Consider the following 91,238-nt stretch of genomic DNA (forward strand, 5'->3'; position numbering starts at 1 on the left):
TAAATTCTATCATTGGATTTGTAAAATTAAATTCCATATAAATTGATTTAGGGATGGAATTTAGTTTTTCAATTTACTAACATTTATCTAGGGTTAGATTTTTTGTTAAAAAAGTGGAGTCTGCTTTTTTTCTATGATATAATTTTTTAAAGGAGAAAAGACTATGCACAAAGATCCATTTTATAAAAGTTTAGGATATGCTATATCTGGTATTATTCAATGTATTCAAAAAGAAAGAAATATTAAAATACATTTAGTATTTATGTTTTTGGTTATTATATGTGGTTTCCTTTTTCAATTATCTATTACAGAATGGCTGGTTTGTATTTTGTTGTTTGGACTCGTTATTTCTTTAGAGCTAGTCAATACTGCTATTGAAGCGGTTGTCGATTTATGTACGCAAGAATATCATCCTCTTGCTAAAATAGCAAAGGATACTGCAGCAGGTGCTGTTTTAATAAGTGCAATTGCTTCAGTTGTTATAGGGCTTATTATTTTTGTCCCTAAGATTTTGAGTTTAGTAAGCTTATAGGCTTACTTTTTTTGATGAAATGAATAATGCTAATTATGTATCACTGAATATGAATAAAATAATAAAATGTTTGTTTATAAAAAACAGTATAATATTATTCATAAAATTTTTGTTTTTTTCATTATATTTTCACATTGCTTTTGTAATATTGAATGTAAATAAGGAGGAAAAAGATGAAGGAGAAAACAAAAGGTATAATATTATCGGTAGTCGTTATAATCTCTCTTATCACAATATTCATTCATCAGCCTATAGAAATTAAAAGAGATATATTTAATAATACAAGGCATAAAAATGACGAGATTCAATTGATTATGAATGAAGCTGTTGATTTTATAAGTCAAGACGGGATTACAGTGACTCGAGTTCATTATGATGGTAAAGAAAGTCAAGAGACGGAAAATAGACTTATTAATGATTATGGATATCAGGACGCTATAGTTGTTTATCTAGAATTCCATACAGGATTCTTTAACATACCATCTAGATTTATAGGAAACTATCATGCATCCGGATATCAATATGTTTGTATTAAAAATAATAAAGGCATATGGGAATTACATAGCGTTGGTTATGGATAATAACATTATTATTTTTAAAGGTGAATCATTGCAGTGATTCACCTTTGATTCTATATTGATCAATTAAGAAAAGGTATAGACAAATAAAAAAGACATAAAGAATTTCTAGGATTCCACTTACATGACCACTGACTATAAATAAAATAATCAGCACTTGTAAACCACAATGAAAAATCCAGTGAGTTTGAATGTAAATGGATGGATATTGAATAGAAAGATAATGTGTATAGATTTGTAATATCACAATAAAAAATAGTGATGAAATCATCGAAGCATAGACATGGAGTTGTGATAGCCATGATTGATCATTTGAATACGGACATATGGCACCAATACACATTATGAAAGTTGTAAAAACAATAAGATAGGGAATATATTTTGGATAATAATTTAAATATTGAAAATGATGATAAGTCTGATATGCAAAATAAAATGCACAGACAATTGTATAAACAACAACGAGAAGATGATATTCTGGTAATGTAGACACGCCTGTAATATTCTCATACATCACATCTTTACGTGTAGCAATAAATAATGTTGAAAGAAAGATTAAAATATAAGACATATAGACACCTCTTTAAAATTATATACTTTTTTAAAAAAATAAAAAGGAAAATTCTAAACATAGAAAAGAATAAAGATACATGAAAAGATCATATTGATTCTATTTTACCGCACTTGCATCAATTTATTCATATTTTATTGATGGGAAAATGTCACCAATTGGAAAATAATTCATATTTTAAAATGAGGTGACTAGGAATGCTGATTTTTGTTAATCATGATGATTTACGTGGACAGGAAGTCATGGAAGAATTGATGAAAAATGGATATTATGTAACTGATGAATGGAAAGATTTGCGTTATTGTCAAATGATTTATTTGGGTTTAAAAGGAATTGATCGAAAAAATCGACTTTTATTACATCGTGATACAATTATTGTTGATGAAAAAACATGGAAACAGCTGCATCCACAGACAATAATCATAACAATGATTCATAATGATTATCTAGATACATTATCTAAACAATATGGTTTTCAATATTATGCTTTTTTAGATGAGGAAGATTTTGTTGATAAAAATAGTGTTTTGACGGCTGAAGGTGTCATTTCCTATTTGATTTCACATCGTCGTTTTCCTATATATCACAGTCAAATTCATGTGCTGGGGTATGGGCATTGTGGGCAGGTCATTGTTCGTGATTTCATAGCTTTACAAGCCTATGTTCATGTAGGAATAAGAAATCGTCAGCTTTTTGAAGACATTGAAAAAACAGGAGCTAAACCGTATCATTTGGATCATATGGATTTAAGTGATTGTGATGTTTTGATTAATACAATTCCATCGCAGGTAGTGACATCATCTAAGCTTGATCAGGCTCCAACATCTATGATGATTCTTGACATTGCTTCCTATCCATATGGTGTAGATCATCACTATGCATTATCAAAAGGTTTCAATAGTATTATCTTGCCATCTATTCCTAGTAAATATGCATATGGGTATGCTGGTAGGATGATGACAGATTTTATGAAGGAGAAGATGAAAAATGTATAAAATTGGTTTTGCTGTAACAGGTTCATTTTGTAGTATGAATGATATGCTGGAAGTTTTAAAACAAGTTTGTCAACATTATGATGTAGAAGTTTTTATAACGCCACATGTGCATCAACTGGATACTCGTTTTTATACACATGAAGAGCTAGAAGAAAAGATTAAAGAAATCACTCATAAAGATATTCATACAACGATTCAAGAGGCTGAAGTCTATGGACCAAAACCACAATTGAATGCTGTACTTGTCTATCCTTGTGATGCTACGACTTTAAATAAAATAGATTTAGGTATTAATGATAATTGTGTAACAATGTTGGTTAAATCATGTTTACGTAATCAAATTCCAATTGTATTAGGGGTTTATTCAAATGATATTCTATCTAACAGTGGTGTTCATCTTTTTTCACTTTTTAATAAGAAAAATTTTTATTTTGTTCCTATGTTTCAAGACGATTATCAAAGAAAGCCACAAAGCATGATTGCGGCTAAAGATAAAGTATTAGATACATTACATTTCGCATTGAAACATCAGCAAAATCAACCTTTTTTATTAGGGTATAGGAAGATTTAAATGAAAGAAATCTTTACAGCTTTAATAACACCATTCAATCAAGATCAGTCTATTGATTATCCAGGATTATTTCGTTTGTTAGATAAATTGATACATGAAGGTAACAAATCTTTTGTTTTGTGTGGGACAACAGGTGAAACATCTACACTAAAGCTTGAAGAAAGGAGAGTATTAGTAGAAAGAATATTAGATAAATATCCACATATTCGTGTTATTATAGGAATCTGTTCAAATTGTACAGCCGAAGTTATTAGACATATTCAAATGTATAAAGATAATCAGGCTATATATGCTTTTTTAGTTATCGTTCCCTATTATATAAAACCGAATCAGGAAGGAATTTATAGGCACTTTGATATGATTGGAGCTTCAACAGATAAGAAAATAATGATTTATAATATTCCAAGTCGTTGTGGAGTTGGTATTACGCCTTCCACTGTCATTCGATTAGCAACAAAGCATCAAAATATTATTGGAATGAAACAATGTGGACCATTAGATGACATCAAAATAATAAAAAAAGCATTACCGCATTTTAAAGTTTATTTAGGTGATGATCATCTTTTATTAGAAGGTTTACAATATCATATTGATGGTCTTATTTCAGTGGCAAGTCATATTGATTACCCGTTAATTGAAAGAATTATGCAAAAAAGAAAACAATATGATGATGCACATTTGAAGATTTTAAGCCAATTTCTTTTCAAAGAACCAAATCCCGCTCCAGTAAAGTATATTTTAAGTGAAATGGGTTATATTCAAAATATATTAAGAAGTCCTTTGACAAGTATTACACCACAATTGCAACAAGAGTTAGAGTCGCTTATAGAAAATTATCAGAAAAAATAATTTGAAGCCATGAATATAATATGATATGATATTCATACTTTTGAAAACATCTATACACAAAGAGAAAACAAATGTATAATGATATTAAAGAGTAATCATGAAAAGAAAGGGTGAAAAAATGAAAAATGATGTCATAAAGTTTATACCTATGGGTGGACAAGCTGAAATGGGTAAAAGTATGTATTGTTTTGAAATTAATGATAAAATTTTTATAATAGATTCAGGATTTCGATTCCCTGATTCAGATAAACTAGGTGTTGATATCATCATTCCTAGTTTTACATATTTAGAAGAAAGAGCTGATCAGGTTGCGGCAATTATCATAACACATGGTCATGATGACGCTATGGCAGCACTGCCTTATTTACTTCAAAGCATTCATGCTCCTGTTTATGCACCACAATTAACAGCACTTTTAATCAAACAAATGATAGAACGTTTTCAACGTCATAATCATGTAAAAATTGATTTGGATTTACATGCTGTTCATCGCAATGCTTCTATTGATATCGAAGGTGTTCCTGTTGAATTTTTCCCAGTGACACATTCTATTCCTGGAAGTGTTGGAGTAGCACTTTGGACAAGTTATGGTTATCTTGTTTATAGTGGTGAATTTATTATTGATTTTGGTGCTCCAAAGGAATTTCAATGTGATATTCAAAAAATGATGGAAATTGGTAAGAAAGGTGTTTTGGCATTATTAGTTGAATCGTCAGGTGCTAAACACGATGGATATACTTCTCCAAATCATAAACTGACAAATAAGATTGATCATATATTTGAAGATAGCTATGAAAGAATCATTATTTCTAGTTATGCGCAAAATGTCTTTAGAACTCAGGAAATTATTGAACTTACAAAAAAATACAAACGTCAAATCGTTTTTTATGGACGTGATAAATATGATAATACAAATAGTTTATTGAGAATTGCCCAAAGATCTAAAAAGCCTGTTTTAAATGTACCTGATTCATTATTAGGTGATAAAGAAAAAATTGGTCAGCCACAATATGACAGTAACTATGTTATCTTGTTAAGTGGTAGTCCACGTCGTATCTATCATGATATTTGTGATATTATTGATGGTGGAGATGACTTATTGAAATTAAGAAAAGGTGATACATTTATTGTTGCTTCACCCGTCTTGCCAGGTACTGAAAAGATTGCTAATAAAGCACATAATGGATTATATAAAACAGATGCACATGTTCATCTGTTAAAAAATAAAGATTTATTTTCTATGCATGCATCAAAAGAAGATCTTAAAGTTATTATTCAAATATTTAAACCAAAATACTATATTCCAATGAAAGGTGAATATCAGCATTTTATCTTTAATCAACAAATTGCCAAAGATATGGGAATCCCTGATAAGCATATCATTATTATGGATAATGGGGAACGTGTAACATTTGAAAAGGGAGAATTATTACAAAGTCGTGATGTGTATGAGATTGATGATGTCATGATTGATGGTATCGGTATTGGTGATGTTGGTGAAAAGGTCATTGATGATCGTATTCAATTAGCAAATGATGGAGTGGTCATTGTTGGACTAACAATATCACGAGAAACAAAAGAAATTGTTGCTCAAACGGATTGTCAAAGTCGAGGATTTGTTTATTTAAAAGATTCTGAATATGTTATTAAGCATGTTATTGAAATTTGTGAAAAAGTTGTTGGTCAGTTAAAAGATAATCCTGATATGGAAATTGCTGAAATAAGAAGTATGATGAAAGAACAGTCAATGAAATATATTATAAAGGAAACTGGCAAGAAACCTGTTTTTATTGGTGTTGTTGTCGAGATATAGGCAAGAGAAATCTTGCTTTTTCTTTTCATTAATGTGAGATTTTGCTATAATGGAAAAATGAAAGAAGGTGAGCATAATGGCGAAAACAAAGCGTTCAAAAAAATCTAAGAATCAGATTTTGGAAGAAAAGTTACGTTTGAGAATTATTATTTTATTTGTGATCTTTGCTATTATTGTATCAGCTTTACGATTGGGATTTATTGGACAGGGAATTCATAATTGTGTTGCTTTTTTAACCGGAAATTTATACGGTGTTGTTTATTTAGCACTTCTTGTCGTCTGTATATATATATTATGTAAGGCTCAAATTCCACGTTTGAATGGACCAGAAGCAATTGGTATTTATGCGATTTTTATCAGTATGTTGACTATTGCTTCTATTCCTAGTCAGCCACAGGCAAGTGGAATGGGGGTTATTTCTACATATCTTCAGAGTCAACAGATGAATAAAGGTGGATTTATTGGCATTTGTTTATATGGTGTTTTTAGTTCGCTGTTTGAAAGTTTAGGTGCATTGATTTTATCAATTATTATTTTGATTATTGGTTTGGCGTTGATTTTTAGTAAACTTTATTTTCAACATCAAAAAACAAAGAAGAAAAAACCAAAAGTATCTAAACAAGAAGAAACACCAGTACAAACAATTGTTTTAAAAAAGAAATCTCATTTCTTTGATTTCTTGTCAAAAGATAAAGAAATTCCTCTTTTTCCTGATTCTGCTTTTGATGATGTTGAAGAAAAGATTGATCCAGAAATGACAAGTGCTTTTGAATTTGATCAAGATAATATGAAATTGGATATTAAAGAAAAAAAACCTTTAAAAATCAAAGAAGAAAAGGATAGTCCTCAAGAATCTTACATAGAGCCACCTAAGAAAACAGATTTATCACACTATCAGTTACCGCCACTATCATTGTTGTCAACAAGATCAACGCATAATGTTTCTAAAGAAAAGAGTGCAGCAAACAAGAATGCTGCAAGATTAACCAATGTTCTTAAACAATTTGGGGTCAATGCAACAATAGAAAATGCTTTTATAGGACCGACAATTACAAAGTATGAATTGAAATTGGAAATTGGTACACGTGTTAATAAAATCTTACAGTTACAGGATGATATCAAGCTTGCATTAGCAACGGCAGATATTAGAATTGAAGCTCCTATACCAGGGAAACCTTATGTTGGAATTGAAGTTCCTAATCAAAGCGCAGCAATGGTTGGTTTTAAAGATGTTTTAAAAAGTTTATTATCAAATTCAAAATATCAGCATAATCCACTTGTTGTAGCATTAGGAAAAGATGTGTCTGGGAAACCTGTTTTTGCACAATTGGATAAAATGCCTCATTTATTAATTGCAGGGGCAACAGGTTCAGGGAAATCTGTTTGTGTCAATACAATTATTTCATCTATTTTGATGCGAGCTAAACCAGATGAGGTGAAATTGATTTTAGTCGATCCTAAAAAAGTTGAATTATCTATTTATAATGGAATTCCTCATTTGTTGGCACCTGTTGTTACTGATCCTAAAAAAGCAGCTGCAGTTTTACGAGAAGTCGTTGCTGAAATGGAAAGACGTTATGATTTGTTTGCAAGTGTAAATGCAAGAAATATCCAAGGATATAATGAATTTGCGAAAACATATAATGAAGATCATACTGATGAACCAAAAGAAATTTTACCTTATCATGTTATTATCTTAGATGAAGTTGCTGATTTAATGATGGTTGCCAGTAAAGATGTTGAAGATTGTATTATGCGTATATCACAAATGGCTAGAGCAGCTGGTATTCATTTGATAGTTGCGACTCAAAGACCTTCTACAGATATTATTACAGGTGTCATTAAGGCCAATATACCATCACGTATAGCTTTTGCAGTGTCATCAAGCATTGATTCACGTACAATTTTGGATACATCTGGAGCAGAAAAACTATTAGGAAAAGGGGATATGCTTTTTTCACCAATGGGATCATCTTCGCCAATGCGTGTTCAAGGATGTTTTGTAAGTGATGAAGAAGTGTCAGCCATTGTTCATTATGTCTCTTCTCAACAAGAAGCGGTTTATGAAGACAAATATGTCAATGTCAAGTCTATTTCCTCAACACAGGGAAGTGATGACTTTGATGAAGAAGACGAAGAATACGAAAAATGTAGAGAATTTGTTATTCAGGCTCAAAAGGCCAGTACATCTTTATTACAACGTAAATTTAGAATAGGTTATAATAAAGCAGCTCGTATTATTGACCGTTTGGAAGAAGAAGGGGTTATTGGACCACAGCTTGGTAGTAAACCTCGTGAAGTTTATATTCGACAATATCATGAAGAAGATTTATAAAAAACATTGAATATATCAATAAAAATAAAATATTCTAAAAAAGGGAGAATGACGAATATAAAGATATTTGTCGTTTTCTCTTTTTATTTTGTGAAAATAATGTTAAAATATGGTTAGAATGTTAAAGGAGGAAAACAAGATATGAAAAAAATGTTTGCGTCTTTATTGGCATTATCTATGGTGTTAGTAGGATGTGGTGGTGATGGAGGTGATTCTGCATCTAGTTCAAAGCCTGAAATTGTTATGTTAACTGACAAAGGTACTATTGATGATAAGTCATTCAACCAAGGTACATATGAAGGTGTTAAAGCATATGCAGACAAAAATGGAATTGAATGTACATACATCAAACCTGTTGATGCAACAACAGATGAATACAACAATTCTATTGATCAGGCTGTAAAATCAGGAGCAAAAGTTGTTGTGTGTCCTGGATATTTATTTGAAGAATCAATCTATATCAAACAAACTGAATACCCTGATGTTAAATTTATTTTAATTGATGGAAACCCACATGATGCAAGTTATGAAGACTATAAAACTGAAAAGAACACAATCGGTATTACTTTCCAAGAAGAACAAGCTGGTTATTTAGCTGGATATGCTGCTGTTAAAGATGGTAATACAAGCTTAGGATTCATGGGTGGACAAGCAGTACCTGCTGTTATGAACTTTGGATATGGTTATGTTCAAGGTGCTAATGATGCTGCTAAAGAATTAGGTATTACAGTCAAAATGAAATATCATTATACAGGTGGATTTAGTGCAACTCCTGAAATTCAAACAAAAGCTTCTTCATGGTATAAAGATGGAGTCACTATTGTGTTTGGATGTGGTGGTTCTGTAGGAAACTCTGTTATGGCTGCTGCTGAAGCAAGTAATCCTGTAGGAAAAGTTATTGGTGTTGACGTTGATCAATCTTCTGAATCTGATACAGTTGTCACTTCTGCATATAAAAAATTAGGTGATGCTGTTCAAAAAGCGCTTGAATCTATTTATAGTGGAGATTTCGATAAAACTGATGATACAAATATCCAATTTAGAGGTGGACAAAATATTGTTTTAGGTGCTAAAGATGGAGATGTTGGTTTACCATTAGAAACTTCTAAATTTGAAAAATTTACTGAAGCTGATTATAATGCAATTTATGATAAAATTGTTGATGGTTCTGTAACAATTAAAAATAACAAAGATGCTGAATCTCCAAAAGATTTAAATTGTTCAAATGTAGAATTAACAATAGAAAATTAATTGAAATGGTTAAGGCTTGAAATTCATAATTTTCAAGCCTTATTTTGTTAAATGAATTTTATTGTTGTGATTTTCTTGAAAATTAAGTTATAATAAATAATGAAGATAAATTAAAAAAGGAGGAAGAAAATGGAAAACGTTATCGAGATGCGACATATTACGAAAGTTTTTCCGGGAATCATTGCAAACGATGACGTGACTATTGAATTAAGAAAAGGTGAGATTCATGCACTGCTGGGGGAAAATGGTGCAGGAAAATCAACTTTGATGAGTGTCTTGTTTGGGCTATATCAACCTGAAAAGGGAGAGATTTTAAAGAATGGTCATGTTGTTCAAATTAATAATCCTAATGATGCAAACAGCTTGGGAATTGGAATGGTTCACCAACATTTTAAATTAGTTCATAATTTTACTGTTTTAGAGAATATCGTTTTAGGTGCCGAAGATACAAAACATGGTTTCCTTTATATGAAAAATGCTCGAAAAAAAGTAGAAGAAATTTCTCAACGTTATAATTTAAAAGTTGATTGTGATGCCTTGATTAGTGATATTACTGTGGGAATGCAACAACGTGTTGAAATTATTAAGATGTTATATCGTGATAATGAGGTTTTGATTTTTGATGAACCAACCGCTGTTTTAACACCACAAGAAATTGAAGAACTTATGCAAATCATGAGAGATTTAGCAAAAGAAGGTAAATCTATCTTATTCATTACACATAAGTTAAATGAAATTAAAGAAGTGGCAGATCGTTGTACTGTACTTAGAAAAGGTAAATATATTGGAACAATTGATGTTGCCGCAACAACTAAAGAAGAAATGTCTGAAATGATGGTTGGTCGAAAAATCAATTTAACAACTGAAAAAACTGAGTCACATCCAACAGATGATATTTTGGTTGTAAAAAATCTTTCAGTAGGTAAAAAAGGACATAAAAATCCTGTAAATAATGTTAGCTTTTCTGTAAGAAAAGGAGAGATTGTTTGTATCGCAGGTATAGACGGTAACGGTCAAACAGAACTTGTACAAGCTATTACAGGATTGATGCCTGTTTTAGATGGGACAATATCGTTAAATGGAAAAGATATTACACACGCTTCCATACGTCAAAGAAATGTGAGTGGTATTTCACATATCCCTGAAGATCGTCATAAACATGGACTTGTTTTGGATTATCCACTTTCTTATAATTTGGTTTTACAAAGATATTTTGAACCTCAATTTTCACAGCATGGCTTTTTGAAATTTGAAGAAATTGAAAAATATTCTGAAAAATTGATTGAGCAATACGATATAAGAAGTGGTCAAGGTTCAAAAACAATTGCTAGAAGCATGTCTGGTGGTAATCAGCAAAAAGCAATTATTGCTAGAGAAATTGATAAAGATCCTGATTGTTTAATTGCTGTACAACCAACAAGAGGATTGGATGTAGGAGCTATTGAATATATTCATAAACAAATCATTCGTGAAAGAGATGAAGGAAAAGCTGTTTTATTGATTTCTTTAGAGCTTGATGAAGTTATGAATTTGTCTGATAGAATTTTAGTTATCTATGAAGGTGAAATTGTTGGGGAACTTAATCCTAAAGAAATCACTGTACAAGAATTAGGACTTTATATGGCAGGAAGTAAGAGAGGTGATACAAATGAAAAAGCTGTTTAAATCTGAAGCATCACTTAATTTTGCATCTTCTGTCACTGCGATTATTGCGGGGTTAATTATAGGATTAATTGTTATTATTATTGCGAATCCATCAAACGCATTGAATGGGTTTTTAACTCTCATTCAAGGTGGCTTTAGTAATGGAACAAGAGGAATTGGACAAGTTTTGAATAATGCAACGCCTATTATTTTAACTGGTTTATCAGTGGGATTTGCTTTTAAAACAGGACTTTTTAACATTGGAACTCCTGGACAGTTTGTTGTTGGGGCATTTGTAGCTATTTATATTGGTGTCGAATGGACTTTTCTTCCTGGTGCTATTCACTGGCTGATTGCTATTCTTTTTGCAGCATTAGCTGGAGCGTTATGGGGATGTGTTCCAGGAATTATGAAAGCCTATTTAAATGTTAATGAAGTTATTGCTTCAATTATTATGAATTATATTGGAATGTATACAGTTAATTATATCGTTCCATTAACAGTATTTAATATTAATAAAAATGAAACATTACCAGTAGCCTCAAGTGCTGTTATTCCACAATTTGGAATTGAACATCTTATTCCAAATGTGAATGGAGGTATTGTTATTGCGATTATTCTCGTTGTTGTTATTCATATCATTCTCAACAAATCTGTACTTGGTTATGAATTAAAGGCTTGTGGTTTTAATCGTGATGCGAGTAAGTATGCTGGTATTAATGCTAAACAAAAAATTGTTTGCTCTATGATGATCGCAGGAGCATTAGCTGGTATTGGTGGTGCTTTGGTTTATTTAGGTGGAACTGGAAAATGTTTGGCAGTTGTAGATACTTTAGCACCTGAAGGATTTAATGGTATAGCTGTTGCTTTATTAGGTCTTTCTAGTCCTTTTGGTATTTTAGCAGCTGGATTATTTATTGCTCATTTAACAATTGGTGGTTCATTAATGCAAATTTATGGATTTATTCCACAAATTGTTGATATTATTATAGCAATTATTATTTATTTCTCAGCATTTGCACTTATGGTTAAGGGTATTATAGCAAATGGTTTCCATTTTAAGAAGAAACCTAAAGTAAAGGAGGGACAATAATATGAGTGATATTTTATTCTTATTTCAACAGACAATGTTCTTCTTTATTCCACTTTTAATTGTTGCATTGGGTGGTTTATTCTCTGAACGTAGTGGTATTATTAATATTGCGTTAGAGGGTATGATGATTATTGGAGCATTTGCAGGAATCTTTTTCATTCACTTTTTTCAAGAGGCAATGGATCCACAAATTTGTTTGTTGATTGCTTTACTTATTGCTGGTTTATCTGGAACATTATTTGCTTTATTCCATGCAATTGCCTCTATTAATATGAAAGCCGATCAAACAATTAGTGGTACTGCATTGAATATGTTTGCACCTGCATTTTGTATATTTGTTGCTAGATTAGTTCAACAAACACAACAGGTTGAATTTTCTAATACATTTAGAATTACAAAAGTTCCAGTTCTTGGAGATATTCCATTTATTGGAGAGTTCCTTTTCCAAAATACATATATTACAAACTTTTTAGGAATTCTTATTTTGATTTTGTCATGGCTGATTTTATATAAAACACGTTTTGGACTTAGATTACGTTCTTGTGGTGAATTGCCACAAGCAGCTGACAGTGCTGGTATTAATGTTTATAAAATTCGTTATGCTGGAACGCTTATTTCAGGATTCTTAGCTGGTATTGGAGGATTAATATTTATTGTTCCTACAAGTACAAACTTTAATGCAGACGTTGCTGGTTATGGGTTCTTAGCATTAGCTGTATTGATTTTTGGACAATGGAAACCTTGGCATATTGCTGGAGCAGCTTTCTTCTTTGGATTTATGAAAACTATTGCTTCTGCCGGTTTACCATTCCTAGCTTCGTTAGCTATTCCAAATTACTTTTATAAAATCACACCATATGTGGCAACACTTATTGTATTAGCTTTTACATCTAAAAATTCTGCTGCACCACGTGCGGAAGGAGAACCGTTTGATAAAGGTAAACGTTAAGATCAAGAGAATCTCTTGGTCTTTTTTATTTTAATTTGTTGAAAATTGAGTATAATATATGTGTATACGAATTGGAGGTTATTTATGGAAAACGTCTATCAAATGTCGGGATATACTTTACATCTTATTCCAACTCAAAAATTTAAAACAATGACAATTTCATTAAGATTACAAAGTCCGTTATTGAAAGAAACAACAACAATGAGAACATTATTAACATTTGTCATGATGGCAGCAACACAAGATTATCCATCTACTAAATCTTTGGCGCGTTATCTGGATGAAAACTATGGAGCAAGCTTGTCTACACATATTACAACAAAAGGAAAGTCACACGTTATCAATGTGACAACGAGCTTTGTGAATGATGCTTATTTGCCTACCAAAGAAAACTTATTAGAAAAGCAATTACAATTATTAAGTGATTTATTTTATCGTCCATTGATAGTTGACAATGGTTTTGATGAAACAATCGTGCAACTCAAAAAGAAAGAATTAAAAGAAAAACTACAAGCTAATAAAGATGATAAGTTTTCATATTCTTTAGATAAATTGTTTGAATATATGGGTAGAGATCAAGTGTTGGGTATTCCAAGTACTGGTTATGAAAATGAAATTCAAAAGATTACACCTCAACAGCTTTATCAGTATATGAAAAAATGTATTGTTGAAGATGAAAAACATATTTATGTTGTTGGTGATATTCCAGAAAATATTGTAGATATTTTTCAACGTCTTTTGCAATTTCCAGAACAATACTATGATTATCCTTCAGCATATATTTTTCAAAGTCCTCGTCATGAACTTTTAGAAGTCATTGAAAAACAGGATATTACGCAATCTAAGTTGAATTTAGGATACCAGATTCAATGTGATTTTACATCGCCACAGCATTATGCATTTACTGTTTTTAATGCCATATTTGGTGGATTTTCACAATCGCGTTTATTTCAGGTTGTAAGAGAGAAACATAGTTTATGTTATTATATTTCTTCTAGTTATGATGCTTTTAATGGCATGATGATTGTCAATGCTGGAATTGAACAGAAAGATTATCAAAAGACTCTTGATTTGATTCATCAACAGCTTAGTGATTTACAGAATGGAAATGTTCGTGAAGAAGAAATGAAAATCGCGAAAATGATGCTTACAAATGCTTTAAAAAAGACAAATGATGAAGCAAGTAGTATGATTGCCTTGGCTTATAACCGTGACATCACTCATGTTCGTGAAACGAGTGAAGAATATATTGAAAAATTAATGAATGTAACTTTAGAAGAAATTGTTGACGTTGCTAAAAAAGTAAAACTGGATACAATTTACTTCCTTACAGGAAAGGAGTTCCATGAAAATAATTAAAGATCCAACATTAAAGGAAACGTTATATTATGAAGAAATGAAAAATGGATTAAAAGTTTATCTTTTACCTAAAGTTGGTTTTTCCAAAACATATGGTCTATTTTCTACACGTTTTGGTTCTATAGATACGACTTTTGTTCCTCTACATGAATCTGAAATGATAAAAGTTCCTGATGGAATTGCTCATTTCTTAGAACATAAAATGTTTGAAATGGAAAATGGTGATGCAAGTGATGCCTTTGCAAGATTAGGTGCGAATACAAATGCTTTTACTTCTTCTTCAAGAACTGCATATTTATTTAGTACAACAAGTCATGAAAAAGAATGTATTGAGTTATTACTTGATTTTGTACAAGATATTTATTTAACAGATGAAAATGTTGAAAAAGAAAAAGGAATCATCAATCAGGAAATCAGAATGTATGATGATGATCCAGACTGGCGATGCTATTTTGGAAGTATTCAAAACTTATATCAGCATCATCCTGTGAAAATTGATATTGCAGGAACTGTTGAAACAGTTGCTTCTATTGATAAAGATACATTAGAAAAATGTTATCATACTTTCTATCATCCTAGTAACATGATGCTATTTGTGGTAGGAAATATTGATCCTCAACAAACTATGCAACTTATTAGAGGAAACCAGGAAAATAAGCATTTTGAAAAAGAAAATCCTATTCAAAGAGAAGTTGTTAATGAACCATTAGAGGTAGCTCAAAATGATGCAATTTTATATATGGATGTAACTATGCCTAAAATTATTGTATCATTAAAAATAAATGATATTTTACAATCCCCACAAGAACGTTTAAAAAGAGAATTAGGTATGAACTTATTATTAGATATTTTCTTTGCAAAGAGTTCTTCATTATATGAGAAGTGGCTAACAGATGAGTTGATTAATGATAGTTTTAGTGCTCAATTTACACAAGAAAGAGATTATTGTTTCTTACAAATAGGAGGAGATACTCTATATCCTGATAAATTGAAAAACAAGATTTATGATTTTGTTAGACATATTCATGATTATTCCATTTCTAAGGATGATTTTGAACGTCTAAAGAAAAAAACAATGGGGATTTTGATATCTGTTTTCAATAGTCCTGAAGCTATTGCAAATATGTTTAGTCGATATTATTTTGAAGGTGTTATGATTTTTGAATTAATAGATTGTTTAAATGGTTTAACATTAGATGATTTAAATCAATTAAAAGATTTATTTGATATACAATATATCAGTTCATTTACTGTTCTACCGCAAAATCAATCACAAAAATAAAGACATTTTATAGAATGAAAGATTTCACTATTTACACAATTTATTTTTATGTTATAATGTGAGTGACCTAAGAGATATATGTATTTCCTACACGATAGATAAGGGAATCTGACTGTTGTCTGATGGTGTTGAAAACCTATCTTGAATAGGGATCCTAAAATTGGACACAAGATACCCACCTGCATATACCAGGGATTAATCTAAAAAACTCTTAGGTTTTTCTTTTTGAGGAGGAAAAACATGGAGAAAATAAGTGATGAGATGATTAATGAGATTAATGCTCTTGCAAGAAAAAGTAAAACTGAAGGTTTAAATGAGGAAGAAAAGAAAAGACAACAGGAATTACGTAAAGAATATCTTCGTTTATTTCGTAAAGGGTTTAAACAACAGCTTCAGCATGTCAAAGTTGTCGATCCTAAAGGGAATGATATAACACCTTCTAAACGAAAAAACTAAGGAAATCTTAGATTATGTCAAATCTTGTTTGATATTCATGTGTTTTTGTGTATAATGTTAGTGTGTTAGAAGGAGGAATAATGAGATAATGAATCAATCTGAACTATCAATTGCAACGATTAGATCACTTGGGATAGATATGATTAATAAAGCCAACTCAGGACATCCTGGAATGGTATTAGGATCTGCTCCAGCTTTATATTCCTTATTTACAAAAGAGTATAAAGTTTTTCCAGCACATTCTCAGTGGATTAATCGTGATCGTTTTGTTTTAGCAAGTGGACATGCGTCTTCACTGTTATATAGCCTATTACATTTATCTGGTTTCCAAGTTTCAATGGATGATTTGAAACAATTCAGACAATGGGGAAGCTGCACACCAGGACATCCTGAAGTAGAACTGACAGATGGTGTTGATGCTTCTAGTGGACCTTTAGGTCAAGGTATCCCAATGGCTGTTGGAATGGCTATGGCTGAAGCTTTTTTAGCAACAAGATACAATAAAAAAGATTATCCAGTGATTGACCACTATACATATGTATTATGTGGTGATGGAGATATGCAAGAAGGTGTCACTTATGAGGCTTCATCATTGGCTGGGCATCTTTCATTAGGAAAGCTTATCGTGCTTTATGATGCGAATAATGTGACTCTTGACGGTCCTTTAAATTATTCATTCAGTGAAGATGTAAAGAAACGTTATGAGTCTATGAATTGGCAAGTCATTTGTGTTCAAGATGGGAATGATTATGAATCTATTGCAAAAGCCATTAAAAAAGCTAAAAAAGAAGTTTATAAACCGACTTTGATTATCGTGAATACTATTATTGGATTTGGTTCTCGAAATCAGGGAACAAGTAAAGTTCATGGTGCTCCTCTTGGAGAAGAAGATGGACAATATGCAAAAAGACAATATGGATTTGAATATGATAATTTCTTTGTTCCTGAAGAAGTTTATGATGATTTTAAGAAAAATGTATTTAATCGTGGTAAACGTGCTTATAATAAATGGAACAAAATGATGGATACATATAAAACAGAATATCCTGATTTATACCAGGAATTATTTCAAAATATAAATGATGAATATTCTTTTGATGAAACTGCTTTTATAGAAGAATATCAAGATGATATAAGTGAAGCAACACGTGTAACAAGTGAAAAATTAATCAATGCTATTGCAGCACAAAACCCAACATTCCTATCAGGAACTGCAGATTTAGCATCTTCTACAAAAACAATTATCAAAAATGCAGAACGTTTTAGTTGTGAGAATTATGGAGGACGTAATTTATTCTTTGGAATCCGTGAATTTGCAATGGTTGCAATAATGAATGGGATGACTTTACACAAAGGTATCAAGGTTGCTGCTGGTGGATTTATGGTGTTTAGTGATTATTTCAAAGCTGCATTAAGAATGGCATGCTTAATGAAATTACCTATTATTTTACCACTATCACATGATTCAATTGCTGTAGGGGAAGATGGTCCAACACATCAACCAGTTGAACAATTGGCAATGTTACGTTCGATGCCAAATATTCAAGTGATAAGAGCAGCTGATGCTTATGAAATGTGTGGTGCTTGGAAAAAAGCGGTTGAAACAAATGATTGTCCAACTGCGCTTATCTTAACAAGACAAAATGTAACAAATTTCACTCATGCAACTTATGAAGATGTTTGTCATGGGGCATATGTTGTTTCTCAAGAAAAAGACAATTTAGATGGTATTATCATTGCAACTGGTAGCGAAGTAGAATTAGCTATGCAGGCACAAAAGGCGTTATTAGAACAAGGAAAAGATGTTCGAGTTGTATCAATGCCTTCAATGGAATTATTTGATCAGCAGGATGATTTATATAAAGAAAAGGTTTTACCAAAACATATCAGAAAACGTCTTGCTGTTGAAATGGCTTGTGATTTTGGTTGGCATAAATATGTAGGATTAGACGGAAAAGTTATTTCTGTTAATCAATTTGGCGCAAGTGCTCCAGCCAATATCGTTATCCAAAAATATGGTTTTACTGTTGAAAACATTGTTGAAACATACTTATCACTTTAAGAACCTGTAATAGGTTCTTTTTTTGACATATTTTTTATTGGTAAAGGATTATAATAAACATGGTGATGAATATGAAATATAAAATTGTCTGCGTTAAGGAACGTTTTGTGGAATTTGTAAATATGTATCCTGATTTTTTGAAACAAGTTTATCAGGAACAAGATAATATGTATAAGACTAAACAGATAGAATTGATTTTTTCTAATATGGTTAACGAAAAAGAAAAACTTTTACATAAAATTCAATCACGTGAACATTATTCCTATTATCATGGAATTCATCAGCTTTTTAATCCTATAACTCAAGAAAAGATGACAATTATCATGAATGAATATGATTTACAAATAGAAGAAGAGGGTAGCAATCATCATATATATGATATGATATCGTCTTTTTCTAAAAATTTTTATATGATTACGAAATAATTTTGCAAAAAGCATAGGACTATGTTATAATAATTTGGTAATTGAATGGAGGATTGAAAAATGTTATATGGAATTTTAGGACTTTTAATAGGTCTTGTTATAGGATTCTTTGCTGCTCGTTATTTCTTCAAAAGAAATTTAAAGAAGAATCCACCAATTAATGAAAAAATGATTCGTGCTATGTTTATGGAAATGGGACGTAAACCTAATGAAACACAAATCAAACGAATTATGAAAAGCATTAATGATCAATATAAATAAGGGATATCCCTTATTTTTTCGTATATGAAGATATATATAACACGTCATTCTAAAACTCTTTGGAATGAACAAAAAAGGTTGCAGGGACGTTTAGATTCCCCATTGACTCAAGAAGGTATTGACAATGCTCTTGCCTTAAAAAAATATCTCACAGATAATGCTTTGCAATTTGATTGTGTTTACTCTAGTCCCATACCACGTGCCTATCAGACAGCTTGTTTATTATTTGGTCAAGAAAAAGTAATAACTGATGATCGTTTGATGGAAATGAATTTTGGAGTTTTTGAAGGACAAAAAATTGCTGATTTATTAAAAAATCAGCACGAATTATATCACCAGTTATGGAATCAACCAGAGTTGTTTGAGAGAATTCCACAAGGTGAAAGTTATGATGAAGTCATGACAAGAGTCAAAAGCTTTTTGAATGATTTAAAACAAATGGACTCAGATAGTCAAATCTTTATTGTTACTCATGGAATGTGTTTTGTGATTTTTATGGCTGTTATTTTACAATTAGACAAAAAAGATTTCGTAAAAATCAATCAACAGATTGTTGAAGGATGCTCTTTAACGTGTATTGAAGAACATGATGGCATTTATCAAGTTTTATCTTATAACGATCATCATTTTTTACCGCATGTTATGCATGCAAGTTTTGCAAAATAAAAACCTGAGTGTTAAAAAAACATTCAGGTTTTTACATCCATGTAATTTTATTTTCAGTACCATTTCTTAATCTTTGAATATTACTTCTATGTTTATAGACAAGTAAAGCAACTATACATATATTCGTGATAATACCAATTGTGCTGTAACCTAAAAAAGGAGATATAACTGCAATTGATATTGCTCCAAGAATTGATGCTAAAGAAACATATTTTGAAATCTTTAATGTAAGCAAGAAAATAACCAATGCAATACAAAATGCATAAATATTTGTCATTAATGCATACCCAATAGCGACTGATACAGCTTTTCCACCTCTAAATCCAGCAAAGATAGGATAACAGTGTCCTATCACACATGCTAAAGCACATGGGTAAATAATATTCATATCAAGTTCCATATATTTGGCAACTGTTCCAGCAATAAGAATAGAAATACAGCACTTAGAAGCATCTAATATAATAACTGATAGTCCTGCTTTTTTTCCTAGAACTCTTCCAGCATTGGTTCCACCTAAATTACCAGAGCCACTATTTCTTACATCAGTATGATAAAATAGTTTTCCTATAACTAAGGCAAATGGTATTGAACCGTATAAATATCCCATTAAAATTAATAGTAAATATATTAATATATCCATTTTTTCACTTCCCCGAGCTTTATTATACATAAAAAAGGAGAAAAATCAATTTTTTTAAAAGATTTGCGAAAATTCTAGAAATTTGCTATGATATGAATTCTCTAGCAATATCAAATAGTTTTTGATATAATTATAAAGTTGGAAAAGGAGGAAATCAGATATGAAAGCAAATCACTATGATGAATCTAACATTCAAATTCTTGAGGGATTAGAAGCTGTCAGAAAGCGTCCAGGTATGTATATAGGTTCAACAGATTCAAGAGGTTTACACCATCTTGTATGGGAAATTGTTGATAATTCTATTGATGAAGCACTTGCTGGATTTGGTAAAAAAATCACTGTCACAATTGGAAAAGATAATAGTATTCGTGTTGAGGACGAAGGGCGTGGAATGCCAACAGGTATGCATGCTTCTGGTAAGCCTACAACAGAAGTTATTTTAACGATATTACATGCTGGTGGTAAGTTTAGTGAAGATGGTGGTTATAAAACATCTGGTGGTTTACATGGTGTTGGATCGTCTGTTGTGAATGCTTTGAGTGAATGGTTAGAAGTTACAGTTTATCGTGATGGTAAAATTCATCAACAACGCTTTGAAGATGGAGCTAAAATCATTTCACCTTTAAAGGTCATTGGTAAAACGTCTCGCACTGGAACAATCATTCATTTTAAACCGAATCAGAATATTTTTTCGACAGTTGAATTCAATTACTCAACAATCTGTGAACGATTAAGAGAAAGTGCCTTCTTATTAAAAGGAATTGAGATGAATGTTATTGATGAAAGAACTGGGAAACATGATTCATTTCAATATGAAAATGGATTAGAAGCTTTTATTGAATATTTGAATTATGATAAAAAGACACTTCATTCTACAGTATCATTTGATGATGCTTCTCATCCTATTGAAGTTGAGATTTCTTTTCAAATCACAGATGGATATCAGGAAAATCTGATTTCTTTTGTTAATTTAGTAAGAACTGGTGATGGTGGAACACATGAAACAGGCTTCCGTTCTGGCTTTACGAAAGTTTTCAATGAGTATGCCAGAAAATATGGATTATTAAAACCGAAAGATAAAAACCTTGAGGGTAGTGATGTAAGAGAAGGGCTGACTGCTGTTATATCGGTTAAAATCCCTGAATCATTATTACAATTTGAAGGACAAACCAAATCTAAATTAGGAACTCCTGAAGCAAGAAATATAGTTGAAAATGTTGTTTATGAACAGGTTAATTATTTTTTAGAAGAAAATAAAGAAACCGCTAATGAACTTGTTAAAAAAATGATTAAAGCTTCACAGGCAAGAAATGCAGCTAGAAAAGCGAGAGAAGAAGCAAGAAAAGGTAAAGGAAATAAAGTTGAAAAGATATTAAGTGGAAAGCTTGCTCCGGCACAGTCAAAAGATAAAAAAAGAAAAGAATTATATTTAGTCGAAGGTGATTCTGCAGGTGGAAGTGCAAAACAGGGAAGAGATCGAAAATATCAGGCTATTTTACCATTACGTGGAAAGGTTATTAATACTGAAAAAGCAGCAATGGCTGATATTTTAAAAAATGAAGAAATTAGTACAATTATCAATACTGTTGGTGCTGGTGTTGGTGCTGATTTTAACGCTGATGATTCTAATTATGCAAAAGTCATTATCATGACCGATGCTGATACTGATGGTGCGCATATCCAGGTTTTATTACTAACTTTCTTCTATCGTTATATGCGAGGTTTAATTCAAGCAGGAAAAGTTTATATCGCTTTACCACCTTTGTATAAGGTATCTAAGAAAAATGGAAAACATGAAGATGTTGTTTATGCATGGGATGATGAAGAATTAGAAAATGCAAAAAAACAGATAGGGCGTGGATATAATGTTCAGCGTTATAAAGGTTTAGGTGAAATGAACGCTGATCAATTATGGGAAACAACTATGAATCCAGAAACAAGAACTTTGATTCAGGTTTCTATTGAAGATGCTGCATTGGTTGAACGTAGGGTGTCAGTTTTAATGGGAGATAAAGTTGAACCTAGACGTGAATGGATTGAAGATAATGTTCAATTTTCTTTAGAAGATTCATTTTTCATTAATCAATAGGGAGGTCTAACATGAAAGAAAAAATCATAACCCAGTCGCTGGATGACATTATGGGAGATCGCTTTGGAAAATATTCTAAATATATCATTCAAGATCGTGCATTACCAGATGTAAGAGATGGGTTGAAACCTGTACAACGTAGAATTTTATATGCAATGTACAAAGAAGGAAATACACATCAAAAACCATATCGTAAATCTGCCAAAACTGTTGGTAACGTTATTGGTAATTACCATCCTCACGGAGATACTTCTGTTTATGAAGCTATGGTACGTTTGTCACAGGATTGGAAAATGCGTATGCCTTTAATTGATATGCAGGGAAATAATGGTTCTATTGATAATGATCCTGCAGCCGCTATGCGTTATACTGAAGCGAGATTATCGCCCATTGCATTGGAGTTATTAAAAGACATTGACAAGGAAACAGTGCAAATGGCACTTAACTTTGATGATACTGAATATGAACCAACGGTTTTACCAGCTAAATTCCCTAATTTATTGGTTAATGGTGCAACAGGAATTTCATCTGGTTACGCAACTGATATTCCACCACATAATTTAGAAGAAGTCATTGATGCAACGATTTATCGTATTTCACATCCACATTGTTCATTAGATGATTTAATGAAATTTATGAAAGGTCCTGATTTTCCAACGGGAGCGATTGTTGAAGGTTTAAATGGTATCAAAAAGGCTTTTGAAACAGGTAGAGGAAAAGTTGTTGTCCGTTCACTGACTCAAATAATTGAAGAAAAAAATATAAATAAAATTGTGATTACTCAGATTCCTTATGAAGTGAATAAAGCTGAACTTGTTAGAAAATTAGATGAAATTCGTTTTCAAAAAAATATTGATGGTATTATTGAAGTTCGTGATGAATCTGATCGTAATGGATTAAGTATTGTGATTGATTTAAAGAAAGATGTAGATGTTCAAAATACTTTAAATTATTTTTACAAGAATACAGATTTACAAAAGAATTATAATTATAATATGGTTGCGATTAAAAATAAACGACCAGTCTGCATGGGAATTGTTGATATTTTGGATGGCTATATTGAACATCAGATTGAAGTCATTACAAAACGTTCTTTGTTTGATCTTCATAAAGCTGAAGATCGTAAACATATTGTTGATGGTTTGATTAAAGCTGTTTCTATTTTGGACGAAGTTGTTCATACGATTCGTCATTCACATGATAAACAGGATGCTAAAAAGAATCTTCAATTACAGTATCAGTTTTCTGAAAAACAGGCAGAAGCAATTGTAATGTTGCAGTTATATCGTTTAACAAATACGGATATTGTTTCATTAGAAAAAGAAAAATCTGATTTAGAGGTCTTAATTCAAACATTAAACAATATTCTAGCAAGTGATAAAGTATTAAGAAAAGTCATTATAGATGAATTAAAACAAATTAAAAAGCAATATCCAAGTCCACGTTTAACAGAGATTAAAGATGAAGTTCAAGAAATTGTTATTGATGAAGAAGCTATGATTCTTCCTGAAGACATCTATGTATCTATTACTCGTGATGGTTACGTGAAAAGAATATCTCAAAGATCATATAAAGCAAGTGAAAATATTGCGTTTGGAAAGAAAGATGATGATGTTTTATTAGATTTGCATTTTGCTAGTACTTTGGATAAATTGCTTGTCTTTACTGATAAAGGAAACTATTTATTTATTCCATTGCATAAATTAGAAGAATTTAAATGGAAAGAACTTGGAAAACATATCAGCTATCTGATAAAAGTATCACCAGAAGAAAAAATGATTGGATCTATTCTTGTCAAATCATTCCAAAGACCATTATATGTTTTATTAGCAACACGTTTAGGACAAATGAAACGTGTCTCTCTTCAGGATTTTGAAGTCACAAGATACAGCAAACCAATCAAATGTATGAATTTAAAACAAGATGATCAATTATTACAAGTTTCATTAACAGATGATCATCAAGCTATTGTTTTAACATCATCTTTAGGATATGTATCGCTTTATAGTGAACAGGAAATTTCTATTTTAGGATTAAAAGCAGGTGGAATCAAAGGAATCAATTTGAAAAATGATTCATTAGTTGCTATGAATACATTTGATCCACTGCATTCTTATTCTTATGTTCTTATTAGTGATCAGCCAGGAATTAAGCGTATGCGAATTTCTGATATACCAAGCTGCAATCGCTCAACCAAAGGAACATTAATTTTTAAATCACCAAAGACAAATCCAATTCATGCTTTATCAGCTTATGTTTTAGATGTTCAAGATACACTCATTATCGAAACACAAGAACATAAAGAAACGGTTGCTATTAAGGATTATTCATTATCTCAAATCTCACAAAAACCAAGTATCATTCAATCTTTAAAGAACGAAAATATTACATATATTTATTATCAAGGGGTATTATCTACAGATTTATATCAGAATGTTACAGAAACTCAAGATTTATCTACAACTCAAAATGTAAAAAAGGTTGAAAAGAGTCAACCTTTAGAACCACAACAACAAGATAAACATTTTGAACCTATTTCATTTGATGACTTATTTAATGATGATTTCTAATTTATGAAGAATGAATATATGCTTTAAGAAGCTTAATTAAAGCACGTTTTTCTAAACGTGAAACATAAGAACGAGAAATATTCATTTGCTGAGCGATTTCTTTTTGGGTATATATACGATGATGATTAAGCCCATAGCGATAAATGAGTATTTCTTGTTCACGAGGTGTCAGTAATGTAAAATATTCTTGTAATTTTTGAATCTGATCATTGGTTTGAATCTGTTCAACAATATCTTTATCTTTGGCAGGGATAATGTCAAGTAAAGTCATTTCTCCGCCATCTTTATCAACACCTAATACTTCATTTAATGAAACATCAAGAGCTGTCTTTTTATGATGACGCAGATGCATTAAAATCTCATTTTCTATACATTTAGCAGCATATGTTCCTAGTTTTGTTGATTTATCAGCATTATAACTATCTACTGCTTTGATAAGGCCAATTGTACCAATACTAATCAGATCTTCTTGTAAATCTTTAGAACTTTCATATTTTTTAGCGATATGTGCAACTAGTCTTAAGTTATGTTCAATTAGCGCATTTCTAGCATTCTGATCACCTTGAAAATATTTTTCTAATAACTCATTTTCTTGTTGTGGTGTTAATTGGGGTTTAAATGCTTGCGTTTTAATAAACGAAACAAATAAAAATTGTTGTAATAATGCAATAATTGTTGTAAACATAAGTCACCTCAAAATATTATATGAAATTTGTCGATGTTTATGTTTATCTCTTTTCATTAAATAAGAAATAGTATACAATAAGCGAGAAGGAAGGTATATATGGAAGAAGTAAAAAAATGTTATGGTTGTGGTGCTATCATTCAAAGTCATAATGAAAAGCATATTGGTTATGTTCCTAAAAATGCAACTCAAAGAGAGCATATCTTATGTCAGCGTTGTTTTCAATTAAAAAATTATCATAAATTGCAGACAACAAATCTCACAAAAGATGATTTTTTAAATTTATTGGATCATATTGGTGAAAAAGATTGTTTAGTTGTGTATATGATTGATTTATTTGATTTTCAGGGAAGCATGATTCCTGGGTTATTACGTCATATTGGTTTTAATGATGTCCTGGTTTTAGCTAATAAGCGTGATCTTTTACCTAAATCAGTAAAAGAACGTAAGTTAGAACATTGGGTGAGAAGACAATTAAAACAAGAAGGAATAAAACCGGTAGATGTGATTGTGACAAGTGGTAAGAAAAATATGAATATGGATTCGATTTATGATGCTATTATGTCATATCGTAAACAAAGGGATGTCTATGTTGTAGGTGTAACAAATGTTGGAAAATCTACTTTTATCAATGCCTTATTAAAACATTATGCTCAAGTTGAAGAACAGAATTTAATTACTGTTTCAGAATTCCCTGGGACAACACTTGATTTTATTGAAATTCCATTAGATAATCATTCATATTTATATGATACACCAGGAATTATTAATGATCATCAAATGACTCATTTTATTGATCCTCAGGATTTAAAAAAGATTATTCCTCAAAGTGAATTGAGACCTATTGGTTTTCAGTTACAGGAAAAACAGACTATTTATTTTGATGGATTAGGAAGAATTGATTATATCAGTGGTGATCAGGCAAGTTTTATTACTTATTTTTCTAGACAACTTAAAATTCATCGTACAAAAACAAGCAATGCTGATGCATTGTATAATCGCCATAAAACTTTTTCATTTGAATTAAATGGTATGGATTCAATTGAAAAAATGAAAACATATGATTTTACCTTAAAACCCGGAAAATGTGATATTGTTATTTCAGGATTAGGGTTTATAACCATTTCATCTCATGGTGGAAAAGTTAAAGTTCATGTTCCACCTCAAATTTCAGTTATGATTAGAGAAGCAATTATATAAAAGAAAGGAAACAATTATGTTAACAGGTAAACAAAAAAGATATTTAAGAAGTGAAGCACATCATTTAAAAGCTATTTTTCAGGTTGGTAAAGAGGGTGTTTCTGCTAATCAGATTAAAGGTATTGATGATGCTTTAGAAGCTCAGGAATTAATTAAAGTGAAGATATTAGAAAGTTGTCCTGATGATGTGAATAGTGTAGCTGTTGAATTAAGTATGCATACAAAAGCTGAAGTTGTTCAAATTATTGGTCGTACGATTGTTTTTTATCGTCATAGTTCTCAAGGAATTTATCGCTTACCATGAAAAAAATAGGATTATTTGGCGGAAGCTTTGACCCTATTCATAAAGCACATGTAGAAATTGCCATGTGTGCAATTGAACAGCTTCAATTAGACGAAGTGCAATTTATTCCTACACGACATAATCCATGGAAAAATCAAAGTTGTGCCAATGCTAAAGAGCGTTTACATATGATTCATTTGGCTATTCAGGGCAATGATAAACTCACAGTGAATACAATTGAACTTGATGATGATCAAAATCAAAAAAATTATACTATTCATACTCTTGAAAAGATCATTGAAAAACATCCCAATAACAAATATTATTATATTATGGGTATGGATCAGGCAAATGCTTTTGATAAATGGAAAAAAGCTAAAAAAATTTCTAACTTAGTACAGTTAGTTGCTTTTCAGCGTGGAGGATATGAGCCATTATCGGATGTTTTAAATCAATATCATTTTCTTGTTTTAAATAATCGTCCTGTCTATGCATCAAGCAGTGATGTTCGACAGGGGCATATTGAAATGTTAGATTCCCATGTATTGCGTTATATTTCAAGCCAGGGATTATACTTAGAAACAATGGTTGCTTCACGTATGAAAGAAAAACGTTGGAAACATACATGTAGTGTTGCTCAATTGGCTAAAAAGATTGCTAAAGCAAATCATTTGAATGAAAAACAGGCATATATTGCAGGGATTATGCATGATGTTGCTAAAGAAATGGATCAAAAAGAAGCAACTGTTATTATGCAAAATTATTTTCCAGAATATATCTCTAAACCATATCCTATATGGCATCAATGGTTATCAAGATATGTAAGTGAACATGAGTTTTTAATAGAAGATCCTATTATTTTAAAGGCTATTGAAGACCATACAACTGCTTCTGTTGATATTTCATTGATTGGAAAATGTCTATATGTTGCAGATAAATTAGACCCATTAAGAGGTTATGATTCATCAAAGCAGATTGAATTATGTAAAAAAGATATAAATGCAGGATTTAGAGATTCATTGATAGATTTTTATGAATTTTCAAAAAAGAAAAATAGAGAAATTGATGATTGTTTTTATGAAATTTATGATTATTTCGTTGTAAAAGGAGAAAAATAATGACAAAATTAGAATGTGTTGTAAAGGCTATGGATGACAAACTTGCTACTAACATTACTGCTATTGATATGCGTGATGTAAGTCCAATGTTTGATACTTTTGTTTTATGTACAGCTAGCAATGAAAGATTAATGCAGGCAATTACTGATAATATTCAAGATGAATGTGCTAAGAATCATTATGAAGTCAAAAGTATTGAAGGATTAAGAAATTCTAAATGGATTCTTATAGATTTAGGAGATATTGTTTGTCATATTTTTGAAGCAGCTGAAAGAGAAAGTTATAATTTGGAAAAATTATGGGGAGATATGCCTCGTATCAACATTGAAGGAATGTTGGCCAAATGAGTTATGAAAACTTTGCTTACTATTATGATAGCTTAATGGATGAACAATTTTATGAAGATTACTATCAATTTATATTGGAACATTGTCAATTTGAAGAAGTTTTTGAATTGGGATGTGGAACAGGTGAAATTGCTATTCGTTTAGCTAAAGATCATAAAACTGTATATGCTTCTGACATTTCTACTGATATGTTAGAAGTTGCAAAACAGAAGGCTATTGCTAATCAAGTAAATCTTATTTTACAAAGAGTTGATATGTGCGACTTTGAAATTTCACGACCAGTTGATCTTATCTTATGTTTGTGTGATTCTATCAATTATTTACTTGAACCACATCAGATTATGCAGACTTTTCAAAATGTATTTCGTTCATTAAAAGCTGAAGGTACTTTTATTTTTGATATTGATAGTTTATACAAAATGAATGTTATTTTAGATCAATATTCAGAAAAAGAAGAAGATGAAGAGTTTGTTTTTGAATGGCGTGTTGATAAAATAGATGATGGATATGTGCATCATCATGTTTATATTGAAGATAAAGAAGAATCTGAAATAGTTGATGAAGATCATTATCAAAAGACTTATTCGGTAAATCAATATTTATACTGGTTAAAGGAAGCTGGTTTTTCGCAAGTTGATTATTATAGTGATTTTCATGAATATCATGATGATTGTGAAAGAATTATATTTGTATGTCAAAAGGAGGAAACCATATGATAGCAGTTGTTGGAGCTATGGAAGAAGAAGTTGCTGAAATAAAAAAGTATATGGATATAACTTCTATGCAGACAATTCATGAATATACTTTTTATGAAGGTACAATAGCGAATACAAAAGTTGTAGTTGTACAAGGTGGTATCGGAAAAGTGAATGCAGCTATTTCAACCACTTTGTTATTAACAAATTATGATATTGATTTTCTTATTAATGTAGGTTCTGCTGGTGGACTTTCTTTATCACAAAATGTTGGTGATGTTGTTATTTCAACAGGGGTTCTCCATCATGATGTTGATGTAACTGCTTTTCAACGTGAACTTGGTGAAGTGCCTGGTATGCCACGTATCTTTGAACCAGACAAAAAAGCTTTAAAACTGGTTGAAAATATTTTAAAAGATCTTCATCTGTCGTATCATATGGGGCTTATTGTTTCAGGAGATCAATTTATTTGTCGTGATGATCAGGTTAGTCAGATTAAAAAGAATTTTCCTGATGCAATATGTGCTGAAATGGAAGCTGCATCTATTGCACAGGTTTGTCATGTTTTTCAAGTTCCATTTATTATCACAAGATCTCTAAGTGATATCTATCAAAAAGGTGAAAATCATGTGCAATTTGATGAATATTTAAAACAAGCTAGCCAAGCTTCTGCAAAAATGTGTTATCATCTTATTTCTATATTATCGCAATAACACTTGTTATTGCTTTTTTATATAAGGAGGATCTCTATGAAAAAAATTGAATTATTGGCTCCTGCTGGCGACAAAGAATCTTTAATTGCTGCAGTACAAAATGGTGCGGATGCTATATATTTAGGTGGAACTTTATTTAGTGCACGTGCTTTTGCAAAAAATTTTGATGATGAACAACTACAATGGGCAATACAATACGCTCATTTATATGATGTCAAAATCTATGTTACTGTAAATACGTTATTTAAAGATGCAGAGATAGATGCTTTGATTTCATATTTGGATAAATTATATGAATTTCAAGTAGATGCCCTGATTATCCAAGACGTTGGATTATTTGATATTGTCAGAACTTTATATCCTGATTTTGAAATTCATATGAGTACACAATCTTCTATTATGAATCACTATGGTGTCAATTACTTTGAAAAATGTGGTGCATCACGTGTTGTATTAGCACGTGAAAATACATTAGAAGATATTCAATCTATTTGCCAAAATACATCTATAGAGATTGAAGTTTTTGTTCATGGAGCTATGTGCGTGTGCTATTCTGGACAATGTTTAATGAGCAGTATGATTGGAAAAAGAAGTGGAAATAGGGGTCAGTGCGCCCAACCATGTCGTTTGCCATATCAATTATTAAAGGATGATCAAGTTTTACCTGAAAAATATCCTTTTATTCTATCACCAAAGGATATGATGACAATAGAACATGTTGGTGCTCTTATTGAAGCAGGTGTTTCTTCATTGAAAATAGAAGGACGTATGAAAAGGCCAGAATATGTTGCCAGCGTTACACGTGCATATCGCCAAGCAATTGATGCCTTTTATGAACATAAAAAAATTGATTTACAGCCCCTTATTCATGATATGAAGGCGATGTTTAATCGCAATTATACTTTAGGTTATTTAAAACATGATACTCATCTTGTAGATGGTGACTATTCTGGACATAGGGGTAGTATTATTGGTGAAGTTTTGTATTATCATAAAAAACAAAAAAGAGTGGGGATTCGTTTAAAAGATACACTCATGCAAGGTGATAGCATTGTTTTTGAAAATATTGATAAAGGAAGACCAGTCAATAAAATCTATCATCAAAAAAAATTAGTGAATAAAGCTTATTCAAATGATGTGATTGAAATAGAATTTGATTATTATGTTGATCGAGGATTGGTTAGAAAAACACTTGATACAAATGTTGTTGAAAAAATGCAACAGACATATCAAAAATCACCACGAAAAGTCTCAATATCTATGGAATTTGAAGCCCGTATTTATCAAAAAGCAAGACTTATTCTTAAGAAAGAAAATTTAAAAGTAACAGTTGAATCACAACAGGAAGTTCAATTAGCTCATAATACGCCTCTTGAAAAACAGAGAATCAACCAGCAGTTATCAAAACTGGGATCTACACCATTTATAGCAGAGCATATACAGATAAACATAGATGAAGGGATTTCAATGCCTATTAGAGATATTAATGAGATGCGTAGACATGCAACAGATATGTTGATTGAAAAATTATCTCATCAAAAAATACATCATCATAGTCGACAAAAAATGTCTATATATAGCCAAAAAAGCACTTCTCAAGCACCTCAATTTTATATTCTTGTTCATTCCATAGAACAATTAAAAACAGTCATTCAATATCCTTTTGATACAATTATTTATCCTTATCAGGAAAGGATAGAAAAAGCTTATGAAATTTGTCAAAAACATCAAAAGAAAATGATTATGATGACATCTCCTGTTATGAAAGATAATGATATTGAAGATGTATTATCATCACAGATTTATTCGCAAATAGATACAATATTGGTAAATGATTATGGTGCATATATGGCTTTCCAAGATAAAAAACTGGTTGTGGGTCAGGGCTTAAATATTTATAATTCGTATGCTGCACATCATTATCATCAACCATATTTGGTTTCTTTAGAAATGTCAACAATTGAAATTAAACATTTGCAAGTTGATTTAACACATTGTCTTGTTCAAATCTTTGGTAAAACAACAAATATGATTAGCGAATATTGTCCAATTACTCAATATTATTTTGGATATCAAAATAAGCATTGTCAAATGTGTAAACAAGGTCATTTTGCCTTGAGAGATCGAAAAAATGAGAAATTTGACATAATGGTTGATAATAAATGTCGCATGCACTTATTAAATGCACATACACTTTTTTATGATCAATTTAAACAATTACCAGTTGGTGGATTCCTTATTGCGTTCACTAACGAAGATCAACAACAAGTTCAAATGGTGATGGATGATTTTATGCAGATGATCTATAACCAACAAAAGAGCCATATTCGACAGAAAATAAAAGTAACTTCAGGATATTTCAAAGAATAATGTTGAATCATCAATATTTATGTCTTTCACAAAAAAAGTTTTTTCATATTCTAAATTGCGATTGTTTTTCATTCATGATATAATATTATTATGGAGGTGACCTTATGGCAATAGATATGGATTTAGCTAAAAGACTGAAGGTTTATCGTAATTTTAAACACCTTACTCAAAAAGAAGTTGCTTCTCATCTTAATGTTCCACATTCTGCTATTTCAGATATTGAAAATGGTAAAAGAGATGTGACAGTTAGTGAATTAAAAATTCTTTCACATCTTTATGGACGTAGTGTTGAAGAAATTATGAGTGGTAAAAAATACGATTATTATAATATTGCAAATATTGCACGTCTATTAACAGAATTGCCAGATGATGATTTAAAAGAAGTTATGTTTATTATTGAATATAAACGTAAAAGAGTTGAAGAAAAAAATAAAAACAACCAATAAAAAAGAAATTAGTTACAGAAGCTAATTTCTTTTTTATTTTAACAGTGTTTTAAATTCTTCTAATAATTCAAGTCCTTCATCTAATATATCCTGATTACAAATCTCATCTGTTTGACAATGATGAAATTCAACTTGGATATCATTGTTATCACGAATATCAATAAGAGCATATGTTCCATATCCATAACTTCCTCGATTCATCATCAAACTTCCTGGATTAACAAAAAGAATGTTTTGATGTTTTTGGACCGTTGGAACATGTGTATGACCATGTAAACAAAGATAACAATTTTCTTTTTGACAAAGCTGTATTAATTGATCATATCCATAATAAACTCCATAATATTGTCCATGTGTAACACAGATATGTTGAAATGTTTTATAGATAGGGAAGGGTGCATCATCATGGTTTCCCTTAACAACAATATCAAATAATTGTATATATGGATCATCAACAGGTAAAGATGAATCACCACAATGAATCATATAATCAACATGAAAACGATAGTGAGTTACCACACGCTGTAAATAATTTTCGTAAAGATGACTATCGCTGACAACTAATAATTTCATTTCAATCAACTCTTTTCTTATATTATTCTATCATATTTCAATTATAAATTCATAATTATATTGATAGAATCAACCGATTTTCTCAAATAGAAAATTTTTATCCGTAAGTGTTTACAATTCAGGTAAAAATTGTTACAATATATATTGTAATAATAAGAAAGGGAGTAAGAAATATGAAAACTATTTTATTAGTATGTTCTGCAGGAATGTCTACAAGTTTATTAGTTACTAAAATGGAAGCTGCTGCTAAAGATGCTGGTGTTGAATGCAAAATCTTTGCATTACCATTCTCTGATGCACCTAGAGTATTAGAAGAAGTTGATTGCATCTTGCTTGGCCCACAAGTTAGATTCCAAAAAGCTGCTATTGAAAAATTAGCTGCCGGTAGAAAAGCTGGACCTATCCCTGTAGATGTCATTGATATGAGAGATTATGGAACAATGAACGGTAAAGCCGTATTCGAAAAAGCTTTATCTTTATTAAAATAATTTCTTAAAGGAGCTATGCTCCTTTTTTTCTTTTCTTTTTACATATTGTTTGTTATAATGTTTAAAAATCAGGAGGAAGAAAAATGGAAAAAGCAATTATAACAGTTGTAGGTAGAGATCAGGTTGGCATTATTGCTCATGTATGTCAATTTTTATCTAAAGCAAATATTAATATTTTAGATATTTCTCAAACAATATTAGATGGGTACTTTAATATGATGATGATTGTTGATATGTCTTTAGCAAAAGAATCATTTTCAGACGTTTGTGATCAATTAGAAGATTTAGGAAATCATATAGGCGTTTATATTAAATTACAGCATGAAGATATTTTTAATAAAATGCATAGAATCTAAGGAGGAAAATCATGATAAATTTATTTGAAGTTAATGAAACAAATAAGATGATTGAACAGGAAAACTTAGATGTCCGCACTATTACAATTGGGATTAGTTTACTTGATTGTATTGATGCTAATATAGATACTTTATGTCAAAATATTTATCATAAAATTACAAGTGTTGCTGAACATTTAGTTGAAACTGGAGAAAATATTGAAAAAAAATATGGGATTCCTATTGTTAATAAAAGAATTTCTGTAACTCCAATTGGTCTTATTGGTGCATCTGTATGTCAATCAACAGATGATTTTGTCAAAATCGCTAAGACTTTAGATCGTTGTGCTAAAAAAGTTGGTGTGAATTTTATCGGTGGTTACAGTGCGATTGTTTCTAAAGGAATGACACCTGCTGAAAAATTATTAATTCAATCTATTCCTCAAGCTATGAAAGAAACTGAATTGGTATGTAGTTCAGTAAACGTAGGATCTACAAAAACGGGAATTAATATGGATGCAGTTAAATTAATAGGGGAAATCATCAAAGAAACTGCTGAATTAACAAAAGAACAAGATTCTATTGGGTGTGCAAAATTTGTTGTTTTTTGTAATGCACCTGATGATAATCCTTTTATGGCAGGAGCTTTTCATGGAATCAGTGAAGCTGATGCTATTATTAATGTGGGTGTCAGTGGTCCTGGTGTTGTAAGAAAAGCAATTCAAACAGCTAAAGGAAAAGATTTTGGAGAATTATGCGAAATTGTTAAAAAAACTGCTTTTAAAATTACACGTGTTGGACAATTAGTCGCTAGAGAAGCTTCTGCAGCTTTAAATATTCCTTTTGGAATTATTGATTTATCATTAGCCCCAACACCGGCAGTTGGTGATAGTATTGCCGACTGTTTAACAGAAATGGGCTTAGAAAGAGTAGGGGCTCCTGGAACAACAGCTGCTCTAGCTATTTTAAATGATCAGGTTAAAAAAGGTGGTGTTATGGCATCTTCATATGTTGGTGGACTTTCTGGAGCGTTTATCCCTGTCAGTGAAGATCAAGGTATGATTGATGCTGTTGAAGCTGGTGCCTTAACATTGGAAAAATTAGAGGCTATGACATGCGTATGTTCAGTTGGTTTAGATATGATTGCGATTCCAGGGAAAACATCAGCAAAAACAATTTCTGGAATTATTGCAGATGAAATGGCTATTGGTATGATTAATCAAAAAACAACTGCAGTACGTATTATTCCTGTTATAGGTAAAGATGTTGGTGAAAAAGTAGAATTTGGTGGTTTATTGGGATATGCACCTATCATGCCTGTCAATCCATTCTCATGTGATGAATTTATTGATAGAGGTGGACGTATTCCTGCTCCTATCCACAGTTTTAAAAATTAACAAAAAGACGATTTTATCGTCTTTTTTTACAGAAAGGAGTTTAATTTATGATTAACGATCAGCTTATAGTCTATAAAAATATATCTCAGGATGATGTTGTTTTAAAATGTTTATCTTTTATGGATGATGATGCATCTATTGATGAATCAGAATTTATTGCTAGCCTTCTTGTTTTAGCTGAAAAATATGAATTACATGGACAATTATTCCAAAGTCTATTAACGCATTTATTAGCTTATCATGAAAATACATTCACATTGGCATTAGAAAGAAAAAAAGACATTTCTGTTTCTTTAAAAAAAGTAGTTTGTCATGATTTTGAAATCATTTACAATCTTTATCATTATGATTTTTCTTATCTTGATTCTTTATATAAAGATTTATTTTTTGACTTTCAAAACAGTTCTACGATTATCAATCAAGAAATTTTTGATGTATTAACAAACTTACAAACTCAGCTTTCTCAAAGCACATCAGTGGAAGAGTTTTATCAAATATTATATAATCATTATTATCAGTATGGTGTTGGAAAATATGGATTAAATAAAGCCTTTCGATATTTGAATAATCAAATTATACCAATTGATCATATTGGCAATAATACACTTGAACAATTAATTGGTTATGAAAGTCAAAAAGAACGCTTAATAGCAAATACTGAAGCATTTTTAAATGGTCAAAAAGCCAACAATGTTTTACTTTATGGCGATAGTGGGACAGGAAAGTCAAGTAGTATTAAGGCTTTATTGAATCGTTATTATAAACAAGGTTTAAGAATGGTTGAAGTCTATAAACATCAATTTATATCATTGCCTCAAATTATTAATGAATTACAAAATAGAAATTATCGTTTTATCATTTTTATGGATGATTTGTCTTTTGAAGAATTTGAAGTTGAATATAAATATTTAAAAGCCGTTATTGAAGGTGGTCTTGAAAAGAAACCTGATAATATTTTGATTTATGCAACAAGTAATCGTAGACATTTAATCAAAGAAACATGGAATGATCGTAATCATGATCAGGAAATTAATAATAACGATGCTATGCAGGAAAAATTATCTTTAGTATCTCGATTTGGTGTTCAAATCATGTATATTCATCCAGATAAACAACATTATTTAGATATTATTGATGCATTAGCTAAGACTTATCATTTAACAATGCCAACTGAACAACTACATGAATTAGCATTACAGTGGGAAATAAGAAATGGAGGTTTTTCAGGAAGAACAGCAAAACAGTTTATTCATATGCTGCTTTCTCAACAATCATGAAACAATTAAAATTAGAAGATTATGCAATTATTCAACCGTATTTAGAAAAAGCCAATTATGAAGGATATAACTCCAATTTTGTCACAATGATGATGTGGAATCATGAATATCATATACAATATGAAATACATGATAACTTTCTTATTATGCTGCATCATTATAAAAACATTTATTTTTGGGCCATGCCTTTTACGACACCAGAATTTTATCAGGAAGCTTTGGATTACATGATTAAATATAGCCATCAACATGGTTTTCCTTTTATGATTGATTGTGCTATTGAAAGTTTTGTTTCAACACTTCAAAAAAATGATTATTCGCATCAATTCCTTTTTGAAAGGACACCATTTAATGATGATTATATCTATGATAAAGATATGCTTCAAACTTTAGCTGGTAAGAAAATGCAAAAAAGACGTAATCATTACAATGCTTTTCTTAAAGCTTATCCTGATTATGAATATCGTGATTTGGATATAGTCAAAGATTTCGATATCATTTTTACATGTCTAAATAGATGGGAAGGGGAAAAGGATAATTTAAGTGAATCAATGACAAGTGAAGTTAGAGGAATCATGTCATTGCTTTCCTCAAAGCATCTTTTACCATTTCATATTGGAGGAATTTTTATCCATAACCAATTAGAAGCTTTTATTATTGCTTCAAAACTTAATCATTCTACTATTCAAATACACGTTGAAAAAGCAAATAAAGATATTAGAGGATTATATCCTGCTATATTAAAAGAACTATTAGAACATCATTTTCAAAATGAAAAATGGGTAAATAGGGAAGAAGATATGGGTCTAGAAAATTTAAGACGATCAAAGCAATCATTACACCCTGTTAAGATGATTCATAAATATCGTATTTATGAAAATCAGACAATAATTGAAAAAGCGAATGATCATGATTTAGAAGATATTAAAAAACTATGGCTACAATGTTTCGAAGATGAAACAGAAGAATCAACAAACTATTATTTTCAAGAGCTTTATCATAAAGAAAATACTTTTGTACTTAAAAATGATAATCGTATTTTATCTGCTTTACAAATCGTTCCAATGTCTATTATGAAAAATAAGAAGCCAGAAGAATGTTATTTTATATTAGGTGTGTGTACACATCCATATTTTCAAAAACAAGGCTTAATGAAGCAACTTCTATATTTTGTTTTGAGTAAATACACAAATAAAACGATTTATCTGCAAGCTTATCATCCTGAAATTTATCGACCTTTTGGATTTCATGCATCACATTATCATCAGGTTATTGAGATTGATAAAAATATGTTGGAAAATTATTCTGATTTGAAAATAAGTCAGCAATATGATTTGTTAGAAAAATATTATCATCAATTTGTTAGTCATTTTGATGAATATCGTATTCGTAGTCATGAATACTGGCAACTTTTAAGAAAAAGATGTGAAAGTTTCAATGATCGAATCTTTATATTTGAAGATTTAGGCTATTTTATATATCATGAAGATGATGAAAGTATTTATATAAGTGAAGCCATCTATTTCAATCAAAATAATCTTTTACAAATGTTGTCATATTTTAAGAAATCTTCTAAAAAGTTAATTCTTGAATGTGATATGACTGTAAATTTAAACTGTGAAAGTAAATATATCATTACAATGATGAGCAATACGCTTCAAAAAGATAGAATGGAATCTAATAAATATATTAATGAAGTGTACTAATGAAGAAGCTAAAATGCTTCTTTTTTTATAAAAAATACTGATTTTCAATTATCAATAATACAAAAACAATGGAAAACAAATATATCGTGTTATAATAGATATAAGCTAAATTGTAAACGGATTTAATAATTCCATTTATTATGATTGATTTTGTAAAAATTTTATGAAGAAAAATCCAAAAAATCAATGTATTATTTAGATATAGAATATCTATGTCAATATAAATAAAGATAAATGGGAATTTGCTCATAAATATGCAGGGATGCAGGGGAGTCATATTTAAACATAATAAAAAGTCTTATAAATCAGTAATAAGACTTTTTAAAAGTATATACAACTTCGTATAATATATATTATGTGAATTTTATAAGAATATTGAAACAAAAGAATATGTACTTATAGCCAAAACTATGATAATCAATATAAGAATATATATCATGAGATGAGAAGACATTTTTTTATACTGTTGAAATGCAGCTAAAAAAGAACAAGTATACAATATCATTGCGATGATATAATTTGTTATAATGACAAAATGATTATCTAAAGACAAAGCAAAAATATATAACAAAGCACCAATAAGAGTACCTCCTAAAGTTATCATAATGCCATGTCTAGTGTCCTGTGAATTCATAATAGATTTCTCCTAGATGATTTGATTTAATATAGATGATCCTATACCAGGATTTTCAACATCAAAATTATCTGCAATGGTCGCTCCAATGACTGCATAGCTTTTTAACAGTCCTAAATGTTTAGGCATTTGTAAAGACTTGCTATAAATGATAAGTGGAACATTTTCGCGTGTATGATCTGTTCCTTTGTATGTTGGATCATTTCCATGATCAGCAGTAATCATTAACAAATCATCACTATTTAAACAATATAATAATTCTTCTAACTGATGATCAAATTCAACAATGGCTTGTCCATATCCTTCAGGATTTCTTCGATGTCCATAAACAGCATCAAAATCTACTAAATTTAAGAAAGCTAATCCACGAAAATCTTCTTTCGCAATTTCTATTGTTTTTTCCATACCATCATGATTAGAAACAGTTTTAACTTTACGTGTAATACCTTGATCAACAAATATATCTGGTATTTTACCAATTCCAATGACTTCAACCTGATTTTCTTTAAGACTATCTAAAACAGTTTTACCAAATGGTTTTAGCGCTAAATCATGACGATTAGCTGTTCTTACGAATTCACCTTTCTTTTTACCAACAAATGGTCTGGCAATGATGCGTCCAACTTTCCATCTGTCATCCATTGCAATTTCTCTAGCAATTTCACACGCTTTATATAATTCTTCAAGAGGTATAATTTCTTCATTAGCAGCAATTTGAAATACTGAATCTGCTGATGTATAAACAATCCAATCACCAGTTTTTATCTGATGTTCACCCCAGTCATCAAGTATTTTTGTGCCACTTTCAGCATAATTTCCAACACATTTACGACCTGTTTTTTCTTCAAATAGATCAATGAATTCTTTTGGAAATCCTGTTTCAGTGAATGTTTTAAAAGGTTTGGTAATATGTAATCCCATCATTTCCCAATGTCCAGTCATTGTATCTTTACCATTGGAAACTTCTTCAAGTCTCGCAGTATAAGCTAATTGATTTTTTAAAGCATGAATACCTTGAAATTGACCAAGATTTCCTAAGCCCATTCCTTCTAAACAAGGAACATCTAGCCCCCCTACTTTTTCGCAGATATGACCTAAAGTATTTGCGCCAACATCATCAAATTGTGCAGCATCATGTGCATCTCCTATACCTAATGAATCTAACACTATTAAAAATACACGTTTATATTTTTCCATTTTTCTTGTTCCTTTCTTGCATTCTAGGATGTAATTGACGATAATCCTCAATTGCTTTATTTTGTGATACATGTGTATAGATAGTTGTTGTTGAAATATCACTATGCCCTAGCATTTCCTGAATTGAACGTAAATCAGCATCATGTTCTAATAAATGTGTCGCAAAAGTATGGCGTAAAGTATGAGGACTTATGTGTTTCATTAAACCACTATTTTTCACTAAATGTTCAAGAATATGATAAAAATCATCTCTCGTCATTACTTTTCCATTTTGAGTTAAAAAAAGATAAGGTGTTGTTCCTTTTTTGCAAAGTTCATCACGGTACTTTTCAATATATTCTTTGAGTAGAAGTCCACAACTTTTATTCATTGGAATAATTCTTTCTTTATTTCCTTTTCCAACACATCTAACAAATCCTTTTTGAATATTCACACTTTGCAAAGTTAATGAACACATTTCACTCACACGCAAACCACATCCATATAAAACTTCTACCATACAACGATTTCGTGATGAATTGGCATCTTTTACAACAATAGAATTTAATAATTGAAACATTTCTTCTTCACTTAAAACCTGTGGCAGATATTTTTTACGCTTTGGCATTTCAAAAGAACTCATTATATTTTGAGAAACAATTTTTTCTTTAATGAGAAATTGATAAAACTGTCTTAAAGATATCATATGACGATCAATAGTTGCATCACTTAATTTTTGACGCATTGTTTTTAAGTATGAATATACATGATCCTTGTTTACATCCTCGATATATTGAATTTCATATATCTTAAAAACATAATCCAAAAAATGTTTAATATCTCTTTGGTATGCATGAACAGTATGCTGACTATAATTTTTTTCAACAATCATATACTCTCGATATTCCAACATAGCATCTTTACATTTCAAAATACATCACCATTGCTATTATAACAATTTTTATCAAAAAAAACTACTAAAGTCACTTCTAAAATAAAGGAACAATATATAATCGAAAAGCTAATGAACATGTGAGTACAATCAATGAGGCAATAATAAAATTAAGTCGATAATTTAAAATACTTTTGATATTAAAATTCTGTTCGATATAAAAATTAACTAATGTCACATAACTAGATATATATAGGCCAATATAAACAATAATTGAAACTATGATGATTTCAAAAAGAATTTCACATAACATTAAAATAACCATAATTACATTCATTTGAACAACAGATAAAACATATTGTAGAGAAAATGATATTTGTAATCCTTTTAAAAAAGTTATAAATAACAAACCTAATTGTCCTACATAACTCGTACTTAAATATGTACAAATAAAAAGCAATAATCCACTTTGAATAATATATAATTGGTAATGATTTGTATAACTTTCAATATTTAAATAAAATAAATAATGGAAAAACTTTTGTATAGGTTCCTGTGTATGCGTATACTGATAAAAACCAAATAAAAAACCTATTAATCCAGTAACCCCAATTGCAATAAGTATATATTTTTTATTTTGAATAAAACGCTGTAAAAAAACACTCATGTTATCACCTCTGTAAAGCATATGAGCGTTCTTTAAAATTATTCATTATTTTTGAGATACTTTTTTTGAATTTCATCATCTTCAATAAGTGAGGATGCTTTCATAACTTTCATATCAGGAAAGTGTTCATTAAATTGATGAATAAACTGATCGGTTTGAGAATGATGAGATAGATGATTCCCTTGTTTACCAAATAAAGATAACTGTATATTTAAATCTTGAACATGAACAACATTATTTAAACTGACACCAACAAGACGTAAATTTTCACCATTATAAATACTTTCAAACAATAATAAAGCTGTCGCATAAATGATATCAAAATCATTTGTATATTGATCAATAATAGTTTGTTTTGTTTTTGATTTTTCTCGTGTATATTTAAGTGTAATAGAAATAGAATTAGATACAAGATCTCTTTTTTTGGCACGATTTGAAACTTCCTGTGATAAAGAATGAAAAACAGATTTAATGAATTCTTCATCATGACTATCATTTTCAAAAGTCGTTGAATTTCCAACTGATTTTAACTCATTCTTCTCATAATTGATTTTAGAGAAATCTTTGCCATTAGCTCTTTGATAAACAATAAATGTATTCTTTTGAAAAATAGTTCTTATTTTTTCATAGTTTTCATATTTTGCCAAATCACCAATAGTATAAATTCCCATTTGCTGTAATTTTGGAACAGTCTTTTTCCCAATTCCATGCATATCCCCTACAGGTAAATGCCAAAGTTTTTCTTTAAAATTACGATTTGTAATCATGGTTATCCCCATTGGTTTTTTCATATCACTAGCCATTTTAGCAAGAAATTTATTAGGCGCAACACCAATAGAACATTGTAATTTTAAAGTTTTAAAAACATGATTTTGAATGTCTTTAGCGGCCTGATATGGATGGATATGCTGATGTTGAATATATTCTGACATATCAACATAGCACTCATCAATACTTGCGACTTCAAGTTTTTTTGAAAAAGATGAGATAAGCTCAAAAAATTGTTGAGATAGAGTTTTATATAGTTGAAAATGAGGTGGAACAGTAATCAATTGAGGACATAGTTCTTTTGCTTGAAATAAAGGCATTGCTGAATGAATTCCATATTTTCTTGCTTCGTAAGAGGCAGTTGTAATAATGCTGCGACGTGACTCACGACAGACAACAATAGGTTTTCCTTCTAAATCAGGATTTTGAGAGATTTCAGCACTTGCAAAAAATGCATTCAAATCAATATGAAAAATAATTTGCAAAGAAATCACCTCAACTTTCATAACTATTTTAACATATAGTTTTTATAATTATAAAGACTTTCTTTTTTTACATGATCAGTTTTATGTGCTAATCTTAATTTATCAGCAATCATTGCAATAAATTCTGAATTTGTTGGTTTCGCTTTAACAGCCGAAACAGTGTAACCAAATATATCATCAATAGCATCTGTATTTCCCCTGTTCCATGCGACTTCAATAGCATGTCTAATAGCTCTTTCTACACGAGATGAAGTTGTATTATACATTCTTGCTATATCTGGATATAAAACTTTTGTAACCTGACCAAGAATTTCAATATTATAATATGTTGTTAAAATAGCTGTTCTTAAGTACATATAACCTTTAATATGAGCAGGTATTCCAACTTCATGTAAAATTTCTGTGATTTCATTTTCAATCTTCACTTTTTTATATTTTTCAGATTCATTCTGATCCATTAAATCTGTTTTTTGGAATTCAGAAGCAGTAATATATAGTGTTGATTGAATAAAGTGTTGAATATCAAAAGGATATTTAAAGCAATAAGTGACACCAAGTTCTTCTAACATATTGCAAATTGTCTGATTTGTAAATTGGGTAATACAGATAACTTTTTGAAAAGATTGTTTATTCATTTCTTTTAGTTTTTTTAAAACGCCAATGCCATCAATTTCAGATAACATCAGATCAATAATTAATAAATCACAAGTTCTTTGATTAAAGAAATTTAAACAATCAATACCATTTTGTGCCGTTCCAACAACAGTCATTTTATTTGTTTTTTCTAAATTATATTTTATATTTTCCAATAACTCTGGTTGTTCGATAGCAATAAATGTTTTCATAATTTCCAATTTTCCCTTTCGATTTCTTCTCATCAGCAAATTTATTATATATGTGTCAAATTCATATTCCTAGTCTTTATACAAAAAATAAATGTGAAAAAATGAATTTATATCTATTCGTCAAAATTTTCACTGCTTTTTTCGACATAAAGTTTGTTAAAAAGTCTAATCGTGTTGAAATAAGAAAAAGAGAATCTAGCAGGATTCTCTTTCTATTTGTCGTTTTTAAGCATCCAATCAATATATAATCCATAACCTTGATGAACATTGTTTATGTCAACATGTGTTACACATCCAATGAGTTTATTGTTTTGAATGATAGGTGAACCACTCATTCCTTGAACAATACCATTTGTTAATGACAGAACTTCTTCATCTGTTATTTCGAAAGTTATACCCTTTACATCAGGTTCGTTTTGTTTCTTTAAATCAGTGATGCGAATTGAACAACGACTGACTTCGTGACCATTGAGAACAGTTAAAAAATAAGCTTCTCCCAATTCAATCTCATCCATAGAAGCTGTTGAAATTGTTTGAAGTTGATCAGAAAAATTTGTATATTGGCCATAAATACCATAATTATTATTTTCATACAATCTTCCTATTTCAATAGAACCGATTTCAGCAATTTTTTCTCCTGGATTTCCATTTTGAGAAGGGTTTATTTTTTTTACATACGAATTATAAACTGTTCCATTTTTAATCGTTGTATCACTTGATAATGAAGTATCATACATCATATGTCCTAATGCTCCAAAGTGATGTGTTTCAGGGTTATAATACGTCATCGTCCCTATGCCAGTTAAACCATCCTGAACATAAAGTCCAGTCGTAAATTGATCATCTTTTTTTTGAAATTTCAATTCTTTTTTTATGGTCTTATTCTGACGTTTTAAGGTTAACATAATTTTTTGATTCTTTTCTACACTGTCCTTAACAGATTCCATTAACTCTGAAATAGATTCTACATTCTGCTGATTCACTTGCGTAATTAAATCACCAGACTGATAGCCATCACTTGCTGGATTATAAGGACGATTGTCAATAGAAATATCATAAGTTCCAGTAATCATAACACCTTCATAATCAAGCTCGATCCCTATTGATTGACCACCTAGAATAACATCTGCTGCAAAGACTTGAAAGGATGGGAATACTAATGAAACGACAGTGATGAGTGATATACTCAACTTTTTAAAAAGCAAAGCATATACACCTCCTTGTAATCAAATTGATTACATTTTATTTTGGCATATATGCTTTATTTTATGCATCTAATAATTTTTTAGCATTTGCTATAGCTTCTTGAGTCATAGTTTCACCAGATAACATTTTTGCAATTTCTATAATTTTTTGGTTAGAATCTAGAAGATGAATAGAAGTGATAGTTTCATCATCAGTTGATTTTTTTTCAATACAATAATGATAATCTGCCAAAGCTGCAACTTGAGGTAAATGAGTAATACAAATAACCTGTTTTTTGGAAGCTGTTTTTTTCATTTTTTCTCCAATTTTCGTCGCAACTTTTCCACTGACACCAGTGTCAATTTCATCAAAAATAATAGTATCAATACTGTTATATTCTAAAATTGTTGTTTTTATTGCTAACATTATACGTGAAATTTCTCCCCCACTTGCTGTTTCATTTAAAAGGCTTAAATCTTGTCCCTGATTGATAGAAACCATAAATTGTACATTAGTACATCCTAGTGGCTGAAGCATTTGAGATTCTTTTATTTGAACTTTAAAAATAGCTTTATCTAAATATAAGTCTTGGAGTTCTTGATGAATATCAGCTTCAAATTTTTTAGCATATTTTTTACGTATATGATGCATTTGCATTGCGATATCTTTTGTTTTCTTTTCTTGTTGCTGAAGCTTATTTTGAAGCTGTAAAATATATTCTTCTCTATTTTCAATAGTTTGAATTTTTTGTATTAATTCATCATGATATTCCTGAATATTTTGCATTGTAAAACCATATTTTCTTTTTAATCTATTGACTTTAAATAAAATATCTTGAAGTTCATTAAAACGATATTCATCAAAATGAAAAGAACGATATGTATCCAGTATATTTTCTGTAATATCTAATAAGTTATAATAAAGATTTTGTATACTTTCTACAGGTTCCTCAAACTCTTGATAAGAAGATAATGATTGAATTGCATAAGTAGCCTCTTTTAATTTTGGTAAAACACCTTGACCATTATTCATAAGTTGTTCAAAATTTTGAATACTTTCATTCATTTTCTCATAATTTTGTAATATTTTTAATTCTTCTTCAAAACGATCTATTTCATCATCTGTATAACTGACTTCTTCAATTTCTTTTAATTGACTTTTTAAAAAATCAAGCTGTTCATCTGACATATCTTCTTGAATAGTTTGATTCAAATGTTGTTGTATATCTTTATATTGTTGAAATTGAGTTTGATAATCTAAGAAAAGATCTTGTAGCTCATCTTTTGCATATTCATCCAATAAAAGGATATGGTTTTTTTGAGCAAAAAGTTTTTGTGTTTCAAATTGAGAATGAATATCAATCAAATAAGGCATTAATAACTTTAAAGCATTATGAGTAGATGATTGATAATTGATTTTAACTTGACTCTTACCATTACTTTGAATATTTTTTGTAATAATAAACTCGTCATCAGCTTCTATATGTAATTGCTGACATATGGCTTCTAGTTGAGGTGTTACAGTCACATCAAAAACACCTTCAATGACAGCTTCTGAACATCCTTTTTTGACAAATGAAGCGGAAGAGCGGTTACCACATAATTGTCCAATAGCATCAATCACAATAGATTTTCCAGCTCCTGTTTCTCCAGTAATAACGCTCATTCCTTCTTGAAAATCAATTTTCATTTTATCAATAATAACAAATGATGAAACATATAAACTTTTTAACATGTATTTCACCTACCCTTTAAAATGGCTGTGTGCTTCTTCGACAACTTTATAAATATCTATATCTTTATCTACATTCTGACGATGAATAAAGCATCCTAAAAACTCAATATTCCCTTCTCCTCCAGTAATTGGCGAGTAAGTCAGTCCCTGTAAAGAAAATCCTTGTTCATGGGCATATGTAATAACTTCTTGAATGACTCTTTGATGAATTTCAGGTTGAGAAACAATTCCATGTTTTCCTACATCTTCTCTGCCAGCTTCAAATTGTGGTTTAATTAAAGCTACACAATATGAATCCTTTTTTAAAATCTGAGATAAAGCAGGAAAGATATGTTTTAACGAAATAAACGAAACATCAATACTCGCAAAATCCGGTTGACCATATTGAAATAAATCCATTGTAGCATATCGAAAGTTTGTTTGTTCTAAAACGTGAACACGAGGATCATTTCTTAATTTCCAGACTAACTGATTTGTTCCAACATCTAATGCATAAACCTCTCTAGCACCATGTTGTAAAGCACAATCTGTAAATCCTCCTGTAGAAGAACCAATATCAAGCATTAATAGATGATTTAAATCTAAATTAAAAATTTGAATAGCTTTTTCAAGCTTTAGTCCGCCACGTGATACATAAGGCAATTTTTCTCCTTTGATATGCAAATGTGAATCAACTGGTATTTTAGTACCAGGTTTATCAATATAGTCATAATCATCACGAACGATTCCCGCCATTATAGCTCGCTTTGCCTTTTCGCGAGAATCAAATAATCCCTGCTCTACACAAAGAATATCAACTCTTTCCTTCTTCATCAAGTATCTCCTTTACTTTTTGTTTTAAATCATCTAAATGTATATGTTCTATTTTGAATAATGTGTCTAAATCTCCCTGAGGTGTGTAATGGTCATCAATTCCTATATAATCAATAGTCATAGGCATTTTCTTTCTTGAATAATAATGAGCAATAGATGCACCTAACGACCCAATCATCAAATCAGTTTCATAAACAAGTATATGTTGATGTGTTTGAGACAGTTCATCAAGAATATTTTCATCCATAGGTTTAATAAAACGTGCATTAATTAAATTAACTGGTAATTGTTCTGTCATAAGCCAATGAGCAACACGATCAACTTTTACATCATAAGTCATAATAGTTAAAGCATTCTGTGAATCAAAGATAATCTTTTCCCATGATCCTATACTTATCTCCTTATCTAAAGAAACATCTTTATCTTCAATATTCCCCTTTGGAAATCTGAGAATATATGGATGTTGAAAGTGACGAAAAACAGTATTTATCATCATTTTCATTTCAATAGCATCTTTAGGTGTCATAATAACAAGATTTGGAATAGATGAAAGAATACTCATATCAAAAACGCCATGATGTGTTTCACCATCTGCACCAACAAGTCCACTACGATCCACGCCTATGAGACATGGTAATTGCATTCTTGCAATATCATGGTTGATCTGATCATATGCACGCTGTAAAAAAGAAGAATAAATAGTAATAAATGGTTTCTTTTGAGCATTTGAAAGTCCAGCAGCAAAAGTCATAGCATGTTCTTCAGCAATGCCTACATCAAAAGCACGATCAGGAAAAGTATCAAAAATATGACGCAGACAGCTTCCTGATATCATTGCTGGTGTAATTGTTACAATGTCCTGGTCTTCATACATCCATTTTTCAATATGTCTTGCAACAACTTCACTCCAGCTAATCATAGAACTTTCTTTTGAACGAATACCTTCACGATAATCAAATGGAGCAACACCATGATATACTCCATAGTAATCATTTTCAGCAAGAGGGTATCCTTTTCCTTTTACAGTATGGACATGAACAACAACACTATGATCCATTTCAGATGCCAAACTCAAAGCATTAAAAAGATCATGAAAATCATGACCATTAATAGGTCCTATATAATCTAAACCAAATTCACCAAAAATATTATCATTAATAACATTGTTTTTTATTTGATCTTTCACTTTTTTTGTTATTTTATAAACTTTTTTTCCTAAATTTGATTTACTCAAAAAAGAAATATAATTATTACGAGCGTTTTTATATTGCGTAGACATACGAATATCAGAAAAGAAATTACTTAAGCCACCAACATTTCTAGAAATAGACATATTATTATCATTAAGAATAATAATCACTTTAGAATCAACAGATCCAATATAATTAAGCGCCTCAAATGATTCCCCACTCATAAGTGCAGCATCACCTACAACACATATCATTTCACCTTGTTCGTGATTTAAATCTCTAGCAATAGCCATTCCAATAGCTGCTGATAATGCTGTTGATGAATGACCAGCTTCCCATACATCATGAATACTTTCTTTTTTCTTTTGAAAACCACTCAAACCATTATATTGTCTAAGTGTTGAAAATTGTGCAGCTCGTCCTGTCAATATTTTATGAACATAAGATTGATGTCCAACATCAAAAATGATTTTATCTAATGGTGAATCAAAAATATAGTGTAAAGCAATTGTTAATTCAACAACCCCCAAATTACTAGAAAAATGTCCACCTGTTTCAGATACATGATGAATAATAAACGACCTGATTTGATCAGCCAGTTCTTCTAGTTCTTCAATATTTAATTGTTTTAAAAACTGAGGATTCTTGATTTGCTCAAGTTTCATTTAACTCACCCTTTTCAAAATTTTTATAAACAATTCTAAAATCAATCCATGATTAATTTGCATTGCATAAATTCTTTCATAACATTTTTGGAATAATTCTTCGATTTTTTTCTGTGAAGCTTCGACTCCTATCAAGCTTACATAAGTAGATTTATGATTTTCCAAATCACTTCCAACCTTTTTTCCTAACTCTTCAGTCGTCCCTGTAACATCTAAAATATCATCCTGAATTTGAAATGCTAAACCTAAGTCAAAACCTAGTTGTTTCCATGCATCAAGATCACTTTTTTTGGCGATACAGGCAGCCATTTGCATGCTAACTGAAATTAACTCTCCTGTTTTATGTTTATGGATATCTTCTAATTGAGATAAATCAGCTTTTCGATTTTCAAAATAAAGATCTTGTTGTTGCCCATAAATCATCCCATTAATTCCACTTGCCTGATACAAAAGATTAGTAAGTTGAACTTTTAAAGAATCATCAAGTGAAGTTGTTTGTAATATGATATTAACTCCTAAATTTAATAAAGCATCTCCAGCCAAAATAGCTGTAGCTTCATTAAATTCTTTATGACACGTTTTTCTTCCTCTTCTTAAATCATCATTATCCATACCAGGTAAATCATCATGAATAAGTGAATAAGTATGAATCATCTCAATTGCACATGCAACATCTAAATATTGATGGTAATCAAATTGATAAGCTCTTAACACTGTTAAAAATAAAATTGGACGCAAACGTTTACCAGGTGCCAATAAGGAATATAACATTGCATCCTTGACTCTTCCATCTTTCAATGGTTCACATAATTTCACTAAACGTTGGTTAATTTCTTCTTTCATTGTATCCATTGTATTATTCCCCATTCTTAAATTCTTTGAGCTTTCCATCTTCATATATTTGTGCGACTTTTTCTTGAATATTTTTTAGTTTTTCATCACAATATTTAGAAAGAGTAATACCTTCTTGAAATAAAGCTATGCTATCTTCTAATGCAATTTCATTATTTTCAAGTAAGCTTACAATTTCTTCTAAGCGCTTTATAGCTTCTTCGTATGTCATTGCTTCCATTTTCTCACCTACTTTATTTGTGCCTTTCTCATACCATCATAAAATTGTATATCAATAAGATCGTCTGTTTTTACATCGTTTTGAGATTTTATAAGTTGATTATCCTTCTTTATTAAAGTATAACCTCTCTGCATAACTTTTAAAGGGCTTAAAGCATCAAGTTGGATAATCAATTGTTGGATTTTATAGTTTTGTTTTTGTATATTTTGATCCATTTTTTGCTTTAACTGTTTTTGATGATGTAAAAGCTGTTGTTCAACTTTCATATTTAATAACTTAAACTGATAAGAGAACTGATCTTGTAAATGTGTTAGACGTAATATCTCTTGTGAATAAAGAGCTTCTGGTGTTGTTAAAAAATAAGAATTTTTTAATCTATTTAATGTTTGTTGACAATTTTGAAGATAGTGGTTCATATCATGCACCAATTGTTGGGTTAATCCATTCAAATGTTTTTTTAATTCTTCCTGATCAGGCGTAGCGCTTACAGCTGCTGCTGTTGGAGTTGGACAACGCAAATCACTGACAAAATCGCATATTGTAAAATCTAATTCATGTCCAACGGCACTAATAATAGGCGTCTGGCATTGAAAAATAACGCGGGCTAAAGCTTCTTCGTTAAAATTCCACAAATTCTCAATTGTACCACCACCACGTGTTATCACAATTAAATCAAAACCAATGCGATCTACATTTTGTAAAGTTTCGATAATTTTTAAATATGCATTTTTCCCTTGGACTGGAATTGGGAAAAAAATCAATCTTACAAAAGGGAAACGTGAATGTGCAATTTCAATAAAATCATGAACAGCATCTCCACTTTTAGCTGCTAAAATAGCGATAGATTTAGGAAAACGAGGTATAGGCTTTTTATACTTTTCATCAAATAAGCCTTCTTTTGCTAATTTCTTTTTCAAATCTTCAAATGCTAGATATAACTTTCCTAGGCCATCCTGTTCAATTGATTGTACATATAACTGATATTCACCAGTGACTTCATAAACCGAAACACGGGCTCGTATATACACTTTCATTCCATTTTCCAATTGAAATTGAAGTTTTTTTGCTGCCGAAGAAAACATAACTGCTGAAATTCTTGAATGATCATCTTTTAAAGTGAAATAAAGATGACCACTAGGATGTGGTCTATAATTTGAAATTTCACCAGTAATATAGACATTATGCAAAGAAGCATCCTGATCAAATCTTGCTTTTATATATTTATTTAATGTATGTACACTAATATATTTTTTTGCATCCATTAAGCAATATGTCCTAAAATACCATTAATGAATTTATAAGATTCATCATCACAGAACTTCTTAGCATTAACAACAGCTTCATTAATCACAATTGTTTTAGGAAGATCGGATTCCAACAATTCACAAGCCGCAATTAATAAGATGGCTCTTTCCATAACGCTTAAACGTTCAAAAGTCCAACCTTTCTTTAAATGTTTTTCTAATAATTTTTGATAAGATTCTTTATTCTGTAATGTTGTTTCTACTAACCACAACGCAAATTTTAACGAATCTTCGCTTGTTGATAACTTTTCATTTTCTGATATATAAGTACGCATTTCATCAAGAGAAGTTCCTACTAATAAATTTTGATAAATACAAATCGTAGCTTGTTCTCTCGCTATTTTTCTATGTGTTTTTTCCATATAATTAAGTTGCCTCCACAATTTTCAAATATATTACATTTTACCACAATTATATATAAAAATAAACAAAAGAAAAGTAAGAAATCATTTTCTTACTTTAATCAAACTCAATATTATCAACTTCAATATTGATGTGTTGTACGTCAACATCAGTCATTTGTTTAACAGCAACTGCTATTTTCTCCTGAATTTCTTTTGTTATTGATGAAATATTAACACCATATTTAATACGAACATGGATACATATATAAACTTCATTATCTTTTATTGAGCAGTTTACTACTTTTTTTGTACCGGGAATCTGCATTCCCTTAGATGTATCTAAAGAAACATTTTTCATTTCATTGACAGTTCTCTTTGTAATTTCATCAAACACTTGAACATTCATCAAAATCTTTCCATTAACACGTCCTTGTGTATAAGTATAGTATTCATTATGTGCCATAACATTACCTCTCTTCTTACTACTATTGTATATAAAAAGTTACAAAAATACAAGTTTTATTCATCAATAAATTTAACTTCCACCTGATATGAATCACCTACTAAATTAAGAACTTCTTTAATGACATTTGAAGCATCACTTTGTGTTGCATCCTTTTTCAAAATTGTTATTTTGACAGTCTGATTATCAATTTCTACATAACTTTCCTGATAACCAAGTTCCCCTAATTGTGTGACAATTGATTTTTCTTTTTCAGTCACATTTTTTGTTTCACTTATAGTTTCTAGTGCTTCATTAATAGATTCAGAAGTGCTTGATTCTTTTGCAATAATTTCATTGTTTTTAGTAATAATATCTTCTCTTTTTTTATCAAGCTGATTCTGTAATTGTTCAATAGTAGAAATATCATTTTGAACAACTTCATTTTGTGAGGTTGGTGGTAACATGATGTAATAAATTGATAACACAAGAATAAGACTAAATAAAGTTAGAAATGTAAAAGCCTGTTTATTCATATTCATTCTCCTTTTTTCTATATACTATATGATAAAACAGACTTAATTATGAAAAAAAGAGCTTACGCTCTTCCTTGATATTTACCATCAACTGTATTAACAATAACAACTTCACCTTCATTAATAAATAAAGGAACTTTAATTTGATATCCAGTTTCGATAGTTGCATTTTTTGTTGCTCCAGTTGCTGTATCACCTTTTACAGCTGGTTCAGTTTCAGTAATTTTAAAAGCAACATTAATTGGTAATTGAATTCCTAAAACTTCACTTTCATAACTTGTTATTTCTACTTCGTCTGAAGGTTTTAAGAAATTCTTTTCCCATTCAAGACGACTAGCAGGAATTTCAATTTGTTCATAAGTTTCATTATCCATGAAAACAAAGCTATCTCCTGAATCATATAAATATTGCATTTTTCTTTTTTCAATCATTGCTAAATCAACTTTTGCAGTAGGATTATAAGAAACTTCAGTAATAGCACTTGTTCTCATATTTTTTCTTTTTACCATATATTTTCCTGATAATCTACCTTGTTTATTTTGATCATTAGAAATACATAAAAAAAGATCATTATTTTCTGTATATGCATTTCCTGGTTTTAATTCTTTAATGTTGACTGCCATAAAAAATATCTCTCCTTTGCTATATGTCTTCTAGATTATAGCAAATTTCAATGATATTGTAAAATAAAAAAGTGCATTGTACTATTGCTTTAGAAAAAAAGAATAAACATAAAATCTATTGCAAGTAAAATATAGGTCATAACTTTTAGATTGCGTTTCTTTTTTTCATCTATCATTGCCTTATTACAATAACATGTTAATAAAAAACAAATAATCAAAATACCAAAAACAATATAATAAATCATAAAATAGAACCTCCTATACATATTCAAATTTTAAAATGGCTCCTGTATCCACTTCTACCCACACTAAAAAAGAATACTGCATCTGTTTTGTTTGAACAAATGTTGTGACTTCATAATAATTCCCTAAATCATCTACGGTTGATATCACTTCATTACCATTAAAACTGTAATCATCACTTAGTAAAATATCATTTTGAACAGTATCGCTATAATATTTTACCAAGAAAATTTCTAAATTTTTTTGTTTCAATAACAAAGAAATAGAATGGAGCTGGCTGGCAGATTGAAGAATATAAAAACTCGTTATAGATAATGCTAATGTTAAAAGCATAAAAACAATTAATACGATTTGAAGAATAGATCCCCTTCTATTCATTAGTAACGATTTCATCTTGTCCTTCCTTTTTTTCAGAAGTAAACGCATATGTCAATAGAAAAGAGTAACGTTGACGATCTCTTGTTAAATGGATATATATCAAATCATTTTCAATAGAAAAAGAAACATCATCAACATGAAATAATAATATTTCAAATCCTGGCGTTTTTACTAATCTATTGTTATCAAGAATAAGCGAGTTCTCTTCTCCATCAAAATCTAAATAGCGAAATACCTCTCCAACTTCTATGTACGATGTTCCAATGGTATATTGACTGCATTGTTTGGCTGCAATATAAATATCTTCATTATTTGCAGTATGATGAGTATAAGCGTATTGTATAAGATTAAATAAACCAGTTAAAGTGAAAATAATCATCAGTGTTATTGAAAGAGATAATAATACTTCAATTAAAGTAAAACCATCTCGATGATACTGACGTAATCTTGTGAATATGTGAAATCACCTTCTTCTTTTAACAATAATTGATAATCTTGATGTATCTTTATTTCCTTTTTGTATAATATTGAAAATAAACTTATAAAGAGAATAAAAACTGAAATAAAAATTCCAAAAGCAAACAAGCTTTCAATTAATGTAGTTCCTTTTCTATTGAACATAAAAACTACCACTTCCAATCTGATAAACAAGTGTATAAACTTGACTCCCACAATAATATGTGAGTGTCTTTGCTCCTTGAATGTTTCCATTTTCATTAAATGTCAGCTGATGTGATTCAAATGAATCATTTGAATCAAGAGTAAAAGTTTGTGAGGATTCTTCCCATTCGTATTGAATAAAATCAGATGCAAAAGTCACTGTCACTTGCGTTTTTAGATTCATAGCTGTCAATTTCGCCTGATATAAAAAACGTGTTATTTCTTCAATCTTTGTATGATCGTTTTTGACTGGTAAATGTATGCGCCACGACAAACAAAATAACATACACATAATCATGAGAACAAATAATGTTTCAATCATAGTGAATCCTGATTTATCGTACATAGGCTTGCCCATTTTTGATAGATATTTTCTTTCCATTTGGACAGACACCTTGCTTTTCTGTTAAATATGGATCAGAGCCACTTGTTAAATCAGAGATCTTGGTTGGTAATTTACCATTTTCAATTTCATATAACAAAATTTGTGAATTGACAACCTCAATTTGAGCTTCACACCCTTTATTTTTAACAACAGTATTTTTAGATGTTACATTAGGAATAACAAGAAGTAGAATAACTAAAATAACACTAATACAGAAGATCATTTCAATTAAAGTAAACCCTTTTTTATTAAACATATTTACTTTCCTTTCTATTATATAGTTGATATGGAATTCATCATAGGAATAATAATGGCTATATAAATTGTAATGACAAACAAAGCCACAAAGCCATAAATCATAGGAATCAGATATTTTAAAAAACGTTCTATACAATAATCTAAATATTCATATGTAACCTGAATATAATAAGATAATGAATGTCTTTGTTGTGGATTTTTCATATACATCTGAAAAAAAGATATAAATAAATCATCAAAATATTCAAAGTCTTCCAATATTTCTTCTAAGTTCTCACCTCCATACAATCGATTATTTATCTCATACAAAATAATTTTTAAATCACTATCCGTCATCTGTTCATTTAAAATGCTTATAACACTGGTACTGTCAATATCTTCACTTAATAATTCATGAAAGTATAATGCAAATTTGAGTGAAAAATATTTTTGTAAAATCAGCTTAAATATCGGCCATTTGAGATACATTTCAATAATTCTATATAATTTATGCTTTAACGCATAAATCAGCCTTAAAACAAGATATAACGCTATAAAAACAGCACCAATAATAAAACTTGGTATAAAATAAAAAAAGCCAAATAAAATCTCTATAAGAAATGATTTTTCGATTTGGAAAGAACTAAAAAGCTGATTGACATTCGGTAACAGCATAAACACAACAAATAGTGAAAAAAGAAATAAAAAAGTCACCAATATAGAAGGGTATGTTAACTTTGATTTCAGTTTATTTTGATATTCTTCTTTCATTATGCAAATATCTAGGCTTTTCTTAATTGCTTCTGATAAACAATTTTTATTTTGAAAAAAACGAAAATATTCGCAGAACAAATGTGGTAAAGAAGAATTCAATAAAATGTTTTCTATTGATTCACCGTGATTTAACTGCTCCAACATTTCATCAATAACATGATAATGAATCATTTGCTGACATAAACGTAAAGCTTCTTCAATACTATAACCTGCTTCCAATAAACCATACAGATTTTTTAATAACAAATAATCTTTATTCATAGACAAGTTCCTCTTCAAATAATTCAGATGGGAATCCCATTTCAATGAATTGATGAGCTGCTTTATGAAAAGTAAGATAAGAAAACTCCTGATGATTTAGATATTTGTCTATATCCTCTTTTTTCATGAGTTCAGATATGACAAATGCCTTTTTATTTGCCACGTCATATTTCATACGCTGTGAAATAATACCTACAACAACATCAAGTATATCGGTTTTGTGAATACCCAAATTCATAAAGCGTTTAATAGAAAGTGGTGCATTACTAGCATGGATAGTTGTTAAAACAAGATGTCCAGTTAAAGCACAAGTCAAAGCAATTCTTGCTGTTTCTTCATCTCTAATTTCACCAATCATAATAACATCTGGATCATGTCTAAGGATTTGTCTAAGCGTATCATAATATGTAATACCAATCTTTTCATTCAACTCAATCTGTAAACAACCATCCAAATGAATTTCAATAGGATCTTCTATTGTAATGATGTTTTTTTGAGAGTCATTAAGAATTTGTTTTAAAACAGTATATAAAGTTGTTGATTTTCCTGAACCTGTAGCTCCACTTATAAAAAAGAGTCCATGACTTTGTTTCGATAACCAACAAAGATAATCTTGTATTTCTTTTTGATATGTAAGTTCTTGAATCGAACGTAATTCATGATTGTTTAAAATTCTTATGACAATACTTTCAAATTCTAATGACGGTAAATAAGAAACTCTTAAGAAATATTTTTTCTGATTCATTTTTAAAGAAATATTTCCAGTTTGTGGCATCAAACGATAATTCGTATGAATCAATGATTTATATTTAATAAAATTCATTAATTTATACCCTTTTTCATTTTCTAAAACATCATACAGTTTTAACTCACCAAAAATACGAAATTGAATTCTCAAATCTTTTTTTAATAACATATGAATATCCGTAGCTTTTTGATTCAATGCACGATAAATCATTTTTTCAAATAGTTCATCCATAATAACCCTCCTATTATATATATACGCATTATTTTTTCATTTTTCTTTTTTTCAACAAAAAAAGATCATAAATTTTTATGATCTTAAAAATGGATTATGCTTTTGTTCATAATTTAATGAGCTTTCTTCTCCATGCCCAGGGAGTAAACGTGCATCAAACTGTAAAGATTTAATTTTTTCTAAACTTTCTTTAGTAGTAAGATGAGATGATGTGGGGAAATCATAACGACCAATCGAACCAGCAAACAGAACATCACCACTAAATAAAGCATTTTCTTGAGGAACATAAATCATACTACTTCCATAACAGTGTCCTTCTAACAATAGCCACTGAACTGTCATCCCTATAATATTCATTGTAGAAGTTGCTTCCAAAAGAGGAGCTTTTAAAGTAAACGATTCTCCCATCATTGCAGATAGATTATATTGAGGATTTCTTATGATTTCAAATGATTCTTTTTGTGCATATACTGGACATTGAAATCTTTCATATAAATAATCAACAGCGCCAATATGATCAAAATGTCCATGTGTCAATAATATAGCTTTTAATTCTAACTCTTTTTCTTCTAAAAATTTAGCAACTTTTTGTCCTTGAGCACCTGGATCAATAATAAAACATTCATGATTATCATTATATATAACATAACAATTTGTTTGCATTGTTCCTAATATTAATTTTTTTATCATTATCTTCGTTCCTTTCAAAATAAAGAAAAAAAGCCAAAAAGGCTTATTTTTTTTCTTTATGAGTTGTTTTTTTATTACATCTAGGACAGTATTTTTTGACTTCCATTCTTTCTGGATGATTTCTTTTATTTTTTGTATTAATGTAGTTTTCTTCACCACATTCAGTACATTTTAAAATGATGTTTTCTCTCATTTTTACACCTCCATCACGACTTTGCCATACTATAATAGCATAAACAATTCAAAATTACCATAAATTTTTCACTTTTTATCCATATTTTTCAAAATACTTTTCAAATGCATATTTTGATAGAGTCGTACATGTCCCTCCACCAGCATCAGGTAATGCTTCAGCAATACAAGCAACAGCTATTTCTGGATTATCATAAGGAGCATATCCAATAAAGGCTCGATTGGCCCATACGTCACTTGTTCCTTCATAAACTTTCTGTGCAGTCCCAGTTTTTCCTGCTGCTTCATAATCTCCATTGACACCACTTGCTAATCCTGACACACAACCCATTCTAAATCCAGTATGAATTGTATCAAAAGCTAATTTATAACTTGAGACATCATCGAGTACTTTTACCTGATGTTGTAAAAGTGATATCTTTGTACCATCGTCATCTTCTGTAAAAGATTCCATAAAAAGATGTGGTTGGACTCTTTTACCACCATTGGCAATCGAGGAAACATATTGTGCCATTTGAATTGGTGTATAAGTATCATATTGTCCAATTGCAAAGTCAAGAAAGTTACCAGCTTGTCGTTGTGTAACACGACCACGATATCCTAAGGCTTCACTAGGTAAATCTATACCTGTCTTTACACCTAATCCTAATTCTCCTACATCAAGTCTCATCTGATCAAATGCTGAATCCCTAATAGACAAAGGCTCTCCGTATTCATAAGTTCCTCCACCTAATAAGGTTGCAACATAAAACATATAAATATTCGAAGATTGCGACAATGCTTCTGCAGCATTTAAACGTCCTAATCCACCTGTATCCCATGAAAACTTGGTCGGTGTACCAGCTATTTTAAAACCACTACTTGTATCATCAAATTCCGTGTATTGATTAATCACACCATGTTTAATACCTGCATATATTGTTCCACCTTTAAATGCCGAACCTATTTCAAATGCGTTTTGAACAGCGCCACCAGCCAATTCATAAATATCTCCCTTTTCATCTCTTTGATAACCACACATTGCATAAATGGCTCCTGTATTAGGATCAATCATAACAAGATAAATGTTATTAGCATATCTATATATTGAACTCGTATGTGCCTTCATTTGTTTTTCAATTTCATCAGTAATCGCCGATTGTAAATCCCAATCAATAGTCAAACGAATATTATCACCTTTTGTCCCACTTGATACAGTTTCTACAACAGGATTCCCATCACTATCATAAGCCAAGGAATAAGTTGCTGGAGTTCCAGCTAAAATATTTTCATACTGCATTTCTAAACCACTTATTCCCACACGTGAATCATTGTTATAATCCTGAGCTAATAATATATCTTTTGTACTTGCAGGCAATCCTTCTTTTTTCGATGTTACTCTTCCTAAAACAGATTTAAATTCTGTACCATATGTATTTTCTCTTGACCAGTCATTTGTTACTTTAACACCACGTAAAATATCAGAATTTTCACCAATGAGACTTGCTTCTTTAACTGTTAAACCTTCTAATAAAACAACTGATCCACTTGTACAGTTTTGAATTTTTGAATAAATCATATAATACTTAATATCATCATCAGATAAATTGTCTTTTAACATCTGACTTGTAATACGACTTAATTGTAATTGATAAATTTCATCACTTGAATATGTCGATCTTTCTTCGCTAGTGATTAAATCATTAATTAAATCATCTTTAGTATCCTTGCATTTTAAAATCAAATAATCTTTTTTATCTCTTTCAGTTACACTTTTAATATCAACATTTACATTTTTGACTAAAAAATTTGCAATGATTTTGATATCATCTTGCGTAATACTTTGTACGGCATAATAAGTCGCACAATTGATATTTTTATTGTAAGAAAGTCTTTTATAATTTCGATCATAAATATTACCACGGAATGTATCAGCAGTAAAAAGACTCGTATTATATTGTTTAAGTTTTGTTGAATAATATTCCTGTTGAGAAATTTGAGTAATAAACAAACGTATCAACAAGACAACACCAACAGCACCAATAACTCCCATTAAAATTTTAAATCTTCTTGAGATGACATTATCGGTTTGATTTTTAATTTGGGTTTCAATTTCTTTTTGCCCTTCAAATCGAATGGGATTTTTTTTGAATAAATTCAATTTTAATGCACCTCCTCGACTTATTATATTATATACAATCTAGAAAGTAAATCAACCCATAAGAAAAAGAGAATTTCACAAATTCTCTTAATCATCATCAACAGAAAGAATAGCCATAAAAGCTTCTTGAGGAATTTCTACACTTCCTACTGCTTTCATTCGTTTTTTACCTTCTTTTTGTTTTTCTAAAAGTTTTTTCTTACGTGAAATATCCCCACCATAACATTTTGCTAAAACATTTTTACGCATAGCTTTGATATTTGTTCTCGCAATAACTTTACCCTGTATTGCAGCTTGAATAGGAACTTCAAACATCTGTTTTGGGATAATCTCTTTTAATTTCTCACAAATAATACGACCTCGGTTATAAGCAAAATCTTTATGAACAATTGTTGATAAAGCATCTACAACATCACCATTCAATAAAATATCCATACGTGTTAATCGACTTTCTTTATAACCATCTAATTCATAATCAAAAGAAGCGTATCCTTTTGTACATGATTTTAATTTATCAAAAAAGTCATAGACAATCTCACTTAATGGAATCAGGTAAACAACATTTCTTCTCAAGTCATCAATATATTCAATATCCTGATATTCACCACGTTTAGATTGACATAGTTCCATAATTGGACCTACATATTCATTAGGTGTCATAATTGAAGCCTTAACAAATGGTTCTTCAATATGATCGATTCTTTGTGGTCCAGGCAATGCAGCAGGATTGTCAATTTCAATCATAGAACCATCTGTTAAATAACAATGATAAATAACGGATGGCGCCGTAGCTATTAATTCAAGATCAAATTCTCTTTCAAGACGTTCTTCAATAACATCCATATGTAAAAGGCCTAAAAATCCACAACGGAATCCAAATCCTAAAGCCTGTGACGTTTCCGGTTCAAAAACAAGTGATGAATCACTTAATTTCATTTTTTCTAATGCTTCTCTTAAATCTTTATACTTTGCATTATCAACAGGATACAAACCACAGTAAACCATAGGATTTAATTGACGATACCCTGGTAACTGAACATTTGAAGGTTGTTCTAAAGTTGTAATTGTATCACCGACATGAACGTCACTAATGGATTTAATCGAAGCAGCAATCCATCCAACTTCCCCTGTTACAAGTTCTTCTTTTTTAACCTCTTTTGGTGTTCTGACCCCTACTTCCAACACTTCATAAACAGCTCCAGTAGCCATAAAACGAATATGATCTCCAACTTTTATTTTTCCTTCTTTGACACAAACAAAAACAATAACACCTCGATAACTGTCATAATAAGAATCAAAAATCAAAGCCTGTGTAGGATGAGAAATATCACCACGTGGTGCAGGAACATTCAAAACAATATCTTCCAAAACATCTTCGATATTTAATCCAGTTTTGGCTGAAATCAAAGGTGCTTCATCAGCTGGTAAACCTATAATATCTTCAATTTCATGAATAACACGCTGTGGGTCTGCACTTGGTAAATCAATTTTATTAATAACAGGTAAAATTTCTAAATCATTATCTAATGCTAAAAAGACATTGGCTAATGTCTGCGCTTCAACACCTTGAGCAGCATCAACAACCAATACAGCTCCCTCGCATGCAGCTAAAGAGCGTGAAACTTCATATGTAAAGTCTACATGACCGGGTGTATCTATTAAATGCAAAAGATATGTTTCACCATTTTTGGCTTTATAAGTCAATTGAACAGCATTTAATTTAATAGTAATACCTCTTTCTCTTTCCAAGTCCATACTATCAAGTAACTGTTCCTTCATATCACGATCACTCACTGCCCCAGTAAGTTGTAAAATTCTATCAGCAAGAGTCGATTTTCCATGATCAATATGGGCGATAATAGAAAAATTTCTAATATGTGACTGATCAATACTCATCTTTATCTCCCCTTTCTATTCTTATCTATTTTACACAATTCTATCTTAAAAGAAAACAAAAAAATAGTCAAATGACTATTTTTTCATAAAATACTTATCCAAAAATTCAACATGTTCAACTTTGACTTCCATGATCGTTGTAGATAAATGATCAGGCGATTCAAATGTTTTAGACTGAAGCCTTCCTTTAATTCCTAAAAAACTTCCTGCTTCGCAACAATCCATAACTTCTTGAGCTATGCCTTTCCAAAGAACACAACTAATATAATCATGATCTCTAATCCCTAAATTATTACGATAAGGTCTTTCTACATCTAAGATTAAAGTTGCTAATTTAACACCAGTCGGTGTTTCTTTGAATTTTGGATTTTCAGCAAGTCTCCCTATTAAAATAATTTCATTAAACATTTTTATATTTTACCTCCTCATCTATGAGTATATAGGAAAATATAAAAAGTACCAAAAATGGTTGTTTTTATCCTTTTTATAACTTTTCTTTATATTTTGGAAGCTCAAAAAGCATAAAAATGATAAAAAAATGGAGAAATCATACAAAAATATGAGCCAATTTATTAAAATGAGTCATGCCTATAAAAGAAAAAAGTAAAGAAAATCTTTACTTTTCAAGCAAAACAAATGCAATTGCATATTTATTTTCATGTGAAATAGAAATATGAGCATGAGAATCATGTAAATAAGGCGCACCACTTTCATCATTTAAAATTTCAATATCATGAAAAGCCATTGCTCCAATACCAACATGACAAGCTTTCATATAAGCTTCTTTACCAGCAAAACGTCCTCCTAAAAATTCTAATTGTCTTTTAGGAGAATTCATTTTTTTAAATATCTGATACTCTTTTGGCGATAAAATATGTTTAACAAAATTGAGATTATGAATATCTAAACGTTCAAGATCAATAATATCAACACCTATTCCCTTCATTAATCTTTAAACTTTTTTTCATAAAGACTCATCAATTCATCTAAACTCATAGAATCATCAATTTCATCAATGAAAGAATCCTCATCTTTGTTTTGGAAATCTAGCTTAAATTCACCAGTTCTCTCTTCAATAATTTTTAATTGATCTTGTTCTTCTTCAACAATATTTGCTATATTTCTTAAATTCTGTTCAACACTTGGTTCTTCCACTTCAACCTTTTTTGGTTTTTTTGTCTTTTCTTCTTCCACATTTTCAAAAGGACCGTAAAACGGACTTATAATGGGAATTAATTCATCTGATTCCTTTTTGACTTTCTTAACCTTAGGTTTTGCCGCCTTTTTAACTTCTGTTTTTTTTGTCTCTTTTAAACCTGTCATTGGAGATATAATCTCACTCATACGGTAAGTAGATTCTGCAGGCGCACTTTTTTTAACTTCTTTTTTCTTTGGCTCTTCTTTTTTGATATTTTTCTTTGTTTCAACCTCATCATTATAAATAAGAGGAGTACTAAATTTTTCTTTACGTCTTTGTTCTAAAACAGGATCAACTTTTTCAAATAATTCTTCTTCCTCTTCTTTTTTAAAAAACTTTTTAAACATTTTGCTTTCCTCCTTACAACATTATTTCTATTTCTCGTTTTCTAATCAATCTGATCAATAAACTCCTGAATCTGCTGTTGTGTTTTTCTTAATTTATTGACATATCTTCCAACTTCTTTACCATCACGATAAGCGACGAAAGATGGAATACCCATAATCTCTAAATCAATACACAAATCAACCATTTCATCACGATCTATATAATAGAAAGTCCACTCTGGATTTTGTGCTACTAAATCATCAATAAATGTTTTTAAAAAATGACAATCTGGACACCATGTTGTTGAAAATACTAACATAGCATTTCCTTTAATTGCATTTTCAAATGCCTGTAAATCACTAATCTTTATTAAATTATCCATTTTTATTAACTCCTTTAAATGTTGTTTTGACTTGATATATTGGACCAAATGGAGAAAACTTTCTCTCATATTCTGTTTGAATATTATCCTCATATCCTTCACTATGATGCAAGTCTAAGCATACATCTTCAAAATGTAATCCATAGTTTTGAAATGACACCAAAGAATATTCAAACAATAAACGGTTATCTGTTTTTAAAATCAATTCACCATTATCAATAAGAATATTTTGATATACATCTAAAAATGCAGGTGATGTTAAACGTCTTTTTGTATGTCTTTTCTTAGGCCAAGGATCACTAAAATTTAAATGTATACGATTCACTTCATGTTTACCAAAAACTTCTGTTAAAAGAATGGCATCTTCTTTTAATAATTTTAAATTTGATGGTATTTTTTCTAATTGATCTATTTTTTTTATAGCTCCGACCATAACACTTGGAAATTTTTCAATTCCAATATAGTTGATATTTGGATAACGTAAAGCATTTTCAATAATAAAATCACCCTTACCCATTCCAATTTCAATATATATAGGATTTGAATTTCCAAATAACTCATTCCATTTTCCACGATATTGTTTACCATCTAAAATCACAATATCATCATGTGCAGCTAAAATATCATTAGCTTTAGGATTATTTCTTAAACGCATATAAGCCTCCTATATTTTTTTATTGTAACACAGTTTCACTCTTTAATCTATCTAATTCTTCATCAGTTAAAGGACGATAAGCTCCTAATTCAAGATTTTCATCTAAGTTTAAATTTTTCATACGTATTCTTTTTAAATAAAGAACTTCTTTACCAACAGCATGAAACATTTTCTTAACCTGATGGAATTTTCCTTCATAGATTTCTACTTCAATCTCACTATGATTTTGTGTTGTTGATAAAATTTTTAAATGTGCACTTTGACATTGATATTCATTATCAATAACAACACCAGATAAAAAGGTTTGAACATCATCATCTGTTACAACACCTTGAATTTTTGCATAATACACTTTAGGGCAATGTTTTTTAGGTGATAACAGCTGATGAGCAAGAACACCATCATTTGTAATCAATAATAAGCCTTCAGTATCAACATCTAATCTCCCAACAGGAAATAAATCTTGGCGATAATTTTCTTCAATTAAATCAATAACAGTTGGATAAACATTATCTTCAGTGGCACTCACATAGCCAGCAGGTTTATTTAACATATAATAAACATATTCCTGATAATGAATACGTTCATCATCAACATAGACCTTATCTCCTACAGGATCAACATGATGTTTATCTTTTTTAATAACTTCTCCATTGACTTTCACATAACCATTTTTGATTAATTGTTTTACTTCTTTACGTGTCCCAAAACCACAATGGGCTAATAATTTATCTAATCTCATGATTGTACCTCAATATATTTTTCTACTTTTTGTGTTTTTTCTTTATCCAAATAATAACAAACATATATTTTTACATCTTGTATCTTTTCAGTTTCTCCAGAAAGCTGAACTCCTTTATAAAAATGTTGACTTTTATCAATATAATCAACTTTCATGTGGCTGATAGAGTCATCAACAATTCCTAAAACCGGACACATCTTTTGATCATCTTCATGAGCATATGCCATAGCCTCGATATAATACATATCAACCTGTGGCTGGTCGATAATAACATCATAACGATAACTATCTTCTAAATCATAAAAAACAACTTGAACATGAAATGGATAATCTGTATCAAATTCCTGATGTGATATTAACTGTTCTTTAATTTGATAATATTCCTGAAATTGTTCATCAGAAGATGATGATTGACATGCCACACAGAACAAAGAAATCAATAAACATAATAATATTTTTTTCATATCATCACCGCTTCTATTATAACAAATTTATAATCAGATAGCTATATGAAATCATCATGCTCATAATGAAAAAAGGTATCATTATGACTAGCATAACAATACCTTATTTTCAATATAACGTTGAAAAATTTATTTTCCACGACATTCAAATGTATCACAAGCAGTTTCTGCATTTTTCTTTGCTTCAACGCAGTGACAATTACCGACATGAATACAGTTTGCTTCACAACATCCATCACAATAATATTTACAACTATCTACGCTACATTTAACATCCTTAGCCATAGTTTCACCTCCATATATTATTATGGCTTGATGGACTATGAATATACAATCAAACAACTAAAACTGTATTCAAGATTTCCATGACATGATGTTAAAGCAACCTGATATTGCATGTCCTGAATTTGCGGATTTTCTTTTTGAATAAATTCATTAAGTGCATCTTCTAAATCCAATTCATGTGTTTTTTCTATGATTTTAATTTTCATATGTCTATTATAACATCATGACTATATTCAATTTGTCAACTATTGACGTATTTCAATAGCAAATTGGCAACTGAATTCTTGTTGTGGTTCTAATGAAATGATACCTTCTTTATCTTTAAATTCGCCATCAAAGTCGATATAATCTCCATGTCCGTTCCATGGTTCTAAAGCTAATAATCCACCGACATGTTTACTTGCCCAAATTCCAAGATGTGGATAATTTTTCATATGGAAATAAATAGCTTTTTGATGATTAATTGATTTTAATGCAACATAACTTGATTGAAAATCTTTAAATACAATAGCATCATTATTTAATAATGCCTGTCTTACAAAGAAACGTTTTTCATGATCAAAAAATGGTTTTGTTGTACGTGACATAGCACGATGAGCAACATCAATGACTTTCTGATCAAGAGTTTCTTCTTTTTCAAATTCAACATAGTAATCATTGCTTGATTCATTTTCCATAAACGGACATGCAAATGCTGGATGTCCACCAATCTGGAAATAAATTGTTTTTTGATCAGTATTTTTGACAACACATTGACATTCCAATGTATTCCCTTTTAAAGTATAAATGACTTTCAAATTAAATAAATATGGATATTGTTTTAAAATATCTTCATTTGGAGTTAATTCAAACTCAACGCAAGTATCAGATAATTGATGTGTCATATATTCATTATGTCTAGAAAAACCATGTTGTGTCATATGATATGTTTGTCCATCTATACGACATTCATCATTATGCAAAGCACCTACAATTGGGAAAAGTATTGGTGCACTACTTGCCCATAATGATGGATCTCTACGCCACATATAGTTTATTTGATCATGCTGTCCGATAATTTTAATAATTTCAGCACCTTTTGCATTTAATTCAACTTCTAATTCACTATTTTTTAAAATCACCATATTCTATACCTACCTATTTCAATTGTCCCTTAATCATTGTTTGTTGAATTTGAATGTTGTCATCAAAGAAAATAATATCTGCATAATTTCCCACTTTAATTTCTCCTAATAATGGTTCATTTAAACTCTGAGCAGGATTATAACTTGCTAAATTGACAGCTTCATTTAATGTTAATCCAAGATGTTCATAAGCATTTTTAACAGCCACATTCATTGAAACAATACTTCCTGCTAATGTTCCATCAATCAATCTCGCTTCTCCGTCTTTTACATAAACATCTTGATTTCCTAAAAGATATTTTCCATTTTCCAAGCCTGCTGCTTCAAGAGAATCTGTAATTAAAATCAATTTATCTTTACCTTTAGTACGTAATAATGCTTTAGCAGCTGCATAATTGACATGTACGCCATCTAAAATCAATTCTGCATAAACACTATCATTGATCATAACAGCTCCAACAACACCTGGTGCTCTATGTGTTAATGGTGTCATAGCATTATAAGTATGTGTTCCTGAAGTTGCCCCCGCATCAATAGCCGCTTGAGCTTGTTCATAAGTTGCATTTGTATGTCCTAAAGAAACAACTGTATTCTTATCTTTTAAATAAGATATGAGTTCTAATGAGTGTTCTAATTCAGGAGCAATAGAAATTTTTCTGATGATATCCTGATGATCTTGAACAAAAGATAAATAATTATCAACTGTTGGCAAAATCATACATTCTTCTGGTTGTGCTCCTTTATATTTTTTATTAAAGAAAGGTCCTTCTAAGTGTGTACCTAAAACTTGAGCCCCTTCAACTTTATCTTTATTGACAGCAATATTTTCAATAGCTTTAGCAATATCATCAACAGGCATAGTCATTGTTGTTGGTAAAAATGATGTTACTCCTGTTTTTAAAGTTGCTTTAGAGATTGTGTTTAAATCATCAAATGTAGCATACATCGTATCACTACCACCACGACCATGCGTATGTACATCAATGAAACCTGGGCTTACATAAGCACCTTTTGCATCAATAATATCTTCATCTTCTGGTTGACGATTACTGATTTCTGTAATCTTATCATCTTCAATAAATACATTTTTGTTTACAATTTCATCATGTAAAATGATTTTCCCGTTTATAATACATTTTTTCATTTTTTATGTCCTCCTTCTATTATTATATGCTTATTAACCTTAATCTTCAAACAATATATAAAAAAAGATTTCTAATCATTAGAAATCTTTTTTTGTTGATTTAATTCTTCAATAATACTTTCAATTTTATTACCATATTCAATTGATGTATCTATAACAAACTGTAGCTCAGGACATTTACGAACTGTTAAACGTTTTGCTAAAAGAGTACGAATAAATCCTTTAGAGTGTTGTAAAGCTTCCATTCTTTTTTGAGGATTTTTATTTAAAAAAGAAACATAAACTTTAGCAATTGATAAATCATTTGTTACTTCTACACCAGTAATCGTACAAAAACCTATGGCTGGATCTTTAACTTCCATTTGAATAATATCAGATAATTCTCTTTGAATAATATTATTTAATTTTTCTTTTTTTAATACCATAAAAGATCAGCTCCTATTTTCTTTCGACTTCTTCCATGATGAATCCTTCAATGATATCTCCTTCTTTAATATCATTGTAGTTTTCAATTGTCATACCACATTCATACCCAGCCGATACTTCTTTTGCATCGTCTTTAAATCGTTTTAAAGATGCTAATTTTCCTTCATAAATAACAACACCATCACGGATTAAACGGATACCACAATCTCTACGTATATATCCATCTGTTACATATGAACCAGCAATATTTCCAATTTTAGAAACCTTGATAACTTGTCTAATTTCAGCTTGACCAGTTACAACTTCTTCTAATTCAGGAGCAAGCATACCACGCATAGCCGCTTCAATTTCTTCAACCATTTTATAAATAATATTATGAAGTCTGATTTCTACTCCTTCTTCCTCTGCTTTACGTCTTACGTTAGCATCAGGACGAACATTAAATCCATAAATAATAGCTTTAGAAGCACTAGCCAATAAAACATCAGATTCACTGATTGCACCAACAGTCGAACGAATAACATTGACACGTACACCATCAATATCAATCTTTTCTAATGAACCCTTAACAGCCTCAGCTGTACCATTGACATCAGCTTTGACAATAATATTTAAATGAGCAACCTGTCCTTCTTTAATTTGGTTGAACAAATCATCTAAGCTCATTGCTGAGCTAACACCACGATCTTGTTCCTGTTTAGCCTTTTGTCTTTCTTCTCCAACATGACGAGCCATCTTTTCAGTTTCAAATGCCATAAACTTATCACCAGCTACAGGCACATCATTCAATCCTGTAATTTCTACTGGAGTTGAAGGACCAGCTTCTTTTAATTCTTTTCCATGATCACCAAGCATCTGACGAACACGTCCAAAGGCAGTTCCAACAACAATTGGATCTCCAGCTCTTAATGTTCCATTTTGTACAAGTAAAGTTGCAACAGGTCCTCTTCCTTTATCCAAACGACCTTCAACAACACTACCATAAGCATAACGTTTTGGATTTGCTTTTAAATCAGCAAGTTCTGCAACAACTGTCAATGTTTCTAATAATTCCTGAATTCCAATTCCTTTTTTTGCAGAAATATTACAGTAAACTGTATCTCCACCCCATTCTTCAGGCATTAAACCTAATTCACTCATTTCACCTTTGATACGTTCAGGATCAGCACCTTCTTTATCAATTTTATTAATAGCGACAACAATAGGTACACCAGCAGCTAAGGCATGGTCAACTGCTTCTTTTGTTTGTGGCATAACGCCATCATCAGCAGCAACAACAATAATAACAATGTCTGTTAATTGCGCTCCACGGGCACGCATTGCAGTAAATGCTTCATGTCCAGGCGTATCCAAGAACGTGATTTTCTTTCCATTCACTTCAACCTGATAAGCACCAATATGTTGAGTAATACCACCAAATTCGCCTTCTGCCACTCTTGATTTTCTAATATAATCAAGTAAAGTTGTCTTACCATGATCAACATGTCCCATAATTGTAACAACTGGTGGACGACCAACTAAATCAGCTTCATCATCAATGATTTCAATATCTTCAAAGTTAATTTCACTGACAATAACCTTTTTCTTTACTTCATAACCATACTCAAGACAAATTAACTCAACTTGTTCATCATTTAATGATGAATTGATTGTTACCATTGTTCCAAGCATGAATAAAACTTTAATAACATTAGCTGGTGTCTGTCCAATCATCTCAGCTAATTCACCAACTGTAATACCATCTTCATATTCAATAATTCCATCTCCCAATTTCTTTTCTTCCTTTTTTTGTGGAATATTAGAAATGAGTTTCTTTTTATGATGGTTTCCCTTTTTCTTTGTTGATGTATTCTTTTTTGCCATAATATCAACCTCCTCATTTTGATTTGATTTTATTTGCAAAACCTTTATCCAATATACCTAACGCAACACGATTGTTTTTCCCAATGGCTTGAGAAAGTTCTTCACTTTGTCCCATAACACAATAATCAATATGATAATAGGTACATTTATCAATATATTTCTTTTTGGTATTATCACTTGCATCTTCTGCAATGATAACAAAATCAACCTTTTTTTGTCGAATTGACTTTAATAACACATCTCCTGTAGCAATTTTTCTAGCACGCATTGCTAATCCCAACAATGAAATCGTACTTTTATCCAACATATTTTTTTAATTCTTCAAAAATCTCATCAGGTATATCTACTTCAAGAGATTTTTTTAAAACTCCTTTTTTTTGAGCTATTTCAATTGCTTCAAGGCTTCTTTTTAAATAAGCACCTCTTCCATTCATCTTTCCTGTTGGATCAACAAATACTTCACCTTCTTTATTTCTCACCACACGAATCAATTCTTTTTTAGGCAATTGTTCTTGTGTTGCTACACACTTTCTTAAAGGTATCTTTCGCACTCAAAATCACCCCTATTTTTCATCATAATATTTGTCAAATTCATCATAATCAATGTCTTCATCATATTTTGGATCATAATCATAATCATCATACTCATCATAGTCATCATAATCATCGAATTCTTCTGATTCCTCTGATTCATCATGATCTTCTTGATACATATCACTATCTTCTTCTATTATATCATTTTCTTCGAAATTTTCTTGTAATTCTTCATCTGTTTCAGATAATTTATCTTCAAATGATTCTTCAATAACAGGTTCGTCTTCTTTTATCATTTCTGCTTCAAATGATTTTTCAAATTCAGCATCCTCACCATATATAATACCTTCATTTGCAGCTTCACTAACTGACTTGATATCTATTTTCCATCCAGTTAATCGTACTGCTAAACGTGCATTTTGACCTCTTTTTCCAATAGCAAGTGATAACTGATTATCAGGAACTATAACTAAAGCACTGTGTTTTTCTTCATCAATATCGACATGTACAACATCTGATGGTGATAAGGCGTGTGAAATATACACAACTGGATCTTCACTCCATTCAACAATATCAATCATTTCTCCATTTAATTCATTCACAACATTGCGTACACGGCTTCCTTTTGGACCAACACATGCTCCAATAGGATCAATATTTTCATGACTTGTATAAACTGCAATCTTGCTACGATCTCCAGCTTCACGAGATACAGATTTGATTTCAACAGTTCCATCATAAATTTCAGGAACTTCCATTTCAAATAATCTTTTTACTAATCCAGGTTCTGTTCTTGAAACACCAATATGTGTTCCTTTTGTATTACGTTCAACATCACTCACATAAACTTTAATACGTTGCCCTTCATATATCTTTTCACCTGGAATTTGTTGATTTAATGGTAATAAAGCACCTGTTCTACCAATATTAATAATCGCAAAACGTTCTTCCACGCGATCAACAGTTCCATTAATAATATCATCTTTTTTATCAATATATTCGTTATATAATGTTTCTTTTTCAGCTTCACGAATTTTTTGTTTCAACAACTGTTTTGTCTGAATAGCTGCCAAACGTCCAAAAACTTCTGGATCAACTTCAGTGACAACATCATCACCTATTTGATACTTAGGATTAATCATTTGAGCTTCTTCTAAAGACAGTTCATAATCTTCATCATTGACATCATCAACAACATGTTTAATCTCATATAAACGAATCTTTCCATTGATTTCATTAATTTCAACACGAATAATTGACTCAGGACCACCATAGTTCTTTTTATATGATTTTTCTAATGCTTCTTTTAAAGCATCAAGCACAATTTCTTTTTTGATACCTTTTTCACTTTCTAATAAATCAAGTGCCTGAATAAATTTTTTACTAGCCATTTTACATTATCCTCCTTAAAATTTAACAGCTAACCTTATAAAAGCAATATCATTATAATCAATATTGCATTTTTTCTTAATGTTTTTTACCATATACTGTAACTCAATTTGAGTACCTTCAACATTCAGTATTGTCCCATAAACCTCATTCATGCCTTGAGTTGGATTCTTAAACTGGATATATACATACTCTCCAATAGATTGTTGAACTTTTTCAAGTGTTTTTAATGGTTTTTCAGCACCAGGTGAAGATACTTCTAAATAATACTCATCTTCAATCAAATCTTCCTGATCTAACATATCGCTAATAGCTTCACTCACTGCAACACATGTATCCATATCAAGATGACCATTATTTTTCTCAATAAAAATTCTTAAATACCATTCATTTTTTTCTTTGACATATTCAATGTCATCTAAATAAACATCATGATCATTTAATATAGGTTGAATAAGTTGTTTGATTTTTTCTAGCATATAATCCTCCGTTTACAAATATAAACGAGAGGGTTTCCCCTCTCGTAAATCACTGATTACTTTTATAATATAACATAATCAATCACAAAAAACAATGCTTTCATCACCATTTTTATGAGAAATCAAATAATGATAATTGATTCTCTTCAGACATATTTTCAAATGCCCCCAGTTTTGTTAGAAAATCAATTTGATTATTTGTTAATTTTGTACGTTTCATGACATCTTCTTTTGATAAGAATCTATTTTTCTGTCGTGCTTCAACAACACTATCACCAACGGATGTTCCTAAACCGTCAATAGAAACAAATGGTGGTAATAATGCCGAGTCATCATCTGGATCTATAATAAAGTTCTGCGAATCAGATTTTTCCAAAGAAATATTACTAAAATGCATTCCTCTTTCAAACATTTCTAAGGCGATTTCAAAAACAGAAATCAAAGCTTCTTCTTTATTTGAAATTTTGACTCCGTTTTGCTTATCATTTAAAATGCTCTGATATTTCGCATAGACAGCTTCCTTTCCTTGAATCATCGTTTCAATATCATAGGCATCACAACGTGTCGTGAAATAGACAGCATAATATTCTCTAGGATAATATAATTTCCACCAAGCAACACGTACGGCACTTAAAACATACGCAGCAGCATGAGCTTTAGGGAACATGTATTTGATTTTTTTACATGATTCAATATACCATGTTGGTACATCATGCTGACGCATTAGCTCTTCATATTTTTTCTCTGGAAAAACAACCGGTGATTTTCCTTTACGAACGCATTCCATAATATCAAAAGCATCTTTATTAGGTAGACCTTTTTCAATCAAATAAACCATAATATCATCACGACACCCAATAACTTCTTTTAGCGTACATGTTCCTGAACTAATCAGTGTTTCAGCGTTTCCAAGGTAAACATCTGTTCCATGAGATAGCCCTGATAAAATAACCAAATCACTAAATGAAGTTGGATGCGTCTGTTCAAGCATCCCACGTACAAACTTAGTACCAAACTCAGGCAATCCAAGTGCTCCCGTTTTACAATTTAAATAACTCAAATCAATGCCTAATGCTTCTGTCGAATTAAATAAACTCATGACTTTTGGATCATTGGTTGGAATATCCTTAGGATTAACGCCAGTTAAATCTTGCAGCATTCTAATAACGGTTGGATCAACATGTCCTAAAATATCAAATTTTAATACATTATCATGAATGGCATGGAAGTCAAAATGCGTTGTTTTCCATTCCGCAGATAAATCATCAGCAGGATATTGATATGGTGTAAAATCAAAGACATCCATATTTTCAGGAATAACAATGATTCCTCCTGGATGCTGACCAGTTGTACGTTTTACACCCGTACATCCTTTAGCAATTCTTTCCAGTTCAGCCTGACGCATAGTATTTTCTTTTCCCATTAACTCTGCATAACCTTTTGCATAACCATAAGCTGTTTTTTCAGCTACAGTTGAGATTGTACCGGCACGATAGACATGACTTTCACCAAAAATTTCTTTTGTATAAGCATGAGCCGTTGGCTGATAATCACCTGAGAAGTTCAAATCAATATCCGGTACTTTATCAGCATTAAATCCCAAGAATGTTTCAAATGGAATGTTATGTCCATCACCTTTTAAAGGATGTCCACATTTTGGACATTTTTTATCAGGAAGATCATAACCATTAGCAATATACCCTTCCGGTAAAAACTCATTATATTGACAATGTGGGCAATAATAATGCGGAGGTAAAGGATTAACTTCTGAAATATTAGCCATTGTCGCAACAAATGACGACCCTACTGATCCTCGACTTCCTACAAGATAGCCTGCCTCGTTAGATTTTTTAACAAGCTTATGTGCAATATAATAGATAACTCCAAAACCATGTTTAATGATATTATCTAATTCCTTTGTTAAACGCTTTTCAACAATATCAGGTAGGACTTCTCCATATTGTTTATGCGCATTATCAAAACATAATTGACGTAAATTTTCATCAGCATTATCAATATGAGGTGTAAATAATTTATCATGAACAACATGGAAGGAACCATCAATCATATCTGCAATTTTATTTGTATTTTCAATAACATATTCATACTTTTCATCTTCACTTAAATAAGAAAGACTATCCATCATTTCCTGAGTTGTACGTAAATACTCATCAGGTATCCAGGCTGTAGGATTATTACGATCTGTCAATGGATGCAAAGCTCCACCTAATCCAATCTTAGGATTGCATGTAAAAACATCTCGGAAAATTTTATCTTTTTGATCTAAATAATGAACATCACCAGTCGCAACAATCAATTTTCCCATTTCTTTTGCAGTATCTACAATACGACGCAAAATACGAGTGAGATCTTCCATCGTATCAACACGGCCTCTTTCAACAAAATATTGGCATATATCTAATGGAAGAATTTCAATATAATCATAAAAAGACATCGCTTTTTTTAATTCATCAAGACTTCTTGTCATTGCAAGATCAAAAATTTCTGAGTTATAGCACCCACTACCAAATAATAAACCTTCACGATAAAACTCTAAACGTTCTCGTGGAATACGTGATGTTTTTTCAAAATAAGTTGTATTCGCTTCAGAAACAAGTTTAAACATATTTTTTAAACCTGTTTTATCTTTAGCAAGAACACACATGTGTTTAGGACGAACAATCTTATATGCCTGTGGACATTCCATTTTATTCATATCCAATACATTATAATAACCTTGTTGCATCAAATCATGTAACATCATATTAAAAACACCAGCTAAAACTTCAGCATCATAATCAGCACGATGGGCATCATCACCATCATAAGGAATACGATAATGTCTGGCAACATTACCTAAACGATATCCTTTCAAATCTGGTAAAAGTTTCCACGCTAAAGTTAATGAGTCAATAGCTGGATTCTTTAATTTCTGATATCCATATCGTGTTAAGATTTCATTTAAAAATCCAACATCAAAAGTTGCATTATGAGCCACAATAACATCATCACCAAAGAAGTCTAAAATTTTCGGTATAAATTCTTCAATTGAAGGTGCATTTTTAACATCTTCATTTGTAATATGTGTTAAATTGGTAATCTTCTGTGAGATACGTTTATGAGGTTTAATAAGGCTTTGAATACGATCAATTTCCTGTCCATTTTTTATTTTAACCGCACCAAATTCAGTAATATCATCATCCATAACAGATAATCCAGTTGTTTCAAGGTCAAAAGATACAAATGTTAAATCTTTTAATGTTTTGTCTGTTTCATTATAAACAACTGTAAATTCTGGATCAATCATATACATTTCGACCCCATAAATCATTTTGATCTTATGTTTCTGACTTGCTGTTTGTGCCTCTGGAAATGATTGAACATTTCCATGATCAGTAACAGCTATAGCCTGATGTCCCCAATAAGCAGCTCTTTCGATATACTCAGAAATACTGCCAATTCCATCCATTGATGACATCTTTGAATGCACATGTAATTCAACACGTTTTTTTTCAGACTGATCTTGACGTATTTTAGGTGAAGGAATGACTTCTACTTCTCGAGCCACAATAACAGTATCTTTCATATATGTATCATATTCGACATTTCCTTTTACACGTACCCAAACATTACCTTTTTTGACTTTATTCATCTCTTCAACACTGTTGCCACCTTTATTTTCAAAACGTTTAACAACAATACTGTTGGTATAATCAGTCACATATAATGATTGAATTGTTTTTCCTGATTTGACTTTCTTAGATTCTTCTTTAAAAACATAGCCTTGAATCATCACTTCTTTGACCGTGTCATCAATTTCATCAATTGTTAATGAAAAATAATCTTTTTTATATCCTTGATACTTTGGTTTATTTTCTTTTTTGGGAGCTTCACTAACCTGATCAAATGTTTTCATATCAACTTGAACTTCATTTAAAGCATCCATTTCCTCTTGGATGGATTGATATGTTTGATTATTTTGATCAATAAAAGCATGAAAACCAATTTGCATTCCAAATTTATTAAAATACTTATCAAAAATTTTATATAATTTCTCTAGCTGATTGAGTTGAATATCATTAATAACCTCAATTTCAAGAGTATTATTTTCAAAAGATAATAAATCTTCTTTAATAAAATCAATTTGTGGAAAACGATGTTTTAATCCATCAAAAATAAATAGAGCATATTCTTTAACGTCTTGAGGAGTATATGAAGATGCCCAATCAAAAAGAAATTCACATGGATAAGGAAATTCTTTTTTAGCTGCGAATAATAATCTGATTTCTGTTAATGGCACAATATGTGATGCACCAATATAAAATGTATAAGAGTTATCTTTATGTACAATCACACGCTCAATATAAGCATGTTTCAAAGCAGAAACTTCGTTTTCAAGATGAAGCTGCTGTAATAATATAAGCATTTTATCCATCCAATAAACCTCCTATAGCAAAAAGGGATAAAAATCCCTTTTATTGAAATATTCTTAAAACATCTTGATATGTGACAAAAATCATTAATAACATAACCAATCCTAATCCACAAAGCTGCAAAGCAATCTTGATTTTTTCAGGCAATTCTCTTCCAATAACCTTTTCAATTAATGCAAAAATAACCTGACATCCATCCAAACCAGGAATTGGCAATAAGTTAAAGATACCTACATTGACTGAAAGCAAAGCCAATAAATTTAAAATGTAAGTAATCTGCCCAGTTTGTGTGACCTGCGAAGTGACCTGATAAATCCCAACAGGCCCAGAAAGCTGTGTAACTGTTTCACTAAAACGAGTAATCAATTGACCAAGAGCCACAAAAATCGCAACACTCATTTCACCAATAGAAATAAACGTATATTGAATCGCTTCAGCTATATTCATAGAACGTGTTGCCTGATAAATTCCTAATTTATAAGCTTGTGATGACTGATCATATTTTAAAGTTGCCTGTAAATTTTTTGTCTGCCCATCACGATCCACTTTAATTTGAACATGGATTGTAGATGCGGTTGTCTGAAGATCTTTTTGAGTCAGTTGAATATCCCCAAAATTTGATACTAAAATAACTTGTCCTGTTTCATTAATCGTTAATTCTTGAATAATATCTCCAGTTTCTAATCCTGCCTGTTGAGCAGGAGAATTTTCTATAATTTGACCAACTTGAGCTGTTTGAACAGGTAACTGGCCACTCAGTGCATTAACACCAAATGTGACAACAAATGCCAATACAAAATTCATAAAGACTCCAGCTAAAAAGATAATCACTTTCTGATATGTTTTAATTCCTTTTAAAGTTCTTTCAATAGGAATATCTTTGAGTTCTTCTTCGTCACTCTGTTCTTCACCAGCCATAGAAACAAAGCCCCCAAAAGGCAAAGCACGAATTTCATATTCCGTTTCCTTACCTTTTTTAGACCATAATTTAGGACCAAATCCTATTGAAAAGTGTGAACAATAGACACCAAAAATTTTAGCAGCAATGAAATGTCCAAATTCATGAATAATAATGATTGAACCTAATATCAATAAAAATACTATGATAGTAATGATTGTCTGCATCTATATTTCTCCTACTCTTTCTTTTACAAAATTTCTTGCCCATTGATCAATTTCAATGAGTTGTTCTAAAGTTGGATGATCAATCCAATGATGCGCACGCATAGCTTCTTCAACATATTTTTCAATATCTAAAAATTCAATTTTTTTCTTTAAAAATAAAGTATTTGCCTGTTCATTTGCACCATTTAAAACACATGGCATTGAACCTCCTCTTCGCCCTGCTTCATAAGCCAAAGCTAATGCATGAAAACGATGAAAATCAGGTTTTTCAAAATGCAAAGTTCCCACTTCACTTAATGATAAACGTTTGCCACCCATTAATGGGAAACGATGCGGATAAGTTAAAGCATATTGAATAGGTAAACGCATGTCCGGTGTTCCAAGCTGTGCAATAACAGCAGTATCCTTATATTCAACCATGGAATGTATAATACTTTCTGGATGAATAAGAACTTCTATATCGTCATAATCAACATCAAAAAGCCATTTGGCTTCCATGACTTCAAGACCTTTATTAAATAAAGTCGCACTATCAATGGTAATCTTTGCACCCATAGACCAGTTTGGATGCTTAAGTGCATCTTCAACACTGACATGTGAAAGTTCAGATCTTGTTTTATCACGAAAACTTCCACCACTTGCTGTTAAAATAATTTTATTAATCTCTCCATGATATTCACCATTGATACATTGAAAAATAGCAGAGTGTTCACTATCTACAGGTAATAACTGTACCCCATATTCTTTTATCAGAGGAATAATCAAATGTCCAGCAACAACAAGTGTTTCTTTATTAGCCAAAGCAATATCTTTATGAGCTTTAATAGCATTCATTGTAGGAAGCAAACCAGCAAAACCAACAATTGCATTTAAAACAATATCAATTTCACTTAAAGTCGCAATACTTACCAAACCTTCCTGACCACAATAAAAATGAACATCTTTGTATTTTCTTTGAAGATAAAGCATATCTTCTTCATTTTGAACACAAATATGCTTAGCATGAATAACTGTCATTGTCTGTTCTAATAAATCAATATTTCGACCAGCACTCATGGCTACAATTTCAAACTCATCACGATGATGTTTCACAACATCAACAGTTTGTTGACCAATTGAACCGGTTACTCCTAAAACACAAATTTTCTTCATATTAAGCCACCACCATTGTTATAAAATGAATCAAAATACCAAAAACCATTGCATTAAAAAGAATTGAATCAAAACGATCTAAAATCCCACCATGACCAGGTAAAATCTGAGAAAAATCTTTGACTTCAAAAGTTCTTTTCATACTACTAAAAGTTAAATCACCAATTTGACTTGTCATTGTTAATATGAAACACATAATAATCAACCAGATTATGGGCATATCTATTTGAATATATGCACCGTATCCAGCAGAAAGAACAGTTCCTAAAAAGATTCCACCAATCGAACCTTCAATCGTTTTTTTAGGTGAAAGACGAGGATTTAATTTATGCTTTCCAAAACACACCCCTGTAAAATAAGCTCCTGTATCTGTACCAAAAGTAGCCAAAGCAAGAATTAAAATATATTCTAATCCATATGTTAAACGTAGTTGATAAAGCATATGTAATCCCATAGCAATTAAAACACCTGATGTAAAATAATAACACAATCTTAAAAAGTTCATACCTTCATCAAACATACTACATGCCATTAAAATAATCATATATAAAATAATAATTTCACTTGAAATCAGTAATGATTTTTCAAAATATAAAGAATAAAATACAAAGATAGCTACGATTGGATATAAATAAATATGAGCTTTAGGACGATTGCAGATAGAAAGCATTTCAAAAACAGCAATTCCTGCAACAATACCTATTAATGCCTTAAATGGTAAACCACCCCATATCACACATGGTAAAATAACAATAAGAAGAACAATAGCTGTAATAATACGTGTTTTCATTTTAAAACACCTCCAAATCTTCTTTCTCTACCTTGATATATCGCAATAGCATGATGCAATCTCTCTTCATCAAAATCAGGCCATAATGTCTCATCAAAAACAAATTCAGCATAAGCTAATTGCCAAAGTAAAAAATTTGATAAACGACATTCGCCACTACTTCTCACCATTAAATCAACAGGTGGAAGATCTTTTGTCATAAGATGTCTTTCAAAATAATCTTCTGTAATATCTTCTAAAGTAATATGACCATTTTTATATTGTTCGCAAATATCTTTTGTTGCTTCAATAATTTCATCACGACCACCATAAATAAAAGCAAATGTCAAAATCAACCCATGATTTTGTGCTGTTTGTGCAATTGCATCTTTAATGATTTTCTGTGTTTCTATTGGAGCCATTTCTAAATGACCAATATAACGAATTTGAACATCATTATCCATTAATTCCTTCAAATAAAGATTAAAAAATTCTTTAGGTAATTTAAAAATATATTCGACTTCACTGGCATCTCTTTTAAAATTTTCAGTAGAAAAAGCATAAACAGTCATAGCCTTTACACCAAGACGGTTTGCTTCTAAGGCTAAAGTACGAATTGTTTTTGTACCTTCATGATGTCCATATGTACGTGGCATTTTTCTTTTTTTTGCCCAGCGACCATTACCATCCATAATAAAAGCAATATGTTTAGGAATATTGGTCATATCTAAATCATAATCTATTTTTCTTTTTTTCTTAAAAAACATATCGTCACCTCATAATCTTTTTGTATTATAACATAAAAGGATTCAACATGCGAACTCTTATCTTAAAATATTCTACAAAAAAACTCCTACTTTTAAGCAGGAGTCTAAAAAACTAAACTGTCATTAAATCATTTTCTTTTTCTTTTGTTAATTGATCAATGATTTTAACATATTGATCAGTTAATTTTTGAACTTTCTCTTTACCTGATTTAACTTCATCTTCAGATAAATCAGCTTTTTCAACATCATCATTAGCATTTCTACGAATGTTACGTAAAGCCACTTTTGCATCTTCAGCATATTTTTTCGCTTGTTTTACGTATTCTCTTCTTGTTTCTTCAGTTAATGCTGGGACATTGATACGAATAATTTCACCATCATTTTGTGGTGTTAATCCTAAATTAGCTTCATAAATAGCATGTTCAATATCTTTTAAAATATTTTTATCATATGGTTTAACAACAAGTTGACGTCCTTCTACAACTGAAATACCAGCAGTTTGATTTAAAGGTGTCATTTCACCCCAGTAATTAACTTTTACTCTATCAAGCATAGTTGGATTGGCACGACCAGTTCTTACTGATGAAAGTTCGTGTTTAAAAGCTTCAATAGATTTCTCCATTTTTTCTTTAGTTTCTTCTAAAATTAAATCTAGCATGTTTCTTTCCCTCCTTTTGAAATAATTGTACCAATTGATTCACCATTACATGCACGTGCAATATTACCATCTTCTTGCATATTAAATACACAAAGATCGATACCATTGTCTTTACATAATGTAATTGCTGTTTGGTCCATGATATGTAAATCTTCATTTAATACATCTAAATATGTTATATGATCATATTTTTTAGCTTGTGGGTCGATTTTAGGATCAGCTGAATAAACACCATCAACACCATTTTTAGCCATTAAAATAACATCAGCATTCATTTCAGCAGCACGCAAAGCAGCAGTTGTATCAGTTGTAAAGAATGGACTACCAGTTCCTGCTCCAAAAATAACAATACGATTTTTTTCTAAATGACGTACCGCTCTTCTTCTAATATAAGGTTCTGCCACTTCTTTCATATCAATAGCTGATAATAAACGTGTATCCAAACCAATAGCTTCTAATGCATTTTGTAAAGCCATACCATTCATCACAGTTGCTAACATTCCCATATAGTCAGCAGCGGCTCTTTCCATACCCATATCACTACCAGTTTTACCACGCCAAATGTTTCCACCACCACAAACAATTGCAATTTCTACACCTAAATCTTTAGCATCTTTAATTTGTCTTGCAACATCTGCAACAACAACTGGATTAATTCCAAATCCCTGTTCACCAGCTAATGCTTCACCACTTAGCTTTAATAAAACTCTTTTGTACTTCATATGATCTCTCCTCCATTTTACAAGAAAAGGGCACAAAAAGTGTGTCCTTTCTATTTATATAATTATCCTCTCATTTGAGCAGCAACTTCTTCAGCAAAGTTTTCTTCACGTTTTTCCATTCCTTCACCAACTTCAAAACGTACCATTTCTAAAACTTTACCATTACCTAAGTATTGAGCTACTGTTTGATCAGAATCTTTAATGAATGCTTGATCAACTAAGCACATTTCTTTTAAGTTTTTGTTTAAACGCCCTTCAATCATTTTTTCAATAATATTTTCTGGTTTTGGTTTTGCACTCTTAGCATTTTCTTCCATAGCTTGAGCTTTTAAAACAGTTCTTTCATGTTCTAAAATTTCAGCTGGAATAGCTGTTCTATCAATATATTGTGGAGCAATTGCAGCAACTTGCATCGCAACATCTTTAGCTTTCACTTCATCAATACCAGAAGCTTTAACTAAAGCACACATTTTTCCACCCATATGAGAATATGCACCGAAGATTTCATCATCATTTTTAGTCATTACAGTAAATCTTCTTAAACTTAATTTCTCACCAATTTTACCACTTTTTTCAGCAATAACAGTTCCTAAATCTTTACCTTCAACATCTAATTGTAAAGCAGCTTCTACATCTTGAGGTTTTGCATTTACAATTGTTTTTGCTGTTAAAGCTACTAATTCCTGGAATTCAGCATTTTTAGCAACGAAGTCTGTTTCAGAGTTAACTTCAACGATTGCTGCAGCATTTCCATCAACAACAAAAGCAGTTAAACCTTCAGCAGCAATACGATCTGCTTTTTTTGCAGCTTTAGCAATTCCTTTTTCTCTTAACCAGTCAAAAGAAGCTTCTAAATCACCATTACAAGCTTCAAGTGCTTTTTTACAATCCATCATTCCAGCACCAGTTTTTTCACGTAATTCTTTTACTAATTTTGCACTAATAGCCATTTTTTTCTCCTCCATCTTTTTTATAAAAAAAGGAAAGCATAAGCTTCCCCTCTTATTAACTATGCTTCAGTTTTTTCTTCTTTAACTTCAGCTGGTTTGCTTACTTCAGCAGGTTTGTTATTTTTAGGACGTCCAGCATTTTTGTATCTAGGTCCTTTTTGTTTGTTTTCTTCTACAGAAGCAACAGCATCATTCATTGATACTTCTTTATCATCTTCATCTTTTACATAGGCAACTGTTACTGGTTCACCTTTTGCTTCACATACTGCATCTGCCATAGCAGCTACAATTAATTTAACAGCTCTAATAGCATCATCATTAGCAGGGATTACATAATCCACTTCATCAGGATCACAGTTTGTATCAACGATACCAAATACAGGGATACCTAAGATTCTTGCTTCTGCAACTGCGTTATGTTCAACTTTAGGATCTACTACAAATAAAGCATTTGGTAATCTTCTCATTTCTTTAATACCACCTAAGTTCTTTTCTAACTTAGCTTTTTCTTTCATAAGAAGAACTGCTTCTTTTTTAGTGAATAATTCTAAAGTTCCATCTTCTTCCATTTTTTCTAATTCTTTTAATCTTCTAATTCTCTTTTGGATAGTTTTGAAGTTAGTTAATGTTCCACCTAACCAACGAGAATTTACATAGAAACTTCCAGATCTTTCAGCTTCAGTTTGAACAGCTTCTTGAGCTTGTTTTTTAGTTCCTACAAATAAAACTTTTCCACCTTTAGCAACGATATCCATTAAAGCTGCATAAGCTTCATCAATTTTATCAGATGATTTCTTTAAATCAATGATATAAATACCGTTTCTAGCTGTGAAAATGTATGGAGCCATTTTTGGATTCCATCTTTTTGTTTGATGTCCAAAATGAACACCAACTTCTAATAATTTTTTCATTGAAATTACTGCCATTGTAACTTCCTCCCTTTCGTTTTTTCCTCCATTGTTTCTAACATAAACCACCATGAACAGGCACTCGATTTATGAATTCACAATGTGTGTATTTTCAATACCCGTTGTATAATACCATAACACGTCCAAAAAAACAAGATAATTTCCTATATTTTTCATTTTTTTATACTTTTTAAAAGCTCTGGTACCATTTCTTTTTCATCTCTCATTTTTTGATCAATAACATAATAATTATGATAACCTCTTCGATATATTATACGATCATGAACAAGAGGTGGTCGTTGATTAGAAAAAGATGGTATCCTTCCATAATATGTCCTTAAATAAATAAAAATAAACCTATAAAAACAACATAGCTGATAAAAAAGATAGCATAAAATGACAACAGTATTCATTTGTAAATAAAACAAGAAAAGCAAACAATATACAAAAATAGATATTTTTAAAGTCAAAAATAAAGACTTTTTTAGATCCATAATACTTTGTAAAAGTAAGCTTAGAAATCTACCACCATCCAAAGGATAGATAGGTAAAAGATTAAAACACAAAACAAACATATTCATTGTTAATAAAAAGTCCCGATAAACACCATGACTTAACATTTGAATTCCTGTATAAATAAACAAATGACTACATGGTCCAGCTAAAACAACACACATTTCTTTCCAGATAGATTGAAAATAAAAATCTTTTAAATACAAATAAGCTCCAAATGGAAGCAATTCTATCTTTTTAATTTGAAAATGAAAATAATATGCCATCAAGAGATGGCATATTTCATGTAAACAAACAATCAATAAAGTTGAAAGATACCATTTCAAATATCCTCCCAGCCATGAAAAAAGAAAATAAACAAGCGTAATTGGGTGGATAGAAAGTTTATGATATAAGCTCTTCAAATGTTGAATAATCAATTTCCTGTTCACCTTGAGTAAAAACAATCATAACCTGATCTTCATATGTTCCCAATATAGTTGATTCTTCAACCTGGTCATACATACTTACAAAAACATCCTGCATATTTCCAAATGTCACTTCTATGTTATTTTCTAAAAGAATCGTTACATATTTTCCTAATAAATTCTGTTCTCCCACATAGATGACACGTCCCTTGCCAAAATTCAATACTTCGTTAGACTGATTCGTATAATAATTATCTTTGATATGTGTATAATTCATCTTTGATGAAACAGTTGCAGTTTCCTCTTGTCCTTGAAAAGACAAAAAATGCTGGTTAATCCATGATGTGACTTTTGAAAACTGCAAATCATTTAATACGTAATCTTTAATATAATCTCCATTAGGACTAACCTTAACATATGCACAAATAGCAATTCCCACAAGTAAAGCAACCATTGCTTTAATCATACCATTATAAATTCTAGAAAAATGACGATCAGTTAAGACAGGATGACGATGTGCCCTTCTCTTCTCCATTCTCCTTCTAATTTCATCAATATCATTCACAAGTTTTCACCTCATTTTAACTTATGAAAGAAAACAAAAAAATATTATCTAAAAAGACGTTCCAGTAGAGGTTTTCTTTTATTTTTTTGAAAAGGAATCTCCTGCCCCTCTAATCGTTTGACAATACGATCAAAACATCGATAAATATTTTCTTTTTTATTCATATAAATAGGCATTCCTTTATTGTTAGCCTCAATCATATCATGTTCTTCATAAACAATTCCAATCAATGGAATTGACAAAATATCGTAGGCTTCTTTAAGTGAAGGACAACGCCCTTTCAAAACATCTGATTCATTATATTTATTGACAAGCATATGTAATTGATCAACACCCTGTTTCAACAATAAGCCTACAACACGATCAGCATCACGTAAAGAAACAGTATCTAGATTGACAACGATAATAGCTTCTTTTGACAAACTACTGGCATATTGAAACCCTTTTTCAATACCAGCAGGACTATCAATCAATATATAATCAAATTCCTGTTTTAACTGTTCTACCATATTGATCATATAATCTAAATTTAAATTTTCAAAAGAAAGTGATTTGCACGCAGGCAATAAATATAAAGATTGCATACGTTTATCTTTAACTAAAATCTGTTGTAAAGAACATTTATTTGAAATAACATCTTTCAAATCAAAAATCACTCTATTTTCTAATCCTAACATGACATCTAAGTTTTTCAAACCAAAATCCGCATCTATTAAACATACTTTTTTATTCATATTGGCTAATGCATAACCCAAATTAATGGTCATACTACTTTTTCCAACACCACCTTTACCCGACGTAATGACTATAGTTCGACACATAATTTTCCTCCTTCGTCAAAATAATCTGGTTATCTTTATAATAAACGCTTGTGAGTGCAGAAGTTGTCAAATCATGTAATGTCTGTTGATTAATTATAATTTGAGCATTTTGAAAATCATGTCCAAATATACGTACATCTTCATTCATTGCGACAATAGTTCCTTTGACTGTATTAAGAAAATAAACATTCTGATAACAATAAACATAACTTCCTGGATTTACGATTCCTAAAAACAATGTTTCATGATCAATGATAATTTCTTCACCATTGTGAAGTTGTTCTTTTCTGATATGGACCTGATGAGGTTGTTGATGATATGTCATACCATCAAATAAAACCTTTTCTTTTTGCATCAGTAAATCCATCAAAGAATGAACTTCATCAATTGCTAAAACTCGACAGCCAAAATCAAAAAAAGCTCTTGGATAGTACCCCTCCTGTTGAAATAGGGGTTGCTCCAAAAGCTGATTCAAATCATCTAAAAACTGCTGAAATGTACAATTCTCATTGACTTTCATAACCAGTATTCCATTAATTCCTTTGACTTCAATATTCATTATTTCACCTCAATTTTCACTTTATTGTAGATCCAATAAATGATAACTGATAAAACAGCATTCAAAAGTAGTGTTGGTAATAATTGCATAACTACAAATGAAACCATTGGATATCTTGTCATATTGGTAATCCACATCAACCAATATACAATACATTCCTGGGCGAATATTGTCAAAACACAAAAAATTGTAGATTCAACAATATTTAATGTGTCTAATTTAAACAAATATGAACGAACAAAGGCGATTAAACAATAAATAAGAATATATATGGCTAAAGAATTTGCATAGACAACAGAATAATAAAGACCACATATGGTTGCAAAGAAATAACGTTCTGCACCGTCTATTGTTCTCACTAATAAAGCAAACATCATTAAACCTAAGTATGGTGTGATGGTTATTCCGGTTTTAGTGAAATTATAGGGCAAGAAATAATGAATTGTACTATCGACTACAAAACATAAAAAAACGACTAAAAAACATTTGACTAGATAGCTATCTTGGACACGTTTTCTCATTCGTCATTCACCCTTTGAACAACAGCAACATCATTAAGAGCGTCAAAATCCACACTAGGTGTGACATCACAAACAGACTCAGTTGCATCATCACCAGTCGCATAATTTTCTACTGTTCCAACTAAAATACCTTTTGGACTCTTTCCTTTTCCACCTAGACCACTTGTTACAACCTTAGCATCTTTTTCAATTGTTTCAACATCACTTAGCAAAGTAATAGAATATTTATGCGTATTAATATTATAACGATTTAATAATCCATAGTATTCCTCATCACCACTTAAAATCATAACTGGCAATTGTGACTTGGATGTTTCACTTGATAATAAAGTGACTGTTGAAGAAATTTCACTGACACTTGTAATTGTCCCAATCATTCCCTGAGCATTGACTACTGCCATACCTTCCTGTACACCAGAAATTTTCCCTAAATTAATAGTGACCTGATTATTCCAGTTTTGAGCATCTCTAGCAATCACATTTGTATATTTTACCTGATATTCAGTAGGTAGATGATCAATATCCATAATTTCTTTTAAATCATTTAATTCATTTGTTAAAACTTCATTCATTGCACTCTCACGAGCCAAATTATCTAATTGTTCCTTGAGCTTTGCATTTTCTTCATAAACATCTTTTAAATCATTATATTCTTCAAATAATCCTGTTACATATTGAATAGGCGCTTTAATAATATAATATTCTAAATTTGCAATTGTATCTTTAAAAATAATTTCTATACTTGAAGCAGAACGACTGGTTACAAGTGTTAATACTGAAAATGAAACCAGTACAACTGTTATAATAACGATTCTTCTTTTTTGTTTTGTCCATTTATTACCTTTTCTATACAAAGATACCACCTCTTATCATTCATACATTATAATATCTCAATATAAAAAAAGCAATTCGTAAAAAACAATTTATCAAATTCCTATATTTTCACATCTTTATTCATAAAAAAACAATTGTTTTGCCATAATACTATAAAATTGATTCCACCCAACCACAATATGATCTATGACTTCAATTGACATCATTTGTCCTAATTTTTGAAACTGTTCTGTCATAAGCAAGTCTTCTTCACTAGGCAATGCATCTCCACTTGGATGGTTGTGTACTAAAACAATTTTTGCACTGCTTATAGCGATAGCTTCTTTAAAGACTTCTCTAGGCGTGACAACACTCATATTTAATGAGCCAATAAAAATGGTTTTTTCTTTGATGACTTTATTTTTATTATCTAAACAGAGCAACAGGAAATGTTCTTGCTTCAAAAACATCAACTGGTTATGTACTCTTCCAAAAATATCATAAGGATTGAGTAATGGCTTCTCTATTGATGAAACATCTTTTAATCTTTTAGCAATTTCTATAATACTCAATATTTCAATTGCTTTTGCTTGCTTAATTCCCTTCAAAGCAATCAAATCTGCATAAGTAACCGTCGATAGATTTGCAAAACCTCCAATTTCCGTTAATAGACGTTGTGACAATTGAATCACCGATTCATTTTTATGCCCAGTTCTTAATATCAGTGCCAATAATTCTACATTATTCAATGTTTCAATACCATATGTTAATGCTTTTTCACGTGGATTTTCTTCTAATGGTAATGTCTTAATCATAGATCATCACCTTTCGATAAAGAATCCAATAACATTTCATTTGTTGTAGATGTTGGCACAATATAAGTTTTCATGATTCCTTTTACTTGTGTAGCATGTTTTTCTATATCTTCTTTTTTTTCACTAATCATTGATAATACATAATATTGATCATTTTTTGTATAGGTATATCCTTCGATTCCCATTTCTTTCAATTCAGCTAATTTTTCATCTTTATTACTTGCTTCCTTATAAATACCAACCTGATATGCATAAAGTGTTTTTTGTCCTAGAGAGCATCCATATGTAAAAATAAACATAAATACCAAAGAACAAACAACTGCAAAAATAACAACTTTCCATTCAAATTTCATTTTAATCACCCTTTCTAATCTATGCTATAACATATAAAAATATGAAAGGCAAATTGCCTTTCATATTACTAATCTCTCCATTCAATACTGATGAGTCTTGGAATTGAAATTCTTCCCTTCTTCGATTTAATAATTTTATACGCTGCAGCACCTAATATCAAATAAAGTAATGCAGTCGCAATTAAACCTCCACCTTGAATTTCACATTGCTGTTGTACGGTTAATTCTTTCATGCTGACCCTTCCTTTCATCAGTAGCCCCTAATTATTATATATACATTTTTTTCAATTTTTTCTTCTTAAAAACGAAAAAAAGTGAAATTTTTCAATTTCACTTCAGGCTGTTGACAAAGTAAAAAAGTCAACAGCTTTTAGTTTTCAAATGAAAGAATATATGGTATTATATCCATTGTCGTGGATGACTTCTTTCCAAATACGCAAATTTTGAGGCTCCACGACCTTTTATTTTATCATCATGTCATGAAAATATGATATAATGTAAGTGCGTATTTGGAGGTAAAATATTATGGCAATGACATGTT

General features: G+C 30.5%; 98 protein-coding genes, 1 other RNA gene and 1 pseudogene. 34 read left to right on the top strand and 66 right to left on the bottom strand.

The genetic code is table 11. The features are described from left to right. Window positions 1-163 precede the first annotated feature (163 nt). Complete coding sequence (locus tag ACESR5_RS05750; protein WP_087936364.1) at window positions 164-532, top strand: diacylglycerol kinase family protein; 369 nt, start codon at window positions 164-166, stop codon at window positions 530-532. A 173-nt stretch (window positions 533-705) separates the two neighbouring features. After that, on the top strand, window positions 706-1,113 hold the full coding sequence (locus tag ACESR5_RS05755; protein ID WP_373154660.1) for a hypothetical protein: 408 nt from the start codon (window positions 706-708) through the stop codon (window positions 1,111-1,113). A 25-nt stretch (window positions 1,114-1,138) separates the two neighbouring features. Here the strand turns inward: ACESR5_RS05755 and ACESR5_RS05760 are convergent, their stop codons facing one another. Continuing rightward, complete coding sequence (locus ACESR5_RS05760; RefSeq protein ID WP_373154662.1) at window positions 1,139-1,681, bottom strand: hypothetical protein; 543 nt, start codon at window positions 1,679-1,681, stop codon at window positions 1,139-1,141. A gap of 197 nt (window positions 1,682-1,878) precedes the next feature. Between ACESR5_RS05760 and ACESR5_RS05765 the strand changes: the two genes are divergently transcribed. The 17 genes from ACESR5_RS05765 (at window position 1,879) to ACESR5_RS05845 (ending at window position 19,692) form a co-directional block, all read left to right on the top strand. Further along, a complete protein-coding gene (locus ACESR5_RS05765) occupies window positions 1,879-2,676 on the top strand; it encodes a hypothetical protein (protein WP_373154664.1) in 798 nt (265 codons plus the stop codon). Next, window positions 2,669-3,247: a dipicolinate synthase subunit B gene (locus ACESR5_RS05770; protein ID WP_373154665.1), complete on the top strand. Its 579-nt coding sequence runs from the start codon at window positions 2,669-2,671 to the stop codon at window positions 3,245-3,247. Before ACESR5_RS05765 ends, ACESR5_RS05770 begins: the two co-directional genes overlap by 8 nt. Then, a complete protein-coding gene (gene dapA, locus ACESR5_RS05775; RefSeq protein ID WP_087936366.1) occupies window positions 3,248-4,096 on the top strand; it encodes a 4-hydroxy-tetrahydrodipicolinate synthase in 849 nt (282 codons plus the stop codon). A 118-nt stretch (window positions 4,097-4,214) separates the two neighbouring features. After that, window positions 4,215-5,909 (top strand): ribonuclease J, encoded by a 1,695-nt coding sequence (locus ACESR5_RS05780; RefSeq protein WP_373154667.1) that lies wholly within the window; start codon window positions 4,215-4,217, stop codon window positions 5,907-5,909. A gap of 76 nt (window positions 5,910-5,985) precedes the next feature. Beyond that, a complete protein-coding gene (locus tag ACESR5_RS05785) occupies window positions 5,986-8,244 on the top strand; it encodes a DNA translocase FtsK (protein ID WP_373154669.1) in 2,259 nt (752 codons plus the stop codon). Window positions 8,245-8,385: 141 nt separating this feature from the next. Next, the gene (locus ACESR5_RS05790; RefSeq protein WP_129739000.1) at window positions 8,386-9,495 is read left to right on the top strand and encodes a BMP family protein; all 1,110 of its coding nucleotides are present in this window, start codon (window positions 8,386-8,388) and stop codon (window positions 9,493-9,495) included. Between the two features lie 129 nt (window positions 9,496-9,624). After that, window positions 9,625-11,160 carry an ABC transporter ATP-binding protein gene (locus ACESR5_RS05795; protein WP_087297817.1) on the top strand — a complete coding sequence of 512 codons (1,536 nt, stop codon included), beginning with the start codon at window positions 9,625-9,627 and terminating at the stop codon, window positions 11,158-11,160. Then, window positions 11,144-12,232, top strand: a complete 1,089-nt coding sequence (locus tag ACESR5_RS05800; protein WP_373154671.1) for an ABC transporter permease — start codon at window positions 11,144-11,146, stop codon at window positions 12,230-12,232. The genes ACESR5_RS05795 and ACESR5_RS05800 overlap by 17 nt, the downstream gene beginning before the upstream one ends. Window position 12,233: 1 nt before the next feature. Continuing rightward, window positions 12,234-13,181 carry an ABC transporter permease gene (locus ACESR5_RS05805; RefSeq protein ID WP_087297815.1) on the top strand — a complete coding sequence of 316 codons (948 nt, stop codon included), beginning with the start codon at window positions 12,234-12,236 and terminating at the stop codon, window positions 13,179-13,181. Window positions 13,182-13,265: 84 nt separating this feature from the next. Beyond that, on the top strand, window positions 13,266-14,540 hold the full coding sequence (yfmF, locus tag ACESR5_RS05810; protein ID WP_373154673.1) for an EF-P 5-aminopentanol modification-associated protein YfmF: 1,275 nt from the start codon (window positions 13,266-13,268) through the stop codon (window positions 14,538-14,540). Continuing rightward, window positions 14,527-15,822 (top strand): EF-P 5-aminopentanol modification-associated protein YfmH, encoded by a 1,296-nt coding sequence (gene yfmH, locus ACESR5_RS05815; RefSeq protein WP_373154675.1) that lies wholly within the window; start codon window positions 14,527-14,529, stop codon window positions 15,820-15,822. The genes yfmF and yfmH overlap by 14 nt, the downstream gene beginning before the upstream one ends. 61 nt (window positions 15,823-15,883) lie before the next feature. Then, window positions 15,884-16,044: non-coding RNA, 6S RNA (ssrS, locus tag ACESR5_RS05820), on the top strand. A gap of 18 nt (window positions 16,045-16,062) precedes the next feature. After that, the gene (locus ACESR5_RS05825) at window positions 16,063-16,278 is read left to right on the top strand and encodes a DUF896 domain-containing protein (RefSeq protein ID WP_087245256.1); all 216 of its coding nucleotides are present in this window, start codon (window positions 16,063-16,065) and stop codon (window positions 16,276-16,278) included. Between the two features lie 88 nt (window positions 16,279-16,366). After that, window positions 16,367-18,340 carry a transketolase gene (gene tkt, locus ACESR5_RS05830; protein ID WP_373154677.1) on the top strand — a complete coding sequence of 658 codons (1,974 nt, stop codon included), beginning with the start codon at window positions 16,367-16,369 and terminating at the stop codon, window positions 18,338-18,340. A gap of 71 nt (window positions 18,341-18,411) precedes the next feature. Then, the gene (locus tag ACESR5_RS05835; RefSeq protein WP_087297811.1) at window positions 18,412-18,765 is read left to right on the top strand and encodes a hypothetical protein; all 354 of its coding nucleotides are present in this window, start codon (window positions 18,412-18,414) and stop codon (window positions 18,763-18,765) included. A 60-nt stretch (window positions 18,766-18,825) separates the two neighbouring features. After that, a complete protein-coding gene (locus tag ACESR5_RS05840) occupies window positions 18,826-19,026 on the top strand; it encodes a YneF family protein (RefSeq protein WP_087245250.1) in 201 nt (66 codons plus the stop codon). Window positions 19,027-19,050: 24 nt separating this feature from the next. Continuing rightward, window positions 19,051-19,692 (top strand): histidine phosphatase family protein, encoded by a 642-nt coding sequence (locus ACESR5_RS05845; protein ID WP_087297810.1) that lies wholly within the window; start codon window positions 19,051-19,053, stop codon window positions 19,690-19,692. A gap of 31 nt (window positions 19,693-19,723) precedes the next feature. Here the strand turns inward: ACESR5_RS05845 and plsY are convergent, their stop codons facing one another. Beyond that, window positions 19,724-20,332, bottom strand: a complete 609-nt coding sequence (plsY, locus tag ACESR5_RS05850) for a glycerol-3-phosphate 1-O-acyltransferase PlsY (RefSeq protein ID WP_087245246.1) — start codon at window positions 20,330-20,332, stop codon at window positions 19,724-19,726. A 160-nt stretch (window positions 20,333-20,492) separates the two neighbouring features. Between plsY and parE the strand changes: the two genes are divergently transcribed. Next, window positions 20,493-22,421 (top strand): DNA topoisomerase IV subunit B, encoded by a 1,929-nt coding sequence (parE, locus tag ACESR5_RS05855; RefSeq protein WP_087245244.1) that lies wholly within the window; start codon window positions 20,493-20,495, stop codon window positions 22,419-22,421. Between the two features lie 11 nt (window positions 22,422-22,432). Beyond that, window positions 22,433-24,991, top strand: a complete 2,559-nt coding sequence (gene parC / locus ACESR5_RS05860; RefSeq protein ID WP_373154680.1) for a DNA topoisomerase IV subunit A — start codon at window positions 22,433-22,435, stop codon at window positions 24,989-24,991. Between the two features lies 1 nt (window position 24,992). Here parC and sigK read toward each other — a convergent pair whose 3' ends face one another. Then, the gene (sigK, locus tag ACESR5_RS05865) at window positions 24,993-25,676 is read right to left on the bottom strand and encodes an RNA polymerase sporulation sigma factor SigK (RefSeq protein WP_087245239.1); all 684 of its coding nucleotides are present in this window, start codon (window positions 25,674-25,676) and stop codon (window positions 24,993-24,995) included. 99 nt (window positions 25,677-25,775) lie between these two features. Between sigK and yqeH the strand changes: the two genes are divergently transcribed. The 8 genes from yqeH (at window position 25,776) to ACESR5_RS05905 (ending at window position 32,848) form a co-directional block, all read left to right on the top strand. After that, window positions 25,776-26,876, top strand: a complete 1,101-nt coding sequence (gene yqeH / locus ACESR5_RS05870) for a ribosome biogenesis GTPase YqeH (RefSeq protein ID WP_087245236.1) — start codon at window positions 25,776-25,778, stop codon at window positions 26,874-26,876. 16 nt (window positions 26,877-26,892) lie between these two features. After that, window positions 26,893-27,180 (top strand): ribosome assembly RNA-binding protein YhbY, encoded by a 288-nt coding sequence (gene yhbY / locus ACESR5_RS05875; RefSeq protein ID WP_373154681.1) that lies wholly within the window; start codon window positions 26,893-26,895, stop codon window positions 27,178-27,180. After that, window positions 27,177-28,277 carry a nicotinate-nucleotide adenylyltransferase gene (locus ACESR5_RS05880; protein WP_191492104.1) on the top strand — a complete coding sequence of 367 codons (1,101 nt, stop codon included), beginning with the start codon at window positions 27,177-27,179 and terminating at the stop codon, window positions 28,275-28,277. The genes yhbY and ACESR5_RS05880 overlap by 4 nt, the downstream gene beginning before the upstream one ends. Continuing rightward, on the top strand, window positions 28,277-28,624 hold the full coding sequence (rsfS, locus tag ACESR5_RS05885) for a ribosome silencing factor (RefSeq protein WP_087245230.1): 348 nt from the start codon (window positions 28,277-28,279) through the stop codon (window positions 28,622-28,624). The genes ACESR5_RS05880 and rsfS overlap by 1 nt, the downstream gene beginning before the upstream one ends. Beyond that, window positions 28,621-29,340 (top strand): class I SAM-dependent methyltransferase, encoded by a 720-nt coding sequence (locus tag ACESR5_RS05890; RefSeq protein WP_373154684.1) that lies wholly within the window; start codon window positions 28,621-28,623, stop codon window positions 29,338-29,340. Before rsfS ends, ACESR5_RS05890 begins: the two co-directional genes overlap by 4 nt. Then, window positions 29,337-30,032, top strand: a complete 696-nt coding sequence (locus ACESR5_RS05895) for a 5'-methylthioadenosine/adenosylhomocysteine nucleosidase (RefSeq protein ID WP_373154686.1) — start codon at window positions 29,337-29,339, stop codon at window positions 30,030-30,032. Before ACESR5_RS05890 ends, ACESR5_RS05895 begins: the two co-directional genes overlap by 4 nt. Window positions 30,033-30,068: 36 nt before the next feature. Beyond that, a complete protein-coding gene (locus ACESR5_RS05900) occupies window positions 30,069-32,402 on the top strand; it encodes a U32 family peptidase (RefSeq protein ID WP_373154688.1) in 2,334 nt (777 codons plus the stop codon). 104 nt (window positions 32,403-32,506) lie between these two features. After that, the gene (locus tag ACESR5_RS05905) at window positions 32,507-32,848 is read left to right on the top strand and encodes a helix-turn-helix transcriptional regulator (RefSeq protein ID WP_087245222.1); all 342 of its coding nucleotides are present in this window, start codon (window positions 32,507-32,509) and stop codon (window positions 32,846-32,848) included. 33 nt (window positions 32,849-32,881) lie between these two features. Here the strand turns inward: ACESR5_RS05905 and ACESR5_RS05910 are convergent, their stop codons facing one another. Continuing rightward, entirely contained in the window at window positions 32,882-33,421 is a 540-nt protein-coding gene (locus ACESR5_RS05910) for a metallophosphoesterase family protein (RefSeq protein WP_087244015.1), read from the bottom strand. A gap of 173 nt (window positions 33,422-33,594) precedes the next feature. On the opposite strand from ACESR5_RS05910, the gene ACESR5_RS05915 reads away from it, so the two are divergent. From ACESR5_RS05915 to ACESR5_RS05935, 5 genes are all read left to right on the top strand, one after another. Beyond that, window positions 33,595-33,909 (top strand): PTS sugar transporter subunit IIB, encoded by a 315-nt coding sequence (locus ACESR5_RS05915; protein WP_087244016.1) that lies wholly within the window; start codon window positions 33,595-33,597, stop codon window positions 33,907-33,909. 83 nt (window positions 33,910-33,992) lie between these two features. After that, on the top strand, window positions 33,993-34,265 hold the full coding sequence (locus ACESR5_RS05920) for an ACT domain-containing protein (protein WP_087244017.1): 273 nt from the start codon (window positions 33,993-33,995) through the stop codon (window positions 34,263-34,265). An 11-nt stretch (window positions 34,266-34,276) separates the two neighbouring features. Then, the gene (locus tag ACESR5_RS05925) at window positions 34,277-35,641 is read left to right on the top strand and encodes a PFL family protein (protein ID WP_373154690.1); all 1,365 of its coding nucleotides are present in this window, start codon (window positions 34,277-34,279) and stop codon (window positions 35,639-35,641) included. 47 nt (window positions 35,642-35,688) lie between these two features. Next, a complete protein-coding gene (locus ACESR5_RS05930; RefSeq protein WP_191492107.1) occupies window positions 35,689-36,918 on the top strand; it encodes an ATP-binding protein in 1,230 nt (409 codons plus the stop codon). Next, entirely contained in the window at window positions 36,915-38,624 is a 1,710-nt protein-coding gene (locus ACESR5_RS05935) for a GNAT family N-acetyltransferase (RefSeq protein WP_373154691.1), read from the top strand. Before ACESR5_RS05930 ends, ACESR5_RS05935 begins: the two co-directional genes overlap by 4 nt. Before the next feature lie 364 nt (window positions 38,625-38,988). On the opposite strand, the gene ACESR5_RS05940 is transcribed toward ACESR5_RS05935, so the two are convergent. The 62 genes and pseudogenes from ACESR5_RS05940 to ACESR5_RS06245 all read right to left on the bottom strand — a co-directional run bounded on the left by ACESR5_RS05940 (window position 38,989) and on the right by ACESR5_RS06245 (window position 90,948). Next, window positions 38,989-39,258 (bottom strand): hypothetical protein, encoded by a 270-nt coding sequence (locus tag ACESR5_RS05940; protein WP_087936759.1) that lies wholly within the window; start codon window positions 39,256-39,258, stop codon window positions 38,989-38,991. A 12-nt stretch (window positions 39,259-39,270) separates the two neighbouring features. Beyond that, window positions 39,271-40,455, bottom strand: a complete 1,185-nt coding sequence (locus ACESR5_RS05945; protein ID WP_373154693.1) for a phosphopentomutase — start codon at window positions 40,453-40,455, stop codon at window positions 39,271-39,273. After that, on the bottom strand, window positions 40,442-41,365 hold the full coding sequence (locus ACESR5_RS05950) for a tyrosine recombinase (protein WP_087304180.1): 924 nt from the start codon (window positions 41,363-41,365) through the stop codon (window positions 40,442-40,444). Before ACESR5_RS05950 ends, ACESR5_RS05945 begins: the two co-directional genes overlap by 14 nt. 58 nt (window positions 41,366-41,423) lie before the next feature. Further along, entirely contained in the window at window positions 41,424-41,993 is a 570-nt protein-coding gene (locus ACESR5_RS05955; RefSeq protein WP_191340785.1) for a hypothetical protein, read from the bottom strand. Window positions 41,994-42,031: 38 nt separating this feature from the next. Next, a complete protein-coding gene (dinB, locus tag ACESR5_RS05960; protein ID WP_373154695.1) occupies window positions 42,032-43,246 on the bottom strand; it encodes a DNA polymerase IV in 1,215 nt (404 codons plus the stop codon). 23 nt (window positions 43,247-43,269) lie between these two features. After that, window positions 43,270-44,091, bottom strand: a complete 822-nt coding sequence (gene spo0A / locus ACESR5_RS05965; protein ID WP_373154696.1) for a sporulation transcription factor Spo0A — start codon at window positions 44,089-44,091, stop codon at window positions 43,270-43,272. A 212-nt stretch (window positions 44,092-44,303) separates the two neighbouring features. Continuing rightward, on the bottom strand, window positions 44,304-45,296 hold the full coding sequence (locus tag ACESR5_RS05970) for a SpoIVB peptidase S55 domain-containing protein (protein WP_373154698.1): 993 nt from the start codon (window positions 45,294-45,296) through the stop codon (window positions 44,304-44,306). Between the two features lie 61 nt (window positions 45,297-45,357). Next, window positions 45,358-47,010 (bottom strand): DNA repair protein RecN, encoded by a 1,653-nt coding sequence (gene recN, locus ACESR5_RS05975; protein WP_373154699.1) that lies wholly within the window; start codon window positions 47,008-47,010, stop codon window positions 45,358-45,360. Between the two features lie 9 nt (window positions 47,011-47,019). Then, window positions 47,020-47,823, bottom strand: coding sequence for a TlyA family RNA methyltransferase (locus tag ACESR5_RS05980; RefSeq protein WP_191492111.1), 804 nt, complete (start codon window positions 47,821-47,823; stop codon window positions 47,020-47,022). Further along, window positions 47,804-49,678, bottom strand: a complete 1,875-nt coding sequence (gene dxs / locus ACESR5_RS05985; protein WP_087244029.1) for a 1-deoxy-D-xylulose-5-phosphate synthase — start codon at window positions 49,676-49,678, stop codon at window positions 47,804-47,806. Before dxs ends, ACESR5_RS05980 begins: the two co-directional genes overlap by 20 nt. Beyond that, window positions 49,679-50,530, bottom strand: coding sequence for a polyprenyl synthetase family protein (locus tag ACESR5_RS05990; protein ID WP_191492113.1), 852 nt, complete (start codon window positions 50,528-50,530; stop codon window positions 49,679-49,681). Window positions 50,531-50,534: 4 nt separating this feature from the next. Continuing rightward, entirely contained in the window at window positions 50,535-50,750 is a 216-nt protein-coding gene (xseB, locus tag ACESR5_RS05995; protein WP_087244031.1) for an exodeoxyribonuclease VII small subunit, read from the bottom strand. Window positions 50,751-50,758: 8 nt separating this feature from the next. Then, entirely contained in the window at window positions 50,759-52,012 is a 1,254-nt protein-coding gene (gene xseA, locus ACESR5_RS06000; RefSeq protein ID WP_087244032.1) for an exodeoxyribonuclease VII large subunit, read from the bottom strand. Further along, entirely contained in the window at window positions 52,012-52,416 is a 405-nt protein-coding gene (gene nusB / locus ACESR5_RS06005) for a transcription antitermination factor NusB (protein WP_087304188.1), read from the bottom strand. The genes xseA and nusB overlap by 1 nt, the downstream gene beginning before the upstream one ends. Before the next feature lie 97 nt (window positions 52,417-52,513). After that, window positions 52,514-52,861, bottom strand: a complete 348-nt coding sequence (locus ACESR5_RS06010) for an Asp23/Gls24 family envelope stress response protein (RefSeq protein WP_087244034.1) — start codon at window positions 52,859-52,861, stop codon at window positions 52,514-52,516. 56 nt (window positions 52,862-52,917) lie between these two features. Next, a complete protein-coding gene (locus tag ACESR5_RS06015; protein WP_087244035.1) occupies window positions 52,918-53,376 on the bottom strand; it encodes a SpoIIIAH-like family protein in 459 nt (152 codons plus the stop codon). A 62-nt stretch (window positions 53,377-53,438) separates the two neighbouring features. Continuing rightward, window positions 53,439-53,999, bottom strand: coding sequence for an elongation factor P (gene efp / locus ACESR5_RS06020; RefSeq protein ID WP_087244036.1), 561 nt, complete (start codon window positions 53,997-53,999; stop codon window positions 53,439-53,441). Window positions 54,000-54,257: 258 nt separating this feature from the next. Then, entirely contained in the window at window positions 54,258-54,635 is a 378-nt protein-coding gene (locus ACESR5_RS06025) for a hypothetical protein (protein ID WP_087244037.1), read from the bottom strand. Next, window positions 54,613-55,077: a competence type IV pilus minor pilin ComGF gene (locus ACESR5_RS06030; RefSeq protein ID WP_373154717.1), complete on the bottom strand. Its 465-nt coding sequence runs from the start codon at window positions 55,075-55,077 to the stop codon at window positions 54,613-54,615. The genes ACESR5_RS06025 and ACESR5_RS06030 overlap by 23 nt, the downstream gene beginning before the upstream one ends. 153 nt (window positions 55,078-55,230) lie before the next feature. Then, window positions 55,231-55,662, bottom strand: a complete 432-nt coding sequence (comGD, locus tag ACESR5_RS06035; protein ID WP_087244040.1) for a competence type IV pilus minor pilin ComGD — start codon at window positions 55,660-55,662, stop codon at window positions 55,231-55,233. After that, complete coding sequence (gene comGC / locus ACESR5_RS06040; RefSeq protein WP_087244041.1) at window positions 55,616-55,921, bottom strand: competence type IV pilus major pilin ComGC; 306 nt, start codon at window positions 55,919-55,921, stop codon at window positions 55,616-55,618. Before comGC ends, comGD begins: the two co-directional genes overlap by 47 nt. A 17-nt stretch (window positions 55,922-55,938) precedes the next feature. Continuing rightward, entirely contained in the window at window positions 55,939-56,937 is a 999-nt protein-coding gene (locus ACESR5_RS06045; protein ID WP_373154701.1) for a type II secretion system F family protein, read from the bottom strand. After that, window positions 56,930-57,916, bottom strand: coding sequence for an ATPase, T2SS/T4P/T4SS family (locus tag ACESR5_RS06050; protein ID WP_129737312.1), 987 nt, complete (start codon window positions 57,914-57,916; stop codon window positions 56,930-56,932). Before ACESR5_RS06050 ends, ACESR5_RS06045 begins: the two co-directional genes overlap by 8 nt. 75 nt (window positions 57,917-57,991) lie before the next feature. Continuing rightward, window positions 57,992-58,606 carry an MBL fold metallo-hydrolase gene (locus tag ACESR5_RS06055; protein WP_087244044.1) on the bottom strand — a complete coding sequence of 205 codons (615 nt, stop codon included), beginning with the start codon at window positions 58,604-58,606 and terminating at the stop codon, window positions 57,992-57,994. A 43-nt stretch (window positions 58,607-58,649) separates the two neighbouring features. Then, on the bottom strand, window positions 58,650-58,799 hold the full coding sequence (gene rpmG / locus ACESR5_RS06060) for a 50S ribosomal protein L33 (RefSeq protein ID WP_066443283.1): 150 nt from the start codon (window positions 58,797-58,799) through the stop codon (window positions 58,650-58,652). A 75-nt stretch (window positions 58,800-58,874) separates the two neighbouring features. Further along, on the bottom strand, window positions 58,875-60,938 hold the full coding sequence (locus ACESR5_RS06065) for a peptidoglycan D,D-transpeptidase FtsI family protein (protein WP_373154703.1): 2,064 nt from the start codon (window positions 60,936-60,938) through the stop codon (window positions 58,875-58,877). Window positions 60,939-61,025: 87 nt separating this feature from the next. After that, window positions 61,026-62,834, bottom strand: coding sequence for a translation elongation factor 4 (gene lepA, locus ACESR5_RS06070; protein ID WP_087936281.1), 1,809 nt, complete (start codon window positions 62,832-62,834; stop codon window positions 61,026-61,028). Window positions 62,835-62,909: 75 nt separating this feature from the next. Next, window positions 62,910-63,242, bottom strand: coding sequence for a single-stranded DNA-binding protein (locus ACESR5_RS06075; protein WP_087244047.1), 333 nt, complete (start codon window positions 63,240-63,242; stop codon window positions 62,910-62,912). A 208-nt stretch (window positions 63,243-63,450) separates the two neighbouring features. After that, a complete protein-coding gene (gene acpS, locus ACESR5_RS06080) occupies window positions 63,451-63,780 on the bottom strand; it encodes a holo-ACP synthase (protein WP_373154705.1) in 330 nt (109 codons plus the stop codon). Next, window positions 63,780-64,379: a hypothetical protein gene (locus ACESR5_RS06085; RefSeq protein WP_191492118.1), complete on the bottom strand. Its 600-nt coding sequence runs from the start codon at window positions 64,377-64,379 to the stop codon at window positions 63,780-63,782. The genes acpS and ACESR5_RS06085 overlap by 1 nt, the downstream gene beginning before the upstream one ends. 41 nt (window positions 64,380-64,420) lie before the next feature. Beyond that, window positions 64,421-64,741: a thioredoxin family protein gene (locus ACESR5_RS06090; protein ID WP_224762514.1), complete on the bottom strand. Its 321-nt coding sequence runs from the start codon at window positions 64,739-64,741 to the stop codon at window positions 64,421-64,423. Continuing rightward, window positions 64,734-65,396, bottom strand: a complete 663-nt coding sequence (gene trmB / locus ACESR5_RS06095) for a tRNA (guanosine(46)-N7)-methyltransferase TrmB (protein WP_087244051.1) — start codon at window positions 65,394-65,396, stop codon at window positions 64,734-64,736. Before trmB ends, ACESR5_RS06090 begins: the two co-directional genes overlap by 8 nt. 19 nt (window positions 65,397-65,415) lie before the next feature. Beyond that, the gene (locus ACESR5_RS06100) at window positions 65,416-66,138 is read right to left on the bottom strand and encodes a pseudouridine synthase (RefSeq protein ID WP_087296595.1); all 723 of its coding nucleotides are present in this window, start codon (window positions 66,136-66,138) and stop codon (window positions 65,416-65,418) included. Continuing rightward, window positions 66,135-66,602 carry a hypothetical protein gene (locus ACESR5_RS06105; protein WP_087244053.1) on the bottom strand — a complete coding sequence of 156 codons (468 nt, stop codon included), beginning with the start codon at window positions 66,600-66,602 and terminating at the stop codon, window positions 66,135-66,137. Before ACESR5_RS06105 ends, ACESR5_RS06100 begins: the two co-directional genes overlap by 4 nt. Before the next feature lie 129 nt (window positions 66,603-66,731). Further along, complete coding sequence (locus ACESR5_RS06110; protein ID WP_087244054.1) at window positions 66,732-66,887, bottom strand: DUF1540 domain-containing protein; 156 nt, start codon at window positions 66,885-66,887, stop codon at window positions 66,732-66,734. A gap of 35 nt (window positions 66,888-66,922) precedes the next feature. Beyond that, window positions 66,923-67,093: a sporulation protein Cse60 gene (locus tag ACESR5_RS06115; RefSeq protein ID WP_087244055.1), complete on the bottom strand. Its 171-nt coding sequence runs from the start codon at window positions 67,091-67,093 to the stop codon at window positions 66,923-66,925. Between the two features lie 39 nt (window positions 67,094-67,132). Further along, window positions 67,133-68,011, bottom strand: a complete 879-nt coding sequence (locus tag ACESR5_RS06120) for an aldose 1-epimerase family protein (RefSeq protein WP_373154708.1) — start codon at window positions 68,009-68,011, stop codon at window positions 67,133-67,135. A 13-nt stretch (window positions 68,012-68,024) separates the two neighbouring features. Further along, on the bottom strand, window positions 68,025-69,155 hold the full coding sequence (nagA, locus tag ACESR5_RS06125) for an N-acetylglucosamine-6-phosphate deacetylase (RefSeq protein ID WP_373154710.1): 1,131 nt from the start codon (window positions 69,153-69,155) through the stop codon (window positions 68,025-68,027). Between the two features lie 71 nt (window positions 69,156-69,226). After that, window positions 69,227-69,580, bottom strand: a complete 354-nt coding sequence (rbfA, locus tag ACESR5_RS06130) for a 30S ribosome-binding factor RbfA (protein ID WP_087244058.1) — start codon at window positions 69,578-69,580, stop codon at window positions 69,227-69,229. Between the two features lie 13 nt (window positions 69,581-69,593). Beyond that, entirely contained in the window at window positions 69,594-71,444 is a 1,851-nt protein-coding gene (gene infB / locus ACESR5_RS06135) for a translation initiation factor IF-2 (RefSeq protein ID WP_087244059.1), read from the bottom strand. A gap of 13 nt (window positions 71,445-71,457) precedes the next feature. Continuing rightward, window positions 71,458-71,751: a ribosomal L7Ae/L30e/S12e/Gadd45 family protein gene (locus ACESR5_RS06140; RefSeq protein WP_087244060.1), complete on the bottom strand. Its 294-nt coding sequence runs from the start codon at window positions 71,749-71,751 to the stop codon at window positions 71,458-71,460. Further along, the gene (gene rnpM, locus ACESR5_RS06145) at window positions 71,741-71,995 is read right to left on the bottom strand and encodes an RNase P modulator RnpM (protein ID WP_087244061.1); all 255 of its coding nucleotides are present in this window, start codon (window positions 71,993-71,995) and stop codon (window positions 71,741-71,743) included. Before rnpM ends, ACESR5_RS06140 begins: the two co-directional genes overlap by 11 nt. A gap of 12 nt (window positions 71,996-72,007) precedes the next feature. Continuing rightward, entirely contained in the window at window positions 72,008-73,369 is a 1,362-nt protein-coding gene (nusA, locus tag ACESR5_RS06150; RefSeq protein ID WP_087244062.1) for a transcription termination factor NusA, read from the bottom strand. Window positions 73,370-73,384: 15 nt separating this feature from the next. Then, a complete protein-coding gene (gene rimP / locus ACESR5_RS06155; RefSeq protein WP_087244063.1) occupies window positions 73,385-73,846 on the bottom strand; it encodes a ribosome maturation factor RimP in 462 nt (153 codons plus the stop codon). 112 nt (window positions 73,847-73,958) lie between these two features. Further along, window positions 73,959-78,281 (bottom strand): PolC-type DNA polymerase III, encoded by a 4,323-nt coding sequence (locus ACESR5_RS06160; RefSeq protein ID WP_373154711.1) that lies wholly within the window; start codon window positions 78,279-78,281, stop codon window positions 73,959-73,961. Window positions 78,282-78,321: 40 nt separating this feature from the next. Further along, on the bottom strand, window positions 78,322-79,404 hold the full coding sequence (locus ACESR5_RS06165) for an RIP metalloprotease (protein ID WP_373154712.1): 1,083 nt from the start codon (window positions 79,402-79,404) through the stop codon (window positions 78,322-78,324). Next, window positions 79,405-80,556, bottom strand: coding sequence for a 1-deoxy-D-xylulose-5-phosphate reductoisomerase (locus ACESR5_RS06170; RefSeq protein ID WP_087244066.1), 1,152 nt, complete (start codon window positions 80,554-80,556; stop codon window positions 79,405-79,407). It lies immediately after the preceding gene. A 1-nt stretch (window position 80,557) separates the two neighbouring features. After that, complete coding sequence (locus ACESR5_RS06175; RefSeq protein ID WP_373154713.1) at window positions 80,558-81,346, bottom strand: phosphatidate cytidylyltransferase; 789 nt, start codon at window positions 81,344-81,346, stop codon at window positions 80,558-80,560. After that, window positions 81,343-82,092, bottom strand: coding sequence for an isoprenyl transferase (locus ACESR5_RS06180; RefSeq protein WP_087296605.1), 750 nt, complete (start codon window positions 82,090-82,092; stop codon window positions 81,343-81,345). The genes ACESR5_RS06175 and ACESR5_RS06180 overlap by 4 nt, the downstream gene beginning before the upstream one ends. 112 nt (window positions 82,093-82,204) lie before the next feature. Continuing rightward, on the bottom strand, window positions 82,205-82,750 hold the full coding sequence (gene frr, locus ACESR5_RS06185; protein WP_087296606.1) for a ribosome recycling factor: 546 nt from the start codon (window positions 82,748-82,750) through the stop codon (window positions 82,205-82,207). Next, on the bottom strand, window positions 82,744-83,472 hold the full coding sequence (gene pyrH / locus ACESR5_RS06190) for a UMP kinase (protein ID WP_087244070.1): 729 nt from the start codon (window positions 83,470-83,472) through the stop codon (window positions 82,744-82,746). The genes frr and pyrH overlap by 7 nt, the downstream gene beginning before the upstream one ends. A gap of 62 nt (window positions 83,473-83,534) precedes the next feature. Continuing rightward, window positions 83,535-84,422: a translation elongation factor Ts gene (gene tsf / locus ACESR5_RS06195; protein ID WP_087244071.1), complete on the bottom strand. Its 888-nt coding sequence runs from the start codon at window positions 84,420-84,422 to the stop codon at window positions 83,535-83,537. 188 nt (window positions 84,423-84,610) lie between these two features. Then, a pseudogene (rpsB, locus tag ACESR5_RS06200) lies at window positions 84,611-85,348 on the bottom strand (30S ribosomal protein S2); the annotation flags it as partial. Window positions 85,349-85,503: 155 nt separating this feature from the next. Further along, window positions 85,504-86,169, bottom strand: coding sequence for a site-2 protease family protein (locus tag ACESR5_RS06205; protein ID WP_373154714.1), 666 nt, complete (start codon window positions 86,167-86,169; stop codon window positions 85,504-85,506). A 58-nt stretch (window positions 86,170-86,227) separates the two neighbouring features. Beyond that, window positions 86,228-86,815: a M23 family metallopeptidase gene (locus ACESR5_RS06210; protein ID WP_087296608.1), complete on the bottom strand. Its 588-nt coding sequence runs from the start codon at window positions 86,813-86,815 to the stop codon at window positions 86,228-86,230. A gap of 44 nt (window positions 86,816-86,859) precedes the next feature. Next, the gene (gene minD / locus ACESR5_RS06215; protein ID WP_087244074.1) at window positions 86,860-87,636 is read right to left on the bottom strand and encodes a septum site-determining protein MinD; all 777 of its coding nucleotides are present in this window, start codon (window positions 87,634-87,636) and stop codon (window positions 86,860-86,862) included. After that, window positions 87,605-88,195 (bottom strand): hypothetical protein, encoded by a 591-nt coding sequence (locus ACESR5_RS06220; protein WP_087304209.1) that lies wholly within the window; start codon window positions 88,193-88,195, stop codon window positions 87,605-87,607. The genes minD and ACESR5_RS06220 overlap by 32 nt, the downstream gene beginning before the upstream one ends. After that, window positions 88,195-88,716: a rod shape-determining protein MreD gene (locus ACESR5_RS06225; protein WP_087244076.1), complete on the bottom strand. Its 522-nt coding sequence runs from the start codon at window positions 88,714-88,716 to the stop codon at window positions 88,195-88,197. The genes ACESR5_RS06220 and ACESR5_RS06225 overlap by 1 nt, the downstream gene beginning before the upstream one ends. Then, complete coding sequence (gene mreC, locus ACESR5_RS06230) at window positions 88,713-89,570, bottom strand: rod shape-determining protein MreC (protein WP_087296610.1); 858 nt, start codon at window positions 89,568-89,570, stop codon at window positions 88,713-88,715. The genes ACESR5_RS06225 and mreC overlap by 4 nt, the downstream gene beginning before the upstream one ends. A 96-nt stretch (window positions 89,571-89,666) precedes the next feature. Continuing rightward, the gene (gene radC, locus ACESR5_RS06235) at window positions 89,667-90,344 is read right to left on the bottom strand and encodes a DNA repair protein RadC (RefSeq protein ID WP_087244078.1); all 678 of its coding nucleotides are present in this window, start codon (window positions 90,342-90,344) and stop codon (window positions 89,667-89,669) included. After that, window positions 90,341-90,697 (bottom strand): hypothetical protein, encoded by a 357-nt coding sequence (locus ACESR5_RS06240; protein WP_373154716.1) that lies wholly within the window; start codon window positions 90,695-90,697, stop codon window positions 90,341-90,343. Before ACESR5_RS06240 ends, radC begins: the two co-directional genes overlap by 4 nt. 68 nt (window positions 90,698-90,765) lie before the next feature. Continuing rightward, complete coding sequence (locus ACESR5_RS06245) at window positions 90,766-90,948, bottom strand: hypothetical protein (protein ID WP_129737806.1); 183 nt, start codon at window positions 90,946-90,948, stop codon at window positions 90,766-90,768. Window positions 90,949-91,238: the final 290 nt, after the last annotated feature.

It is taken from the genome of Clostridium sp. AUH-JLR23 (assembly GCF_964238065.1).
Lineage (GTDB): Bacteria > Bacillota_I > Bacilli_A > Erysipelotrichales > Coprobacillaceae > Allocoprobacillus > Allocoprobacillus merdigallinarum.

Coding starts and splice junctions, on each gene's coding strand:
- ACESR5_RS06120 (WP_373154708.1), bottom strand. CDS start 68,011: ATGGTGATTTTAAAAAATAGTGAATTAGAAGTTGAATTAAATGCAAAA.
- ACESR5_RS05780 (WP_373154667.1), top strand. CDS start 4,215: ATGAAAAATGATGTCATAAAGTTTATACCTATGGGTGGACAAGCTGAA.
- ACESR5_RS05910 (WP_087244015.1), bottom strand. CDS start 33,421: ATGAAATTATTAGTTGTCAGCGATAGTCATCTTTACGAAAATTATTTA.
- ACESR5_RS06140 (WP_087244060.1), bottom strand. CDS start 71,751: ATGTTGGATAAAAGTACGATTTCATTGTTGGGATTAGCAATGCGTGCT.
- plsY (WP_087245246.1), bottom strand. CDS start 20,332: ATGGATATATTAATATATTTACTATTAATTTTAATGGGATATTTATAC.
- ACESR5_RS05990 (WP_191492113.1), bottom strand. CDS start 50,530: ATGGATACAATGAAAGAAGAAATTAACCAACGTTTAGTGAAATTATGT.
- infB (WP_087244059.1), bottom strand. CDS start 71,444: ATGGCAAAAAAGAATACATCAACAAAGAAAAAGGGAAACCATCATAAA.
- ACESR5_RS05935 (WP_373154691.1), top strand. CDS start 36,915: ATGAAACAATTAAAATTAGAAGATTATGCAATTATTCAACCGTATTTA.
- ACESR5_RS06045 (WP_373154701.1), bottom strand. CDS start 56,937: ATGAATAAAGATTATTTGTTATTAAAAAATCTGTATGGTTTATTGGAA.
- dapA (WP_087936366.1), top strand. CDS start 3,248: ATGAAAGAAATCTTTACAGCTTTAATAACACCATTCAATCAAGATCAG.
- ACESR5_RS05790 (WP_129739000.1), top strand. CDS start 8,386: ATGAAAAAAATGTTTGCGTCTTTATTGGCATTATCTATGGTGTTAGTA.
- ACESR5_RS06240 (WP_373154716.1), bottom strand. CDS start 90,697: ATGAAATTTGAATGGAAAGTTGTTATTTTTGCAGTTGTTTGTTCTTTG.
- ACESR5_RS06160 (WP_373154711.1), bottom strand. CDS start 78,281: ATGGATAAAATGCTTATATTATTACAGCAGCTTCATCTTGAAAACGAA.
- tkt (WP_373154677.1), top strand. CDS start 16,367: ATGAATCAATCTGAACTATCAATTGCAACGATTAGATCACTTGGGATA.
- trmB (WP_087244051.1), bottom strand. CDS start 65,396: ATGCGTTTAAGAAATAATCCTAAAGCTAATGATATTTTAGCTGCACAT.
- ACESR5_RS05915 (WP_087244016.1), top strand. CDS start 33,595: ATGAAAACTATTTTATTAGTATGTTCTGCAGGAATGTCTACAAGTTTA.
- ACESR5_RS05800 (WP_373154671.1), top strand. CDS start 11,144: ATGAAAAAGCTGTTTAAATCTGAAGCATCACTTAATTTTGCATCTTCT.
- ACESR5_RS06115 (WP_087244055.1), bottom strand. CDS start 67,093: ATGAAAATTAAAATCATAGAAAAAACACATGAATTGGATTTAGAAGAT.
- ACESR5_RS06110 (WP_087244054.1), bottom strand. CDS start 66,887: ATGGCTAAGGATGTTAAATGTAGCGTAGATAGTTGTAAATATTATTGT.
- rpmG (WP_066443283.1), bottom strand. CDS start 58,799: ATGAGAGAAAACATCATTTTAAAATGTACTGAATGTGGTGAAGAAAAC.
- ACESR5_RS05905 (WP_087245222.1), top strand. CDS start 32,507: ATGGCAATAGATATGGATTTAGCTAAAAGACTGAAGGTTTATCGTAAT.
- ACESR5_RS05880 (WP_191492104.1), top strand. CDS start 27,177: ATGAAAAAAATAGGATTATTTGGCGGAAGCTTTGACCCTATTCATAAA.
- ACESR5_RS06050 (WP_129737312.1), bottom strand. CDS start 57,916: ATGGATGAACTATTTGAAAAAATGATTTATCGTGCATTGAATCAAAAA.
- ACESR5_RS05900 (WP_373154688.1), top strand. CDS start 30,069: ATGAAAAAAATTGAATTATTGGCTCCTGCTGGCGACAAAGAATCTTTA.
- radC (WP_087244078.1), bottom strand. CDS start 90,344: ATGATTAAGACATTACCATTAGAAGAAAATCCACGTGAAAAAGCATTA.
- efp (WP_087244036.1), bottom strand. CDS start 53,999: ATGGCAGTCAACATTAAAGAATTAAAACCAGGAAATGCATATACAGAA.
- yfmH (WP_373154675.1), top strand. CDS start 14,527: ATGAAAATAATTAAAGATCCAACATTAAAGGAAACGTTATATTATGAA.
- ACESR5_RS06010 (WP_087244034.1), bottom strand. CDS start 52,861: ATGGCACATAATGAATACTATACTTATACACAAGGACGTGTTAATGGA.
- minD (WP_087244074.1), bottom strand. CDS start 87,636: ATGTGTCGAACTATAGTCATTACGTCGGGTAAAGGTGGTGTTGGAAAA.
- ACESR5_RS05845 (WP_087297810.1), top strand. CDS start 19,051: ATGAAGATATATATAACACGTCATTCTAAAACTCTTTGGAATGAACAA.
- comGC (WP_087244041.1), bottom strand. CDS start 55,921: ATGTTTAATAAAAAAGGGTTTACTTTAATTGAAATGATCTTCTGTATT.
- rimP (WP_087244063.1), bottom strand. CDS start 73,846: ATGCTAGAAAAAATCAAACAACTTATTCAACCTATATTAAATGATCAT.
- ACESR5_RS05945 (WP_373154693.1), bottom strand. CDS start 40,455: ATGGAAAAATATAAACGTGTATTTTTAATAGTGTTAGATTCATTAGGT.
- ACESR5_RS05840 (WP_087245250.1), top strand. CDS start 18,826: ATGTTATATGGAATTTTAGGACTTTTAATAGGTCTTGTTATAGGATTC.
- ACESR5_RS06225 (WP_087244076.1), bottom strand. CDS start 88,716: ATGAGAAAACGTGTCCAAGATAGCTATCTAGTCAAATGTTTTTTAGTC.
- ACESR5_RS05940 (WP_087936759.1), bottom strand. CDS start 39,258: ATGAATTCACAGGACACTAGACATGGCATTATGATAACTTTAGGAGGT.
- ACESR5_RS05895 (WP_373154686.1), top strand. CDS start 29,337: ATGATAGCAGTTGTTGGAGCTATGGAAGAAGAAGTTGCTGAAATAAAA.
- ACESR5_RS06090 (WP_224762514.1), bottom strand. CDS start 64,741: ATGGATAATTTAATAAAGATTAGTGATTTACAGGCATTTGAAAATGCA.
- ACESR5_RS05755 (WP_373154660.1), top strand. CDS start 706: ATGAAGGAGAAAACAAAAGGTATAATATTATCGGTAGTCGTTATAATC.
- ACESR5_RS06055 (WP_087244044.1), bottom strand. CDS start 58,606: ATGATAAAAAAATTAATATTAGGAACAATGCAAACAAATTGTTATGTT.
- parE (WP_087245244.1), top strand. CDS start 20,493: ATGAAAGCAAATCACTATGATGAATCTAACATTCAAATTCTTGAGGGA.
- ACESR5_RS05890 (WP_373154684.1), top strand. CDS start 28,621: ATGAGTTATGAAAACTTTGCTTACTATTATGATAGCTTAATGGATGAA.
- ACESR5_RS05770 (WP_373154665.1), top strand. CDS start 2,669: ATGTATAAAATTGGTTTTGCTGTAACAGGTTCATTTTGTAGTATGAAT.
- ACESR5_RS05750 (WP_087936364.1), top strand. CDS start 164: ATGCACAAAGATCCATTTTATAAAAGTTTAGGATATGCTATATCTGGT.
- pyrH (WP_087244070.1), bottom strand. CDS start 83,472: ATGAAGTACAAAAGAGTTTTATTAAAGCTAAGTGGTGAAGCATTAGCT.
- nusB (WP_087304188.1), bottom strand. CDS start 52,416: ATGGAAAAAACACATAGAAAAATAGCGAGAGAACAAGCTACGATTTGT.
- ACESR5_RS05980 (WP_191492111.1), bottom strand. CDS start 47,823: ATGAAGAAGGAAAGAGTTGATATTCTTTGTGTAGAGCAGGGATTATTT.
- ACESR5_RS05805 (WP_087297815.1), top strand. CDS start 12,234: ATGAGTGATATTTTATTCTTATTTCAACAGACAATGTTCTTCTTTATT.
- ACESR5_RS06165 (WP_373154712.1), bottom strand. CDS start 79,404: ATGCAGACAATCATTACTATCATAGTATTTTTATTGATATTAGGTTCA.
- dxs (WP_087244029.1), bottom strand. CDS start 49,678: ATGAAACTTGAGCAAATCAAGAATCCTCAGTTTTTAAAACAATTAAAT.
- ACESR5_RS06180 (WP_087296605.1), bottom strand. CDS start 82,092: ATGTTTTTTAAGAAAAAAAGAAAAATAGATTATGATTTAGATATGACC.
- ACESR5_RS06075 (WP_087244047.1), bottom strand. CDS start 63,242: ATGTTTAATGAAATTATTTTAATAGGGAGACTTGCTGAAAATCCAAAA.
- ACESR5_RS05760 (WP_373154662.1), bottom strand. CDS start 1,681: ATGTCTTATATTTTAATCTTTCTTTCAACATTATTTATTGCTACACGT.
- yqeH (WP_087245236.1), top strand. CDS start 25,776: ATGGAAGAAGTAAAAAAATGTTATGGTTGTGGTGCTATCATTCAAAGT.
- parC (WP_373154680.1), top strand. CDS start 22,433: ATGAAAGAAAAAATCATAACCCAGTCGCTGGATGACATTATGGGAGAT.
- ACESR5_RS05795 (WP_087297817.1), top strand. CDS start 9,625: ATGGAAAACGTTATCGAGATGCGACATATTACGAAAGTTTTTCCGGGA.
- ACESR5_RS06015 (WP_087244035.1), bottom strand. CDS start 53,376: ATGAATAAACAGGCTTTTACATTTCTAACTTTATTTAGTCTTATTCTT.
- yfmF (WP_373154673.1), top strand. CDS start 13,266: ATGGAAAACGTCTATCAAATGTCGGGATATACTTTACATCTTATTCCA.
- ACESR5_RS06105 (WP_087244053.1), bottom strand. CDS start 66,602: ATGAAAAAAATATTATTATGTTTATTGATTTCTTTGTTCTGTGTGGCA.
- acpS (WP_373154705.1), bottom strand. CDS start 63,780: ATGAAGGGAATAGGTGTTGATATTATTGATCTTGAACGTTTAGATATT.
- ACESR5_RS05930 (WP_191492107.1), top strand. CDS start 35,689: ATGATTAACGATCAGCTTATAGTCTATAAAAATATATCTCAGGATGAT.
- recN (WP_373154699.1), bottom strand. CDS start 47,010: ATGTTAAAAAGTTTATATGTTTCATCATTTGTTATTATTGATAAAATG.
- ACESR5_RS05925 (WP_373154690.1), top strand. CDS start 34,277: ATGATAAATTTATTTGAAGTTAATGAAACAAATAAGATGATTGAACAG.
- yhbY (WP_373154681.1), top strand. CDS start 26,893: ATGTTAACAGGTAAACAAAAAAGATATTTAAGAAGTGAAGCACATCAT.
- ACESR5_RS05955 (WP_191340785.1), bottom strand. CDS start 41,993: ATGAGTGTTTTTTTACAGCGTTTTATTCAAAATAAAAAATATATACTT.
- ACESR5_RS06025 (WP_087244037.1), bottom strand. CDS start 54,635: ATGAAATCGTTACTAATGAATAGAAGGGGATCTATTCTTCAAATCGTA.
- nagA (WP_373154710.1), bottom strand. CDS start 69,155: ATGAAAAAATGTATTATAAACGGGAAAATCATTTTACATGATGAAATT.
- rsfS (WP_087245230.1), top strand. CDS start 28,277: ATGACAAAATTAGAATGTGTTGTAAAGGCTATGGATGACAAACTTGCT.
- ACESR5_RS06100 (WP_087296595.1), bottom strand. CDS start 66,138: ATGAGATTAGATAAATTATTAGCCCATTGTGGTTTTGGGACACGTAAA.
- sigK (WP_087245239.1), bottom strand. CDS start 25,676: ATGTTTACAACAATTATTGCATTATTACAACAATTTTTATTTGTTTCG.
- ACESR5_RS06245 (WP_129737806.1), bottom strand. CDS start 90,948: ATGAAAGGAAGGGTCAGCATGAAAGAATTAACCGTACAACAGCAATGT.
- ACESR5_RS05920 (WP_087244017.1), top strand. CDS start 33,993: ATGGAAAAAGCAATTATAACAGTTGTAGGTAGAGATCAGGTTGGCATT.
- xseB (WP_087244031.1), bottom strand. CDS start 50,750: ATGGAAGCAATGACATACGAAGAAGCTATAAAGCGCTTAGAAGAAATT.
- ACESR5_RS05825 (WP_087245256.1), top strand. CDS start 16,063: ATGGAGAAAATAAGTGATGAGATGATTAATGAGATTAATGCTCTTGCA.
- ACESR5_RS06085 (WP_191492118.1), bottom strand. CDS start 64,379: ATGTTTAAAAAGTTTTTTAAAAAAGAAGAGGAAGAAGAATTATTTGAA.
- ACESR5_RS05765 (WP_373154664.1), top strand. CDS start 1,879: ATGCTGATTTTTGTTAATCATGATGATTTACGTGGACAGGAAGTCATG.
- xseA (WP_087244032.1), bottom strand. CDS start 52,012: ATGGATGCAAAAAAATATATTAGTGTACATACATTAAATAAATATATA.
- nusA (WP_087244062.1), bottom strand. CDS start 73,369: ATGGCTAGTAAAAAATTTATTCAGGCACTTGATTTATTAGAAAGTGAA.
- ACESR5_RS05785 (WP_373154669.1), top strand. CDS start 5,986: ATGGCGAAAACAAAGCGTTCAAAAAAATCTAAGAATCAGATTTTGGAA.
- comGD (WP_087244040.1), bottom strand. CDS start 55,662: ATGGAAAGAAAATATCTATCAAAAATGGGCAAGCCTATGTACGATAAA.
- spo0A (WP_373154696.1), bottom strand. CDS start 44,091: ATGAAAACATTTATTGCTATCGAACAACCAGAGTTATTGGAAAATATA.
- ACESR5_RS06170 (WP_087244066.1), bottom strand. CDS start 80,556: ATGAAGAAAATTTGTGTTTTAGGAGTAACCGGTTCAATTGGTCAACAA.
- frr (WP_087296606.1), bottom strand. CDS start 82,750: ATGCTAGATTTAATTTTAGAAGAAACTAAAGAAAAAATGGAGAAATCT.
- ACESR5_RS06220 (WP_087304209.1), bottom strand. CDS start 88,195: ATGAATATTGAAGTCAAAGGAATTAATGGAATACTGGTTATGAAAGTC.
- ACESR5_RS05835 (WP_087297811.1), top strand. CDS start 18,412: ATGAAATATAAAATTGTCTGCGTTAAGGAACGTTTTGTGGAATTTGTA.
- tsf (WP_087244071.1), bottom strand. CDS start 84,422: ATGGCTATTAGTGCAAAATTAGTAAAAGAATTACGTGAAAAAACTGGT.
- rbfA (WP_087244058.1), bottom strand. CDS start 69,580: ATGGTATTAAAAAAAGAAAAATTAAATAATATTATTCAAAGAGAATTA.
- lepA (WP_087936281.1), bottom strand. CDS start 62,834: ATGAGTATTGATCAGTCACATATTAGAAATTTTTCTATTATCGCCCAT.
- ACESR5_RS06175 (WP_373154713.1), bottom strand. CDS start 81,346: ATGAAAACACGTATTATTACAGCTATTGTTCTTCTTATTGTTATTTTA.